The organism is Nocardiopsis sp. NRRL B-16309, from assembly GCF_001279585.1.
Taxonomy (GTDB): domain Bacteria; phylum Actinomycetota; class Actinomycetes; order Streptosporangiales; family Streptosporangiaceae; genus Nocardiopsis.
Map to the genome: position 1 here is coordinate 1 of NZ_LGEC01000084.1, position 89755 is coordinate 89755.

The following is an 89755-nucleotide window of genomic DNA, read 5'->3' on the forward strand; positions in this document are numbered from 1 at the left end:
ATCGACATGACCAAGGCGCACGTGTGGGACTCCTCGGCCGTGGCCGCCCTGGACCAGGTCACCGAGCACTTCCGCAAGCACGGGGTGGAGGTCGAGATCGTCGGCCTCAACGAGCCCAGCGCCTCGCTGCACCAGGAGTTGACGGGCACCCTCAACGGCGGCCACTGAGCCGCCGGTGCACGGCCCGCCGGGGTTCCCGGCGGGCCGTTCGCGTGTCCGGGGCCGGTCCCGAGCCCGGCGGTCGGTGCCCGGTGCCCCGGAACGCGCGGCCCGCGCCCGGGCCTTCCGAGCCGCCTCGGACCCGGGCCGGTACCGAGGATCCGGTCCCGAGCGGAGCGGTCGGAGCGACCGCGCGGCGGTGGTTGTTATCGGTGCTATCGAACCGGTGTTGCCACTGATTATTACCGGTGTTATCGTCATAGTGTTTCCATTGATTCGGCGTGCCGTCCGGCACCCGTCGACCAAGGGATCACCATGCACAAGCGCACCCTGGGCACCACCGGCCCCACCGTGTCCGCTCTCGGACTCGGCACGATGGGCATGTCCGCCCTCTACGGACCCGCCGACGAGGGCGAGAGCATCGCCACCATCCACGCCGCGCTCGACGCCGGAGTCACCCTGCTCGACACGGGCGACTTCTACGGCCAAGGACACAACGAGCTCCTCATCCGCGAGGCCCTGCGCACCCGCCGCCGCGAGGACGCCGTGATCAGTGTCAAGTTCGGTGCGCGGACCGAGCCCTCCGGCGCCTTCCAGAACGCGGCGTACGACACCACGCCGTCGGCGGTCAGGGACCGCATCGGGTACACCCTGCGCCGCCTGGGTACCGACCACGTCGACATCTACCGTCCCGCCCGCCTCAATCCCGACGTGCCCATCGAGGACACCGTCGGCGCCATCGCCGAACTGGTCGAGGCCGGGTACGTCCGCCACATCGGGCTGTCCGAGGTCGGCGCCCAGACCCTGCGCCGAGCCGCGGCCGTGCACCCCATCGCCGACCTTCAGATCGAGTACTCCCTGCTCTCGCGCGGCGTCGAGGACGGCATCCTGCCCGCCGCACGTGAGCTGGGCACCGCCGTCACCGCCTACGGGGTGCTCTCCCGCGGTCTGCTCTCGGGCCACTGGAGCCCGGAGCGCGAGCTGCCCGCCGGCGACTTCCGAGCCGTCAGCCCCCGCTTCCAGGGCGGGAACCTCGCCGCGAACCTGCGCCTGGTGGAGGCGCTGCGGGCGGTCGCCGAGCCACTGGAGGCCACCGTCGCGCAGGTCGCCGTCGCCTGGGTGCTCTCCCGGGGCGAGGACGTCGTGCCCCTGGTGGGCGCCCGCCGCCGCGACCGCCTGGCCGAGTCCCTGGCCGGAGCGGAGCTCACCCTGTCCCCGGCCGACCTGGCCGCGATCGAGGAGGCGGTCCCGCCCGGATCGGCGGCCGGGCAGCGCTACGCGGCGCCGCAGATGGCCGTTCTCGACAGTGAGCGCTGACCCCCACGCACCCGCTCGCCGGGACAAAACCCTTTGTGGCGCGGGGGAGCGCACCTCCATAGTGGGTGTGCCCCGGGCGCCGGCCGAAGGCGTCCACAGCACATGGAGGAGCACCATGTCCACCCTCCGGGTCACGGCCGAGCGCCTCACGGTCCACCCGCACCCCGACGCCGACGCGCTGGAGCTCGCGCAGGTGGGCCTGTACCGCGCGGTCGTGGCCAAGGGCGCCTACCGCACGGGCGACTGGGCCGTCTACATCCCCGAGAACGCCGTGCTGCCCGACGACCTCATCGAGGAACTGGGACTGACCGGACGCCTGGCCGGGTCCAAGCGCAACCGCGTACGGGCGATCCGGCTGCGCGGTGAGCTCTCCCAGGGCCTGGTGTGCCGACCCGGTCGGCTGGCCGGCGTGGACCTGGCGGCGGCCCACGGTGCCGGGACCGACTTCGCCGCGGACCTCGGCGTGACCAAGTGGGTGCCGGAGATCCCGCTCCACATGAGCGGTGACATCGTCCCCGCGCCGGACCTGCTGCCCTGGATCGACGTGGAGAACGTCAAGCGCTACCCGGACGTCTTCGAGCCCGGCGAGCCCGTCGTGGCGACGGAGAAGATCCACGGAACGGCGTGCCTGTTCACGTTCGTGTCCGAGACCGGGGAGGAGTTCGTCTCCTCCAAGGGCTTCGCGTCACGGGGCCACGGCCTGGCCCGGGCGGAGGACAACCTCTACTGGAGGGCGGTGACCGCCCACGGCGTGCCGAAGGCGGCGCGCGAGATCGCCGAGCGGTACGGGGCCGCCCGGGTGGGCGTCTTCGGCGAGGTGTTCGGCGCGGGAGTGCAGGACCTGGCCTACGGGGAGTCCGGCCGGAGCGAGCGGCCCGGCTACGCGGTGTTCGACGTGGCCATGGAACTCTCCGGGCAGCGGGTGTGGGTCGACGCCGCCGAACTGCACGAACTCCTGGAGTCGGTGGGCCTGCCCGCCGTGCCCCGGCTGTTCGAGGGCCCCTACGACGCCGACGCGCTGCTGGCCGCGGCGGGCGGGGCGGAGACGTGGAGCGGCCGGTCCGCGCACCTGCGCGAGGGGCTGGTGGTCCGCCCCGCCCGCGAGCGCCGCTCCGAGGTGCTCGACGGCCGGGCCATCGTCAAGGTGGTCTCCGACGACTACCTGACGCGCAGGGGCGGCACCGAGTACGAGTGAGGCCTCGGGGCGCCGGGGCGGGTCCGGTGTCGGCGAGTGGGGCCGCCTGCGGACCGCGGGCGCCGAAGGCCGGTGCCCCTTCGTCGTCGCTTCCGCCCGGCTCTCGGGCTAGCGGGCTCTCGGGGCTCGCGGGCGGCACCGTGCGTCCGGACCCGGACGCACGGTGCCGCGCCCTCAGACCCGGCCGTGGCCGTGTCCGCGCCAGGCGCGCAGATCCGTCGAGGCCACGCGCGCCCGGACCGGATCGGCCGGGTCCGCGATGTCCTCCCAGGCCAGATAGCGCTCATGGCGCCGCATCCACCGCAGTACACGGTGCCACGGGGTGGGCGGTTCGAGCGTTCCCCCGTACCCGAAGCGCCCGGCGACGGTGTGCCTGCCCACCACGAGGCCGACGACCTCGTACCGGCCCTCCCGGGTACGGCGGACCACGACGTCCTGCACCGTGCCCAGGCTCCGGCCGTCCCGGTCGAGCGCGGGTCGGCCGATCAGGTCACTCACCAGCGTCGTCGCCACGGCGTGCTCCTGGAATACGTCCGATGACATGGTCGCGCAGCCAGGCCTCCGCGAGGTTCGCCTGCTCGGGCGCGGCCGTGGTCAGGCGGGTGGAGGGGGAGAAGGCCGCGACGTCCTCCACCGCGATCCGGGCGGGTTCGGAGACGGACGGCCGCAGCCGCCGCATCGCCGACCGCCAGAGGCGGCCCGCGCGTCCGGAGATCCGTGGTCCCAGCGCGGCGGAGTCGGTGAGCAGCGCGCTCATCACGGGCGGCCCGCCGCCCTCCTCCCAGGTCAGTTCGACGTCGTCGACCTTGCCCGCCGGACGGCCGTCCCCGTCGATGATCTGCCGGTCCAGCACCACGAAGCCGATGCGGAACGGGGTCTGCTCCTCCACGGTCACTGTCCTCCCTTCGTGAAGACGAGCAGGGGGATCGCGGCGAGGGCGAGGGCGAGCATGAACACCAGGTAGAGCGAGGCCAGGATGTTGGTCGCGCGTCCGTTCACCAGGGAGCCCAGGTAGCCGCGGTCGTTGGCCACCACCAGCACGGGAAGGTAGGTCAGGGGCAGCGTGGTGGCGGACAGGATGACACTGACCTCGGTGACCTTGATGGGGTCGACCGTCGTGAGGATGAGGGCCGTGGCGGCCACGAAGCCCAGCAGGGTGACCGTGTGGAACCGTGCCGCCCGCACGGGCGCGGTCGTCTTGCCCCAGGTCCAGCCGAAGTACTGCGCGATGCTGTAGCCCGCCGCCAGGCCCACCTCCAGGCTGGCACCGAAGGTCGACGCGAAGAAGCCGATCACGGCCAGGATCAGGCCGACCTTGCCCAGGGCCACGGCCGCCGGCAGTGCGACCTGGTCGAGTTCGTGCACGTTCACACCCGCCGGGTGGAGCAGGATCGCCGCGCAGGCCATGATCGACAGGGCCAGGAACCCGCCGAACGGGAAGCCGATGAAGATGTTGGTGCGCGCCTCTCTCAGATCCTCGGCCGTCCACCCCTCCTCCACGGCGCTGGAGGAGAAGAAGAGCACCGTGTACGGGGTCATGGCCGCACCGAGCACGAGCACGGCGTAGAACCACCAGGTCGGCCACGGCTCGGTCGGTGGCGGGGCGAAGGAGGTCGCGCTGTCCAGCAGCGCCCCCCAGTCCGGGCCCAGCCGCCACACGGCGACGGAGAAGACGATGAGCGCCACGCCCAGCAGTCCGTAGGTGCGTTCCATCCCCTGGAAGGGCACACGCCAGATGACGAACCAGGACAGGAACGCGGCGACCGGGACCCAGAGCAGGTAGTGGATGCTGCTGGCCAGTTCCAGCGCGAGGGCGATGCCGCCGATGTTGGCCGCCAGCGTGAGCAGGGTCGCCAGATAGCACGCCAGGAGGTTCACCAGCCCGGCGCGGGCGCCCAGGCGCTCGCGGACGAGGTCGAAGGTCGACCGGCCGGTCACCACGGTGACGCGCGTCGACATCTCCGTGAACAGCATGACCCCGACGACGCCGACCGGCACGGCCCAGGCCAGGGACATGCCGAACCGCGCGCCGGAGACGGAGTTGGCGACCAGGTCGCCCACGTCGAGGAAGCCGCCGATCGCGGCGAGAAAGCCCAGGGTGAAGGACAGGAGCCGCTTCACACCGTGCTCCCGCGGACCGAGCCGAGTCCGTCCGCCGCGGCCCTCAGGCCCCGTTCGGCGTCCCGGACGGCGGCGGTGTCGCCGCGCCGGACGGCGATCCGCAGGGAGGCGAGCTCCTCCACGGCGTCGGAGGCGAGCGGGACCAGCTGCGCGCGCAGCTCGTCGGAGGCGGGGCCGGGCGGGTGGAGCGACGCGAACGACGCGGCGATCGACCGCGCGCGCTCCTCGGCGTGCGTGGCCGTGACGTCGAGGTAGACACCGGGAGCCCGGTCCGCCTCGGCCAGGTCGGCCACGAACAGGCCGGTGCCCACGGCGGAGAGCAGGCCGACGGCGGAGTGGTGCGCGTCGTGGCGGAAGGCCGCCGTCGTCAGCGCGGGCGCGGTGCAGCCGCCGGCGGCGAGGACGGCCAGCGCGGTGGCGGCAGCGGCGGCCCATGACCATCGGGGGCGTCGGGCGCGGACGGCGATGGCGATCCCTCCTCGGGCCGTCGGACCGGGACATCCCCATGGGTGCCCACGGTGATGGAACCCTAACCGAGGGTGGGGGTCGGTCGTCGGATTCGCGTCGGGGGTCGGTCGGGTCGGCGGCACTCTCTTCGTGGCCGAATGTGGCCTGTATCACACATCGGGCCCCCGTGGGCCTACGGTGAAGGAAGAGGCCACCGCCCGGCCCCGGGTGGCGCGCCGCCCTGTACGGGGGATGAACGATGAACGATGCAGCGCACACCGGTATCGCGCCGATCGACCTGCGGCCGCTGAGGCGCACCTTCCACGGCCGCCTCCTGGGCCCCGAGGACCCCGGCTACGACGAGGGGCGGCGGGTCTGGAACGGGGCCATCGACCGCAGACCCGCCCTGATCGCCTACTGCACCGACACCGCCGACGTCGTCGAGGCGCTGCGATTAGCCGCCGGTCAGGGGATGGAGGTCGCCGTCCGCAGCGGCGGCCACAGCTTCCCCGGCCAGTCCCTGAGCGAGGGCGGCGTCGTGATCGACCTGTCCGGGATGCGAGGGCTGCGCGTGGACCCCGACACCCGGACCGCCCGGGTCCAGGCCGGGGTGCTCATCGGTGAACTCGACGCCGCCACCCAGCTCTTCGGACTCGCCGTGCCCGCCGGCATCGTCACCCACACCGGACTGGCCGGGCTGACCCTGGGCGGCGGCATCGGCTGGCTCATGCGCAAGTACGGGCTCACCATCGACCAGCTCACCGCGGTGGAGATGGTGACGGCCGAGGGCGAGGCCGTCCGCGCCGACGCCACGGAGAACTCCGAGCTGTTCTGGGCCGTGCGCGGCGGCGGGGGCAACTTCGGCATCGTCACCGAGTTCGAGTTCCGGCTCAACCCGGTCGGCCCCACGGTGCTCGCCGGACCGGTCGTGTGGCGGATGGCCGACTCCGCCCGCCTGCTGCGCTTCTACCGCGACTGGATCAGGGAGGCACCCGACGACCTCACCACGGCGGTCGTCCACCGGCGCGCTCCGGCCATGGACTACGTGCCGGCCGAGCTGCGGGGCGCGCCCGTCGTCATGGTCGTCTGCTGCTGGGCGGGTCCGATCGACGCGGGCGAGCGCTTCCTCGCCGCGCTGCGCCGCTTCGGCCGACCCGTGCTGGACCTGTGCGCGCCGCAGCCCTTCACCCGGTTCCAGGCCATGTTCGACCCCTCCTTCCCGCACGGCCGCTGGTACTACTTCAAGTCCAGGGACGTCGACGTGCTCACCGACGAGGTGATCGACCTGACCGCGGACCGGGCGACCCGGTTCACCTCCGCGCTGACCGCCTTCCCGATCTTCCAGCGCGGCGGTGCGCTGGCCCGCGTCGGGGAGGACGACACCGCGTTCTCCGGGCGCTCGTCGGGCCACACCTTCAACATCAACGCGACCTGCGCGACCGAGGAGGGCTTCGCGCAGGAGCGCGCCTGGGCCCGCGGCTTCTGGTCCGACCTCGCGCCCCACGAGTCCGGAGCCTACGTCAACTTCCTCATGGAGGAGGGCACCGAACGCGTCCGCGCCGCCTACGGACAGGCCAAGTACGACCGGCTCGCCGCGATCAAGCGCGCGGTCGATCCCGGCAACGTCTTCCACCTCAACCAGAACATCCCGCCGGCCCCGGCCGGATGACGACCGGGGGCCGCCGCAGCGGCCCCCGGGCCACACGTTCCCCGATCACACGTCCCCGGTCACACGTTCCCCGGGCCCACCGCTCCACTGATCCGGGTCGTGGCCCCGTCCGCCCAGGTCACGACGGTGCCCTCAGTGCCGATCTCGACCCGTGGCCGCTCTTGGGGGTCGTCGTCGGGCTCCCCGGAGAGCCGAACCAGGCACGCCACCACGGCACCGGGCGCGGCCGACACCACCGCCCACATCACGGACGTGGCGGCGCCCAGCGGTCCGACCTCGCCCAACTCCTCGACGCCCATCCACGCCGGGCCGTCGACGCCGTCGGCCGCCAGGACCCTCAGCGTCGAGACCAGGGGCCCGTCGTCGACCGCGGGCCAGCCGCCGACGCGCAGGATCCACCCGCCGTCCGGCGCCGGCTCGGGGCCCACGCGCACGACGCGGACCTCGTCCGCGCCGCGCACGGCCGACCACACGTCGAGCAGGGGCCCCGGCCGGGTGGCGCCGCGCCGCCCCGAGCCGTGGTCGGGGGCCCCGTCCTCCTCGACCGCGACCCAGTGCGCCCTCCACCGGGAGTGCCCGACCGCGGCGATGCCGTCGTCGTGCACGCCCACCGCGCGAAACCCGGTGCGGTGCGTCGCCGTGCCCTCGGCGTCCAGGGCCACGACGCTGTTGTCCAGGGGCGAGCCGACCGTCGGCCCCGCCAGCGGCGGCGCGGTGGCGGTCGAGTACCCCAGCCGCGCGTACAGGGGCGAGTCCCCGGTCGGCCGCCCCTCCGTGCCGTGGTCGGTCCCGTGGTTGACCACGCGGACCACGCCGTCGGCCGCCGTCCCGCTGACGATCCAGCCGGGCGCCCGCACCACCGCGCGGACGTCGCCCTCCTCGACCGGCAGGGGCCGCTCCCGCTCGGTCCACACCGGATGCTCCTCGGGCAGCAGCAGCCCGAAGAACCCCTTGGCCGCCCAGTAGGGCGAACCGGCACCGGAGTAGGACTGGCGCATGCCCGGCCACGGCCCGTGCCAGCCCAGCGTCAGCAGGCCGTCGGCGTCCGGGGCGCCGCGGTCGGTGAAGTGCCGCAGTACGCCCGAGGCGGCCCGGCGGAGCAGACCGGGCGACAGGTCGGTGGCGCCGGTCCAGGCCCCCACCCACAGGGGCGCGGCGGCCGCCATCCGGTAGGTCAGACTGCGCCCCTGGAAGAGCGGGCCGCCGTCGGCGCCGATCAGCCGGACGTGGTCGTCCAGGTAGCGCCGCAGGTCGGCGCGCCACCGGTCGCGCAGGTCCGGCGCGGGGGGATCGGCGGCGAGCGAGGACCACACCAGCGGGTAGAAGTGCAGCGCCCACCCGCAGTAGTGGTCGTAGGCGCGCTCGGGGCCGTCCGAGAGCCAGCCGTCCTCACGGCGCAGACCCGCGTGCACGGCCAGTCCCCTCTCGATGTCGGCCGCGTCCCACGGGCCGCCCACCGACCTCAGGAACTCCTCGACGACGATCTGGAACCACACCCAGTTGATCGGCGGATAGGACTGGCCGATCACCGCGGACATCCAGGAGGTCACCCGACCCTGTTCGGCGGGGGAGAGGCGGTCCCAGAGCCAGGGGCGCGTGAGCATGAGGCCGAGGGCGACCGAGGCGGCCTCGACCTTGGCCTGGTCGAGTTCGTCGGGACGGGGCCAGCGCTCCGACCCGTCGGGGTCGGTCCCGGCCAGCAGTCCGGCGCGGTACCGGTCGAGGAAGCCGTGCGGGTCGTGCCCGTCCTGCCCGGCGACGAGGAAGGCGGCGAGCAGGAACGTGCGGGCGAAGCCCTCCAGGCCGTCGCTGTCGCGCCCGTAGGCGCTGGTGGGGCCGGGCAGGTCGACGCGGGCCAGGCCGGGGGACACGTGGGGGCGCACCGACAGCAGCAGGTGCTCGGCCACGGCCGCCCAGTGCCGCCGGGTCCAGCCGGTGTAGGGGGACAGGTCCCGGTCCTCGGGGGGAAGCCGCAGTGCGTGCCCGCTCACGCCATCACCCCGAACGCGCTCCGGGTGACCTCGTCCAGCGGCGGACGGCCGGACCGGTAGCGGTCGAGCTCCTCCAGCGCGGCCAGCGACATCCGCTCGGTCTCCGACCCCAGCGACCCCGCGACGTGCGGGGTGATGACGACGTTCTCGCAGTCGTAGAGGTCGCTGGAGTCGGGCAGCGGCTCGGGCTCGGTGACGTCCAGGATCGCGTACAGGCGCCCCGCCCGGCACTCGCGTGCCAGGGCGCCCGTGTCCACGAGTCCGCCCCGCGCCGTGTTGAGCAGGGTCGCGCCGTCCGGCAGCAGCGCCAGCGCGGCGGCGTCGACCATGTTCCGGGTGGAGGGCAGCATCGGCGCGTGCAGGCTCAGGACGTCGCACCGGGGGAGGGCCTCCTCCGCCGTGGTCAGCCGCGCGCCCTGGGCGGCGACGTCGTCGGCGTCGGCGTGCGGGTCGACCACCAGGACCTCGATGTCGAACGGCCGCAGCAGCGTTCCGAGCAGCCGCCCGGTCCGCGACCACCCGACCAGGCACACCGTGCGCCCCCGGTTGGACAGCTCCCCGTGGGCGGAGGCGTAGGACCAGTCGGACCGGAACGAGCGGGCCTGGCGCGCCAGGAACGGAACGCGCTTTCCGGCCGCCAGGATCATGGCGAGGGCGTACTCCGCGACCGGAACCGCGTTGGCCGCCGCCGCCGTGGTCACCAGGATTCCCCGGTCGAAGGTCTCCAGGCACACGTGTCCGCGTACGCTCCCCGCCGCGTGGATGATCGCCCGCAGGTGCGGAGCGGAGTCCAGGACCCGGCCGGTGACGGGCGGACAGCCCCAGGAGGTCAGGAGCACCTCGCAGTCGGCGAGCCCGGCGCGGGCCTCCCCGCTGTCGAGCGTTCGCACACGCACGGGGTCTCCCACCTGCGCCGACTCCGTGAGCCGGGCGAGGATCGGTGTGGGGAACTGCAGGTCGAAGGTCCGGTCGTCCATGCACAGCAGCGTCCTCGGCCGCCGTTTCGTCCTCGCTTCGGGCGCGTCGCCGCGCCCTTCGTCCGCGTCCTCGCCGATGCCCATCGCACCGCCTCCGCTCGCCTGGACCACGCCGTTCCGCACGGGGCCTCCCTGCCTCTTCCTGACGATTTCGCGCCCCGGTCTTGACCGTGGCTTGGGTCACATCTACGTTGGAAAGCGCATTCCGTGTGACCGAGGCTACACCAGGGCGAAGGAGGACCACAGCCCCATGCGAAAGAGGAGCGGATGAGCACAGCCCCACCGGCGGATCCGCCGCGCCGGCCCCGGCGTCGGCGCCGCGACTGGACCGGCCTGGTCTTCGTCACCCCCTTCCTGGTCGTCTTCACCGTGGGCATCGTCGCGCCGCTGGTGTACGCGAGCGGGCTGAGCCTGTTCCGGGACCAGCTCATCGGCGGGCGGTCCTTCGTCGGACTGGGCAACTACGCCGACGCCCTCACCGACGCCAGGTTCCTGGAAGGCCTTTCCCGCGTCGCCCTCTTCCTGGGCGTCCAGGTCCCGATCATGATCGGCCTCGCCCTCCTGGCCGCGCTGGTCCTGGACTCCGGGCGGGTGCGCGCCATGCGGTTCATGCGCATCGGCATCTTCATGCCCTACGCCGTCCCCTCCGTCGTCGCGGCCCTGATGTGGGGGTTCATGTACGGCGACCGGTTCGGCCTGGTCGCCCAGCTCAACGAGGCGACCGGGCTCGCCCTGCCGAGCCCGCTGTCCTCCACCTGGGTCCTCGCCGCCATCGGCAACGTCGTGACCTGGGAGTTCGTCGGCTACAACATGCTGATCCTCTACGCGGCGCTGCGGGCCGTGCCCGAAGAGCTCTACGAGGCCGCCGCCATCGACGGCGCGGGCGAGGCCCGCGTCGCCCTGAGCATCAAGATCCCCGCGCTGCGCCCCGCCCTGTGGGTGGCGACGCTGTTCTCGATCATCGGCAGCTTCCAGCTGTTCAACGAGCCCAACGTGCTCCAGTCCCTGGCGCCCGCGGCCATCAGCACCTACTACACACCCAACATGTACGCCTACCAGCTGGCCTTCAACGCCAACCAGGTGACCTACTCCGCCGCCGTGGCCGTCCTGCTCGGCGCGATCACCGTGGTCGTGGCCTACGTCGCCCAGCGGCTCACCGAACGGGGGAACAGGCGATGAGGTCGATGAGCGCGACCACCGAACCGCGACCGGCCCCCGCCGCCGGCACCGCGCCCCCGCACGGCGGCCGACGTACGCCGGCGCCCGCCCGCACGGGGCGGCGCCGGAGCCGCCGCCGGACCAGCGTCCTGCTCCAGGCGGCGATGGCGCTGATGGTCCTCTACACCCTGCTGCCGCTGTACTGGCTCGCGGTCAACGCGACCAAGACCAACGGCGAGCTGTTCACCTCCAACGGACTCTGGTTCGGCTCGGAGTTCGCGCTGTGGGACAACATCGTCACCACGGTCACCTACCAGGACGGCATCTACCTGACCTGGCTGTTCAACACGGTCCTGTACTCGGTCGCCGGAGCCGTGGGCGCCACCCTCATCTGCGCCCTGGGCGGCTACGCCCTGGCCAAGTTCGACTTCCCGGGCAAGCGCGCGGTCCGGGCCGTCGTCTTCGGCGCGATCACCATCCCCGCCACCGCCCTGGCCATCCCCACGTTCCTGCTCTTCGCCGAACTCGGGATCGCCGACACCCGGATGGCGATCATCATCCCGGCCCTGGTCAGCCCGTTCGGCCTCTACCTCATGACCGTCTACGCCGCCGACTCCGTCCCCGACTCGCTGCTGGAGGCGGCCCGGATCGACGGCGCGGGCGCCTGGACCACGTTCTGGCGGGTCGCGTTCCGGCTGCTCGCCCCCGGCGTGGCCACCGTCCTGCTCTTCAACCTCGTCCACACCTGGAACAACTACTTCCTCCCGCTGATCATGCTCAGCGATCCCGCGCTCTATCCCCTCACCGTCGGGCTCAACCAGCTCAACAGCCAGGTGACCACGGGGGCCAACCTCGAACCGGTCTACAACGTGGTCCTGACCGGCTCGCTCCTGGCGATCGTGCCGCTGATCGTCTCCTTCCTCTTCCTCCAGCGCTACTGGCAGTCGGGTCTGGCCGCCGGAAGCGTCAAGCAGTGACTCCGCACCGTTCCCACCACGACAAGGGATGCACCATGCGCACACCCCCCAAGGTCCTGACCGTCCCCGCAGCGGCCTGCTGTGCCGTCCTCCTCGCCACCGCCTGCGGCGGGGGCGGCACGCAGGACGGCGGATCGGGCTCCACCGACCGCTCCGCCGACATCGAGGCCGCCCTGGAGGAGGGCGGCGAACTGACCCTGTGGACCTGGAGCACCAAGTTCGACGACGCGGTCGCCGCCTTCGAGGAGGAGCACCCGCAGGTCAGCGTGGACCTGGTCAACGCCGGACAGTCCGCCGACCAGTACACCGCCCTGCAGAACGCGATCAGCGCAGGTGAGAACGTCCCCGACCTCGCCATGGTCGAGTACTTCGCCCTGCCCCAGCTCGCGCTCTCCGAACAGTTGGAGCCCGTCGGCGACTGGGGCCTGGACGCGCTGGAGCCGGAGTTCACCGCCTCCTCGTGGGAGCAGATGTCCTACGCCGAGGGCACCTACGGACTGCCGAACAACACCGGGCCGCTGGTGATGATCTACAACGAGCGGCTGTTCGAGGACGCGGGCGCGGAGGTCCCCACGACCTGGGAGGAGTTCGCGGAGGCCGCCGAGCTCATCCAGGAGGACAGCGGCGCCCACATCGCCTCGATCGACCCCGGCGACGCCGGCGGGCTGGACAGCTTCATCTGGCAGGGCGGCGGACGCCCGTTCCAGTTCGAGGGCGAGACCGGCACGGTCGACTTCACCGACGAGGGCACCCGGCGCGTCACCTCCTACTGGAGCGACCTGGTCGAGCGCGACCTCGCCGCCTCCCAGCCCGGATGGACCGACGAGTGGTGGAGGGCCCTGGGCGAGGGCTCCCTGGCCACCTGGATCACCGGGGCCTGGGCGCTGGGGAACATCTCCAACACCCTCACCGACAACGCGGGCGACTTCCGGGTCGCGCCCGCGCCCGTCTGGGACGGGGCCGCCCCGGAGAACGCGGAGAACGGCGGATCGGGTTTCTCCGTGGTCAGGGGCTCGGAGAACACCGCCCTGGCCATGGGCTTCCTGGAGTGGTTCTCCACGAACGAGGCCTCCCTGGACGCCCAGGTCGCGGCCGGATCCTTCCCCGCGCAGACCTCCGTCCTGGAGGACCCCGACTACCTCGCCGCCGAGTACGACTACTTCGGCGGCCAGCAGGCCAACGAGGTCCTAGTGGCCGCCTCCGACGGCGTCGCCGACGGCTGGCAGTACCTTCCGTACCAGGTGTACGCGAACTCCGTCTTCGGCGACAGCGTCGGACCGGAGATCGAGGAGGCGGGATCCATCCAGGACGGCGTGGAGGCCTGGGGCGACGAGCTGCGCTCGTACGGTGAGTCGCAGGGATTCCAGGTCGACTGAAGCGGGGCGGTCCACACGGGCGGCGGGGCACGGGCCCCGCCGCCCGCGGCGCGGGACACCCGCAGCGAAAGGGGAAGCAGTGGCGAAGGGCTCCAACGGCCGGGCCACCCTGGCCGACGTCGCGCGGCGGGCCGGGGTCTCCCACGCGACCGCCTCGCGGGCCCTCAACGGCAGCACCCGCAACGTACGGCCCGAACTGCGGCAGCGGGTCCTGGCGGCCGCCGCCGCACTCGGCTACGTCGTCAACTCCGCCGCCCAGGCGGTCGCCCGGGGCCGGGGCGAGCACATCGCGCTGGTCGTCAACGGGATCAACGACGACTACTTCTCACCCGTGGCCTCCGGCGTCCTGCACGCCGCCGAGGCCGACGACCGCATGGTCACCATGATCTCCAGCCGCAACAGCCCCGAGCAGGCCACCCGGGTCGTGGCCTCCCTGCGGGCCCAGCGCCCGCGCGCGATCATCCTGGCGGGCGGGCGCTCGGTGACGTCCGGCGCGTGGGACGCGCGCCTGGTCGACGAACTCACGCTGTACGAGGACGAGGGCGGCCGGGTCGTGGCCATCAGCGAGGAGGGGCTGCCCTTCGACACCGTCGCGGTCGGCAACCACGCGGCCGGCGCCGACCTGGCGACGCGGCTCGCCGACCTCGGCTACCGCGAGTTCACCGTGCTGGCCGGCCCCGCGCGGTCGCGCACCGCCCACGACCGGGTGGCCGGGTTCCGGGCCGCCCTGGCCGAACGCGGGATCGAGGTCGGGCAGGACCGCGTCATCCACTGCGGCTTCGACCGCGACGGCGGCTACGCCGCGGCCGGCGAGTGCCTGCGCCGGCGCGCCCCCACCCGGCTCCTCTTCGCCATCAGCGACGCGGTCGCCGTCGGCGCCATCGCGCGGCTGCGCGAGGCGGGCGTGGACCTGCCGGGCGAGATGGCGGTCGCCGGGATCGACGACGTCCCCGCCCTGCGGGACGTCTCACCGGCCCTGACCACGGTCCGCCTGCCCTGGCCCGAGGCCGGGCGCGCGGCCCTGGACCTGGTCGCCGAGCCCGTCGACACCGGGCCCCGGGTCGTGCGCCTGCGCGGCCACGTGGTGCTGAGGGAGAGCACGCCGGTTCGGGGCGCTTGACGCCGGGGCCTTCGTCGTCGACTTGCCTTGCTCGTTCCTCGCTGCGGCCCCGTCTCCTCCTGCAGGCACCGGCGCGCCCCTCACCCCAGTGCGTGCCTTGGGCCTCCGCTCGTTCCTCGCTTCGGCCCGATCAACCCCCCCGGGCCAAGGCAGGCTGAACGGCCAGCCACAGCCCCCTGTGGCCCGGATGGGCTGAACGGCCTACCACTCCTTCGGGGTTTGCGTAGGCCCGCGCAGTTCCAATCCCCTGGGGGGCGAAGGCGGGCTGAACGGGTTGCCTCTCACCCCCGAGGGCGGCAGGACCGCGCCCCCAAGCCACCCTCTGGGGCCGCGTGCTGAACGGCCACCTTCGACCCCCTGTGGCCCGGGCGGCCTGAACGGCCACCTCTCGCCCCCATGGGTGCGGGCGGGTCTGCGTGCGCGCCTTCAAGCCCTCGTGGCCCGGGCACGCTCATCGGCCGACCCCTCACCCTCGGGGGCGGACCCGGCCGGGTCCTCGCGGTGCCCTTCTCGGGCCGTCGCTGTGGGGGCATGACGAAGGGCAGGTGCTCCGACCGTGTCGGTGCCCTGCCCTCGTCGCGCTGTGCCCCCTGCAGGATTCGAACCTGCGCACCCGGCTCCGGAGGCCGATGCTCTATCCCCTGAGCTAAGGGGGCGCGCTGCGAGAACAACTGTAGCAGGGGCCTCGGGCGGTTCGTCCACTCGTTTGGGGCGTGCCGGGCGCGCCTGACCGGATACGTCGGTTCCGGTGGTGCGGTGTCGTCGCGCGACGGTAGTGTCGCGCCCGTGAACGCCCTACCCACACGGGTTCTCGTCGTCGAGGACGACGAGGTGATCCGGGAACTGATCCGCCTCAACCTCGAACTGGAGGGGTTCGAGGTCTTCACCGCCGTCGACGGACAGGACTGCCTCGACCGCGTCGGGTACATCGACCCCCACGTCATCACACTGGACGTGATGATGCCGCGCCTGGACGGCTGGACCACCGCGGAGCGCCTGCGCGCCGACCGGACCACGCCCCGGCGCGTGCTCATCCTGGTCACGGCGCGCGCACAGGAGGAGGACCACCGCCGGGGCGAACGTTTGGGGGTCGACGCCTACCTCACCAAGCCCTTCGACCCCGACGTCCTCATCGACACCATCCGCGAACTCCTCGCCGCCGACGGGGGACGGCGGTGACACCCTGGGGCCTGGAAGCGCTCGTCCGCGAGGCGGCCTCCCGCGCGCTCGGGCTCGACCCGGCGGAGGTCCCCTTCGTGTGGCCACGGCACGAGCACGCCGGCCGCGAAGCCGACGCGGCCACAGCTCTGCCCCCGCGCCTCGTCTCGACCGTGCGCGACCGACTGCCCGGCCGCGGCGACCCCCGGCTCCTGGTGTCCGGCCGGATCGCGGCCGAACTCACCGCCATGCGCGAGGAGGGCCGCTGCGACTTCGCCCACCTGCTGGGCGACGGCCGGGGCTTCCTCAACGTCACCCTGACGGAGGGGCAGCGCCACGCCCTGCTCTCCGCCGCCGCGGCCGACGGCCCCCGCTACCTCACCGGACGGACCTGGGACGGCGAGGGCACCTGGCCCTCCTCGTCCCTGCACGACGCGGGCCCCGTCGCCCAGGCCCGGCGGCTCGCCCGCGCCGACGCCCGCGGCCGCATCGCCCTGGCAACAGGCGGGACGGCGCCGCCCCCCGGCCCCGGCGACGACGCGTGCGGCTGGCGCGACCCGTACCTGGACGGCGACCGCGGCGACCTCGTCACCCCCGCCGCCCGCGCCCTGGGCACCGTCGGCGAGGCCAGCGCGCGGGTGGCGTTCTGCCGCTCCATCCCCGAGCACCCCCGCGAGTCCGAGACCACCGGCGGCGACCTGCCCGTCCTGCCCTCCGAGGGCCGCCCCGGCGCCTGGGTGCGGCTCACCGACGCCAATCCCGCCTTCCGGCTGCGCTACGCCCACGCCCACGCGGTCAGCCTGTCGCGCTGGGCCGAGGAGGGCGCCCCGCCGCACGCCGCCTGCGCCGAGCACACCGCCGCCCCGCGCGGACTCCTCTTCGACGGCCCCAGCGCCCTGGACACCGCCGCGCGCCGAGAGGAACCCCATATCCTGGTCAGATACCTGGAAGCGCTGGCCAGTGCCTACGATGAGTGGCGGACCTGTCCGGCCGCCTCCTCGTCACCGGAGCGGACCGTTCCGGAACCGGCGCTACCCGCCGCCGTCGCCGGAGTCCTTCGTACCGGGCTCTTCCTGCTCGGAGTGTCAGCGCCCACAAGGCTGTAGACACACCTGTGCCGGTTCCCGGCGCACCGCACCCAACCCCCGAGTTCCGATCGGGTTGGTGGACAATGGGTGCGGGTGCCCGCCGACACCCACACCGCCGCATCCCAGTCGAAAGCCCGCCATGAGCCGCTACGCCCACCCCGCCGGATCCCGCCACGCGGAGGTCCTGCCCGAGGACAACCCGCCGCTGCCGCCCGAGGACCTCAACGACCTCGACCCCCGGGTGTGGCCCGCCACGTCCCGCCGCGACGGCGGCGAGCTCACCGTCGGCGGCGTCGGCGTCGCCACCCTCGCCCGGACCTACGGCACGCCCCTCTTCGTCATGGACGAGGAGGACTTCCGCGGCCGTGCCCGCGACTACCGCACGGCCTTCACCGACGCCGACGTCTACTACGCCGGCAAGGCGCTGCTGACCAAGGCGGTGGCCCGCTGGGTCATGGAGGAGGGCCTCAAGCTGGACGTGTGCTCGGGCGGCGAACTGGCCGTCGCCCTGGCCGCCGGGGTCCCGGGCGAGCGCATCGGCATGCACGGCAACAACAAGTCCACCCAGGAGCTGCGCCGCGCCGTCGAGGTCGGGGTGGGCCGCATCATCATCGACTCCCTCGACGAGATCGAGCGCCTGGAGGGCGTCGCGGCCGAACTCGACCGCCGGCCCCAGGTCCTCATCCGCGTCACCACCGGTGTGGAGGCGCACACCCACGAGTTCGTCGCCACCGCGCACGACGACCAGAAGTTCGGCTTCGCGATGAGCACCGGCGCCGCCGCCGAGGCCGTCCGCCGCGTCCTGGCCGCCCCGCACCTGGACCTCGTGGGCCTGCACTCGCACATCGGGTCCCAGATCTTCGACACCTCCGGCTTCGAGGTGGCCGCCCGCCGGGTCACCCGCTTCCTCGCCGGCGTCCACGAGGAGCAGGGCGTCACCCTGGCCGAACTCGACCTCGGCGGCGGCCTCGGCATCGCCTACACCTCCGGCGACGACCCCCTGGACGCCAAGACGATCGCCCAGAGCCTCACCGCGATCGTGCGCCGCGAGTGCGAGGAGTCGGGCCTGCCGCAGCCCCGCGTGGCCGTCGAGCCCGGCCGCGCCATCGCCGGGCCCGCGGGCATCACCGTCTACGAGGTCGGCACCGTCAAGGACGTCGAGGGCATCCGCACCTACGTCAGCGTCGACGGCGGCATGAGCGACAACATCCGCACCGCCCTGTACGGGTCGGAGTACACCGGACGCCTCGTCTCGCGCGAGAGCGACGCCGAACCGATGCTCTCGCGCCTGGTCGGCAAGCACTGCGAGAGCGGCGACATCATCGTGCACGACCTCCACCTGCCCGCCGACCTCAGGCCCGGGGACCTCGTGGCCGTCGCCGCGACCGGCGCCTACTGCTACTCCATGGCGAGCAACTACAACCACCTGCCCCGGCCCGCCATGGTCGCGGTCCGCGGGGGTGAGGCACGCGTGATCGTGCGCAGGGAGACCGAGGAGGACCTGCTCCGCCTCGACGTAGGCTGAACCGTCCGCCGACCGCGGCACCGCCGCGCGAGCGTCGGACACGAGAGAACTGGGAGTCACGCCCAAATGGCGATGAAGGTGGCGCTGCTCGGATGCGGCGTTGTGGGTTCGGAAGTCGTGCGCCTGGTCAACGAGCAGGCCGAGGAACTGGCCGCGCGCGTGGGCACGCCGATCGAGATCGGCGGGATCGCGGTCCGGCGCATGGACCGCGACCGCGGCGTCGATCCGGCGCTGCTGACCACCGACGCCACGGGTCTGGTGACGCGCCCCGACATCGACGTGGTGGTCGAGGTGATCGGCGGGATCGAGCCCGCGCGCTCGCTGATGCTCGCCGCGATGAAGGCGGGCAAGTCCGTGGTCACGGCCAACAAGGCGCTGCTCGCCGAGGACGGGCAGACCCTGCACGCCGCGGCGCGCGACGCCGGGGTGGACCTGTACTACGAGGCCGCGGTGGCCGGCGCGATCCCGCTGCTGCGCCCGCTGCGCGACTCCCTGGCGGGTGACCGGGTCCACCGGGTGCTGGGCATCGTCAACGGCACCACGAACTACGTCCTGGACCGCATGGACTCCCTCGGCGCCGGATTCACCGAGTCGCTGGAGGAGGCCCAGGCGCTGGGCTACGCCGAGGCCGACCCCACCGCGGACGTCGAGGGCTTCGACGCCGCGGCCAAGGCCGCGATCCTGGCGCGGCTGGCCTTCCACACCCAGCGGGTGACCGCCGCCGACGTGCACCGCGAGGGCATCACCGGCGTGTCGGCCGCCGACATCGCCAGCGCGCGCGCCATGGGCTGCGTCGTCAAACTCCTGGCCATCTGCCAGCGCTCGGAGGACGGGTCGTCCGTGGGCGTGCGCGTCCACCCGGTGATGCTGCCGGTCGAGCACCCGCTGGCCGGGGTCAAGGAGGCCTACAACGCGGTGTTCGTGGAGGCCGAGTCGGCCGGACGGCTGATGTTCTACGGCGCGGGCGCCGGGGGCACGCCGACCGCGAGCGCGGTCCTGGGCGACCTGGTCGCCGTGGTGCGCAACCGGATCGCCGACACCTCGGTGGCCGAGGGCGCCCACGACACCGGCCTGCCGGTCCACGACATGGGCCACACCATCACCAGCTACCACGTCTCCCTGGACGTGGCCGACCGTCCCGGTGTGCTGTCCAAGGTCGCCGAGATCTTCGCCGACCACGGCGTGTCCATCAAGAACGTGCGCCAGGAGGGCAGCGGGGACGACGCCCAGCTGGTCCTGGTCAGCCACCCGGCACCGGACTCCGCGCTCAGCAGCACGGTGGAGCGGCTGCGCGGCCACGACATGGTCCGCGAGGTCGCCAGCGTGATGCGCGTGGAGACCTTCGCCGACTGAGCCCTCGGCCCCTTTTCTCGCATTCTGAGACGCCGGGGTCGAGATTCGAGATACCCGCCGCGGCGTCATAGACTCGTGGCAGGTCGGGGCGTCGCCGACGAGGCGGACGCTTCCGGCCCCAGCGCGTCAAGCGAAGCCGCATCCACCCGAAAAGGACATCGTCGTGAGCATGACACGGGCCTGGCGAGGGGTCGTCGAGGAGTACCGAGACCGCCTCCCCGTCAACGAGAACACCCCCGTCGTCACCCTTCAGGAGGGCGGCACGCCCCTGCTGCCGGCCACGCGCGTCTCCGCCCTGACGGGCTGCGAGGTGTTCCTGAAGGTGGAGGGCCTCAACCCCACCGGGTCCTTCAAGGACCGCGGGATGACGATGGCCATCACCAAGGCCGCCGAGGACGGCGCCAAGGCCGTCATCTGCGCCTCCACCGGCAACACCAGCGCGAGCGCCGCCGCCTACGCCATCCGCGCGGGCATGACGTGCGCGGTGCTGGTGCCCCGCGGCAAGATCGCCATGGGCAAGCTCGCCCAGGCCCTCGTCCACGGCGCGCGCCTGCTCCAGGTCGACGGGAACTTCGACGACTGCCTGGAACTGGCCCGCAAGCTCAGCGTCGACTACCCCGTCGCCCTGGTGAACTCGGTCAACCCCTACCGCCTGCAGGGGCAGAAGACCGCGGCCTTCGAGATCGTCGACGCCCTCGGCGACGCCCCCGACGTCCACTGCATCCCGGTGGGCAACGCGGGCAACATCACCGCCTACTGGATGGGCTACGGCGAGTACGCCGACGACGGCGTCTCCACCCGCCGCCCCCGGATGCTCGGCTTCCAGGCCAGCGGCTCCGCGCCGATCGTCGACGGGGCGCCCGTCACCAGCCCGAGCACCATCGCCACGGCGATCCGCATCGGCAACCCGGCCTCCTGGAAGCTCGCCGAGCAGGCCCGCGACGAGTCCGGCGGACTCATCGACAAGGTCACCGACCGCCAGATCATGGCCGCCTACAAGCTCCTCGCCGCCGAGGAGGGCGTCTTCGTCGAACTGGCCTCCGCGGCCAGCGTCGCCGGACTCCTCCAGGCCGTCGAGGCCGGCCAGGTCGAGCGCGGCAGCCGGGTCGTGTGCACCGTGACCGGCAACGGCCTCAAGGACCCCGACTGGGCACTGGCCGGAGCCTCCTCCGCCACCACCGTCCCCGTCGACGCCCTGGCCGCCGCCAAGGCCCTCGACCTCGTCTGAAGAGGGTGAACGTGACCCCACCACGCCCCACCAGGGTGGTCGTGCGCGCGCCGGCCACCAGCGCCAACCTCGGCCCGGGCTTCGACGCCCTGGGCCTGGCGCTGCGGCTGGACAACGTGTTCGACGTCCGGCTGCGCGAGGACGGCGAACTGCGTGTCGAGGTCACGGGGGAGGGCGCCGGGGAGGTCCCGCTCGACCGGCGCCACCTCGTGGTTCGCGCGATGCGCGAGACCTTCGAGCGGGCGGGGGAGAAGCTGCCCGGACTCGATCTCACCTGCGTCAACGCGGTGCCGCACGCACGGGGCCTCGGCTCGTCCTCCTCGGCGATCGTGGGCGGCGTCGCCGCCGCCAGCGCCCTGCTTGGCCGGACCGGACCCGACGGCGGGCCGGACCGCGACGGGATCTACCAGATCGCGGCGGACATCGAGGGCCATCCCGACAACGTGGCCCCGTGCGTGTTCGGCGGCTACACGGTGGCCTACCGCGACGGCGACCGGTGGGGCGCGGTCTCGCTCGCCCCCGACCCGCGCGTCCTGCCGGTGCTGTGCGTGCCGGAGTGGCGGCTGTCCACCGAGCGCGCCCGCGGACTGCTCCCGGAGACCGTCCCGCACGGGGACGCGGCCTTCACCGCGGGGCGCGCCGCACTGCTCACCGCGGCCGTTTGTGGCCATGTCGCGGACCTGTACGCGGCCACCGAGGATCGGCTACACGAGTCCTACCGGGCGCCCGCCATGCCCAGGACCCTGGAGCTGGTCCATGACCTGCGCGAACACGACCGGCTGCCCGCGGTGGTCTCCGGGGCGGGTCCCACGGTGCTGGTGCTGTGCACGGTGCGCGAGGGAATCGCGAGCGAGGAATCGCCGGAAATCGTCCAGCAGATTGATTCGATCAGTCGCAGGACGGGTAATGATTGGGACATACGCCCCCTGCTCGTCGAGCCGGCGGGGGTGCGGACCCCATCTCCCCATTCGTAGCACCTGTGTCGAGGAATAGCCGTGGCCTCTGGTGATGTTAGGCTAGGTGAAGCACCAGATGCCCCGTTGCGGGGCAAGTGCTCATCCGCCACAGCGGCTTCCGCATCCCATACTCCGGTGGTCCGTTCTCAGGACCTTCCGGAAGCGGCGGCCACTGTGTCGAGTCAGCGGTTTCCCCGCGACTGTGCCAACGTCTCCCCAGTGCGCTTCTCCCCGGATGAGCGTGCCACCAGGGTTGACCGGCAACACCACCGAGCCATCCGCCCCGACGTCTGGCTGTACCCAGAGCCCGCCGCGATTGGGTAGGGGACCGTCTATCGCCGGTTTCCGACATCCACGTGGGGCACGCCCTACCCGGCTGCCTGCCGGTTCGCACCATCGGGCCGGCCGCTCCAGCAGAAGCTGACGGCCGAAGCCCGCTCCTTGGGAAGGACCCTTAGTGAGCGACACCACCGAACTCCACACGGACGCGGCGGTCGACAGCAAAGCCACCACCGACGCTTCCGCGGCGGAGGCTGGCGATGCCGCGCCAACTGGTGCGTCGGCGCCGTCGCGGTCTCGCGCCGCGTCGCGCGGTACCGGGCTCGCGGCGCTGAAGCTCCCCGAGCTGCAAAAGCTCGCGTCGAGCCTGGGCATCACCGGTACGGGGCGCATGCGCAAGAGCGACGTGATCGCGGCGATCGAGGCCAAGGGGGGAGGCCCCGCCGGGGCTCCGGCCAAGGCCAAATCCCCAAAGAAAGCCGACGCGGAGCCCAAGACCGGTAAGGTCGAGGAAACCGACGGCCAGACCGAGGCTCGTACCCCCGACACGTCGGGCACGGACGAAGCGCCGCGCACTCGCGCGGACGAGCGTCCGTCGGACCAGGCCGTGACCGACTCCCAGGGTGCGCGGGGCGACAAGCCGCCCCGCAACCGTCGATCGTCCCGCAGGCGCGGCGACGAGTCCGGCGAGAAGGCCCGATCGGTGGACGGCACCGACTCCTCTACCACCGCGAGCAGCGTGACCAAGACATCCAGCACCCCCCAGAAGAACGGCCCCGACACCTCCGAGGACCGTGACACCAGGTCCGGGCAGGGTCGAGAGCGCCAGCGCAACCGTCGCAACCGCAACCGGGGTGGTGACGACCAGCAAAGCTCCCCCGGCGGCCAGCAGGGCGGCGGCCAGAACCAGGGCCGCGGCGGAGGCGGTCCCAGCGACGATGACGACTTCGGCGGCGGACGCCGTCGCGGACGCCGTCGCGACCGTCGTGACCGGCGCGGACGCGGGAGCAGCGGCCAGGAGCCGGAGCCGGTGATCGGTGAGGACGACGTCCTCCTGCCGGTCGCGGGGATCCTCGACATCCTGGACAACTACGCCTTCGTGCGCACCACGGGCTACCTGCCCGGTCAGAGCGACGTCTACGTCTCGCTCGCCCAGGTGCGCAAGCACGGCCTGCGCAAGGGCGACCACATCATCGGTGCGGTCCGCCAGCCCAAGGACGGCGAGCGCAAGGAGAAGTTCAACGCCCTGGTGCGGCTGGACTCGGTCAACGGCATGTCGCCGGACCAGGCCAAGGGTCGCCAGGAGTTCTCCAAGCTCGTCCCCCTGTACCCGCAGGAGCGCCTGCGCCTGGAGACCGAGCCGGGCATTCTCACGACCCGCATCATGGACCTCGTCTCGCCCATCGGTAAGGGGCAGCGCGGTCTCATCGTCTCGCCGCCCAAGGCCGGTAAGACGATGGTGCTGCAGTCGATCGCCAACGCGATCACCGAGAACAACCCCGAGTGCTACCTGATGGTGATCCTGGTCGACGAACGGCCCGAGGAAGTCACCGACATGCAGCGCACGGTCAAGGGCGAGGTCATCCACTCGACCTTCGACCGTCCGGCCGAGGACCACACGGTCGTCGCCGACCTGGCCATCGAGCGGGCCAAGCGCCTCGTGGAGATGGGCATGGACGTCGTCGTCCTGCTGGACTCGATCACCCGCCTGGGCCGCGCCTACAACCTGGCCGCCCCGGCCAGCGGGCGCATCATGTCCGGCGGTGTGGACTCCACGGCGCTGTACCCGCCCAAGCGCTTCTTCGGCGCGGCCCGCAACATCGAGGGCGGCGGCTCGCTGACCATCCTGGCGACGGCGCTGGTGGAGACCGGCTCGCGCGCCGACGAGGTGATCTTCGAGGAGTTCAAGGGCACCGGCAACATGGAGCTCAAACTCAACCGGAGCCTGGCCGACAAGCGGATCTTCCCGGCCGTGGACGTGGACGCCTCCAGCACCCGTAAGGAGGAGATCCTGATGTCGCGCGAGGAACTGGCCGTCGTCTGGAAGCTCCGCCGGGTGCTGCACGCCCTGGACACCCAACAGGCCATCGAGCTGCTCCTGGACAAGATGCGCGAGTCCAAGAGCAACGCCGAGTTCCTGATGCAGATCCAGCAGACGACCGTCGGGCCCGAGCGCGACCGCTAGTCCGCCGAGCCGTCGACGGCCCCCTCCCCGTGCCGGGGAGGGGGCCGTGGCGCGTTCCCGCCCTCCGTGCGTGCGCCCCCGGAGGGTGACGGGAACAGGGACTGGTCCCGGCATGGTTGTCGGTCTGGCAAACTGGTAACAGGGACCCCGGCCTGCCTCCCGCGAGGGACGGCCCGCCGGTCCCACCACCTGGAACAGCGCGGCACCGGTTCGCGCGTGTCCGCACACGAACGCACCACACCCACCGGTGATGGTGCGCGCGGCATGCGTCCGGCGGCCGCCCAAGCGAGGAGAAGCACATGAAGGCCGACATCCACCCCGAGTACGTGGCGACCGAGGTGACCTGCACCTGCGGGGCCCACTTCATCACCCGCAGCACGATCACCGAGGGCAAGCTGCGCGCCGACGTGTGCTCCGAGTGCCACCCCTTCTACACCGGCAAGCAGAAGATCATGGACACCGGTGGCCGCGTCGCCCGCTTCGAGAAGCGCTTCGGCAAGCGCAAGTAGCGCCGCCCGCTGCCCCCGTGGCGCCGACGGCGTCGGCGCCACGGGGACCGGATCGGCCCCGCACGGGGCGGGACACAGGGCAGGCAAGCGAACAAGGCGGCAGATGTGGCAGAACTGAAGCTGGACGACCTCCTGGGGGAGTACTACGAGCTGGAACAACAGCTCGCCGACCCCGAGGTGCACGCTGACCAGGGCAAGGCTCGGACACTGGGTAAGCGCTACTCCCAGCTCACGCCCATCATCGAGTCCTACCGCGCGCTCCGCGAGGTCGAGAGCGACATCGAGGCCGCGCGCGAGCTCGCCGCCGAGGACTCCTCGTTCGGCGAGGAGGCCGACCGCCTGACCACCGAGGCCGAGCAGCTCACCGAGCGCCTGCGCGTCCTGCTCGTCCCCCGCGACCCCTCCGACGACAAGAACCTCATCATGGAGGTCAAGGCCGGAGAGGGCGGCGAGGAGTCCGCACTGTTCGCGGGCGACCTCGTGCGCATGTACCTGCGCTACGCCGAGCGCCAGGGGTGGAAGACCGAGATCATCGACGCCACCCACTCCGACCTGGGCGGGTACAAGGACATCACCATCGCCTTCAAGAACCGCGGCACCCCCGAGCCCGGTTCCGGCGTGTGGCCCCAGCTCAAGTTCGAGGGCGGCGTGCACCGCGTACAGCGCGTCCCCGTCACCGAGTCCCAGGGCCGCATCCACACCTCCGCGGCGGGCGTCCTGGTGGTCCCCGAGGCCGAGGACGTCGAGGTCGACATCCAGGCCAAGGACCTGCGGATCGACGTCTACCGCTCCTCCGGGCCCGGTGGGCAGTCCGTCAACACCACCGACTCCGCGGTCCGCATCACCCACCTGCCGACCGGCATCGTCGCCTCGTGCCAGAACGAGAAGAGCCAGCTCCAGAACAAGGAGCAGGCCATGCGCATCCTGCGCGCCCGCATCTACGCCGAGGCCCAGGCCAGCGCGGACGCCGAGGCCGCCGCGGAGCGCAAGAGCCAGGTCCGCACCGTGGACCGGTCCGAGCGCGTGCGCACCTACAATTTCCCGGAGAACCGCATCTCCGACCACCGGGTCGGCTACAAGGCCTACAACCTCGACCAGGTCCTCGACGGGGACCTGAGCGGGGTCGTCAAGGCCCTGGTGGACGCGGACACCAAGGAGAGGCTCGAAGCAGCTCAATCATGAACTTCCTGCTCGACGAGGTCGCCCGCGCCACACTGAGGCTCGCGGAGGCCGGAGTGGCATCGCCCCGGACGGACGCCGAGGAGCTCGCGGCGTTCGTGCACGGTGTCCGTCGAGGGGAGCTGCACTCGGTCGGCGACGGCGACTTCGACGCCCGCTACTGGGAGTGCGTGGCCCGCAGGGAGGCCCGCGAACCCCTCCAGCACATCACCGGCCGCGCGTACTTCCGGTACCTGGAACTCCAGGTCGGACCCGGGGTGTTCGTGCCGCGGCCGGAGACCGAGATCATGGTCGACTGGGCGATCGAGACCCTGCGCGCCATGGACGTGGCCGATCCGCTGGTCGTCGACCTCGGCGCCGGGTCCGGGGCCATCGCCATCTCCATCGCCCAGGAGGTGCCGCGCTCGCGCGTGCACACCGTCGAGATCGATCCGGCGGCCCTGGCCTGGGCCCGCCGCAACATCGGCGCCAGCGGCCACGCCGACCGGGTCACCGCCCACCAGGGCGACCTGCGCACCGCGCTGCCCGAGCTCAACGGCCGCGTCGACCTGCTGATCAGCAACCCGCCCTACGTCCCCACCCGCGATGCCGAGGCGATCCCTCCGGAGGTCCGCGACTACGACCCGGCGCCCGCGCTGTGGTCGGGCGAGGACGGGCTCGACATGATCCGCGACCTGGAGGCGGTCGGCCGCAGGCTGCTGCGCCCCGGCGGCGCGATGGCGGTCGAACACCATGACGGGCAGGGCATCGACATCCCCCGGCTGTTCCCCGAGGGCCGGGGCTGGCGCGACGTCCTCAACCGCAAGGACATGGCCCGGCGCGACCGCTTCGTGGTCATGCGCCGCGCCGACGGGGACGGCTGACGTGCCACGGGCCGGGGACACGTTTCCACCCGGACCTGAACCGGGTTTCCACACAAGGAGTTCTAGGTGAGCCGCATCTACGACTGCGCGGACGAGACGGCCCGCAAGGACGGCATCCTCGACGCCGCGTCCGCGGTACGCAAGGGTGAGCTCGTGGTCCTGCCCACGGACACCGTGTACGGCATCGGGGCCGACGCCTTCAGCCCCAAGGCGGTGGCCGACCTGTTGGCCGCCAAGGGCCGGGGCAGGGAGATGCCGCCGCCGGTGCTGGTCGGGTCCATGCGCGCCGCCACCGCGCTCATCGACGACCTGGGGACCCACGGCCGCGACCTCATGGAGGAGTTCTGGCCCGGACCCCTGACCCTGGTGTGCACCGCGACCCCGAGCCTGTCCTGGGACCTGGGCGACACCAAGGGCACCGTGGCCGTGCGCATGCCGATGGACCCGGTCGCCCTGGAGTTGCTCAAGGAGGTCGGGCCGATGGCGGTGAGCAGCGCGAACAAGTCCGGGCAGCCGGCCGCCGCCACCATGGAGGAGGCCTTGGAGCAGCTCGGCGACGAGGACATCGCGGTCTACTTGGACGGCGGAGAGAGTGAGGCCCCCGTGGCCTCCACGATCGTCGACCTCACCTACGCCGTTCCGCGCGTGCTGCGCGCCGGCGCGATCTCCATCGAGCAGCTGCGCGGCGTGTGCGGTACGGTCATCGGCGAGCTGCGCAAGGGCCGGACCAAGCCCAAGCCCGTTGACTCCGCGGAAGCCACGGAGCCAGCGGAGTCCGGAGCCGGTGCGGCCGACGCGTCGGCCGACGGGGCCGAGGCCCAGGCGCGAGAGCCCGGGGCCGCGGAGTCCGGGGTCACGGAGAGCACGGCCGGAGTGCCCGCGTCGACGGAGACCGGAACCACGGAGGTCGCACCCGTGGAGGCCGGTCCGTCCACGCCCACGGAGCCCGAGCCCATGAAGGGCGGGGCCACGGAGGCCGGAACCACGGAGGTCGCGCCCGCCGAGGCCGGTCTCGCGGAATCCAGGACCGAGGAGCCCACGCCAGCGAAGGCGGCGCCCGCGAAGGCCGGTCCCGTGGAGCCCGCGGGCGACACCGGCGCCCGTCAGGGCGAGGACACGGCAGGTCAGGCCCCGAACGGCGAACGTTCCGACAACTAGAGGGGCCCAGCGGTGCGGGAGTACGCACTCACCTTCGTCATCGCGGCCGCGGTGACCTATCTGCTCGTGCCGATCGTCCGGCGCTTCGCGATCGCCTTCGGCGCCACGCCCCCGGTACGCGACCGCGACGTGCACTCCGAACCCATCCCGCGGCTGGGCGGACTGGCCATCTACGGCGGCTTTGCGGCGGCGCTGCTGATCTCCGCGCAACTGCCGCACCTGCAGAACGTCTTCGTCGCCGACACCTGGCTCGGCCTGCTGCTGGCGGGCGGGCTGATCACGGTGATCGGGGTCGTCGACGACCGCTGGGGCATGGACGCGCTGAGCAAGCTCGCCGGGCAGGTCGCCGCCGCGGGCATCCTGGTGGCCCAGGGCGTGCAGCTGCTGTGGCTGCCGCTGCCGGGCACGCAGCTGTCCCTGGGCCCCTGGCTGGGCGCGATGATCTCCGTGCTGCTCATCGTGGTGACCATCAACGCGGTCAACTTCGCCGACGGACTGGACGGCCTGGCCGCGGGCATCGTCGGCATCTCGTCCACGGCGTTCTTCGCCTACTACTACGTGGTCGCGGTGGAGCAGGGCTTCGTCCGCCAGTCCTACCCGGCGATGATCGCGATCATCCTGGCGGGCACCTGCGCCGGGTTCCTCTTCCACAACTTCCACCCCGCGCGGGTGTTCATGGGCGACACCGGCTCGATGCTGCTGGGGCTGCTGCTGACCTCCATCACCATCACCGTGACCGGGCAGTTCGACGCCAACACGGCGCGGGAGGGGTTCAGCTCCGGCCTCGTGGTGTTCCTGCCGGTGGCCCTGCCGCTGCTGGTCATCGCGCTGCCGCTTGCGGACCTGGTCCTCGCGGTCCTGCGCCGCCTGCTGGCCGGGAAGTCCCCGTTCGCACCCGACCGCGGACACCTGCACCACCGGCTCCTCGACATGGGGCACAGCCACGTGCGGGCCGTGCTGCTGATGTACCTGTGGGCGGGAATCGTGGCCTTCGCGGCGGTGTCGCTGTCGGTCTTCGACTCCCCGGTGATCGTCCTGACGGTGACCGCGCTGGTGGGGGTGTGCGCGGTGGGGCTCATCGCCCTGCCCCGGCTCCGCCGCCGGGGCCTGCTCCCCTGGGACCGGCGGGACACGGCCCGGGCGACGGCACATCACGATTCGTCATCTGATGACTGAACGGCCGGTGACGGGTTGTGCCGAAGCGGACACGTCTGACCTGCGACGTCGCGCGTGGGACGAATGTGGCCAAGGCGACAGTCGAGGCGGAAAGCGCCTAGAGCGGCGCCTTCGGAGAGCGTTAAGGTCTCGTTAAGGAACCCTGGGATATGGCACCAAAAACCTTGTGATAGCTTTCACGAGCAGGTACCCACTGAACCCCACGGAGCTCTCGCATGCAGGAACACGACGCCCGGATTCTCCGCGGCGCCGCGCTTCCGACGGCCGTCGTCGGCGTGGTCGCCATGATCGTCGGCTTCGCTCTCTCTGGTCTCCAGGGCGTCTACGGCGGGCTCTTCGGGGTCGGGTTGGTCATCGGTGCCTTCGCCGTCTCCGCCTTCGTCATCTCGTGGACCGGCGGTCGCCGTCCGGAGCTGCTGCTCCCGGTGGCCTTCCTCGTCTACACGACGAAGCTCGGCATCCTCTTCGTCATCCTCCTCCTGTTCAAGGGGACGACGGCACTGGACACCGACGTCTTCGTCTGGACGGCACTCGCGTGCATCATCGCCTGGCTCGCGGCGCAGGCCGTCGCGGTCAAGCGGAGCAAGCAGCCGACGATCGTCCCCGAGGGCGAAGAGGACGAGGCTGTCACCGAGGACCGTGAGGCGCACCGGTGAGCCCGCGTTGGCGGGGCGGTGTGCACGGCCTTCTGACCTACTGCTATCTTCCGGAGCGAGATGAACGAGCACCGAAGCGCGAACGACACTCAGGAGTCGAGCGCCAACGGAACCACTCTCGTCTCGTATCTGCTGGGGGGCCTCGCCTTCTGGGGCGGCGTGGGCTGGGTCGCGGATCAGCTCCTGGGCTTCTCCGCTCTCTTCCTGCCCATCGGTCTGGGCGTCGGCCTGGTCGCGTCGATCTACCTCATCTATGCCCAGCACGTCCGGTCCTGACCGTACATCCAGCTGCGTTCGCCCGCGTCGAGCGCGGAACCGCTCTGAACACAACATCGAGGATTGAGTTGCGTCACGACGAAAGGGATCGCCGTGGGTGCTGACGTGAGCGTCGTCGCGGCGTCCGAATCAAGCTGCAAGATTTTCGGCGACGGTTGTGGTTTCGAGGCTCCGTCTATCGGCCTCTTCTTCCCCACGCCGTGGCTCGACTTCGGCCTGCCGGGTACCTCCGGCCTCAACAAGTACTACCTGGTCGCGGTCGTCGCACTGCTGATCGCCGCCGCGTTCTGGTACTTCACCACGCGCAAGGCCAAGGTCGTTCCCGGCCGCGGCCAGAGCATGGCCGAGCTGCTGGTCACCTTCCTGCGCGACCAGGTCACCCGGACCACCATGGGGAAAGAGGGGGACAAGTTCCTCCCGCTGATGGTGACCCTGTTCATCTTCATCTTCTCGATGAACATCATGGGCCTCATCCCCGGCCTCCAGCTGCCGGTGACCTCCAACCTGGCCTTCCCCGCGGTCCTGGCCATCTTCATCTTCCTTCTCTGGAACATCGTGGGCATCCGCCGACACGGTGCCGGTGCGCACTTCAAGGCGCGCCTGGTGCCCAGCGGGGTCCCCGGGTGGATCCTGCCGATCGTCGTGCCGATCGAGGCGCTGTCGAACTTCATCATTCGGCCGGCCACGCACATGATCCGTCTGTTCGCGACCATGTTCGCCGGGCACCTGCTGCTCGCGCTGTTCGCGGCGGCCGGGTTCTACATGTTCAACCCGCTCTCCGAGATGGGTGCCGGCTTCGGCGCGATCTCGGTCGGCTACTCCGCCATGGCCCTGCTCGGCTTCCTGGTCTTCACCGGATTCGAGCTGTTCATCATGGCGGTGCAGGCCTACGTTTTCGTCCTCCTGTCCTCCATCTACCTCGGTGAGGCCATGGAGGGCGCGCACTAGGGTCAGGCCCCCCGGCCGCCCCAGTCGCGCAGCACGACCCCGTCCGATTCATCTCGTCAGTCCGGCATCGACCATGATCGTCGGCGTGTAGTAAAGGGAATATCACATGGAAATCGCTGGCAGCCTGAACTCCATCGGTTACGGTCTCGCCGCCATCGGCCCCGGCATCGGCGTCGGTCTGGTCTTCGGTATGGGCGTCCAGGCGATCGCCCGTCAGCCCGAGGCCCGCGGCATCCTCCAGGGCCAGATGATCTTCGGCTTCGCGGTCATCGAGGCGCTGGCCATTCTCGGCTTCGTTCTCGCGTTCGCCGTCTAGTCGCAAGGTCATACGAACGCGAAGGGGATGCCAACCATGTATTTGGCAGCTGAACATGAGAACGTCCTGCGTATTCACTGGGACGAGTTCACCTTCGGTCTCATCGCCTTCCTCATCATCCTCGGTGTCGTCTACAAGATGTGGCCGAGGCTGACGAAGGCGCTTGACGAGCGTGCCGACCAGATCGAGGGTGGCATCGCTCGCGCTCAGAAGGCCGAGGCCGAGGCGGACGAGATCCGTCAGCAGTACAGGGAGAAGCTCGAAGAGGCGCACCGCGAGTACGCCCAGGAGCTGGAGAAGGCCAAGGAGCAGCGCGCGGCGATCATCGCCGAGGCTCGCGAGGAGGCCCAGGTCGAGGCGCGTCGGATCATCGAGGCCGCCCAGGCCCAGATCGAGGCCGACCGCCAGCAGGCCGTCGTCCAGCTCCGCAGCGAGATCGGTGCCCTGTCCACCGAGCTCGCGACCCGCATCGTCGGTGAGACGCTGAACGACGACGCGGCCCGCTCGCGTGTGGTGGACCGGTTCCTGGAGGAACTGGAGCAGAGCGAGAGCGCGCAGCAAGCCGAGGTGCGCTGATGCGTGGTATCAGCCGTTCCTCCCTGGCCGAGGTGACCCGGCGCCTGGACGAGAACGTCCTGGCGTCGGCGGACGCCGGCCAGTACGCGGTCTCCCTCGGCGGCGAGCTCTTCGAGGTCGTCGCCCTGCTGAGCGGCGAGCACTCCCTCCGCCGCTGGCTGGCCGACCAGTCCAACCCCGCCGAGCAGAAGACCGCTCTGGCCGGGGAACTGCTGGAGCACAAGGTGTCGCCGTCCACGGTCATCGTGGTCAACGACGTCGTCCAGCAGGACTGGTCGACCCCGCGTGACATGGTCGACGCGGTCGAGCGGATGGCGGTCTACGCGACCGTCGCCTCGCTCGGCGGCACACGCCTCGACGAGCTCGAGGACGAGCTGTTCCGCTTCCAGCGGATCCTCGCCGCCGAGCCGGCGCTGCGTGCGGCCCTCACCCGGGACGGCGTGTCGGCGGGGCAGCTCAACACCCTGGTGGAGAACCTCCTCTCGGGCAAGGTGAACTCCGCGACGCTGACCCTGGTCAGCGAAGCGGTCACCCGCCCGCGGGGTCGTACCCTGGAGCAGGCGCTCGAGCACTTCGGCCGGCTGGTCTCCGAGAGGGCCCAGCGCTACGTCGCGGTGGTCCGTACCGCCCAGGTGCTGACCGAGGCGCAGCAGGCACGTCTGAAGGACGTCCTGACCCGCAAGTACGGTCGTGAGATCCACCTGAACATCGACGTCGTCCCCGAGCTCCTGGGCGGTCTCTCCATCCAGGTGGGTGACGAGGTCATCGACGACACCATCGCCGGGCGCATCGCTGAGGTCCAGCGCCGTCTGGCTGGCTGACACACGCGAACAACGCAAAGCAAGCACGCACGGCGCCGGCCCGGCGCCATTTGAGAGCAAGGACAACGTAGAGATGGCGGAGCTGACGATCCGGCCGGACGAGATCCGGGACGCGCTACAGCGCTTCGTCCAGTCGTACGAGCCTGATGCCACCCGCGCGGAAGAGGTCGGAACCGTCACCTACTCCGGTGACGGCATCGCCCGCGTCGGTGGCCTTCCCTCGGCGATGGCGAACGAGCTGCTGAAGTTCGAGGACGGCACACTGGGCCTGGCCCAGAACCTTGAGGTCGGCGAGATCGGTGTCGTGGTGCTGGGTGACTTCACCAGCATCGAGGAGGGCCAGAAGGTGCGCCGCACCGGACAGCTCCTCTCGGTGCCGGTGGGTGACAACTTCCTCGGCCGCGTGGTGGACCCCCTGGGTGCCCCCATCGACGGCAAGGGTGAGATCGAGACGACCGAGCGCCGCGACCTGGAGCTCCAGGCCGCGACGGTGATGGAGCGGCAGCCGGTCCACGAGCCGCTGCAGACCGGCATCAAGGCGATCGACACCATGACCCCGATCGGCCGCGGCCAGCGCCAGCTGCTGATCGGCGACCGGCAGACCGGTAAGACCGCGGTCGGTATCGACGCGATCATCAACCAGAAGGCCAACTGGGAGTCGGGCGACCCCGACAAGCAGGTGCGCTGCATCTACGTGGCGATCGGCCAGAAGGGCTCCACCATCGCCGGTGTGCGCGGCGCCCTCGAAGAGGCCGGCGCGATGGAGTACACCACCATCGTCGCCTCGCCCGCGTCGGACCCGGCGGGCTTCAAGTACCTGTCGCCGTACACCGGTTCGGCCCTGGGCCAGCACTGGATGTACGAGGGCAAGCACGTCCTCATCGTCTTCGACGACCTGACCAAGCAGGCCGAGGCCTACCGTGCGGTCTCCCTGCTGCTGCGCCGCCCGCCGGGCCGTGAGGCCTACCCGGGTGACGTCTTCTACCTGCACTCCCGGCTTCTAGAGCGCTGCGCCAAGCTCTCCGACGAGCTGGGCAAGGGCTCGATGACGGCGCTGCCGATCATCGAGACCAAGGCGGGCGACGTCTCGGCGTACATCCCCACCAACGTCATCTCCATCACCGACGGCCAGGTCTTCCTGGACTCGGACCTGTTCAACCAGGGCCAGCGTCCGGCGATCGACGTCGGTGTGTCGGTCTCCCGTGTCGGTGGCGCGGCCCAGACCAAGGCCACCAAGGGTGTCTCCGGCACGCTGCGCCTGGGTCTGGCCCAGTACCGCGAGCTGGAGGCGTTCTCCGCCTTCGGTTCCGACCTGGACGCGGTCTCCAAGCAGCAGCTGGAGCGCGGCGCCCGGATGATGGAGCTGCTCAAGCAGGGCCAGTACTCGCCCTTCTCCATGGAGAAGACGGTGGTGTCGATCTGGGCCGGCAACACGGGCAAGATCGACGAGGTCCCGGTGGAGGACGTGCGCCGCTTCGAGGAGGACTTCCTGTCCTACCTGGAGCGCGAGCACAAGGGCATTCTCGACAACATCCGCGAGAGCGGGAAGTTCGAGAAGGAGACCCAGCAGGCCCTCGAAAGCGCCATCGAGAAGTTCAAGCAGGGCTTCCAGACCTCGGCCGGCAGCCTTCTGGGCACCGAGGCCGAGGCCGAGGCGCTCGCTGAGGAGAAGGTCGGCCAGGAGACCATCAAGGTCGCCAAGGGCGGGAAGTAACCCATGGGTGCACAGCTTCGCGTCTATCGCCGGAGGATCCGCTCGACGAAGTCGATGGCGAAGATCACCCGCGCGATGGAGCTCATCGCCACGACGCGCATCACCAAGGCGCAGCGTGCGGCGGAGGCTGCCGGACCCTACGCGCGGGAGATCACGCGGGCGGTCTCCGCTCTGGCCGGCCGGGTGACCGATCACCCGCTGCTGACCGAGTCGGAGAACCCGACCCGCGCGGCCGTCCTGGTCATCACCAGCGACAAGGGTCTGGCCGGGGCCTTCTCGACCAACGCCCTCAAGGAGGCCGACTCCCTGTCCCAGCTCCTCAGGGAGCAGGGCAAGGAGGTCGTCACCTACATGGTGGGCCGCAAGGGAGTGGGCTTCTACAAGTTCCGCGAGCGCCCGGTCGAGGCCTCGTGGGAGGGCTTCACCGAGCGTCCGACCTACGCGCACGCCCAGGAGATCGGCTCCGCCCTCATGGAGAAGTTCGCCATGGACAGCGCCGACGGCGGTGTCGACGAGATCCACGTGGTCTCGACGGAGTTCGTCTCGATGCTGACCCAGCGCGCCGGGTCCGTCCGGGCCCTGCCGCTGGAGGTCGAGGAGGTCGAGGAGGAGGAGCTGCAGGCCGCCACCGGAGGTGGGGCGCTGCCGCTCTACGAGTTCGAGCCCTCCGCGGAGGAGGCCCTGGAACAGCTGCTTCCGCAGTACGTCACCAACAGGATCTACTTCGCACTCCTCGAGTCCTCCGCCTCCCAGCAGGCGTCCCGTCGCGCGGCCATGAAGGCCGCGACCGACAACGCCGAGGAACTCGCCAAGAACCTGACCCGACTGGCCAACCAGGCGCGTCAGGCCGAGATCACCAACGAGATCAGTGAGATTGTCGGCGGTGCCGACGCGCTCTCTGCTGCCAGCGCGGGAAGTGAGTAACAAAAGTGACTGCGACTGTTGAAGGGACGGCCGGGGCTGGCACCGCCACCGGCCGGATCGCCCGAGTCACGGGCCCGGTCGTCGACGTGGAGTTCCCCGTCGGCTCCCTGCCTGCCATGTACAACGCCCTGCACACCGACGTGAGCATCGGCGGCAAGACCAAGACCGTCACCCTGGAGGTCGCCCAGCACCTCGGTGACAACCTGGTCCGCGCCATCTCCCTGGCGCCCCAGGACGGCATGGTCCGCGGCGCCGAGGTGCGCGACACCGGCGCGCCGATCAGCGTGCCCGTCGGCGACGTCGTCAAGGGCCACGTGTTCAACACCCTGGGCGAGTCGATGGACGTGCCCTCCTCGGAGCTGGGTGCGACCGAGTACTGGCCGATCCACCGCAAGGCCCCGTCCTTCGACGAGCTTGAGTCCAAGACCGAGATGCTGGTCACGGGCATCAAGGTGATCGACCTCCTCACGCCGTACGTGCGTGGCGGCAAGATCGGTCTGTTCGGCGGTGCCGGTGTCGGCAAGACGGTGCTCATCCAGGAGATGATCACCCGTATCGCCCGCAACTTCGGTGGTGTGTCCGTGTTCGCCGGTGTCGGTGAGCGCACCCGTGAGGGTACGGACCTCTTCCTGGAGATGGACGAGATGGGCGTCCTCCCGGACACCGCGCTCGTCTTCGGCCAGATGGACGAGCCCCCGGGCACCCGTCTGCGGGTGGCGCTGTCCGCTCTGACGATGGCGGAGTACTTCCGCGACGTCCAGAAGCAGGACGTGCTCCTGTTCATCGACAACATCTTCCGTTTCACCCAGGCCGGTATGGAGGTCTCCACGCTGCTGGGCCGTATGCCCTCGGCCGTGGGCTACCAGCCGAACCTGGCGGACGAGATGGGTCAGCTGCAGGAGCGGATCACCTCGACGCGTGGTCACTCGATCACCTCGATGCAGGCGATCTACGTCCCCGCGGACGACTACACCGACCCCGCTCCGGCGACCACCTTCGCCCACCTGGACGCGACGACCGAGCTCTCCCGCCCGATCTCGCAGAAGGGCATCTACCCGGCGGTGGACCCGCTGGCCTCCACCTCGCGCATCCTGGACCCGCAGTACGTGGGCGAGGAGCACTACCAGGTGGCCCAGCGGGTGAAGGAGATCCTGCAGCGCAACAAGGACCTGCAGGACCAGATCGCCATCCTCGGTATGGACGAGCTGTCCGAAGAGGACAAGATCGTCGTCAACCGGGCGCGGCGCCTGGAGCGCTTCCTGTCGCAGAACATGTTCGTGGCGGAGAAGTTCACCGGCACCCCGGGCGTGTTCGTGCCGCTGGAGGAGACCATCTCCTCCTTCAAGGCGGTCTGCGACGGTGAGTACGACCACCTGCCCGAGCAGGCCTTCCTCGACGTCGGCAACATCGACATGGTCGTCGAGAAGGCGAAGAAGCTGCAGGGCGAGTAGGTTCCGGTCGGTCCGGCCCCCGTCCGCGGGGGCCGGACCGCCTGAACCCGCCCACGAGCCGAGGAGTTTGTGGCAGTGTCGAAGAAGCTTTTCGTCGAGATCGTCTCGCCCGAACGTGAGATTTGGGCGGGCGAGGGCGACATGGTCATCGCGAAGACCGTCGATGGCGAGATCGGTGTCCAGCCCGGGCACGTCCCCGTGCTCGCGGTGCTGGCGCACGACGCGGTCGTTCGCGTCCTCGGGGCTCGGGAGACCGGTGAGGTCGTGGCGGCCGCGCACAGCGGGTTCGTCTCCGTCTCCGGTGAGGGTCGTGTCTCGATTCTCGCCGAGACCGCCGAGCTGGCCGAGGACATCGACGTGGAACGGGCGCGCACGGCGCTGACGTCCGCGTCCGAGGGCGGCGACGACGTCGCCCTGGGGCGCGCCCGCAGCCGTCTGCGCGCCGCCGGCGAGGAAGTCGCCTAACGAGAGGGACGGCACACGATGGATCGACTGCTGCCTGGCACGACGTGGTTCGACGCCACGCAGTGGGCGTTCATCGCCCTGCTCCTCGTCCTTCTCGCGGTGGTGCTCGCCGCCTTCGTACGCCGCGCCGTGCTCAAACGGCGCGGCGGTGCGGTGGAGTGTTACCTGCGTGCTCCCGAGGAGAGGGGCCGCCGGGGCGAGTGGCGGATCGGCTTCGGCCGGTACGGCTCGGAGAACCTCGGCTGGTTCCCCCTCTTCTCGCTCAGACCGCGGCCGACAGCGATGCTGTCGCGCCGCGGTCTCGTCGTTGTGGGGCGCCGTTCCCCCGACGCCGACGACCTGTCCTACCTGCCGGCCGACGTCACCGTGCTCCAGGTGGGCTGGGCGTCCGTCGGCGACGGCGACCCCGAGGAGGTGTCGTTCGAGATCGCGATGAACGACAGCACGCTCACCGGGTTCCTGTCCTGGATGGAGTCGATGCCTCCGGGCACCCGCTGGGAGGCCTGAGCGGCGTCCCGCACGGCGGCTTGACGGGCCCGTCCCCGGTGGGGAGCATGGGCCCCATGATCGTCGCCTTCTCTGTGTCCCCACTCGGTTCCGGTGAGTCCGTCGCCCCCGCCGTCGCGCGCGCGGTGAAGGTCGTGCGGGACAGCGGGCTGCCCAACGAGACCTCCGCCATGTTCACCAGCATCGAGGGTGAGTGGGACGAGGTCATGGACGTCGTCAAGCGCGCGGTGGCGGCCGCGGGGGAGGGGGCGTCCCGGGTGTCGCTCACCCTCAAGGCCGACATCCGCGAGGGCGTCACCGACGGCCTGCGGAGCAAGGTCGAGGACCTCGAACGCGAACTGGACGCCCTGGACTGACCCCGGGCCGCACCCGCCCCGGCCGGGGCGCCCAGGGAGTGTTCTTCTGCGGCCTGGCGGCCGTGAGCCCGGAATGCCGCGAAGAACACGACCTAGCGTTCGCCGCCGGGCTTCCAGAGGACCTCGTCGCCGTCGCCGGCGACGTACCGGCCCAGGATGAACAGCAGGTCCGACAGCCGGTTGAGGTACTGGGCGGTGAGCGGGTTGACCGTGTCGCCGTGCTCCTCGATCGCCGCCCACACGGCCCGCTCGGCCCGCCGCACCACGATCCGCGCGGTGTGCAGCAGCGCCACGGTGGGGGAGCCGCCGGGCAGCAGGAAGCTGCGCAGGGTCGGCAGGTCGGCGTTGTAGGTGTCGCAGGCCTCCTCCAGACGCGCGACGTACTCCGGCTCCACCCGCAGCGGCGGGTAGGCGGGATCGGGCGTGATCGGGGTCGACAGGTCCGCACCCAGGTCGAAGAGCTCGTTCTGGACGCGGCCGAGCAGTGTCCGGACGTCGTCGGGGACGTCACCGAGCGTCAGCACCAGGCCGATGGCGGCGTTGGCCTCCTCCGTGTCGGCGTAGCCCACCAGGCGCGTGTCGTTCTTGCTCGTCCGGCTCATGTCCGCGAGCGACGTGGTCCCCGCGTCGCCCGTCCGTGTGTAGATCTTCGACAGTACGACCGGCTTGTCCGTGTCCCGTTTGGTCATGGTCCCCACCCTAGGGTTCGGTCGGCCCGGAGTGACGCACGGGCGCCGTCGGGGGCGCCGCGGACGCCGGGCCGGATCACCGGGAGTGACGGAGGATAACTGTTCAGTCTCAGCAGGTGAAGGTGACGCAGCTCACTGATACATTGGGGCACATGGAAGCTACTCAACGTAGTTTCCGCGGTGTACGCGTTCGCGCTCCCGTGTGGAAGAGGGGGGCCACCCGGGCCCGGTCGCGGAGGGGGAACACCGCTCGGGGCGGAAGGCGTGGAACCGGGGGGTTCACGCCTTCCGCTCCCGCTCGGGGGCGCTTCACGCCGGGTCCTTCGTCGTCGCTTCTGCCTGGCTCGCAGGCTCGCTGGCGGCAGAGACTCCTCCTGCAGGCACCGGCGCGCCCCTCACACCTGTGCTTTCTTTGGGCCTCCGCTCGTTCCTCGCTTTGGCCCGTGCTCGGGGCGCCTTTGAGACGGGGCCTTCGCGCCTTGCGGTGCACGCCCTCGTTCCTCGGGAGCGCACCTCCAGCCACTCCAGGACCCGTCGGCGCCCTCGCTGGCGCCGGGTAGCCAGTGTTCTTCGTCGTCGACTTGCCTTGCTCGTTCCTCGCGGCGGCCCCGTCTCCTCCTGCAGAACACTGGCGCGCCCCTCGCGAACCCCCCTGTGGCCCCGTCACCTGAACGGCCACCAACCCCCTGTGGCCAAGGCGCCTTGAACGGCCACCTCCAACCCCCAGTGGTCCGGGCAGCCTGAACGGGCTTACCTCTCACCCCCTGGGGCTGGGGTAGGCCCGCGTGTGCGCGTCCCCCCTGGGGTTGATGCGGGGTTGACCGGCCACCTCCCACCCCCTGGGGTTCAGGCAGTTACCTCTCTCCCCTGGGGTTGGGGTAGGCCCGCGTGTGCGGGTCCAAGCCCCGTGGAGTTGACGCAGGCTGAATGGCCGCCCTCAGCCCGTTGGGTCGCGCAGTCTGAACCCTTGGGGGGCGCTGGGCCCGGAGGCGTGCCTCCGGGCCCAGCTGGTTGGTCGTCGTGGCTGGTGGCTAGCGGACGAGCTCGTCGCCGATCCGGTCGAAGGAGATCACCGGGCTGGACAGCGGTGCCACGCCGTTCACCGGCAGGGTGCTGTCGGCGAAGAACTCCACGCCGTGGGCCCCGGCCGCGGACAGCTCGCTGAGCGCGTCGGTGTTGATCTTGTCGAGCGTGTCCTCGTCCGTGTGGTAGTACGGGTCGAACATCTCACCGGCCGTACCGCCGTACCACTCGACCTGCGCCTCGGTCTTGACTCCGTCGGCGCCGCTGAACAGGCCGCCGGCCGGGATCCCGGCGAGCATGAACGGCCGGTAGTCGCTGCGGCCGCTCAGCACGCCCGGCTCGCTGACCTGTCCCTGCTCGTCGAAGTACTCCTCGAAGACCTGGGCGATGGCGCCCGAGCCCGAGGGCGCCCCGCTGGAGTCGGGCAGCTCGCCCCGGCCGTCCAGCACGAAGCGCGCGTAGTTGTGCGAGCCGATCATGTCGAAGTTCAGGTACAGCGCGATGTCGTCGACCTGCTCCTCGGTGAGGCTCTCGACGTAGCGGGTCGAGCCCACCAGGCCGCTCTCCTCGGTGCCCCAGAAGGCGAACCGCACCTGGTTGTTCGGGTCCGCCTGGCCCGCGAGCTGGATCGCGGTCTCCAGCAGGAACGCGGTGCCGCTGCCGTTGTCGTTCATCCCGGGGCCCTCCTCGACGCTGTCGAGGTGGCCGCCGACGACCACGACGTTGTCGTCGCGTCCGGCCGGAGTCTCGGCCAGCACGCTGTAGGAGGTGCTGGTCTCGGCGGTGGAGTCGACCGCGACCCGCAGCTCCAGGCCCTCGCCCGCCTCCAGCAGCTGGTTGCCCGCGTGCCGCGACATGCCCACGACCGGGATGTCCGAGGGCTCGGAGACCGTGCCCTGGAGGAGCTCGTCCTCGTTGTTGATCACCACGGCCGCGGCGGCGCCCGCGTCCGCGGCGTTCTGCGTCTTCTGCGCGAACGCGCACGAGCCGCGCATGGTGACGGCGATCGCGCCCTCGGGGAAGCCCTCGAAGTGCTCGGGGGAGCATCCGCTGTCCGCGGCCTCCGTCCGCACCAGCACGCCCGCGGCGCTCACGTCGCCCGCCGCCGAGTAGCTCATGGTGGCGAAGTCGACCCCGACCTCGAAGTCGGCCCCGCGCGGAGCCGTCATGGCCAGGACGGCGTCGGAGTGCTCCTGCCAGGAGAGGTACTCGTACTCGTGGCGGTACGGCTCGTACCCGGCGCGTTCGAGCTGGTCCTCGACGTACAGGGCGGCCACGTCGTAGCCCGGGGTGCTCGACGCGCGGTTGCCGCCGTTGTAGCGCGCGATGGTGTTGAGGTTCTCCAGGTGGCCCTCGATGGCCTCGGTGGTCACCAGGTCGGGGAGGGCGGCCTCGTCCGAGCGCGGCGGCCCGGCGTGCTCAGGGGCGTTGGAGTGCTCCGGGGGCCCGGCGTGTGGGGGCGGGCCCGGCTCGGCCAGGGCCGGGGACGCGGCGAGCGTCCCGGCGGCGACGATGGCGGCGGCGACTCCGGCGGTGGCCGCCCTCCCGTGCCGACGGGTGGAGTCACTCGGTCTGGGAGAAGCGGCACGTCGACTGATGGGGCGCAACGATGTTCCTCCGGTGTCTGGGGGTCCACCACTCCGTGCTGTCGGGGGATGGACACGGTGAGCGAACTACCGGAGCAGCCTTCCACCGTCGTGGGGCGACGGCAAGGAGGGGTGGGGGAGATTGCCACAATCAGCCACGGCACTGACCGGTTCCATACGAACTGTGGCCACGGGGGCGGCGATTCACGCCAAACGTCTCGAACGTGAGGATGCGCGGCCCCGGCTCAGTCGTCGATCTCCTTCTGGTGCTTGCGCCGGCGGTACTTGACATCGACGCCGCCCATGACGGCCAGGCCGCGCACGTGCACGATCGGAGCCTGGGGGTCCATGACGCTGGGCAGCGCCCCCGTGGAGCCGAACCCGCCCATCACGGGCAGCCCGTGCACCCGCACCTGGACGTCGTCGGGCACGGTGATGTCGATCCCGCCCATGACCGTGCCCGCCCAGATGGTGCACTCGCGCTGGGTGAAGCGCGCCTCGCGCAGGTCCAGCTCCACCCCGCCCATGACCGCGCCGGCGAAGAAGTTCGCCGGGACCACCCAGCCGCCGGAGCGGTCGGCGCCGCCCATCACGGCCACCGCCACGGTGCTGGTGGGCTCCGCGTCGACGACCCGGCCGCTGCCGTAGACCGGGCGGGGCGAGTGGAAGTCGCCGGGCAGAGGGGACGGCGAGCGTCCGGAGTCGGGCGCGGGCAGGTCCTCGGTGAGGGGGACGAGTTCGCCGAGCGTCTTGGCGCCGTACACCGCGTCCAGGCGCTCACTGTGCTCGTCGGGGGTCAGACGGCCCTCGGCCAGCGCCTCGCGCAGGCGGTGCGCGACGGAGTCGCGGTCGGCGTCGGAGGCGCGCATCCGGCTGGGTTCGGGGAGATTGGGTTCGTTCACGGGGTCCACCATGGTTCGATTATCCGCCCTCGCGCGGTCACGGTGTATCGGGAACGTCCCTGAGACGGCCCTGAGAGGTGACCGGCCTCGCCCAGCGTGGACGGCTCCGCCGAGCGCCCTGCGGCGGCGCGCAGGCGCCGGGGATCGCCCGTGTCCTCCAGGACACCGGCCAGGCCCGTCAGAACAGGCGCAGGGTGTCCGGCTCGATGCCGCGCAGCTCGTCGTAGTCCAGCACCACGCACGAGATCCCGCGGTCCTCCGCCAGCACGCGCGCCTGCGGCTTGATCTCCTGGGCGGCGAAGACGCCGCGCACGGGGGCCAGCTGCGGGTCGCGGTTGAGCAGCTCCAGGTAGCGCGTGAGCTGCTCGACGCCGTCGATGTCACCGCGCCGCTTGAGCTCGACCGCCACCGTGGCGTTGGCGGCGTCACGGCACAGGATGTCGACCGGCCCGATCGCGGTGGGGAACTCGCGGCGGATGAGCGTGTAGCCGTCGCCCAGCGTGGTGATGTGCTCGGCGAGCAGCTCCTGCAGGTGCGACTCCACCCCGTCCTTCTGCAGGCCCGGGTCCTTGCCGAGCTCGTGCGAGGAGTCGTGCAGGACCTCCTCGACGGTCAGCACCAGCTTCTCGCCGGACTTGGTGTGCGTGACCGTCCACACGTCGGGGCCGTCCGCCACGGTCTCCTCGCGGAGCTTGCACGGCGGGTTCATCCAGTTCAACGGCTTGAACGCCCGGTCGTCGGCATGGATGGAGACGCTCCCGTCGGCCTTGATGAGGACGAGCCGGGGAGCCATGGGCAGGTGGGCGGTGAGCCGGCCGACGTAGTCGACGCTGCACCGCGCGATGACGAGACGCACGGCGTCACGTTACCGCCTCCCGGGCCCGCCCGGGGCCGGACCGGGGCGGCCACGTACGGGGTGGAAAGGACGGCCGTCTAAGGTGGGGCACATGGTGCAGGAATTTGACAAGGTCGGAGTCGTCGGACTCGGCACGATGGGCGCGGGCATCGCCGAGGTGTTCGCCCGCGCGGGATTCAACGTCATCGGCGTCGAGATCGACCAGGCCGCCCTCGACCGCGGTCGCGGTCACGTGGACAAGTCCCTCTCCCGTGCGGTCAGCCGGGGCAAACTCACCGAGGAGGAACGCGCCGGGATCGACGCCCGGCTCAGCTTCACCACCTCACGCGAGGACCTCGCGGACGCGGACTTCGTCGTCGAGGCCGTGCCCGAGCGCATGGCGATCAAGCGGGACGTCTTCGGCGACCTGGACCGGATCTGCCCGCCCGGCACGATCCTCGCCACGAACACCTCCTCGCTCTCGGTCACCGAGATCGCCGCGCTCACCGGACGCCCGGACAAGGTCGTCGGTCTGCACTTCTTCAACCCGGCGCCGGTGATGAAGCTGGCCGAGGTCATCACCACGGTCTCCACCAGCGCCGAGACCGTCGACATCGTCACCGAGGTCGCCAAGCGCATCGGCAAGACCCCGATCGCGGTGGGCGACCGCGCCGGGTTCGTGGCCAACGCCCTGCTGGTGCCCTACATCAACGACGCCGTCCGGCTCTACGAGCGCAAGGTGGCCAGCCGCGAGGACATCGACGCCGCCGTGCAGAAGGCGGCCGGCCTGCCCATGGGGCCGCTCACCCTCGCCGACCTGGTCGGCCTGGACGTGTGCCTGGCCGTCATGGACGTGCTGTGGGACGAGTACCGGGACCCGCGCTACGTCGCCGCGCCCCTGCTGCGCCGCATGGTCGCGGCCGGACGCCTGGGCCGCAAGAGCGGCCAGGGCTTCTACGCGGGCACGGAGGACCAGCCCGAGCCCCGGCCCACGGGGCGCTTCGCGGAGATGATCCGCGAGGAGGAGACGCTGGACCTGGGCGAGATCCTCATCGCGCCCCAGATCGACGACGCGATGCGCATGATCGGCGACGGCTACGCCTCCGCCCGTGACGTCGACACCGCCATGCGGTTCGGGTGCGGCTACCCCGAGGGACCGACCGAACTCCTGGAGAAGCGCGGCGCCGAGTCCGTGGTCACCACGCTGGTGGCCATGGGCGAGTACGGTCTGACCAGCGTCACCGTTCCCGCGCCGCTCCTGATGGACCGGCTGCCCGACGCCGAGGAGGGCTCCGGGCAGGGCGGTGGCGGCTGCGCCTGCCACGGCTGAGAGCCCCGAGCGGCAGTGGCCGCCGCCGCGCGTGTGGCGGCGGCCACTGCCGGTTCTCTCCTACCCTGGACGGCGTGAGCCCGCGTCGAAACTCCTCCCGTCGCCAGTCCTCCCGGAACCGCGGACGGCCGAACGGTCCTCCCGACGAGGACGCCCTGATGCTGCGCATCACCGGCGGCCAGCGCCGCGAGACCGGCGCCGACGGCGAGTGGGTGACGCGGCGCATCCCCGGTGCCTCCGCCACCAAGGTCTACCGGTGCCCGGGCTGTGCGCAGGAGATCCCCACCGGGATGCCGCACGTCGTGGCCTGGCGCCCCTACGGCGACGGCGGCGACCGACGCCACTGGCACTCCTCCTGCTGGGACCGGCGCTCCCACCGCGCCCCCCGCTACTGACATCCGCGACATCCCCGAGGAGCCATGGAGATCCGAGCCACCACGGTGCTGCCCGCCGTGCGACGCCCCGTCACCCTGCACACCGCCGACGGCCTGGAGCTGGTCGGTGAGCTCGCCCTGCCCGAGGGCGGCGCGCCGGTGGCCACCCTGGTGTGCCTGCACCCGCTGCCCACGGCCGAGGGCATGATGGACAGCCACGTCCTGCGCAAGGCCTCCTTCCGGCTGCCCGCCCTGGCGAACATCGCGGTGCTGCGCTTCAACACGCGCGGTACCACCTCGCGGCACGGCACCAGCCAGGGCGAGTTCGGCGAGGGCGAGACCGAACGGCACGACGTGGTCGCGGCGATCGAGTTCACCGAGTTCGAGGGCCTGCCCGAGCCGTGGCTGCTCGGCTGGTCGTTCGGCACCGAGCTGGCGCTCAAGTGGGGGTGCGACCCGCAGATCAGGGGCGCGCTGCTGCTGTCGCCCCCGCTGCACCGCGCCGACGAGGCGGACATGCGGGTGTGGGCGGAGTCCGGCAAGCCCGTCATGGCCCTGGTCCCCGAACACGACGACTTCCTGCGCCCCGACGAGGCCGCCGAACGCTTCGCGCCGCTCACCCAGGCGGAGGTGATCGGCGTCGAGGGCGCCAAGCACCTGTGGGTGGGCGAGACCTATGTGCGCCGGGTGCTCGACGAGATCGTCCAGCGCGTCAACCCCGCCGCCCACCCCCTGCCGACCGAGTGGGACGGCCCCTACGAGAAGGACGTCCAGCCGCTCGGCTGAGGTCCGCCCACCGCACGCGCGCGGCGCCGACCGGCTCCACCCCGCACACGACACGAGGGGCCCGTTCCCGGGTGGGAACGGGCCCCTCGTCGTGGACGCGGAGCGCTCAGCCGTCAGGCCGGGACGCTACTCCTGCCACCAGTCCTCGTCGTCGCTGCCCTTGCCGGTGTGCGCGGGCTGCTTGGGCTCCTCCGCGGCGGGCTTGGCGGCCGGCTCCGGCTGGGAGATGGCCGCGGGGGAGGGGGCCGGGGGAGCGGCCGGGGCGGGGGCGCCGCCGCCACCGAGCAGCTGGCGCAGCTGCTGCAGGTGCGACTGGATGCTGTCCCGCTGCGCGTTGAGCTCCTCGACCTCCTTCTTGGCGGCCGTCATGATCCGGTTGGCCTCGGACTTGGCGTCGCTGAGCTGGTGCTCGGCCTTCGACTTGGCCTCGGCCTCGATCTGGTTGGCGTTCTTCTTGGCGTTGTTGACCAGCTGCTTGGCGTGGTTCTCGGCGTCGCGGCGGGTCTGCTCGGCCTGCTGGCTGGCCTTGGTCGCGCGCTGCTCGGCGCTGGAGGCGCGCTCCTCGGCCTCGTTGACCATCTTCTGCGTGGCGGCCTGGGCGGCGGCCAGACGCTCGGCGTCCTGGCGTTCGGCCTCGGCGCGGCGGTCGGCGAGCTGGAGCTCGAACTGGTCCTCGGCCTCGGTGCGGCGGGCCTCGGACTCGGCGTAGGCGCGCTCGGCGTTCTTGCGCAGCTCCTCGGCCTGGCTCTTGGCGGCCTGGATCGTCTCGTCGCGCTCGCGCTTGGCGGCGGCGCGCGCCTGGGCGCACTCGCGCTCGGTGGTCGTGCGGAGCTTGGCGATCTCGCCCTCGAAGGTCGCCCGCTTCTCGGCGATCTCGTGGTCGACGGCCGAGCGCTTCTTCTGGACCTCGCGCTCGGTGGTCGAGGTCAGCTCGTCGGCCTCGCGGCGGGCCGTGGTGGAGATCTCCTCCGCCTCGGACTCGGCGGCCTGACGCTGCTCGTCGGCCTCGCGCTGGGCGAGCGTGCGGACCTCGGTGGCCTCGGACTCGGCGGCGGCGCGCATCTCGGCGGCCTCGATCTTGGCCGCCGACTTGATGTCGTTGGCGTCGATCTGGGCGCTCTGGACGAGCTCGTTGGCCTGCTCCTCGGCCAGGCGCAGCAGCTCCTCGATCCGCGAGCCCAGACCCGCGTAGGAGGGGCGCTCGCGCTCCTGGAGCTGGCGGTTCTTCGCCTGGAGCTCGGACTTGAACTTCTCGACCTGCTTGCTGGACTGCTTGGCCTCGTTGCGCAGACCCTCGAGGTAGTCCAGCACCTGGGTGCGGTCAAAGCCACGCAGCACCACGTCGAACTCTGGCGGGGTGTTGTCCTCGTCGAAGATGTTGTTGAGTTGGGTGTCAATGTTGTTTGACGACATGTGGCGGAATCCTGAACGGGTGCGAGACGGCTACTTGCATTCGGCCGAGAGCGGCGGGAGGGCGGCTGCTTCCACCCCCGTGGACGGTGCGGTGTCCGGTGGTGTGCGGACCTGGCGGTGGGCCGGGACGACGGGACCGGTCACTCCCCGGCCTCCTCCGTCCGCCGTGGGCGGGCACCGGTCGATTTCACGACGCGGCAGCACGGCGGCACATTGACCCAGGCTCGACCACCGGGCGGCAAGACATGGACCAACGCCGGAATTCGGATCCGGCAGCTAGCCGACTTTATCAAGCGCCGCACCCCTGGGAAGAGGGTTTCGGGTAACTTCCGGTGGGCGTGATGGTCAAGGGTTCTCTGGGTGCCCAAGATGTGATGTGTCCGGAACGTCCTCGTGACGTTGTGCGTTCGTGCGTGCCCCCGAGCTGACCTGGGCGCGCGCCCCCGATCGGACCGGCTACGGGCGCTCCGCCGCCTGGACGAGTTCGGTGAGGACACCGCCGCAGTCCTTCGGGTGCAGGAAGACGATGCTCGACCCCAGCGTGCCGTGCCGCGGCTCCTTGTCCAGCACGCGCACCCCCCGCTCGCCGACGCCCGCCGCGCTGGCCGCCACGTCACCCGTGCCGAACGCGATGTGGTGGACGCCCTCCCCGTTGCGGTCGAGGAACTTGGCCACGGGGGAGTCGGGCCGGGTCGGTTCCAGGAGTTGCAGATACGTGGCTCCGCCGTCGTCTGTGCCGTTGATTCGGAGCATCGCCTCGCGGACGCCCTGCTCCTCGTTCACCTCCTCGTGCTCCACCACGAAGCCGTACGTGGTGCGGTAGAACGCGATCGAGGCGTCGAGGTCGCGGCAGGCGATTCCGACGTGGTCGAGACGGGTCAGGCCGGAGAACGGGCCGCTGGGATCGGGCGCGGAGCTCATGGATGGAACCTCCCGGAGATGGACGAGGGCCGTGTGGGTATCGTGGCAGACCAGGTGCGTCACCGATCACATGGAGGCCAGTTACGATGCCCGGTTCCGTCATCGTCGGTGGGGCTCGGACCCCGACCGGCCGACTCCTCGGCTCCCTCGCCGGGTTCTCCGCCGCAGACCTCGGCGGCTTCGCGATCAAGGCCGCGCTGGAGCGGGCCGGCATCAGCGGCGAACAGGTCGGATACGTGGTCATGGGACAGGTGCTCCAGGCCGGTGCCGGGCAGATCCCCTCGCGCCAGGCCGCCGTCAAGGCGGGCATCCCGATGAACGTGCCCTCCGTGACCATCAACAAGGTGTGCCTGTCGGGCCTGGACGCGATCGCCCTCGCCGACCAGCTCATCGCCGCCGGCGAGTTCGACATCGTCGTCGCGGGCGGCATGGAGTCCATGACCAACGCCCCGCACCTGCTGCCCAAGTCGCGCAAGGGCTACAAGTACGGGTCCGTGGAGGTCCTGGACGCCACCGCGCACGACGGCCTGACCGACCCCTTCGAGGGCGACTCCATGGGCGCCAGCACCGAGCGCCACAACGCCAAGCTCGGCATCGGCCGCGCGGAGCAGGACGCCTTCGCGGCCCGCTCCCACCAGCGCGCCGCCGCCGCCGCGGCCGAGGGGCGCTTCGCCGAGGAGATCGTCCCGGTGCTGATCCCCCAGCGCAAGGGCGACCCGGTCGTCTTCGACGCCGACGAGGGCATCCGCCCCGACACCACCGAGGAGAGCCTGGCCAAGCTGCGCCCGGCCTTCGACGGGGACGGCACCATCACCGCCGGCTCGTCCTCGCAGATCTCCGACGGCGCCGCCGCCGTGGTCGTGATGAGCCGCGCCAAGGCGGAGGAGCTCGGCGCCCCGGTCCTGGCCGAGATCGGCGCGCACGGCAACGTCGCCGGACCCGACAACTCGCTGCACTCGCAGCCCTCCAACGCCATCCAGCACGCGCTGGGCAAGGCGGGCCGGTCCGTGGCGGACCTGGACCTGATCGAGATCAACGAGGCCTTCGCGGCCGTGGGCCTACAGTCCGTGCGGGACCTGGGCGTGTCCGAGGACATCGTCAACGTCGACGGCGGCGCCATCGCCATCGGCCACCCGATCGGCGCCTCCGGCGCCCGGCTGGCCCTGCACCTGGTCACCGAGCTGCGCCGGCGCGGCGGCGGCCTGGGCGCCGCGGCCCTGTGCGGTGGCGGCGGCCAGGGCGACGCCCTGCTGTTCTCCGTCCCCGCCGAGTAGCCGGCGGCGGAGTCGACGCACGCGCTTCGCGGGGCGGGGGGACACGAACCCTCCGCCCCGCCGCGGGCCCGGGCACACCGGCCCCGACCCGGCGGGGCGCCGGAGACCCCGGAGCCCGCCGTGAGCACGGAGACGAACAAGGGAGTTCGATGCACACCGCCCAACTGGTCGAACGGGTCCGCGACGGCGACCGCCGAGCGCTGGCCCGCGCCATCACGCTGGTGGAGAACGGGTCGGCCGAACTGCGCGAGATCATGTCGGGCCTGGCGCCCCACACCGGGCGGGCCCGCGTGGTGGGGTTCACCGGTTCGCCGGGCGTGGGCAAGTCCACGACCACCAACGCCGTCGTGCGCGCCATCCGCGAGCGGGGGCTGAGCGTGGCGGTCCTGGCCATCGACCCGTCCTCTCCCTTCACCGGCGGCGCCCTGCTGGGCGACCGGGTGCGCATGCAGGAGCACGCCACCGACCCGGGCGTCTACATCCGCTCGATGGCCAACCGCGGGCACCTGGGCGGGCTGTCCTGGGCCACCCCGCACGCCCTGCGGGTGCTGGACGCGGCCGGGTTCGACGTGATCCTGGTGGAGACCGTGGGCGTGGGCCAGGCCGAGGTCGAGATCGCCGGGGAGGCCGACACGACCGTGGTGCTCTGCGCCCCGGGCATGGGCGACTCCGTCCAGGCGGCCAAGGCGGGCGTGCTGGAGGTCGCCGACGTGTTCGCCGTGAACAAGGCCGACCGCGACGGCGCCCGGGTGACACTGCGCGAGCTGCGCCAGATGGTCGCCATGGTCGACCGCACGGACGAGGAGTGGAAGCCGCCGATCGTCATGACGGTGGCGGCCAGGGACGAGGGCGTCGCGGAGCTGTGGGCGCGGGTGGAGGAGCACTACGCGCACCTGGAGGCCAACGGAGAGCTCGCCGAGCGCCGCCGGGCCCGTGCCCGGGGCGAGATCCAGGCGATCGCCCTGGAGCGGTTGCGCTCGCGCCTGGGCGGCGTGGGCGCCGACGGCGGGATCGACGTCCTGGCCCTGGACGTGGCGGAGGGGCGCCACGACCCCTACACCGCCGCCGACCTGCTTCTGAAGGAACTGGGCACCGAGCCCGGGGACTGAGGCGGGGCTGACCGGCTCCCGCGCACGAAGGAGGGCCGACACGGAGCGGGGTCCCGTGTCGGCCCTGGCGCCCGGAACCGGGGAAACCCCCGTCGGCGCCCGTGCGGTGTTCTCTCCGGCCTTCGGCCGTGGCGCTTCGGGCAGGGGGCCTTCGGCCGTGCGGGTGCGCTCCTCATTCCTCTGACGCGCACCCGCACGGCCTCCGGAACCCGGCCTGTGCCGCGCCCTGGAGGCCGTCGGCCCCGGTGCGTCAGTCGGCCAGCGCGCCGTCGATGGCGGTCATCAGGCTGCCGTCGGCGTCGTCACCGTCGATGGACCAGACCATCACGCCGCCGAGGCCGTTGGCCTGGGCCCAGTCGGTCTTCTGGGTCATCGACGTCTCGTCGTCGTAGGTCCAGAACGTGGTGCCGTCGTAGAGCCAGGCCGTCCCGGAGGCGTCGTCCCGGTACAGGTCGAAGCCGCTCAGGTCCTTGATCACCTTCCAGTCGTCGATGCCCTCCTCGTAGGTGCCGCCCGCGGGTCCGGTGCCGGTCTGGAAGAGCCCGTTCCCGTCGGGTCCGGCGGGGACGCCCGTCCAGCCGCGGCTGTAGAACGGCACGCCCAGCAGCATGTCGTCGGGGCTCACCCCGTAGTCGAGGTAGGTCTGGATGGTCGTCTCCGTGGAGAAGATGTCCGGACCCGGGTCGCCCGGCGTCTCCAGGAGGTTGGACTGGTGGTTCGTCGTGTCCTCCCAGCCGCCGTGGTAGTCGTACCCCTGCACCGTGATGAAGTCGAAGTTGGGCATGAGCTGGTCCAGCTCGTAGCCGAGGTCGATCTTCTCCGGGTCGGCGGGCATGAACGAGGTCAGCTCGTACTGGCGGCCGGTCTCGGCCTCCAGGACGTCCATCTGGTCGCGGAACTCCTGCACGAGGGCGGTGAAGTTCTCCCGGTCCTCGGGGCGCACGGTGTTGTGCTCGTGCCCGGAGGAGGCGGGCCACTCCCAGTCGAGGTCGATGCCGTCGAAGACGCCCTCGGCCGCGCCCGGGCCGCCCGCGCCGTCGAAGAGCGGCAGGTTGCCGCGCAGGTACTGGTCGATGCACGAGGAGACCATCCGCTCGCGCGACTCCGCGGTCAGGGCCGCGTCGGAGAAGTGCTCCGACCAGGTCCAGCCGCCCAGGGACAGGTTGACCCTCAGGTCCGGGTACAGCTCCTTGAGCTCGCGCAGCTGGTTGAAGTTGCCGCGCAGGTCCTGGTCCCAGGTGTCGCCGACGCCGTCGACGCTCTGGTCGGCGGTGAAGGAGCGCCCGTAGTCGGCCCAGGCGTCGCCCTCGCCCAGCTGGTTGGCCATGAAGCACTCGCCGTTGGCGTTGATGTTGCCGAAGGCGTAGTTGATGTGCGTGAGCTTCTCCGCGGTGCCGGAGGACACCAGGTCCTGGACGAGGTAGCCGCGGTCGTAGATGCCCCACTGGGTGAAGTACGCCACCCGGCGTTCGTCCACGGGTGTACCGGTGTCCGCCTCGTCGGTGGTGGCGGTGACCGGTCCGCTCTCCGGACCCCGGTTGTTGGAGGTGTCGTAGGCGCGGACGGTGAAGGTGTACTCGGTGGCGGGGTCCAGTCCGGTGACGGTGGCGCTGGTGCCGGTCACCGCGCGCACGACCTCGCCGCCCGAGAGCACCTCGTACCCGGCGACGGCCACGTTGTCGGTGGCCGCGCCCCACTCCAGGGACACCGTGCCGGAGGTGGTGCCCGCGACGGTCGGGTCGGAGGGCGCGCCGGGCGCCTCGGTGTCGGGGGTCCCGGGCTCGCCGGAGCACGAGCCGCCGTTGAGGGAGCAGTCGACCGGGGCGGTCTCCCCACCGGAGTGCGTGCCGTTCCAGCCGATGGAGTAGGTCCCGCCGGCGGGCACGCTCGCGCCCCAGCTGGGGTTGGAGATCGTGTGGGTGTCGCCGGAACTGCTGTGGGTGGCGTTCCACAGGCTGGTGATGGTGGTGCCCTCGGGGAGGGTGATGTCGATGGACCACTGGTCGAGCGCGGCGTCGGAGCCGTTGTCGATGGTGAGCTGGCCGCCGTAGCCGCTGTCCCAGCGGCTCGTCTCGACGTAGGTCACGGTGATGTCGGTGGTGTCGGCCGCGGCGGGGGAGGCCGCCAGGCCCGCGGGGACGATGAGGAGGGCCGCGGCGAGGGCGGCCAGCCGGGTCCTGAGTCGTGTGGATCTCACGTGGGGTCTCTCCTGGTACGTGAGCGGATGCGGGGCCCGGTGCGCCAGATTCCGGTGGCGCCGGGGGAGGGGTGTGCGTCCGGGACTGCGGCGGGTGCTCCGTCGGGCGGGACTCCCCCTCGTGTCACGCCCTCGCGGGGCGGACGGGGATGCCCCGGCTCGCTCGGAGCCGGTGGGGTGCGGGGCCGGGCGGCGCTCGGGAACGCGTACGCGGCAGGGGCGGCATCGTTCCTCCGGCGGTCAGGGGAGGGCGGGTGTTCCGTGGTGGTCCGGTGGCGGCCCCGGGCGGTCCGGGGCCGGGAGCGGGGGAGGGGCCGGGAGGCGGGAGCGGGGGGTCGGCGCGGTCCGTCGCACATCGGTCCGCGCCGACCCCGGCGGCGGTGCTCCCCGGATCAGAGCACCGACACCTCCCGGTCCGGGGTGGCCGGACCGGGGGTCTGCGGGGCCAGGGATCGGACGTCGCGTCGTTGGTCCGGAGGGCGGTGCCGTCGGGTACGCACGTCGGGGTCTCCTGGGGTGGGGGAACAGCGGGCGGGAGGGGGACTCGGGCCGACTGACTCGGTGCCCGAAGCCTCTGACGTGGGGCTATAAATTTTTAGGAAACTTAACTAATAATTACGGGTCCCGTCAACGCCCCCGGTTCGGTTTTCCGCGCCGCGTCCGCCCGCGGAGGGGAACCAGTCGAGCTGGCGGGGTAGGCCAGTCCTTGACCGACGGGTTGTCCCCTTGTGGCCACGCATAGTCATTGACTCCCATGCGCTTGAGTGCTAGCCCCACGCGCATGACTAGAGTGACGACGTGGGTAACCCGTTGAATCTTCCGTTCGACCCGATCGAGCGAGCACACGACAACTGGACGCACCGCTGGGGGGCCTCGCCCGCCATGGCGGCCGTCACCTCCGTGATGCGTGCGCAGCAGATCCTGATCGGGGAGCTGGACGGCGCCCTCAAGCCGTTCGGTCTGACCTTCGCCCGCTACGAGGCGCTGGTCCTGCTCACCTTCAGCTCCACCGGCGCGCTGCCGCTGGGCAAGATCGGTGAACGCCTCATGGTGCATCCGACCAGCGTCACCAACACCATCGACCGGCTGGAGGGGCAGGGCTTCGTGCGCCGCCTCCCCAACCCGAGCGACGGGCGCGGCGTGCTGGCCGAGATCACCGACACCGGTCGCGAGGTCACCGAGCGGGCGACGCAGGCCCTGCTCGGCATGGAGTTCGGTCTGAGCTGCTACTCCGACGACGAGCTCTGGCGCATGCACGAGATGTTCACCAGGCTCAGGGTGGACTTCGGCGACTTCCCCGCGCCCGTCGCGGGGTCCGCCGAGCGGCGCTGAGGCCCCTCTCCGGTCCGAGTGGCGCCAGGGCTTCCGCCCCTGTACATATTTAGTTGGACGTCCTACTATCTGGGGTATGGCGAACACCACGAGCGACCCCTCCAACGGCGGCGGGGCCGACGACATCGAGGCCGGGCGCGACCGCTGGCAGCGCCGCTACGACGCCGCGCGCAAGCGGGACGCCGACTTCACCTCCCTGTCCGGGCGCCCGCTGGAGCCGGCCTACGGGCCGCGCCCGGGGGCGGAGGTCCCCGGCTTCGAGCGCATCGGCTGGCCGGGCGAGTACCCCTACACGCGCGGCCTGTACCCCACGGGCTACCGGGGCCGGGCCTGGACGATCCGGCAGTTCGCCGGCTTCGGCAACGCGCGCCAGACCAACGAGCGCTACAAGATGATCCTCGCCAACGGGGGCGGCGGACTCTCCGTGGCCTTCGACATGCCCACCCTCATGGGCTACGACTCCGACTCGCCGCAGGCCCTGGGCGAGGTCGGGCACTGCGGCGTGGCCATCGACTCGGTCGCCGACATGGACCTGCTCTTCGACGGCATCCCGCTGGGCGAGACCACCACGTCGATGACGATCAGCGGCCCGGCCATCCCGGCGTTCTGCATGTACCTGGTCGCCGCCGAGCGCCAGGGCGTGGACATCGGCACGCTCAACGGCACGCTCCAGACCGACATCTTCAAGGAGTACATCGCCCAGAAGGAGTGGCTGTACCCGCCCGAACCGCACCTGCGGCTCATCGGCGACCTGATGGAGTACTGCGCCGAGCACATTCCGGCGTTCAAGCCGCTGTCGGTGTCGGGCTACCACATCCGCGAGGCGGGGGCCACGGCCGCGCAGGAGCTGGCCTACACGCTGGCCGACGGGTTCGGGTACGTGGAGCTGGGGCTCTCGCGCGGACTGGAGGTCGACCGGTTCGCGCCGGGGCTGTCGTTCTTCTTCGACGCCCACATCGACTTCTTCGAGGAGATCGCCAAGTTCCGCGCCGCCCGCCGCATCTGGGCGCGCTGGATCCGCGACACCTACGGGGCCACGAGCGAGAAGGCCCAGTGGCTGCGGTTCCACACCCAGACCGCGGGGGTCTCGCTCACCGCGCAGCAGCCCTACAACAACGTGGTGCGCACGGCCGTGGAGGCGCTCGCCGCGGTGCTCGGCGGGACCAACTCCCTGCACACCAACGCGCTCGACGAGACCCTCGCCCTGCCCACCGAGCAGTCGGCGGAGATCGCGCTGCGCACCCAGCAGGTGCTCATGGAGGAGACCGGCGTCGTCAACGTCGCCGACCCGCTGGGCGGATCGTGGTACCTGGAGGCGCTCACCGACGAGATCGAGGCGGAGGCGGAGAAGATCTTCGCCCACATCCTGCGGATGGGCGGGGGCCGGGACGCCGAGCACACGATCGGCCCGATGACCTCGGGCATCCTGGCGGGGATCGAGAACGGCTACTTCAGCTCCGAGATCGCCGAGTCGGCCTTCCAGTACCAGCAGGCGCTGGAGAAGGGCGACAAGCGCATCGTCGGCGTCAACTGCCACACCAGCACCGTCTCCGGCGAGCTGGACATCCTCAAGATCAGCCATGAGGTGGAGCACGAGCAGAAGCGGGTGCTCACCGAGCGCCGACGCGAGCGCGACGGCGCGGCCGTGGACCGGGCCCTGGCCCGGCTCCTGGAGGGCGTGCGCGCCGACGACGGCAACCTGATCCCGCTCATCATGGACGCCGCCCGCGCGGAGGCCTCGCTCGGCGAGATCTGCGCCACCATGGGCGAGGAGTTCGGGACCTACACGGAGGACCCGCAGTTCTGAGAGGTCCGTGCCGGCGAACGGGTGCAGGGGGCTCCCCGCGGGGAGCCCTCCGCTGTGCGCGGTCCGGTTTGTCGTCGTACGCCGGGCCCCGGCACGCGTGCCCGAGCTCGCTCCCGGCACACGGCGACCCGCCGCCCCCGGGTGGCGGGTCGCCGCCGGTGCGGCGGTGGACGGGGCTCGTCTCACGCAGCGCCCAGGGCCTCCGTGGGGTGCAGGGCCGCGGCCCGCATGGCGGGCACCAGCCCGGCGACCGCGCCGATCAGGACGGTGGCGACCACCGCACCCGCCCCCGCCCACCAGGGCAGGACCACCGGCCAGCCGCGCAGCACCGCGTACCCCGCGGTGGCCAGACCGCCCAGCACCACTCCGAACACACCGCCCAGCGCGGACAGCGTCATCGCCTCCACCAGGAACTGAACGCGGACGTCGCGCCGGGTGGCGCCCAGGGCCCGGCGCAGGCCGATCTCGCCCCGCCGCTCCAACACCGAGATCACCATGGTGTTGGCCACCCCCACGCCTCCCACCAGCAGGGCCACGGCGCCCAGCCCCAGCAGCAGCCCCTGGAAGGTCTGGTCCGCGGCCTGCCGCGCCTCCAGCGCGTCCGAGGGCCGGGACACCTCGACCTCGTTCGGGTGCTCCGGGTTGGCGTTGCGCCCCACCTCCTCCCGGACCCGCTCCACGTGGTCGGGGTCGATCCGCACATAGACCGCGGACGCCTCGCCCGGCGCTCCGAGCAGGTCCTCGGCGACCGCCTGCCCCACCAGCGCCGCGTTCTCCAGTTCGGGAGCCAGCTCCACCCGGTCCAGTACGCCGACCACGGAGAAGTACGTGTCACCGATGAGTACCAAGGTGTTCGGTGTGATCCGAGTGATGCCCAGCCGCTCGGCCGCCGCGGGCCCGAGCACGACCGCCGGGTGCTCGCTCGTGGCCGCGTTCAGCCACGAGCCCTCCGCCACCCGCGTGCGGACCGTGTCCAACAGGTCCAGGTCCACCCCGTAGACGCCGATCCCGCCCGACTCACCGCTCGGCACGAGGTCGCTGCGGTAGACGCGCGCTCCGTCCACCGACTCCACCTGGGAGGTGTGTTCGACCTCCGGCATCCGGTCGATGCGGCCCCGCGCCTCCTCGGGGAGGGTGGCGGTGCCCCCGAACAGGTCGCTGCCGGGGGCGACGGTCACGAGGTTGGTGCCCAGCCGCGCGATCCGCTGGTCCAGTTCGGCCTGGCCGGAGGAGGAGACCCCCACGACCGCGACCATCGCCGCGATCCCGATGGCGATCCCCAGTGCCGACAGCACCACGCGGGCCGGCCGTGCCCGCAGGCCGCTCGCTCCCGTCCGCAGGCGGTCCGCCGGGGAGAGCCGGGCGGGACGCGGTTGCGCGCGGCGCCGCCGCGACCGCTCGACCGCCGCCCTCATCGGAGTCCCTCCGTCCGAACGCGCCCGCCGCGGTCGGCCGCCTTGGCGGTCCCGGCCGTGCCGACGGTCGCCTGACCGCCGGAGTCGGAGACCACGCGCCCGTCGCGCACCTCCACCCGCCGGGGCAGACCGGCGGCCAGCTCCCGGTCGTGCGTGATCACCACCACCGTCACTCCCTGCTCGTGCAGCTCCTCCAGCACCCGCATCACCGCGTCACCGGACACGGTGTCCAACGCCCCGGTCGGTTCGTCGGCGAGCAACAGCGGCGGAGAACCGACGACGGCCCTGGCGATGGCCACGCGCTGCTTCTGGCCCCCGGAGAGCTCGTGCGGCCGGTGGTAGGCCCGGTCGGCCAGACCCACCACCTCCAGCGCCCGCAGTGCCCGCCGCACCCGCACCCGGGCCGGGACGCCCGTGTACAGCAGGCCGTCGGCCACGTTGTCCACGGCGTACACGTTGGGCGCCAGGTGGAACTGCTGGAAGACGAAACCGATCGAGCGTGCCCGCAGCGCGGACAGCTGGTCGTCGGTCAGCGCCCCCACGTCGTGGCCGAACACGCGTACCGTGCCCGAGGTCGGCGCGTCCAGCGTGCCGAGCAGGTTGAGCAGGGTCGACTTGCCCGATCCCGAGGGGCCCGCGATCGCGAGCATCTCCCCGCGGTCGATCCGCAGGTCCACCCCGTCCAGGGCCCGTACACCGCCCGGGTAGTGGCGGCTCACCCCGGTGAACTCCACGGCGCTCATTCCGGGACCACCACCTCGGTGCCCGCGTCGATCCCCTCGCCGGTGACCTCCACCAGGCCGTCGGAGAACCATCCGGTCTCCACCGGGACGTCCTCGACGGCGCTGTCGCCGGACACGACCGACAGCCCGTACCCGCCTCCGGGCAGGGCGATGAGCGCGCCGACCGGGGCGGTGAGCACGTCCTCCCGCGACTCCCCGCGCGCCAGGACGGTGACCGGAGCCCGGTCGAGGAAGCCCTCCCCGTCCTCCAGCAGGGTGATGACCACCTCCACGGTCGGTTCCCCGCCTCCGCCGCCCGCCCCGGGCTGTTCCTCCTCCTCGCTGGACTGCGCGACGGTGCCCACGGACTCCACCTCGCCGTCGACGGTCGTGCCGTCCGGCATCTCGACGGTCACCCCGTCGCCCTCGGCGACCAGATCGCGGTCGCCGACCTCCAGGTCGACCCGGACGATGCGGCGGGTGGCGGAGGCGGTGAGCAGCGGTGTCGCGGGAGCGACGCTCTCGCCGGCCGCCACCTCGTGCCCGGTCACGCGGACCGGCCCGGGGGAGTACCAGATCTGGTCGGTGCCGACCGTACCGGTGGCCTCCACGCCCTCGAGGTCCCCCTGCCAGCGCTTGACCGCCTCGGCGGTCAGCCACGTGTACTCGTCGTCGACGGTGAAGCCCGCGTATCCCAGCTCCGCCAGGGCCTGTTCGAACTGGCGCACGTCGGGCCCCTCGACACCCGGCTCCAGCGTCCGGTAGGCGGGTGTGTCGCCTCTGAGCAGGATGACCGGGGCACCGTCGATCTCCCACGCCCGCTGCCCGGCCGAGAGCTCGGCCCCCACCTCCGGCAGCCAGGTGACCACACCGTCGGAGCGCGCGAAGAACGAGCCGCCCTCCGCGTACCCGAGGGTGCCGTCCAGGCTCTCCCGCCGGTGCAGGGTCGTGTGCTCCAATGCCGCCGTGGCCGCGGGGGCGGCGGTCTCCTCCTCCTGGGAGTCCCGCGGCCACCCCCACACCGTCATGGCCGCCCCCGCGCAGAGCACCACCAGGGCGAGCAGTGCCGCGACCAGCCAGCGGAGCCCGCGGCCGCGACGGGTACCGCGTCGGCGCGGGGGCTCATGCTCCGCCCCGTCGGTCAGGAGTTCGGTGTCCGCGCTCACGAGTCGCCCTCACTGGTACTGCCGGACACGCCGCCCGCCTCGGTCTCCTCGGAGCACTCCGAGACGGCCGCCATCTGCTCGTCGTCGTCGGGATCGATCGGCAGGGCCAGGCCCTGCCCCTGTTCCGGGTCCTCGACGTCGACGCCGTTCTCCCGCAGGCACTCGGCCATCCGCAGGTTGTCCTCGAACACCTCCTCGTCCGAGGGGGCGTTCTCGTCCACGGGGAGCAGTTCCTCGCACTCCGTCATCGCGTCCATGTACTCCTCGTCCTCCGGGTCCACCGCGGGGAGGGCGATCACGCCGTCCTCCCCCTGGGGGTCGGGCATGTCGAAGCCCTTGTCGCGCATACAGCCCGCGAAGTCGACCATCGCCTCCTCCATGGACACCTCCTCCTCCGCCCCGGCGGCCCCGGTCTCCTCCCCGAGGGCTCCGCAGCCGGTGAGCAGCAGGCCGGCCGCCGCGGCGGTCACGGCCGTGAGTGTCAGTGCGCGCATGTCGCCTCCTGTTCGCGGGTGCCGGGTCCGCCGGCACCGCTCGTGTGGTCGCGACACATGTCAGCGCCCCCGCGGTTAGCCGCCGGTTAGGCCCGGCACCGGGCCGGACGGGGCGCCCCAGGGTTAACCTCGGCCTAACCGGGAGGGCGATAGAGCTGGTCGGTCGGGCCTTGCGGGAGAACGGGGAGGGGCACATGCGGATCCTGGTGGTGGAGGACGAACCGGACCTGGCGCAGACGGTCGCGGAGGGGCTGCGCGGCGAGGGCATGGCCGTGGACGTGTGCCACGACGGCGACACGGGGTGGGCGGCGGCCACCGTCCACGACTACGACGTGGTCGTCCTGGACCGCGACCTGCCGGTGCTGCACGGGGACCAGGTGTGCCGGCGCCTGGCCGAGGACCCGGACGTGGAGGCCCGTGTGCTGATGCTCACGGCCGCGGGCAGCCTGGAGGACCGGGTGGACGGGCTCGACCTGGGCGCCGACGACTACCTCGCCAAACCCTTCGCCTACCTGGAACTGGTGGCGCGGGTCCGCGCGCTGGGCCGCAGGGCCCGCCCGGCGGCGCCGCCCCGCCTCAGCCGCGCGGGGGTGACCGTAGACACCGCCCGGCGGACCGCCGTCCGCGACGGCCGGACCCTGTCGCTCTCGCCGAAGGAACTGGGCGTGCTGGAGGAGTTGCTGCGTGCCGACGGCGCCCCCGTGAGCGCCACCCGGCTGATCGAGAAGGTGTGGGACGCGCACCTGGACCCGTTCAGCGGGGTGCTCAAGGTCGTGGTCCACGGACTGCGCCGCAAACTCGGCGACCCACCGGTCATCGAGACCGTCCCCGGACACGGGTACCGGATCTGATGGGCGTCGCACGGAAGGGGCCGCGCCCTGAACGGGGACGGGGGCTGACGCTCCGCACCAGGCTGGCGCTGGTCTACACCGGCGTGTTCGCCCTCGGCGGGGTGCTGCTCCTGGGAGCCAACTACCTGGTGGCCTCCCAGAGCCTGCGCGTCCGCGGGGTGGGCCTGGCCACGACCATCGACGCGGTCGCGACGCGGGAGGGTGAGACGGCGTACTGGGCCGAGCCGGTCGAACCGCTGGGCTCCTGGGCGGAGGCGGAGGGGGTGGCGGGAGTGGCCGAACCGGCTCAGATCCTGGTGGGCGGCTACCAGGACGGGGTGCTCTCGGACATGCTCGTCAACTCGGTCCTCGCGCTGGTGGCGATCACTCTGCTGGCGGCGGCCGCCGGATGGCTGATCGCGGGACGGCCCCTGCGCCGCCTGCACCGGGTGACCGAGACCGCGCGCACGCTCTCCGAACACGACCTGCACAGCAGGCTCGGCCTGACCGGTCCCGACGACGAGTTCCGGGAGCTGGGCGACACCTTCGACGCCATGCTGTCCCGCCTGGAACGGGCCTTCGAGAGCCAGCGCCGCTTCGTCGCCAACGCCTCGCACGAACTGCGCACGCCGCTGGCGGTGCAGCGCGCCGCCCTGGAGGTGCCCCTCGCCCAGCACCGGGTGCCGGACGACCTGCGCCCGGCCTTCCGGCGGGCACTGGACTCCGTCGGGCGCAGCGAGTCCCTGATCAGCGGCCTGCTGCTGCTCGCCCGTTCGGACCGCGGCCTGGCCCGGACCGAGGAGGTCGACCTCGCCGGGATCGTGCGGGACACGGTGGCCCGCCACGAGGCCGACGCCCGGGAGGCGGGGGTGGACTTGCGGGTCGACACCGAGGCCGCCGTGGTGGCGGGCGACGCGGTCCTGCTGGAGAACCTGGTGCGCAACCTGGTGGAGAACGCCGTCCGCCACAACACCTCTGGCGGGTGGGTGGAGGCGCGGCTGCGCACCGCACACGGGCGCACGGTGGTGAAGGTGACCAACACCGGTGCCGCGATCGCGGATCCGGACGCCCTCTTCGAGCCGTTCCACCGGGGCGACGAGGCGCGGCTGCGCGGCGCGCGCCCCGGGAGCGGTCTCGGACTCTCGATCGTGCGCTCGATCGCGGTCGCCCACGGGGCCACGGCCGTCGCCCGTGCCCGTCCGGACGGCGGCCTGGTCGTGACCGTGGGCTTCCCCGCGCCCTGACGGAACGCCCCAGGGGTGGTGAGGACGCGGAACGGTTCCTGGAGGGTGTGCGCGCCGACGACGGGAACCTGATCCGGCTCGAACGGGTGAAGGGGGCTCCCCGCGGGGAGCCCCCCGCAGTGCGCGGTCCGGTTTGTCATCGTGCGCCGCTAGTTTGTGGAATCCTCCCGTACCAGCGCCCTCCGGGGCGCCGGCCCGCGGACTCACCGCACACTCGGCACTACCTCGGAAGGGAAGGTCTCGATGGCCGTCCGGACAGGCGACTCCCGCACCTATCTCGAACTCTCGGAGCAGGGAGGCGGAGCGCACAAGTTCTACGAGGTCGCTGTCGAGGGCACCGACGTCACGATCCGCTACGGGCGCATCGGCGAGAGCGGACAGTCGCGCACCGTGAGCTACGCCACCGCAGCCAAGGCCCAGGCGGCCGGGGCCAAGAAGGCCGCGGAGAAGATCCGCAAGGGCTACGAGCCCGCGGTGTCGGGGGTGCGCCAGCGGCGGCCCGTCACCAGGCGGACGATCGTGAGCCAGAGGTCGACGGCACGGCAGGCGCCCGTGCTGTGGCGCTTCCGCTCCGGCAGCCCCGCGTTCGGGATCTTCGTCGACGACGAGCGCTGCTGGGTCGGCAACCAGGCCGGGGACGTGTACACGCTCTCCCGCGAGGGCGCCGTGACCGCCCGATACGGCCTGCCCGACGGTGTGAAGTGCATCGTGGCCGACGACTTCTGGATCTACGCCGGCTGCGACGACGGCAAGGTCTACGACCTGGGCGCCAAGATCCCCCACGTGGCCTACGAGATCTCCGAGGACGTCGACATCTTCTGGCTCGACATCCACGACGGCGTGCTCGGTGTCTCCGACGCCTCCGGAGGGATCACCGTGATCGACCACGAGGACGAGTTCCAGTGGTCGCGCCGCAGCGCGGGGAGTTCGGCCTGGATGGTGCGCTACGACGAGCAGGGCGTCTACCACGGCCACTCCCGGGGCGTGACGATGTACGACGCGCTCACCGGCGACCAGCAGTGGTCGGTGTCCACCAGCGGCTCGGTGCTGTTCGGCTGGCAGGAGGACGAGGAGCTCTTCGCGGCCACGGCCCGCAACTCGGTCGACCGCATCGGCAAGGACGGGACGCTGCGCTCGACCTACCGCTGTGACGGCCCGGTCTTCTCCTGCGCGGCCTCACCGGACGGACGCTACGTCTTCGCGGGCGACAACCACTCCTCCGTCTACTGCTTCGCCCGGGACGGGCGCCGCCTGTGGAAGCTGGGTACGGGCTGCGGATCGGCGTACTCGATGCAGTTCCACGAGGACCGGCTCTACATCGTCACCACTGACGGATCCCTGGCCTGCGTCGACGCCACGGAGGGCGCGATCGCCGCGGCCGAGCAGGGCACCGTCCCGGAGCCGGTGAGCGTCAAGGCGCCCTCCTGGGACGCGGTGACGCCCGCGGCCGAGCTGGAGACGGTCCAGGCGGGCCAGGACGTGGACGGGATCGTCGTGGAGTGCGTCGACGAGGGCGGACGCCTGCGCGTGCGCGTGGTCTCGGACGGTTTCGACCCGTCCTGGCGCGTGCAGTTCCCCAAGGACATCCGCCGCCCGGGCACCCGCTACGTCGTGGAGGAGGTGCGCGAGTCCGCGCGCGGCGGCTTCTACCGCGTCCGCGGCGACATCCGCCGACTGGGCTGAGACCCGCGGAGCAGCCGTGAACTCGGCCACCCGACCGGCTCCGCCCCGCGACGGCGGGCGCCGCCGGCCGTGGTCAACGCGTGGATCCCGCCCGGCGCGCCGGCCGCCGCGGCGGTCCGTCGGCGAAGCGTCGCCGTATACGGCAGGATGGAACCATGCAGCCTTCGGACTTTTCACCGAACAGTGCCGTTGACCTCGGCGCGCGCAAGGCGGCCATGGAACGCGAGGCCAAACAGCGCGCGGCGGAGTCGGCGGGTCGAACCAACCCCTACGCCGTCAACGTCGACGAGTCCAACTTCCAGGCCGAGGTGCTGGAACGGTCCATGTCCGTTCCGGTCGTGCTGGCCGTCCTGGCGGGCTGGTCCGAGCAGTCCCAGCAGGTCGAGAAAGCGCTGGACAACATCTCGGTGCGCTCGGGCGGGAACTGGTTCCTGGCCAAGCTCGACAGCGAGGCCAGCCCCCAGCTCATGCAGGCCCTGCGGGTGCCCTCGACGCCGATGATCATCGTCGCCGTCCAGGGCCAGATCATGCCGGGCCCGGCCGGTCCCGCCACCGAGGACCAGCTGCGCGACTGGCTGGGGCAGGTCTTCGGGGCGCTGGCCGAGCAGGGCATGCTGCCCCCCGGCCACCCCGGCACCGTCGAGGGCGAGCCGGGCGCCGAGGCGGAGCAGCCGGGCGAGCAGGGCGCGCAGCCCGGCGACCCGTCGGTCCGCCCGGTGGACGCCGAGGCCCAGGAGGCCCTGGAGCGCGGTGACTTCGAGGCGGCGGCGACCGTGTACGAGAACGCGGTCAAGGCCGACTCCGGGGACACCGAGTCCAAGATGAAGCTCGCCCAGGTGCGCCTCATCGGCCGGCTCCAGGACGTGGACCCCGAGAGTTCGCGCCAGGCCGCGGCCGAGCGCCCCGACGACGTCGCCGCCCAGTGCCGGGTCGCCGACATCGACATGTACGGCGGCAAGTTCGAGGACGCCTTCGACCGGCTCGTCGACACGGTCAGGCGGACCAGCGACGACGACCGCGACGAGGCGCGCACGCACCTGCTCGGGCTCTTCGAGCTGCTGCCCCCGGGCGACCCCCGGGTCGGGGCGGCCCGCCGCAAGCTGACCTCGGCGCTGTTCTGATCCACGCTCCCGCACGGGAACGCGGACCCGTGTCGGCACCGGGGCCGTCCCCCGGTGCCGACACGGACGCGGGTCCGCTCTCGCGGCGCCCGACCGGCGGACCACACGAATTCTTCGCGGAACTTCGACCCCCGATTTTCTCCGTTTCATCCCTTAATAGGACAAAACGGCAAATCGTCCGGTTCTTTCGCCCGCCCGGACACGCGTGAGATCCGGCCACGGCCGGGTAGAAGTCGGTCAACAGCGGGTCCACTCCGACTCGCGTGGTGACACGGCAGGTACAGCATGGCCAACGACGCCCCTCCCGAAGGCGCGGACGCGCCGGTCGTCACGATCTCGGCGACCTTCGGCGCCGGCGGCAGTGTGATCGGGCCCGCCGTCGCCGCCCGTCTGCGCGTGCCCTTCCTCAACCGCGCGATCCCCAGCGCCGTGGCCGGGCGCATCGGCTGCTCGCTGGACGAGGTCCTCCAACGCGACGACCGCGCCGCCGGCGGCATCGAGCGCCTGCTCTCAAGCGCCGCCCGGCTGCCCACCGTGACGCTGGGCAGTGTCGACACCGCGTTCATCGGCACCACCAACGAGGAAGGCCGCCTCCTCTACGACCACGAGTTCGTCGAGCGGACCGAAGAGGTCATCGGCGAGTTCGCGCGCCGGGGCGGCGTCGTCCTGGGCCGGGCCGGCGCGATCGTGCTGGCCGACCACCCCACCGCCCTGCACGTCCGGATCGACGGGGACCGCCACGCACGGCTGCGGCGGGCCCGGCGCCTGTGGTCCTCGGGCGACCGCGAGGAGGTCGGCGGACCCGGCTGGGGTGAGGGCGAGCCCACCCTCCGTACCCTGGAGGACAACGACCGCGCCCGCCACGCCTACGTGCGCCGCTTCTACCGGACCGATCCCGCCTCGCCGCAGCACTACCACCTCGTGCTCGACGGGACCGCGCTGTCCGCCCAGGCGTGTGTGGACGTCATCGTCCGGGCGGCGGAGGACCGGGCGAGCGAGGGGGCCGAGCCCTGAACGGCACCTCCCGGCGGCCGTCCGGACACTCTCCCGGCGTCGTAATTTATGCGATTTTTTACTAAGGCGGCAATTGTCACCTTGTGCTGACGGTGAGGCCTTGACTCAGGTAGGGTGAGGCGACCCGGTTACGGGTCCAGACCAGCCCTCCACGGCCCGAACGCCGGAGTCGGTGCGCCGCCACCGGTCGTCACGGGTCCGCAGGACGTTCCACCCCCGAGCTCGCGCCGACGCGGGCGCCGCCCAGCGCCTCCCGCCGAAGCCACCGCTGCGGGAAGGCCGCCAGGGGAGCGCGAGCGCGCTCCGGCCCGGGTGGGAGTGTTCCCCGGCGCCACCGCGCACGCGGGAAGGGTTGTCGGCGTGCCCGCGCAGGCACCACCCCGAGTCAGACCAAGGAGCATCACGTGGCCACCCTTCCCAGCGTTTCGTACTCCATCACCGTCCGTCTCGAACTGGACGCCGGAGGCAGCGCTGTCGGCAGCCTCACCAACGCGGTCGAGCAGGTGGGCGGCATGATCACCGCGCTGGACGTCGCGGCCGCCGGACACGAGCGCATCCGCATCGACGTCACGTGCGCGGCCCGCGACACCGAGCACGCGCAGGCCATCGTCGACGCCCTCGGCGCGATCGACGGCGTCGTCGTCCACAAGGTCAGCGACCGCACCTTCCTGATGCACCTCGGCGGCAAGATCGAGATGAAGTCCAAGGTGCCGCTGCGCAACCGCGACGAGCTGTCCATGGCCTACACCCCCGGTGTGGCGCGCGTCTCGCAGGCCATCGCCGCCAACAAGGACGACGCCCGCCGCCTGACCATCAAACGCAACAGCGTCGCCGTGGTCACCGACGGCTCCGCCGTGCTGGGCCTGGGCAACATCGGCCCCGAGGCCGCCATGCCCGTCATGGAGGGCAAGGCCGCGCTGTTCAAGCGCTTCGCCGACATCGACGCCTGGCCCATCGCCCTCGACACGCAGGACGTCGACGAGATCGTCCGCACCGTCCAGGTGCTCGCCCCCGGCTTCGGCGGCATCAACCTGGAGGACATCTCCGCGCCCCGCTGCTTCGAGGTCGAGGCCCGTCTGCGCGAACTGCTCGACATCCCGGTCTTCCACGACGACCAGCACGGCACCGCCATCGTCGTGCTCGCCGCCCTGCGCAACGCCCTGCGCGTGGTCGGCAAGAAGCTCGGCGAGGTCCGCATCGCCATGTCCGGCGCCGGAGCCGCCGGGACCGCCATCCTCAAGCTGCTCATGCACGCCGGTGCCCGCGACGTCATCGTCAGCGACGTGCACGGCGCCGTGCACCAGGGCCGCGAGGACCTCGACCCCACACTGCGCTGGATCGCCGAGCACACCAACCCCGAGGGTTACAGCGGTGACCTGCGGGGCTCCGTGGCCGGGGCCGACGTGTTCATCGGCGTCTCCGCGCCCAACGTGCTCGGCGGGGACGACATCGCCGAGATGAACGAGGACTCGATCATCTTCGCGCTGGCCAACCCCGACCCCGAGGTCGACCCCGAGGTCGCGCACCTGCACGCCGCCGTGGTCGCCACCGGCCGCAGCGACTACCCGAACCAGATCAACAACGTCCTGGTCTTCCCCGGCTTCTTCCGCGGCCTGCTGGACGCCCAGAGCCACAACGTCACGTCGGACATGATGGTGGCCGCCGCCGAGGCACTCGCCGACGTGGTGACCGAGGACGAACTGGGGCCGAACTACATCATCCCCAGCGTCTTCCACTCCGACCTGTCGCACCACGTGGCCACGGCGGTGCGCGACGTCGCCTCGCGCGACTCGCTCGGCTAGGGAGCGTGTCCGCCCCGCACGCCCGGGGCGCGTGCGGCGGAGGCCGGGCGTCGCGAGCGGCGCGCGGCCCGTCGGCCCCCGCCCCGTCGCACGGCTGCGGCGGGGCGCCGGAACTGGGTAAAGGTGTGGCATGGACCAGCCAACACTCACGGGGCAGCTCCTGGTGGCCGCCCCCATCCTCCAAGAGGACTCCTTCCGCCGGTCGGTGGTGTTCGTCGTGGACGACACCGACGACGGCGCCCTCGGGGTGATCCTGAACCGGCCACTGGGTATGCCCGTGAACGAGGTCGTCTCGGACTGGGGGCCCTACGCCAGCGAACCCGCGGTGATGTTCTCCGGTGGCCCCGTCGGCTCGGGTTCCGGCCTGGCGCTGGGCATCGCGGAGCCCGGCACCGCTCCGCCCGGCTGGTCGCCGCTGCAGGGACTGGAACCGGGCGCGGGAACCGGCCGGGTCGGTATGGTCGATCTCGACGGTTCGGCGCTGGAGATGGGCGGCGCCCTCGGCGCGTTCCGGGTGTTCGCGGGCTACGCGGGCTGGAGCGCCGGGCAGCTGTCCGGCGAGATCGACGAGGGCGCCTGGTACGTGGTGCCGGCGCTGGCCCAGGACGTGTTCACGACCGAGCCGGATCGCCTGTGGTCGCGGGTGCTGCGCCGTCAGGGCGGGGACCTCGCGCTGCTGTCGACCTATCCGGACGATCCCACCCTGAACTGAGCGCTCGTCGGAGTAGGACGGATTCCCCGATACCGTGGAACACAGACGTGGAAAGGTGTGAGTCACGATGGCGATGGATGTCGTGAACAAGGTTCTGCCGGACAGTGAGACCAAACCGGAGATCTCGCACGGTGACGGGGACCGCGAGCGGTTCGCCCACTACGTGCAGAAGGACAAGATCACCGAGAGCGCCGTGACCGGGGACCCGGTGATCGCCCTGTGCGGCAAGGTGTGGGTCCCCAACCGCGACCCGAAGAAGTTCCCCGTGTGCCCGGAGTGCAAGCAGGCCTACGAGGACATGATGAAGTAGCACCCGTCCTCGGACGGGTGAAGGGCCTTGGTGGACCATGCGCGCCAAGGCCCTTCACCGTGTCCGGGGGGTCCGGCCGCGCACCGGGACGCCGTCGGCCCGGTGCGCGGCGCGGGGTCAGGCGGTCGTGCCGGCGCGCGTCCGCTTGCGGGCGGAGACCACCGCGACCGTGCCGGTGATCACGGCGACCGCCGCGGCGGCCACGAGCCCGGCGAGGGCGGTACCGGTGTTGGGCAGGCCGCCGTCGCCGTCGTCCCCGTCACCGCCGCCGCCGGACCCGTCGCCATCTCCGTCACCGCCGGTGCCGCCGCCCGGGACCTGTGCGTCCTCGCTGACGCCCACGGTCAGGGTGAGCGGATCGAGTTCGGTGCCCTCGGCGTAGAAGTCCGCGAACGCGGGCACGCCCTCGGCGGTCAGCGTGGCCGGGATCGGGTCCCAGCTCAGGACGTCGTCCTCCAGGGCGTAGTCCACCCCGTCCAGGTCCAGGTCGGCGACCGCGACGTCGTCGTATGTCACCAGCTCCTCGTCGTCCAGCGACTTGCTGACCACGTCGGCGTAGAGCACGCCCGTGTCGCCCTCCAGCTCCACGCGCGGGTCGGTGACGGTCATGTAGAGCAGGGGGTCGCCGCCGTCGTAGGCGTGCCCCTCGAACAGGACGGCGCCCGTGAAGTCGAGGTCGGCGGTGGCCGCCTCCAGGTCCACCTCGCCGCTGCCGTCGGTGAAGGCGAACGTGCCGTCGTCGTTGCGGCTCGCGCCGTCCCGGGTGCTGATGGAGCCCTGGGCGATGTTGCCCTCGATGTAGTCGCGGAAGGACTGACGGACGCCCCAGTCGGCCCGGCCGGAGTGCACGGTCAGCGCGCCCTCGGGCGTCTCTCCGTCACCATCGCCGTCTCCGTTCCCGTCTCCATCGCCGTCGCCATTGCCATTCCCGTCACCGTCGCCCTCGGCCGCGAAGGAGAGGGGCACCCACACGTCCTGGTCGCGGTTGTCCAGGTCCTGGTGGTCGTTGAAGACCGCGACGTAGCACTGCTCCTCGACGCAGTCGTAGGCGTTGCCGTCCTTCTCGAAGGCGCCGACCACGTCCAGCGGCGTGCTGAACGCGCCGTCGGCGTCGGGCGCGGCGCCGTCGCGCAGCCACACGCCGGTGCCGTACCAGTCGGCGGGGTGGGAGTCGGCCGACCGCGGTTGGGCGGTCAGCGCGACGTAGACCCCCGCGCCGGGCCGGAAACCGGTGCCGTCGACGGTGACGGTGTCACCCTCGGGGTCCAGGCCGGTGTCCGGTGTGACGGTCACCGCGGGATCGTGCGGCTCGGGTCCGCCCGTCCCGTCGCCGTCCACCGTGACGCCGAAGCTCACGGGGTCCATGGGCGCGCCGGTGGAGTAGAAGCCCGCGAACGGCTCGACGGCGTCCGCGTGCAGGGTGCCCCCGGTGGAGGCGAAACCGATCGTGTCGCCGTCGACGGTGAGTTCCGCGCCGGTGAGTTCGGCGACCGGCACCTGCCCGTAGTCCACGATCGGGGCCGGGGCGGTCTGGGTGACGCCCTCGAACGGGCGGCTGCTGACCTCGGCGAGCACGAGCGCGGTGTCGCCGTCGAACTCCACCCGCGGGTCGGAGATCCGGATCTCCAGGACGGCGCCGCTGCCGTAGTCGTGGCCGGTGAACACCACGGTTCCGCTGAAGTCGACGTGGCCGGAGGCGTCCTCCTTGGAGACCTCGCCCTGGGCGGTGGGGAAGTCGACGGTGCCGTCCTCCAGCACGCTGGCTCCGTCAGAGGCCGCGTAGCCGCCGTTGGCGATGATGCCGGAGACGTAGTTGCGGAAGGACTCCTTGACGCCCCAGGCGGCGGAGCCTCCGGTGACGGGGACGGTCTCAGCCGCAGAGGCGGCCGGCGCGGTCGCCACGAGGGCGCCGCCGAGGGCGACCGCGCCCAGCGAGGAGGTGAGGGCGCGCAGGATCCGCCGGGTGGGGCCCGGGGTCGCGCTCCCACGGACGGGGATGGTTCTCATGGCTCGGTGGTTCCTGTCTGGTCGGGGGATGGGGCGTGGGGGTGGAGTGGCCGCTCGGGGGACGGGCGGAGCGGGGCCGTCCCCCGCGCCGCCCGTCCCTGTATGCCGGGCGGGTCAGTTCGCGCTGACGGTGAAGTCGATCGGGTCCATCGCGGTGCCGGCCGAGTAGAAGCCGGCGAACGCCTCGACCGCGTCCTCGTGCAGGACGCCGCCGGTGGAGGTGAACGAGGCCTCCCCGCCGTCGACGGTCAGGCTCTCGCCGGTCAGTTCGGTGACCGGGATCTCCCCGTAGTCGACGAGCGGGTTCGGGGTGGTCTGGAAGACGCCGTCGAAGGGGCGGCTGACGACCTCGGCGTGGATGACGGCCTCGGTGCCGTCGAACTCGACCCGCGGGTTGTGGACCTGGATCTCCAGGACCGGTCCGTTGCCGTAGTCGTGTCCGGTGAAGACCACGCCGCCGGAGAAGGCGGCGTCCACGGAACCGTCGTCGGCCAGCACGCCGCCGTCACCGGGGAAGGACACGGTGCCGTCGTTGTTGAGGCTCGCGCCGCCGGTGGCCTCGTAGTCGCCGTTGGCGATGAAGCCGGAGACGTAGTTGCGGAACGACTCCTTCACACCCCAGTCCGCGGAGCCGCCGCTCAGCGCCGTGTCGGCCAGGGCGGGGGAGGGGGCGAGGACGAGCACGGCGCCGACGGCGGCGGCCGAGGCGGTCGCGGTGAGCGCGCGCAGGGCGCCGCGCGCGCGGCCGTGGGTCGGGTGGCTGGGCGTGGTGGCGATGGCCATGGAGACGTACCTCCGGGTGTGGGAGTGGGGATCCCGCCCCGGTCGGGGCGGGCGCCGAGCGGCGTTCGGTGGCGCCGGTCGGACGGTGGGGAGTCAGGGGGTGGCCGTACCGCCGCGGCGGCGTGCGGCCACGAGCGCTGTGGCACCGGTGACGGTGGCGACGAGTGCGGTCAGGACCAGGCCCCACAGGGGCGAACCGGTGGTCGGCAGGGGGCCGATGCCCTCGTTGCCGCCGTTGGCTCCGGAGCCGCCGCCGGTGTCGCCGGTCGAACCGGAGCCTGAACCCGAACCGGAGCCCGAGTCGGAGTCCGAGTCCGAGTCGGAACCGGAGCCCGAATCGGGGCTGCCGCCGTCCTGCCCGGCGAAGGTCACCGGGACGAACACGTCCTGGCCGCGGTCGCTCGAACGCGTGTGGTCGTTGCGGCTCACGACGGCGCACTCCGTTCCGGCCGCGGTGCAGTCGGTGTTGGCGTCGTCGGCCCGCACACGCAGCTGGACGGAGAAGCCGCCGGACGTGCCGCTGCCGGTGTAGGGCTGGGCCAGCCCCTCGCCGTAGGGCGGCGGATTGCTGGACACCCAGACCGAGGAGCCGCTGGTGCCCTCCATGTCCGCCCCGCCGATGCACGGGCTGGGCGCCTGTGTCGCACTGGCCCGGCTGGTGTCGCACAGGGCGACGTAGATGCCCTTGGAGGTGTCGTAGCCGCTACCGGTGACGGTGACGGTCTCGCCCTCGGGATCGAGGCCGGTGGTCTTGGAGACGCTGAGCTCCGGTTCGGCGCGGGTGGCCGGGACCGCGGCCGGGGCCTGGGACTGGGGCTGGGCGCGAGGCGCGGCGGCGGGCGCGGCGAAGGTCACCGGGACCTGGCCGACGACCGCGGCGGTGGCGGGTGCCGCGGGCGCCTGGACCGGGGCGCTCCTGCCGGGCCCCGGCGCGGCGGCGAGGCCGTCGGCGCCCGAGTCCGGGTTCGCGTCCGTGTCGGAACCGGTGGCGTGGTCGGAACCCGCGTCCCCGCCGTCGCCGTTGCCCCCGATGCCGCCGTCGCCGCCGCTGTCCTGAACGTCCTCGCCGACCTCGGTGCCCCGGGTGTCCTCGTCGTTCCCGTGATCCCCGTCAGCCTCGGCGCCCTCGCCGTTCCGGCCGTCGTCGTCGCGGTTCGGTGCGGTCGTGCCGTCCTCGGGCGCGGTGCCGCCGGTCGAGGGCGCCCCGGTGGGTGCGGCGTCCGCGGACTCCGGACCGGCCGCCACGAGGCGGATCTCGAACAGGTCCGTGTCCGGGTCCAGCCCGGCCTCGGCCGCGAAGGCGGTGCCGGTGTCCAGGACGACGGTGAAGGCGCCGCGTTCGTCGACGTTCGCGGTGACCGCGTGGTCGGTGTCGGCGACGCCGTCCTCGTCGGTGCTCGTCCCGCCCGTTCCCGCCTCGTCGGCGTCCTCGCGGGCGGGGGCCTCGGCCGGGACGGCCCAGGTGGTGACCTCGATCGCGGAGCCCGGAGCGTGGCCGACCCCGGACACCGTGACCGTGTCGCCCTCCGGATCGAGCCCTTCGGCCCGGTCCACCGTGGTGATCCGGGCGTCCTCGCCGCTCTCCCCGCTCTCGTCGGCGTGCGCCGCAGCGGGGAGACCGGTGGCGAGTCCCGCCGCCATGGCGGCGACGGTGAGTGCGGGGAGGAGGCGGCGTGGTCGTCCGCGGCCGTGGCTGGTCAAGAGCGCTGGTGTCGTGCGCATCGGGGGCCTTCGCGTTCGTGCGGTCCTGGGTGGGGTGAGACCGGTCGCGACAAGGAGGCTTGTTTAGGTTAAGCTTACCTTGGTCAAGTGAGGCTTACCTAAGTCGGCGTCCGGCGGGACACAGTCAACAGCGCGGTGTCGGGGTTGTCAAGATAATGACGATGTGTCATATAAATGGCCACGTCACCGCACCCGCTCCAGGACCCCCACACCCCGGCACACCGGCCAACGAAAGCGACAGCCATGCCTCACGACGACCCACGGCCCCGCCTCCGCCGACCCGGTGGTCCGGGCCGCCCGACCCGTGCCTCCACCACGCGGCCCCGCACGCGCTCCGCCGCCGCGGCCCTCGCCCTGGCGTTCGCGCTCACCGCGTGCGGGACCAGCGGCCTCGAACCCCCGGACACCGCGTCCGGCGGCGCGGGCGACATCCCCGACCTGGCGGAGAACCGGCTCCAGATCCTGGAGGACCCCGGGGAGCCCTCGCTCCCGGTCACCGTCTCCTCGGTCGTGCACGACCCCTACCGCACCAGCGACGACCCGCTGGAGTACGAGGACGTCGAGGTCACCGACACCAGCCGGATCCTCCCGCTCACCGGCAGCCTCTCCGAGATCGTCTTCACCCTCGGGCTCGGCGACCACGTGGTCGGCCGCGACACCGCCGCCACCTTCGCCGAGGCGGCCGACCTGCCCGTGGTCAGCGAGGCCCACGAGGTGTCCGCCGAGAGCGTCCTGTCCCTCGAACCGACGGTCATCCTGGCCGACACCCAGACCGGCCCGCCCGAGGCCATCGAGCAGCTCCGGGCCTCCGGCGTCCCCGTCGTCATCATCGAGGAGGCGTGGTCCATCGAGGAGATGTACCCGCGTTTCACGCGTGTGGCCGAGGCCCTGGGCGTGCCGGAGGCGGGGGAGCGCCTCGTCGAGCGGACACGGGAGCAGATGGCCGAGGTGCGCGCGGCCTCCGCCGAAGCGGCGGGTGACCCCCTCGTCGCCTTCCTCTACCTGCGCGGCAGCGCCGGTGTGTACCTCCTGGGCGGACCCGGTTCGGGCGCCGACGCCCTGCTCGCCGAGGTCGGCGCCCGCGACGCCGGTGTCGAGGCGGGTCTGACCGCGCCCTTCACACCGATCACGAGCGAGGCGCTCATCGCCGCCCAGCCGGAGGTGATCCTGGTCATGACCAAGGGACTGGAGTCGGTCGGCGGCGTCGAGGGACTCGTCGAGATCCCGGGCATCGCCCAGACCCCGGCCGGTGCGACCGGCACGGTCATCGACTTCGAGGACGGGGTGCTGCTCAACTTCGGGCCGCGCACCCCGCAGGTCGTGGCCGCCCTCGCCGGGGAACTCGCCGGACTGGAGACGGCCGGAGCCGCCGAGTGACCTCCCCCGACCGCGCCGACCCCACGAGTTCCACTGCCCCCGAGCACCCCACAGACCCCAAGAGTTCCACCGGGCCTGCGGATCCAACCGGCCTCACAGCTTCCGAGAGTCCCTCTGGCTCCATTGACCCCACTCGGTTCGCGAGTTCCGCCGCCGCCGTGAGCCCAACTGCCTCCATGGACCCCACAGACTCCTCTGACCCCGCAGGTTCCGCTGGCTCCGAGCACGCCACCGCCCCCGCAGCCTCCGCGAGTCCCTCTGGCTCCATGGACCCGACCCGGTTCGCGAGCTCCATCGGTCCCATGGATCCAACCAGCCCCTCAGCTTCCGTGAGTCCCCCTGACCCCACAGACCCCACCGGCCCCGTCCCGCCCGGGCGTGCCCGGGCCCTGCGGCGGCTCCGTGCGACCGTCCTCCTGTCCGGCCTCACCGCCGGGCTCGTCGTGGTATCGGTCGTGGCCGCCGGCAGCGGCGCCTACCCGGTGCCCGCCGACCAGGTGGTCTCCTCCGTGCTGCACGCCCTCGGGATAGGGACCGGCACCCTCCCCGACCAGATCGGCCGGACCGTCCTGTGGGACGTCCGGCTGCCGCGCGTGGTCCTCGCCGTCATGGTCGGCGCCGCGCTCGGCGCCGCCGGCGCCATGATGCAGGGCGTCTTCGGCAACCCGTTGGCCGAGCCCGGTGTCATCGGCGTCTCCTCTGGTGCCGCCGTCGGCGCCATCCTCGTCATCGCCACCGGCCTCACCGTCTTCGGCCACTGGACGATCATCGCCGCGGCCTTCGTCTCCGGCCTGGCCACGACCCTGTTCGTCTACGTCTTCGCGCGCTCGCGCGGCCGCACCGAAGTGGTCACCCTGCTGCTCACGGGCATCGCCGTGAACGCCGTCGCCGGAGCCGCGATCGGCCTGATGACCAACTTCTCCCAGGACGCCGAGATCCAGACCATCACCTTCTGGCAGCTCGGCAGTGTCTCCACCGCCACCTGGTCCAAGGTCGCCGCCATCGCCCCGTGCCTGGTCCTCGGGCTCGTCGTGATCCCCTTCTCCGCGCGCCGCCTCGACCTGCTCGCGCTGGGAGAGGGCCCCGCGCGCCACCTGGGGGTGGACGTCGAGCGCCTGCGCCTGGCGCTGATCGCCGCCATGGCCCTGCTGACCTCGGCCGCGGTGGCCTTCGCCGGGATCGTCTCCTTCGTCGGCCTGGTCGTCCCCCACATCGTCCGCATGGTCACCGGTCCCGGCCACCGCGTGCTGCTGCCCGCCAGCGCCCTGGGCGGCGGCCTGCTCCTGCTCGCCGCCGACCTGCTCGCCCGCACCGTCGCCGCCCCCGCCGAGATCCCGCTCGGTGTCGTGACCGCGGGGATCGGCGGGCCGTTCTTCTTCTACCTGCTGCACCGCACCCGCACCAGGCAGGGAGGCTGGTCGTGACCGCCGAACCCCGTCCGTGGCGCCGTCCGGCCGCCGCCCTCGCCCCACTCGCCCGGCCTCCGCGCCGTCCCGAACCCGCCCCGCCGGGCACCACCGTGCTCGGCGCCGAGGGGATCACCGTGCGCCGGGGCGGCGCCACCCTGCTCGACGGCGTCGACCTCGGCGTCCGGGCTGGTGAACTCCTGGCCCTGGTCGGCCCGAACGGCGCGGGCAAGTCCACCCTGCTCGCGGCACTGTCCGGCGACGTCTCCGGCGCCCCGGTCCGGGGCGAGTCCGACACCGGCACCGTCCAGCTCCTGGACCGCCCGCTCCGCGACTGGACCCCGCCCGAACTCGCCCTGCGCCGAGCCGTCCTGCCCCAGGAGGCGACCGTCAGCTTCCCGTTCACGGTGGCCGAACTCGTCGCGATGGGCCGCGCGCCGTGGGCCGGACTCGGCGGCCCCGCCGAGGACGACGCCGCCACGGCCGACGCGATGGCGCGTGCCGGTGTCGCCCACCTGGCCGACCGGCGCTTCCCCACACTGTCCGGCGGCGAGCGCGCGCGGGTGATGTTCGCGCGGGTCCTGGCCCAGCGGACGCAGGTCCTGTTGCTGGACGAACCGACCGCCGCGCTCGACATCCGCCACCAGGAAGCCGTCCTTTCCGTCGCGCGTACACTCGCGGACAGCGGTGGGGCGGTTATCGTGGTCCTGCATGATTTGGGGCTTGCGGCTGCCTACGCCCATCGTGTGGCGATACTGTCCCAGGGGCGGGTGGTCGCGCGCGGCGCGCCGTCCGACGTGTTCACCGCGTCGCTGCTCAGCACCGTGTACCGGCACGATGTCGAGGTCGTCCCCCACCCCCGAACCGGGGTCCCGCTGATCGTGCCCCTCCGGTAACCGCTGTGAGCACGCTAGGTCGACAGGAGTAGGTCGTATTGGTGTCCGCAACTGATCGGCAGCCGCTGGACGAGGACCGGCCCCGGGGCCGGAGCCGGAACCAGGGCGGACGGCGGCGCCGCCCCCGTCAGCGCCGTCCACGCGTCACCCCCGGCGACGTCGTTCGGGGCATCGTCAGGACCATCGGTGAGATCCTGCTGACCGCGGGCCTCCTCATGCTGTTCTACGCGGCCTACGAGGTGTACGGGTCCCAGTGGGAGACGAACCAGGAGCAGGAGGGGCTGGCCGACGGGCTGGAGGAGAGCTGGTCGGCCGCGGACGAGGCCGGACCGGACTCGGCCCCGCTGCCGGGCAGCGCCGACAGCCGTCTGTACGTGCCCGGACTCGACCTCGACTGGGTGGTGGTCAACGGCACCAGCCAGGAGGACATCCAGTTCAGCCCCGGCCACTACACCTGGTTCGACAGCGAACCCGGCCAGCCGGGCAACTACGGCGTGGCCGCGCACCGCACGCCGGGCCTCTTCTGGGACCTGGACCAGCTGTCGTCGGGCGACGCCATGGTGCTGGAGGACGCGGAGAACTTCTACACCTACGAGGTGTTCCGCGAGGAGACCGTGCTGCCCAACGACGTGTGGGTGGTCGACCCCGACCCCTTCGACGAGGCCACCGACGAGGAGCCGGAGCGGTCCCTGCTCACCCTCACCACGTGCGCGCCGAAGCTGAACAACACCCACCGGCTCGTCGTGTGGGCCGAACTCACCGAGACCACGCCCAAGTCCGAGGGGATGCCCGAGTCCATCGCGCACATGGCCCCCGACGCCGACCAGGAGTAGGGAAGGAACGCGAATGTACGGTCTGATCTGGCGTATCCTGCCCGGCCCGTGGGTGTCCAAGCTGATCATGGCGCTGGGCCTGCTGGTGGGCGCCGCCACACTGCTGTGGATGTTCGCCTTCCCGGCGATCTCCCCCCACATGCCCTTCAACGACGGCGCGGTGGAGGGCGGCGGGCCCGTCCCCGCCGAGGGGGACGCGCCAGTGGAGGAACCCGCCGAGGGGGAGGCCCCGGCGGAGGACGGCCTGGTCGACGACACGGCCGACGGCCAGGGCTGAGAACGGGGACCACCAGGGGGTGGAACCGCCGCGCCTTCCGCGGACGCGGCCCCGGGGTGTGCGCGGCACCACCCCGGGGTCACTCTGATCGGTCGGTTCCTCCCGCTACCCTCAAGCAGGTGAGTAACGGGGGACGGGACGCATGACGGTAACGCAGACCACGATGGAGGACCGCCTGCGCGGACTCCGGGCCTGGCAGCGGGAGGCGTTCGAGGAGTACTTCCGCAGGGACCCGCGGGACTTCCTGGCGGTGGCCACGCCCGGAGCGGGCAAGACCACCTTCGCCCTCACGCTCGCCAGCGAACTCCTCCAGCAGCACCGGATCCGCGCGATCACCATCGTCTGCCCCACCGAGCACCTCAAGAAGCAGTGGGCCGAGGCCGCCGCGCGGTTCGGCATCGCCATCGACCCGGACTTCAAGAACGGCCAGGGCGCGCTCGGCCGCCAGTACGTCGGTGTCGCCGTCACCTACGCGCAGGTCGCCGCGCACCCGATGCTGCACCGCAACCGCACCGAGGCGCGCAGGACCCTGGTCATCTTCGACGAGGTGCACCACGCCGGCGACGCGCTCTCCTGGGGGGACGCGGCCCGCGAGGCCTTCGACCCGGCCGCCCGGCGGCTGTCGCTGACCGGCACGCCCTTCCGGTCCGACGTCAACCCCATCCCGTTCGTGGACTACGTCCAGGACAGCGCCGGGGTCCGCCGCTGCTCGTGGGACTACAGCTACGGGTACGCGCCCGCCCTGGAGGACGGGGTGGTGCGCCCGGTCATCTTCATGGCCTACTCCGGTGAGATGCGCTGGCGGACACGAGCGGGCGACGAGCTCGCCGCCCGCCTGGGGGAGCCGCTGACCCAGGACGCCCTGTCCCAGGCCTGGCGCGCGGCCCTGGACCCCAAGGGCGATTGGATCAAGAAGGTCCTGCAGGCCGCCGACCGGCGGCTGACCGAGGTGCGCAAGACCCACCCGGACGCGGGCGGCCTGGTCATCGCGAGCGACCACGAGAACGCCCGCGCCTACTCGCGGATCCTGCGGCAGATCACCGGCAAGGGCGCCACGGTCGTGCTCTCCGACGACCCCACCGCCTCCCGCAAGATCAGCCGTTTCGCCGCGAGCGACGACCGCTGGATGGTCGCGGTGCGCATGGTGTCCGAGGGCGTGGACGTGCCCCGGCTCATGGTGGGCGTGTACGCCACCTCCACCAGCACCGCCCTGTTCTTCGCCCAGGCCATCGGCCGCTTCGTGCGGGTGCGCCAGCGCGGCGAGGTCGCGTCGGTGTTCCTGCCCTCGGTGCCCACGCTGCTGGAGTACGCGGGCGAGATGGAGCGCGAGCGCGACCACGTCCTGGACCGGACCCCCACCGACGACGAGTACCCGGAGGAGGACCTCCTCAAGGAGGCCAACAAGAAGCGCGACACCCCCGACGCGGGGGAGGAGCTGCCGTTCGAGACGATGGAGTCGGCGGCGGAGTTCGACCGGGCGCTCTACGACGGCCTGGAGTACGGCGGGTCGCCGGGCTCCTCCGAGGAGGAGGACTTCCTGGGGCTGCCGGGGCTGCTCGACCCCCAGCAGGTCTCGCAGCTGCTGCGCAAGCGCAAGGCCGACATCCAGGCCAACCAGCGCAAGTCCAAGGCCAAGGCCGAGCCCGAGCAGGACGAGGGGCCCACGCACGAGGTCGTCGCCGAACTGCGCCGCGAGCTGAGCGGGCTCGTGGGCGCCTGGCACCACCGCACGGGCAAGCCGCACGGGGTCATCCACAACGAACTGCGCCGCGCGTGCGGGGGACCGCCGGTGGCCCAGGCGTCCCCACCGCAGATCCGTGAGCGCATCGCCAAGATCCGCACCTGGGCGGTCGGCCGCAAATAGCGTTATTCCGGCAAATACTTCGCAAGCTCGCGCACGGCCCGTCAGAACTTCGTCACCGCGTCGTTACTGTCCGTCAGATGATGGGACGACGTCTTCGCGCGAACACCGCGCTCTGGTCAGGACTCGTGATGTGCGGCGCCGCGCTGACGGGGCTCGTGGCGACCAGCCTGCCGGACACCACCCCGACGGCGACGGGTGCCGCGGCCTCCGCGCGCCAGGACGGGGATGAGCCGTGCCCGCCGGGCCTGGAGGCCCGCCTGAGCGACCCGGGCCTGCCGGGACTCGTCCCCGAGGGAGGGGAACTGACCCCCGTCCAGGCGGCGGAGTACGAGAAGAAGCTCCGCGAGGCCCTCGAACCCCTGCGCGCGCAGGACATCGCCCCGCCGAGGGAGGTGCCCGTGGTGGTGCACGTGATCCACGGCGAGGACGGGGAGGGCCGGGTCTCGGGCGAGCGCGTGCGCGAACAGATCGAGACCCTCAACTCCGCCTACGGCGGCCGCTTCTCCACCGGCCCCCAGTCCACCGACACCGGCTTCCGCTTCACACTCAGCGACATCACCCGCACCGCCGACGACGTCTGGTTCTCCCGGTTCAACGACCACAGGCGCACCATCCGCTCACAGCTGCACCAGGGTGGGCCCGAGACGCTGAACATCTACACCGCCGACCTGGGGCCGGGGCTCCTCGGGTTCTCCAGCTTCCCGCAGGACTACGCGGACGACCCCGAGCAGGACGGGGTGGTGGTCGCCCACGACACCCTGCCGGGCGGCGACCGCGCGCGCTTCGACCTGGGCCACACTGCCACCCACGAGGTCGGCCACTGGCTGGGCCTGTTCCACACCTTCCAGAACGGCTGCGACACCCCGGGCGACTACGTGTCCGACACCCCCTACGAGCGGGAGCCGGCCACCGGCTGCCCGGAGGGACGCGACACCTGCCGGATTCGGAGGGGGCTCGACCCCGTCGACAACTTCATGAACTACAGCGACGACGCCTGCATGACGACCTTCACCTCGGGCCAGGCGGAGCGGATGGCCCAGCACTGGGCGGCCTTCCGCGACGGCGGCCCGCGCGCGCTCACAAGGACAGGAGCCGCCGCAGAATGACGTCGATCCGCCCCATGGCTGGCCGTGCCGGTCCCCGACCGGCACCCGGACCTGATCGCCGGCCGGCTCGCCGTCCCCACCGGCCGCGCACGCGGACGGGGGCGGCGGCGCCGCTAGGCTAGGGGCATGGCAGCGAACATCTACCTGACCGGGATCAAGCCCACCGGTGACTTCCACCTGGGCAACTACATCGGCGCGATCAAGCCCGCCCTGGCGGCCGCGCGCGAGTACGACACGTACTACTTCATCGCGGACTACCACGCGCTCAACACCATCAAGGACGCCGACGAGCTCCGCCACAGCATCCGGTCAGGCGCTGCCACCTGGCTCGCGTGCGGGCTCGATCCGGAGCAGACCGTCATCTACCGGCAGTCCAGCGTCCCGGAGACCTTCGAGCTCACCACCATCCTGAGCGCCCTGACCCCCAAGGGCCTCATGAACCGCGCGCACGCCTACAAGGCCGCCCGCGACCGCAACAACGAGGCCGGGATCACCGACCTCGACGCCGGGATCAACATGGGGCTGTACAACTACCCCATCCTCATGGCCGCCGACATCCTCATCATGGAGGCCACCCGCGTCCCGGTCGGCCGCGACCAGTCGCAGCACATCGAGTACACCGCCGACATCGCCGGGTACTTCAACCACCGCTTCGGCGCGTCCTACAGCTTCCCGCCGCCCAAGGGCGTCATCGACGACAGCGACGCCAGCATCCTGCCGGGTGTGGACGGCCGCAAGATGAGCAAGTCCTACGACAACCACATCCCGCTGTTCCTGCCGGAGAACAAGCTCAAGAAGGCCATCCGGCGCATCCCCACCGACTCCACGCCGGTGGAGGACCCCAAGGACCCCGACACGTCGGTGCCCTTCCAGCTCCTCGCCCACTTCGCCGACGAGGACAAGGTCGCCGACGTGCGCAAGCGCCTGGAGGCCGGCGGCATGGGCTGGGGCGACCTCAAGAACGAGCTCTTCGAGGCCGTCAACGCCGAACTCGCGCCCAAGCGCGCCCGCTACGAGGAACTGATGGCCGACCCCGCGCGGATCGACGCGATCCTGGACGCCGGATCGGCCCGCGCCCGTGAGCGCGCCCGCACCGTCATCGACCGCGTGCGCGCGGCCATCGGCGTCGGCTGACCCGGCCGCACGGCCGCTCGGACGAGCGGTCACACCCGTCCGCCGCCGGCCACGGCCGGTGGCCGGTGCGGCAGCGGGTGGACCCCCGTCCGCGGATCGGTCTCCGGCGGTGAGCGGGCCCCGGTCGGCGGATGGGACCCGGCCGTCGCTCCTCAGGCGACCACCGGCTCGCCCCGCAGTTCCACTCCCGCGTCGCGGAGCTGCCCCAGCGCCGACTCCACGGTCGCGGCGCCCACACCCGCGGTCAGCCCCAGCAGCACACGCGTCCGGAACCCCTCGGCGGCCGCGTCCAGCGCCGTGGCGCGCACGCAGTGGTCGGTGGCGATGCCCACCACGTCCACCTCGTCCACGTCGCGTTCGCGCAGCCAGTCCGCCAGGGCCGTGCCGTCGTCGGCGGTGCCCTCGAAGCCGCTGTAGCCGTCGGAGTACTGGCCCTTGCTGAACACCGCGTCGGCGAGCGAGGCGTCGAAGCCCGGATGGAACTCCGCGCCCACGGTCCCCGCCTGGCAGTGCACGGGCCAGCTCGTGACGTAGTCGGGCTCCGTGGAGAAGTGCGCCCCCGGGTCGATGTGGTAGTCCCGGGTGGCCACCACCGCCCCGTAGTCCTGGGCGTTGTTCCGCGCGTGGTCGGTCACGGCGGCGGCGGTGGCTGCACCGCCGGACACGGCCAGGCTCCCGCCCTCACAGAAGTCGTTCTGTACGTCCACCACGATGAGTGCTCGCATCTGCGCATCACTTCCCTTCACTGTCCAGTCTGCCCCCTGTGCGGGCGTGGCGGCTCCGGCCCGGTGTGATGATCGGAGAGCACGGGACACACCGGGCCCGGGTCCGCCGCCGGGCGCCCGAGCGGTCCCGGCAGGGGAGGGGAGAGATGAGCTCCATGCCGACGCCGCCCCCTGAGGGGGAGTACACGCTGCGACGCCAGCGGAACGGGTCGGGATACTTCGGCCACGTGCGCGTCGAGCTGCGGCCGGGCGGGACGGCCGGCCCTCCCTCGGTCGCCTGGGCGGTGCCAGCCGAGGACCGGGCGTCGATCGGACCGCGGGAGGACGCCGAGTTCGTCGCGGCCGCGATCACCGGCGCCCGGGACGGCGTCCGGCTGGCGCGGGCCCTGGGCGCGACCGTGGACGGCTGGGCGGTGGACATCGTGCGGGCCCGGCTCAGCCTGACCGACATCGAGGAGAGCGCCGTGCGCACCGCCGCGGCGATGGCGGTGGGCGCGGCCTTCGGCGTGCGACACCGGCTGCACGTGCGCTTCGAGTCCGGATGGTACGTGGCGCGCGACCCCGTGAACCGCGCCCCGTGACGTTCCTGACACGGGTGCCCGGCCGGAGCAGCGGCGAAGCGGCGGGGCCTCAGCGGAAGACGGTCGGCAGGGCGGCCTCGCCGCGCGACATCCGCAGCGCCTCCTCCGGCAGCTCCGCCAGGGCCGCCCGGTGCCGCTCCCGGGCGTCGGCGGCGGTCTCGCGGCCCACGACCTCCCCGTCGGCCACCAACGGGCGCAGCATCGGACGCAGGCCCGTCTCCGCGGGCGGCACGTGGGGGAAGACCTCCTCGGACACGGCCGTGCCCCGATCGTCGAGCCGGCGCGCCCCCCACTTGCGGCCGCCCCGGCTGGGCTTGCCGACCGAGCGCTTGGCCACCGGCGCCAGCGCCGTGTTTGGCTCCAGGGAACGGGCCCGCGCCACCAGCTTGTACACCAGCGACACCGTCGGCGCCCCGGAGCCGGTCACCAGCGAGGTCCCCACGCCGTACCCGTTCACCGGAGCCACGGCCAGCGCCTGTACCGAGTGCTCGTCCAGGTCGCCGGTCACCAGGATCCGGGTGTTCACCGCGCCCAGGCCGTCCAGCTCCTTGCGCACCCGCGCGGCGGTCGCGGCCAGGTCGCCGGAGTCGAGCCGGACCGCGCCCAGGTCCGGACCGGCCGTCTCCACGGCGGTGCGCACGGCGCGCTCGACGTCGAAGGTGTCGACCAACAGGGTCGTCCCCGCGCCCATGGACTCCACCTGCGTCCGGAAGGCGTGCCGCTCGCTGTCGTGCAGCAGGGTGAAGGAGTGCGCGGCCGTACCGCCCGTGGGCACGCCGTAGGTGCGCCCGGCCTCCAGGTTGGAGGAGGTCGCGAACCCGGCGATGTAGGCGGCCCGGGCGGACGCCACGGCCGACTCCTCGTGCGTGCGGCGCGATCCCATCTCGATCAGCGGCCGGTCGCCGGCGGCCACCACCATGCGCGAGGCGGCCGAGGCGATCGCGCTGTCGTGGTTGTACACCGACAGCGCGAGCGTCTCCAGGAGCACGGCCTCGGCGAAGGAGCCCTCCACCACCAGGATCGGGGAGCCCGGGAAGTAGGTCTCCCCCTCGCCGTAGCCCCACACGTTGCCGCTGAACCGGTACTGTGACAGCCACTCCAGCGTCGGGTCGTCCACGACTCCGTGGTCGGAGAGGAAGTCCAGCTCGGCGGTACCGAACCGGAAGCGCTCCAGCAGCTCCAGGAACCGCCCGGTCCCGGCCACGACGCCGTACCGGCGCCCCTCGGGGAGTCGCCGGGCGAACATCTCGAAGACGGACCTGCGGCTCGCGGCGCCGCTGTGCAGGGCGCCCTGGAGCATGGTGAGTTCGTAGTGGTCGGTGAGCAGCGCGCTGCTGCTGTCCTCGCTCATGCCGACGAGCCTAGTGCGGCGCCGCCCGGGCGCGGGCGTGGCGAACGCCACGCAGCCGCGGACCGGCGCCGGAGACCCCGCGGAGTGGGAGCGAATCAACAATACCCATTTGGTTGGTAGGGATCTCTTCTTGGGTACCCTGGGGGCATGCTCAGCATTGATCGCTCGATCTACGACAAGATCGTCGCCCACGCCCGCCGCGACCACCCGGACGAGGCGTGCGGGATCGTGGCCGGACCGGAGGGCTCCGACCGACCCGAGCGGTTTGTCGAGATGATGAACGCGGCGCGCTCGCCCACGTTCTACGAGTTCGACTCCACCGAGTACAAGCAGGTCTACGACCAGCTGTGGGACCGCGACGAGGACTTCGTGGTGATCTACCACTCCCACACGATGACCGAGGCCTACCCCTCGCGCACCGACATCACCTACGCCCAGTGGCCCCAGGCCCACTACGTACTCGTGTCCACCCGCGAGCCCGACACGGTCGAGTTCCGCTCCTACCGGATCATCGAGGGCGAGGTCACCGAGGAACCGGTGGAGATCACCGGGCCCGCGGGCGACCCCGAGCAGTAGCCTCCGCGCCCCCAGGAACGCCGCCTCGGAATGGGCCCGGCGCACCCCCTGTTGGGACTGTACGCACGACAACGAACACTTACGGAGACACCTTCATGGCCATCGAGGTCCGCATCCCCACCATCCTGCGCAACCTGACCGGCGACGCCAAGGTCGTCGAGGGCGCGGGCGACACGCTCGGCGAGCTGTTCACCGACCTGGACAACAAGTACCCGGGCATCGGCGAGCGCATCGTGGACGACGGCAAGCTGCGCCGCTTCATCAACGTCTACCTCAACGACGAGGACGTGCGCTTCGTCGGCGGTCTGGAAGCCAAGCTCAACGACGGCGACAACGTCACCGTCCTGCCGGCCGTGGCCGGCGGAAGCCGATAGCTCCCCACGGCAGCATCCACAGCTAGGACTGGCATGCGCTACGACTCCCTGCTGGACTCCCTCGGCGGTACGCCCCTCGTCGGGCTGCCGCGGCTCTCGCCCTCGCCGGACGTGCGGATCTGGGCGAAGCTGGAGGACCGCAACCCCACCGGCTCGATCAAGGATCGCGCCGCGTTCTTCATGATCGAGCAGGCCGAGAAGGACGGGCTGCTCTCCCCGGGCTGCACCATCCTGGAACCGACGTCGGGCAACACCGGCATCTCCCTGGCCATGGTCGCCAAGCTGCGCGGCTACCGGATGGTCTGTGTGATGCCGGAGAACACCTCGGCGGAGCGCAAGCAGCTCCTGGCGATGTGGGGCGCGCGGGTCCACTTCTCCGACGCCGCGGGCGGGTCCAACGAGGCGGTCCGCGTCGCCAAGGAGATGGCCCGGGAGAACCCCGACTGGGTGATGCTCTACCAGTACGGCAACCCGGCCAACGCCCGCGCCCACTACGAGACCACCGGTCCCGAACTGCTCGCCGACCTGCCGGAGATGACGCACTTCGTCGCGGGGCTGGGCACCACCGGCACGCTGATGGGTGTCGGCCGGTACCTGCGCGAGCACAAGCCGGATGTGCAGGTCGTGGCCGCCGAACCCCGCTACGGGGAACTGGTCTACGGTCTGCGCAACCTCGACGAGGGCTTCGTCCCGGAGCTCTACGACGAGTCGGTCCTGACCACGCGCTTCTCCGTGCCCTCCGACGCCGCCCTCAAGCGGACCCGGGAACTCCTGGACCAGGAGGGCATCTTCGCGGGCGTGTCCACCGGCGGCGCGCTGCACGCCGCCCTCGGCATGGCCCGCAAGGCGGAGCGGGCGGGAGAGCGCGCCGACATCGCGTTCATCATCGCCGACGCCGGGTGGAAGTACCTGTCCACCGGCGCCTACGAGGGCACTCTCGAAGAGGCCGAGGAACGCCTCGACGGACAGCTCTGGGCCTGAGGCACGAGTGAGCGGCGGCCGGTCCGGGCGCCACCGTTCCGGCCGACCGGAAGGAGGCCGGCACCCCGCGGGGTGCCGGCCTCCCGCATGAGGCGTGTGCGCGGTGGGAAGGATGGGACGGGAGTGCCCGCTCGGCCCGAGTCGACGTGGGCCGGGTGTGCAGGGGGAGTCCGCAGGGACGGACGCGACGAAGGTGAACCGCCGTGGTCGGACGGACCCGCCCGAGAAAGGTGCGTACCGAAACGTGCGCCCAACGAACCGGACACATATGGTCAATGTGTGTGAAAAATTCACACGTGATCCTCGTCGCCTGAGATGCGGGCCACATTTTGTACCACCCGGCCGGTCATTGGGGTACACCCGTAACAACGGGACATCCGCAGAACCAGCCGCCATCCGCACTCCCCGGACACGTCCGACGACGAGTGCCACGGACGCCGCGCGGCCCATCGAGAAGGCGACGACGACGTGCGACTCACCATTATCGGGTCCTCCGGGAGCTTCCCGGGGCCGGACAGCCCGGCCTCCTGCTATCTGGTGGAGGCCGGAGGGTTCCGGCTCCTGCTCGACATGGGCAACGGATCCCTCGGCACACTGCAGCGGCACCTCGACATCTACTCGGTCGACGCCGTCTACCTGAGCCACCTGCACGCCGACCACTGCTTCGACCTGTGCTCGTACTGGGTGGCCCGCATGTTCCCGCCGGGCGGACCCAAACCGCGCATCCCCGTGTACGGCCCCAAGGGCGTCGCGCAGCGGGTGGCCGAGGCCTACGGGCTCGACCCGGACCCCGGCATGACCGAGGTCTTCGACTTCCACGAACTCACCCCGGGCACCTTCGAGCTGGGCCCCTTCTCCGCGCGCGTCGACACCGTCAACCACCCGGTGGACGCCTTCGGCATCCGCCTGGAGCACGAGGGGTCGAGCCTGACCTACTCCGGGGACACCGGCGCCTGCGACTCCCTCGTGGACCTGGCCGCCGACACGGACCTGTTCCTGTGCGAGGCCGCCTTCCACGACCACGTGGAGCACCCGAAGGACATGCACCTGACCGGCAGCGAGGCGGGCGACCACGCGCGCCGCGCACGCGCCCGCAAGCTGCTGCTCACCCACCTGGTGCCCTGGAACGACGACGAGGTCACGCTCACCGAGGCGCGTTCCACCTACGGCGGCCCCATCGACCTCGCGCGCAGCGGACAGGTGCACGCCGTCGGAGTCTGACCGGGTCCGGACCGGGGACGGACCTCCGGCGGGCCGGAGTGCGCGCCGACGACTTCCCGGCTCCCGCACCGGGCGGACGCCCGCGGATATACGCTCGATGGCATGGCCCGACCTGACGGACGTGTTCCGACCCAACTCCGCCCTGTGACCATCACCCGCAACTGGCTCCGCCAGGCGGAAGGCTCCGTGCTCATCGAGTTCGGGGACACCCGCGTGCTGTGCGCCGCCACCGTCGAGGACGGTGTGCCCCGCTGGCGCCGGGGCACCGGCGAGGGGTGGGTCACCGCCGAGTACGCGATGCTGCCCCGCGCCACCGACACCCGCGGTGCCCGCGAGTCCGTGCGCGGCAAGATCGGCGGCCGCACCCACGAGATCTCCCGCCTCGTCGGCCGCTCCCTGCGCGCGGTCGTCGATTTCAAGGCGATGGGCGAGCACACCATCACCCTGGACTGCGACGTGCTCCAGGCCGACGGCGGCACCCGGACCGCCGCCATCACCGGCGCCTACGTCGCCATGGCGGACGCGATGAAGTGGCTGCGCAAGCGCCGCAAACTCAAGAACAACCCGCTCACCGGATCGCTGGCGGCGGTCAGCGTCGGCGTGGTCCAGGGCCAGCCGCGCCTGGACCTGAACTACCTGGAGGACTCGGTCGCCCAGACCGACATGAACGTCGTGCTGACCGGTGACGGCCGCTTCGTGGAGGTGCAGGGCACCGCCGAGGGCGAGCCGTTCGACCGCGACCTGCTCAACCAGCTCCTCGACCTGGCGGCCGGCGGCTGCGAGGAACTGACCGCCATCCAGAAGAAGGCTCTGTCGGAGTGACCGCGACGAACAGCGTCGGCCACCGGATCGGCGTTGTTCCGCGTGAAGGGGGAACGGTGAAGATCGTTCTGGCGACGCGCAACGCCAAGAAGGTCCCGGAGATGCGGGCCATCCTCGCGGAGGCGGGGGTGACCGCGGAGGTGCTCGGGCTCGACGCCTTCCCGGACGCGCCGGACGTACCGGAGACCGAACCGACGTTCATCGGCAACGCGCTGCTCAAGGCCCGGGCGATCGCCGCCCACACCAACCTGCCGGCCGTGGCCGACGACTCCGGTCTGAGCGTGGACGAACTCCGGGGCATGCCCGGTGTCCTGTCCGCGCGCTGGGCGGGGCGGTTCGGCGGGCGGGACCGCGACCGCGCCAACCTCGACCTGGTCCTGGACCAGCTGGCGGACACCCCGGCCGAGCGCAGGGGCGCGCAGTTCGTGTGCGCCGCGGTCCTCGTGATGCCGGACGGGACGGAGGTGGTCGCCGAGGGCGTGCTCCGCGGTCGGGTCATCACCGAGCGGCGGGGCGAGCACGGGTTCGGCTACGACCCCGTCTTCGTGCCCGAGGGGGAGACCAGGACCACCGCCGAGCTGTCCCCGGAGGAGAAGAACGCGATCAGCCACCGGGGCATCGCCTTCCGCAAGCTCGCCGGCGACCTCGCGGAGATGATCTGACCGGCGGAGCCGGTGCGGCGTGACACCCTCCCGGGACCCGTGCGCGGGCGGGGTCCCGGGAGGCCCGTGGCAGGGCGGGAGGTCCGTGTGACAGGGGTGGCGGGTGCGGCCGGGACGGACGCGGAGAGCCCGCCAGAAAAATCCTCCCGGATGTGTTTGGGCCCCGGACGCGTGGGGGAGGACCACCCATGTCTGACAAGCACATCTCGCTAGACACTAGACACCCGGTCCCCGGCAGGGGATCGAGTAGCCCGGAGGCGTCACTCCGCGGACCTGTCCCTCACAGGACTGACAACGCGGAACGTCCCCGCGACGAGGTCTCCTCGCCGTACGGACGGTTTGACGCCGCCGGGTCTGTTGTCTAGACTCCACCGAGTCGCCACGGAACGGCGAGCGGCCCTCAGGGTCGAGCTCAGCACCGGACCGGCCTCTTCGGTACAAGCGACATCATCTCCACTTCCGGCCTTACCGGTCCGAGCACTCATGCGGTTCGGGTAGGCTCGGGGAGTTGCTTCGAGAGCCGGGCGAATTCGCCCGGGCGAGGAAGCGGAACGGGCTTTACCCCGATCAATTGCTCCGAAACCGCCGATTTGGCGGGGCACGGAACACCTGATAAAGTAAAGACATAACGAAGCGTCCACACCGCACTGGCGGTGGAAACGCAGGCAGCCTTCCACGGAAGAGCACACCGGTCGGTGAAACGGTCGGGGGCTTGTACGGGATGAGCGGTTGTTTCTTGAGAACTCAACAGCGCGTGTTTGATTTTCTTTAAGCCATGTTTGTTTTGGCCCC

Annotated in this window: 84 protein-coding genes, 1 tRNA gene and 1 pseudogene; 62 read left to right on the forward strand and 24 right to left on the reverse strand. The window is 71.8% G+C overall.

All coding sequences use genetic code 11. The annotated features are described in order from the left end of the window. The 3 genes from ADL05_RS29830 to ADL05_RS18620 form a co-directional block, all read left to right on the forward strand. Nucleotides 1-168: STAS domain-containing protein (locus tag ADL05_RS29830; RefSeq protein ID WP_156365919.1), on the forward strand; the 168-nt coding region annotated here is incomplete at its 5' end. A gap of 306 nt (nucleotides 169-474) precedes the next feature. Further along, nucleotides 475-1476 carry an aldo/keto reductase gene (locus ADL05_RS18615; RefSeq protein WP_053618268.1) on the forward strand — a complete coding sequence of 334 codons (1002 nt, stop codon included), beginning with the start codon at nucleotides 475-477 and terminating at the stop codon, nucleotides 1474-1476. Between the two features lie 115 nt (nucleotides 1477-1591). After that, nucleotides 1592-2671, forward strand: a complete 1080-nt coding sequence (locus ADL05_RS18620) for an RNA ligase (ATP) (RefSeq protein ID WP_053618269.1) — start codon at nucleotides 1592-1594, stop codon at nucleotides 2669-2671. A gap of 174 nt (nucleotides 2672-2845) precedes the next feature. Here ADL05_RS18620 and ADL05_RS18625 read toward each other — a convergent pair whose 3' ends face one another. The 4 genes from ADL05_RS18625 to ADL05_RS18640 are packed head-to-tail and all read right to left on the reverse strand — an operon-like array spanning nucleotide 2846 to nucleotide 5103. Continuing rightward, nucleotides 2846-3184: a PRC-barrel domain-containing protein gene (locus ADL05_RS18625; protein ID WP_053618270.1), complete on the reverse strand. Its 339-nt coding sequence runs from the start codon at nucleotides 3182-3184 to the stop codon at nucleotides 2846-2848. Further along, nucleotides 3162-3560, reverse strand: a complete 399-nt coding sequence (locus ADL05_RS18630) for a hypothetical protein (RefSeq protein WP_231640809.1) — start codon at nucleotides 3558-3560, stop codon at nucleotides 3162-3164. The genes ADL05_RS18625 and ADL05_RS18630 overlap by 23 nt, the downstream gene beginning before the upstream one ends. A gap of 2 nt (nucleotides 3561-3562) precedes the next feature. Then, nucleotides 3563-4792: an NRAMP family divalent metal transporter gene (locus tag ADL05_RS18635; RefSeq protein WP_053618272.1), complete on the reverse strand. Its 1230-nt coding sequence runs from the start codon at nucleotides 4790-4792 to the stop codon at nucleotides 3563-3565. Then, nucleotides 4789-5103 (reverse strand): hypothetical protein, encoded by a 315-nt coding sequence (locus ADL05_RS18640; protein ID WP_231640810.1) that lies wholly within the window; start codon nucleotides 5101-5103, stop codon nucleotides 4789-4791. The genes ADL05_RS18635 and ADL05_RS18640 overlap by 4 nt, the downstream gene beginning before the upstream one ends. 395 nt (nucleotides 5104-5498) lie before the next feature. On the opposite strand from ADL05_RS18640, the gene ADL05_RS18645 reads away from it, so the two are divergent. After that, nucleotides 5499-6908 carry an FAD-binding oxidoreductase gene (locus ADL05_RS18645; protein ID WP_053618273.1) on the forward strand — a complete coding sequence of 470 codons (1410 nt, stop codon included), beginning with the start codon at nucleotides 5499-5501 and terminating at the stop codon, nucleotides 6906-6908. A gap of 59 nt (nucleotides 6909-6967) precedes the next feature. On the opposite strand, the gene ADL05_RS18650 is transcribed toward ADL05_RS18645, so the two are convergent. Continuing rightward, nucleotides 6968-8899: a DUF2264 domain-containing protein gene (locus tag ADL05_RS18650; protein ID WP_197285849.1), complete on the reverse strand. Its 1932-nt coding sequence runs from the start codon at nucleotides 8897-8899 to the stop codon at nucleotides 6968-6970. Continuing rightward, on the reverse strand, nucleotides 8896-9999 hold the full coding sequence (locus ADL05_RS18655; protein WP_231640811.1) for a hydroxyacid dehydrogenase: 1104 nt from the start codon (nucleotides 9997-9999) through the stop codon (nucleotides 8896-8898). Before ADL05_RS18655 ends, ADL05_RS18650 begins: the two co-directional genes overlap by 4 nt. A 144-nt stretch (nucleotides 10000-10143) precedes the next feature. Between ADL05_RS18655 and ADL05_RS18660 the strand changes: the two genes are divergently transcribed. The 4 genes from ADL05_RS18660 (at nucleotide 10144) to ADL05_RS18675 (ending at nucleotide 14507) form a co-directional block, all read left to right on the forward strand. After that, on the forward strand, nucleotides 10144-11055 hold the full coding sequence (locus ADL05_RS18660) for a carbohydrate ABC transporter permease (RefSeq protein WP_053618274.1): 912 nt from the start codon (nucleotides 10144-10146) through the stop codon (nucleotides 11053-11055). Nucleotides 11056-11060: 5 nt separating this feature from the next. Then, nucleotides 11061-12011: a carbohydrate ABC transporter permease gene (locus ADL05_RS18665; RefSeq protein WP_053618275.1), complete on the forward strand. Its 951-nt coding sequence runs from the start codon at nucleotides 11061-11063 to the stop codon at nucleotides 12009-12011. Between the two features lie 35 nt (nucleotides 12012-12046). After that, a complete protein-coding gene (locus ADL05_RS18670) occupies nucleotides 12047-13387 on the forward strand; it encodes an extracellular solute-binding protein (RefSeq protein ID WP_231640812.1) in 1341 nt (446 codons plus the stop codon). A gap of 79 nt (nucleotides 13388-13466) precedes the next feature. Beyond that, entirely contained in the window at nucleotides 13467-14507 is a 1041-nt protein-coding gene (locus ADL05_RS18675; RefSeq protein ID WP_053618277.1) for a LacI family DNA-binding transcriptional regulator, read from the forward strand. 584 nt (nucleotides 14508-15091) lie between these two features. Here ADL05_RS18675 and ADL05_RS18680 read toward each other — a convergent pair. Continuing rightward, a tRNA-Arg gene (locus tag ADL05_RS18680) sits at nucleotides 15092-15163 on the reverse strand. A 130-nt stretch (nucleotides 15164-15293) separates the two neighbouring features. On the opposite strand from ADL05_RS18680, the gene ADL05_RS18685 reads away from it, so the two are divergent. From ADL05_RS18685 to ADL05_RS18800, 24 genes and pseudogenes are all read left to right on the forward strand, one after another. Beyond that, nucleotides 15294-15686, forward strand: a complete 393-nt coding sequence (locus tag ADL05_RS18685) for a response regulator (RefSeq protein WP_053618278.1) — start codon at nucleotides 15294-15296, stop codon at nucleotides 15684-15686. Further along, a complete protein-coding gene (locus ADL05_RS18690; RefSeq protein ID WP_053618279.1) occupies nucleotides 15683-16771 on the forward strand; it encodes a DALR anticodon-binding domain-containing protein in 1089 nt (362 codons plus the stop codon). The genes ADL05_RS18685 and ADL05_RS18690 overlap by 4 nt, the downstream gene beginning before the upstream one ends. Before the next feature lie 121 nt (nucleotides 16772-16892). Continuing rightward, nucleotides 16893-18278, forward strand: coding sequence for a diaminopimelate decarboxylase (lysA, locus tag ADL05_RS18695; RefSeq protein ID WP_053618280.1), 1386 nt, complete (start codon nucleotides 16893-16895; stop codon nucleotides 18276-18278). Nucleotides 18279-18344: 66 nt separating this feature from the next. Continuing rightward, nucleotides 18345-19631: a homoserine dehydrogenase gene (locus ADL05_RS18700; RefSeq protein ID WP_053618281.1), complete on the forward strand. Its 1287-nt coding sequence runs from the start codon at nucleotides 18345-18347 to the stop codon at nucleotides 19629-19631. Between the two features lie 169 nt (nucleotides 19632-19800). After that, the gene (gene thrC / locus ADL05_RS18705; RefSeq protein WP_197285852.1) at nucleotides 19801-20859 is read left to right on the forward strand and encodes a threonine synthase; all 1059 of its coding nucleotides are present in this window, start codon (nucleotides 19801-19803) and stop codon (nucleotides 20857-20859) included. Nucleotides 20860-20894: 35 nt separating this feature from the next. Further along, the gene (gene thrB / locus ADL05_RS18710) at nucleotides 20895-21833 is read left to right on the forward strand and encodes a homoserine kinase (RefSeq protein WP_053618283.1); all 939 of its coding nucleotides are present in this window, start codon (nucleotides 20895-20897) and stop codon (nucleotides 21831-21833) included. 439 nt (nucleotides 21834-22272) lie between these two features. Then, nucleotides 22273-24279 carry a transcription termination factor Rho gene (rho, locus tag ADL05_RS18715; RefSeq protein ID WP_053618284.1) on the forward strand — a complete coding sequence of 669 codons (2007 nt, stop codon included), beginning with the start codon at nucleotides 22273-22275 and terminating at the stop codon, nucleotides 24277-24279. A 299-nt stretch (nucleotides 24280-24578) separates the two neighbouring features. After that, complete coding sequence (gene rpmE / locus ADL05_RS18720) at nucleotides 24579-24788, forward strand: 50S ribosomal protein L31 (RefSeq protein ID WP_053618285.1); 210 nt, start codon at nucleotides 24579-24581, stop codon at nucleotides 24786-24788. A 114-nt stretch (nucleotides 24789-24902) separates the two neighbouring features. Next, nucleotides 24903-25970, forward strand: a complete 1068-nt coding sequence (prfA, locus tag ADL05_RS18725) for a peptide chain release factor 1 (RefSeq protein WP_053618343.1) — start codon at nucleotides 24903-24905, stop codon at nucleotides 25968-25970. Continuing rightward, nucleotides 25967-26830, forward strand: coding sequence for a peptide chain release factor N(5)-glutamine methyltransferase (gene prmC / locus ADL05_RS18730; protein WP_053618286.1), 864 nt, complete (start codon nucleotides 25967-25969; stop codon nucleotides 26828-26830). Before prfA ends, prmC begins: the two co-directional genes overlap by 4 nt. 66 nt (nucleotides 26831-26896) lie before the next feature. Continuing rightward, a pseudogene (locus ADL05_RS18735) lies at nucleotides 26897-27610 on the forward strand (L-threonylcarbamoyladenylate synthase); the annotation flags it as partial. 390 nt (nucleotides 27611-28000) lie between these two features. Next, the gene (locus tag ADL05_RS18740; RefSeq protein WP_053618287.1) at nucleotides 28001-29164 is read left to right on the forward strand and encodes a glycosyltransferase family 4 protein; all 1164 of its coding nucleotides are present in this window, start codon (nucleotides 28001-28003) and stop codon (nucleotides 29162-29164) included. 215 nt (nucleotides 29165-29379) lie between these two features. Further along, nucleotides 29380-29820, forward strand: coding sequence for a hypothetical protein (locus ADL05_RS18745; RefSeq protein ID WP_053618288.1), 441 nt, complete (start codon nucleotides 29380-29382; stop codon nucleotides 29818-29820). A gap of 60 nt (nucleotides 29821-29880) precedes the next feature. Continuing rightward, nucleotides 29881-30096, forward strand: a complete 216-nt coding sequence (locus ADL05_RS18750) for a hypothetical protein (RefSeq protein WP_053618289.1) — start codon at nucleotides 29881-29883, stop codon at nucleotides 30094-30096. Nucleotides 30097-30189: 93 nt separating this feature from the next. Beyond that, the gene (gene atpB, locus ADL05_RS18755; RefSeq protein ID WP_082376564.1) at nucleotides 30190-31044 is read left to right on the forward strand and encodes a F0F1 ATP synthase subunit A; all 855 of its coding nucleotides are present in this window, start codon (nucleotides 30190-30192) and stop codon (nucleotides 31042-31044) included. 106 nt (nucleotides 31045-31150) lie between these two features. Next, complete coding sequence (gene atpE / locus ADL05_RS18760; protein WP_053618290.1) at nucleotides 31151-31360, forward strand: ATP synthase F0 subunit C; 210 nt, start codon at nucleotides 31151-31153, stop codon at nucleotides 31358-31360. A gap of 36 nt (nucleotides 31361-31396) precedes the next feature. Then, nucleotides 31397-31936 (forward strand): F0F1 ATP synthase subunit B, encoded by a 540-nt coding sequence (locus tag ADL05_RS18765; RefSeq protein ID WP_053618345.1) that lies wholly within the window; start codon nucleotides 31397-31399, stop codon nucleotides 31934-31936. Beyond that, nucleotides 31936-32757 carry a F0F1 ATP synthase subunit delta gene (locus tag ADL05_RS18770; protein WP_053618291.1) on the forward strand — a complete coding sequence of 274 codons (822 nt, stop codon included), beginning with the start codon at nucleotides 31936-31938 and terminating at the stop codon, nucleotides 32755-32757. The genes ADL05_RS18765 and ADL05_RS18770 overlap by 1 nt, the downstream gene beginning before the upstream one ends. Nucleotides 32758-32830: 73 nt before the next feature. Beyond that, nucleotides 32831-34471: a F0F1 ATP synthase subunit alpha gene (atpA, locus tag ADL05_RS18775; RefSeq protein WP_053618292.1), complete on the forward strand. Its 1641-nt coding sequence runs from the start codon at nucleotides 32831-32833 to the stop codon at nucleotides 34469-34471. 3 nt (nucleotides 34472-34474) lie between these two features. Next, the gene (locus tag ADL05_RS18780; RefSeq protein ID WP_053618293.1) at nucleotides 34475-35395 is read left to right on the forward strand and encodes a F0F1 ATP synthase subunit gamma; all 921 of its coding nucleotides are present in this window, start codon (nucleotides 34475-34477) and stop codon (nucleotides 35393-35395) included. 5 nt (nucleotides 35396-35400) lie between these two features. Continuing rightward, nucleotides 35401-36846, forward strand: a complete 1446-nt coding sequence (atpD, locus tag ADL05_RS18785; protein WP_053618294.1) for a F0F1 ATP synthase subunit beta — start codon at nucleotides 35401-35403, stop codon at nucleotides 36844-36846. A gap of 75 nt (nucleotides 36847-36921) precedes the next feature. Further along, nucleotides 36922-37311 (forward strand): F0F1 ATP synthase subunit epsilon, encoded by a 390-nt coding sequence (locus ADL05_RS18790; protein WP_053618295.1) that lies wholly within the window; start codon nucleotides 36922-36924, stop codon nucleotides 37309-37311. Nucleotides 37312-37329: 18 nt separating this feature from the next. After that, nucleotides 37330-37818: a DUF2550 domain-containing protein gene (locus tag ADL05_RS18795; protein ID WP_053618296.1), complete on the forward strand. Its 489-nt coding sequence runs from the start codon at nucleotides 37330-37332 to the stop codon at nucleotides 37816-37818. 56 nt (nucleotides 37819-37874) lie between these two features. Continuing rightward, nucleotides 37875-38174, forward strand: coding sequence for an MTH1187 family thiamine-binding protein (locus tag ADL05_RS18800; protein WP_156365920.1), 300 nt, complete (start codon nucleotides 37875-37877; stop codon nucleotides 38172-38174). A 92-nt stretch (nucleotides 38175-38266) separates the two neighbouring features. On the opposite strand, the gene ADL05_RS18805 is transcribed toward ADL05_RS18800, so the two are convergent. From ADL05_RS18805 to nucS, 4 genes are all read right to left on the reverse strand, one after another. Further along, nucleotides 38267-38863, reverse strand: coding sequence for a cob(I)yrinic acid a,c-diamide adenosyltransferase (locus tag ADL05_RS18805; RefSeq protein WP_053618346.1), 597 nt, complete (start codon nucleotides 38861-38863; stop codon nucleotides 38267-38269). A gap of 1031 nt (nucleotides 38864-39894) precedes the next feature. Next, the gene (locus ADL05_RS18810; RefSeq protein WP_053618347.1) at nucleotides 39895-41484 is read right to left on the reverse strand and encodes a M28 family peptidase; all 1590 of its coding nucleotides are present in this window, start codon (nucleotides 41482-41484) and stop codon (nucleotides 39895-39897) included. A gap of 233 nt (nucleotides 41485-41717) precedes the next feature. Further along, nucleotides 41718-42386, reverse strand: a complete 669-nt coding sequence (locus ADL05_RS18815) for a DUF1707 domain-containing protein (protein WP_053618298.1) — start codon at nucleotides 42384-42386, stop codon at nucleotides 41718-41720. Nucleotides 42387-42552: 166 nt separating this feature from the next. After that, entirely contained in the window at nucleotides 42553-43230 is a 678-nt protein-coding gene (gene nucS / locus ADL05_RS18820) for an endonuclease NucS (protein WP_053618299.1), read from the reverse strand. A gap of 91 nt (nucleotides 43231-43321) precedes the next feature. On the opposite strand from nucS, the gene ADL05_RS18825 reads away from it, so the two are divergent. From ADL05_RS18825 to ADL05_RS18835, 3 genes are all read left to right on the forward strand, one after another. Further along, nucleotides 43322-44539 carry a 3-hydroxybutyryl-CoA dehydrogenase gene (locus ADL05_RS18825; protein WP_082376566.1) on the forward strand — a complete coding sequence of 406 codons (1218 nt, stop codon included), beginning with the start codon at nucleotides 43322-43324 and terminating at the stop codon, nucleotides 44537-44539. A 74-nt stretch (nucleotides 44540-44613) separates the two neighbouring features. Continuing rightward, entirely contained in the window at nucleotides 44614-44934 is a 321-nt protein-coding gene (locus ADL05_RS18830; RefSeq protein ID WP_197285851.1) for an ATP/GTP-binding protein, read from the forward strand. Between the two features lie 24 nt (nucleotides 44935-44958). Further along, on the forward strand, nucleotides 44959-45699 hold the full coding sequence (locus ADL05_RS18835; RefSeq protein WP_053618301.1) for an alpha/beta hydrolase: 741 nt from the start codon (nucleotides 44959-44961) through the stop codon (nucleotides 45697-45699). A gap of 126 nt (nucleotides 45700-45825) precedes the next feature. Here ADL05_RS18835 and ADL05_RS18840 read toward each other — a convergent pair whose 3' ends face one another. Together ADL05_RS18840 and mce are read right to left on the reverse strand one after the other, a co-directional pair. Next, complete coding sequence (locus tag ADL05_RS18840; protein WP_053618302.1) at nucleotides 45826-47112, reverse strand: DivIVA domain-containing protein; 1287 nt, start codon at nucleotides 47110-47112, stop codon at nucleotides 45826-45828. A 456-nt stretch (nucleotides 47113-47568) separates the two neighbouring features. After that, nucleotides 47569-48033: a methylmalonyl-CoA epimerase gene (gene mce, locus ADL05_RS18845; RefSeq protein ID WP_053618303.1), complete on the reverse strand. Its 465-nt coding sequence runs from the start codon at nucleotides 48031-48033 to the stop codon at nucleotides 47569-47571. An 86-nt stretch (nucleotides 48034-48119) separates the two neighbouring features. Here mce and ADL05_RS18850 point away from each other — a divergent pair, with 86 nt between their 5' ends. Together ADL05_RS18850 and meaB are read left to right on the forward strand one after the other, a co-directional pair. Beyond that, complete coding sequence (locus ADL05_RS18850) at nucleotides 48120-49307, forward strand: acetyl-CoA C-acetyltransferase (protein ID WP_053618304.1); 1188 nt, start codon at nucleotides 48120-48122, stop codon at nucleotides 49305-49307. A gap of 149 nt (nucleotides 49308-49456) precedes the next feature. Next, nucleotides 49457-50416, forward strand: a complete 960-nt coding sequence (gene meaB / locus ADL05_RS18855) for a methylmalonyl Co-A mutase-associated GTPase MeaB (RefSeq protein ID WP_053618305.1) — start codon at nucleotides 49457-49459, stop codon at nucleotides 50414-50416. 250 nt (nucleotides 50417-50666) lie between these two features. Here the strand turns inward: meaB and ADL05_RS18860 are convergent, their stop codons facing one another. Further along, entirely contained in the window at nucleotides 50667-52613 is a 1947-nt protein-coding gene (locus ADL05_RS18860; RefSeq protein WP_053618306.1) for a glycoside hydrolase family 18 chitinase, read from the reverse strand. An 810-nt stretch (nucleotides 52614-53423) separates the two neighbouring features. On the opposite strand from ADL05_RS18860, the gene ADL05_RS18865 reads away from it, so the two are divergent. Together ADL05_RS18865 and ADL05_RS18870 are read left to right on the forward strand one after the other, a co-directional pair. Then, entirely contained in the window at nucleotides 53424-53945 is a 522-nt protein-coding gene (locus tag ADL05_RS18865) for a MarR family transcriptional regulator (protein ID WP_053618307.1), read from the forward strand. A gap of 76 nt (nucleotides 53946-54021) precedes the next feature. Then, complete coding sequence (locus ADL05_RS18870) at nucleotides 54022-55752, forward strand: methylmalonyl-CoA mutase (RefSeq protein ID WP_053618308.1); 1731 nt, start codon at nucleotides 54022-54024, stop codon at nucleotides 55750-55752. Nucleotides 55753-55934: 182 nt separating this feature from the next. Here the strand turns inward: ADL05_RS18870 and ADL05_RS18875 are convergent, their stop codons facing one another. From ADL05_RS18875 to ADL05_RS18890, 4 genes are read right to left on the reverse strand one after another with little or no spacing between them, the layout of a single operon-like run. Continuing rightward, the gene (locus tag ADL05_RS18875) at nucleotides 55935-57167 is read right to left on the reverse strand and encodes an ABC transporter permease (RefSeq protein ID WP_053618309.1); all 1233 of its coding nucleotides are present in this window, start codon (nucleotides 57165-57167) and stop codon (nucleotides 55935-55937) included. Continuing rightward, nucleotides 57164-57910, reverse strand: a complete 747-nt coding sequence (locus ADL05_RS18880; protein ID WP_053618310.1) for an ABC transporter ATP-binding protein — start codon at nucleotides 57908-57910, stop codon at nucleotides 57164-57166. Before ADL05_RS18880 ends, ADL05_RS18875 begins: the two co-directional genes overlap by 4 nt. Continuing rightward, a complete protein-coding gene (locus tag ADL05_RS18885; protein ID WP_053618311.1) occupies nucleotides 57907-59055 on the reverse strand; it encodes a peptidoglycan-binding protein in 1149 nt (382 codons plus the stop codon). Before ADL05_RS18885 ends, ADL05_RS18880 begins: the two co-directional genes overlap by 4 nt. Beyond that, a complete protein-coding gene (locus ADL05_RS18890; RefSeq protein WP_053618312.1) occupies nucleotides 59052-59549 on the reverse strand; it encodes a hypothetical protein in 498 nt (165 codons plus the stop codon). Before ADL05_RS18890 ends, ADL05_RS18885 begins: the two co-directional genes overlap by 4 nt. A gap of 194 nt (nucleotides 59550-59743) precedes the next feature. Between ADL05_RS18890 and ADL05_RS18895 the strand changes: the two genes are divergently transcribed. The 8 genes from ADL05_RS18895 to ADL05_RS18930 all read left to right on the forward strand — a co-directional run bounded on the left by ADL05_RS18895 (nucleotide 59744) and on the right by ADL05_RS18930 (nucleotide 68265). Next, nucleotides 59744-60400 (forward strand): response regulator transcription factor, encoded by a 657-nt coding sequence (locus ADL05_RS18895; protein ID WP_053618313.1) that lies wholly within the window; start codon nucleotides 59744-59746, stop codon nucleotides 60398-60400. Then, on the forward strand, nucleotides 60400-61623 hold the full coding sequence (locus tag ADL05_RS18900) for a HAMP domain-containing sensor histidine kinase (RefSeq protein ID WP_053618314.1): 1224 nt from the start codon (nucleotides 60400-60402) through the stop codon (nucleotides 61621-61623). The genes ADL05_RS18895 and ADL05_RS18900 overlap by 1 nt, the downstream gene beginning before the upstream one ends. A gap of 243 nt (nucleotides 61624-61866) precedes the next feature. Further along, nucleotides 61867-63306 (forward strand): WGR domain-containing protein, encoded by a 1440-nt coding sequence (locus tag ADL05_RS18905; protein ID WP_053618315.1) that lies wholly within the window; start codon nucleotides 61867-61869, stop codon nucleotides 63304-63306. A 155-nt stretch (nucleotides 63307-63461) separates the two neighbouring features. After that, nucleotides 63462-64427: a tetratricopeptide repeat protein gene (locus ADL05_RS18910; RefSeq protein WP_053618316.1), complete on the forward strand. Its 966-nt coding sequence runs from the start codon at nucleotides 63462-63464 to the stop codon at nucleotides 64425-64427. A 285-nt stretch (nucleotides 64428-64712) separates the two neighbouring features. Next, nucleotides 64713-65441, forward strand: a complete 729-nt coding sequence (locus ADL05_RS18915) for an AAA family ATPase (protein WP_053618317.1) — start codon at nucleotides 64713-64715, stop codon at nucleotides 65439-65441. A gap of 404 nt (nucleotides 65442-65845) precedes the next feature. After that, nucleotides 65846-67243, forward strand: coding sequence for an NAD-dependent malic enzyme (locus ADL05_RS18920; protein WP_053618318.1), 1398 nt, complete (start codon nucleotides 65846-65848; stop codon nucleotides 67241-67243). A gap of 130 nt (nucleotides 67244-67373) precedes the next feature. Then, nucleotides 67374-67955, forward strand: coding sequence for a YqgE/AlgH family protein (locus tag ADL05_RS18925; protein ID WP_053618319.1), 582 nt, complete (start codon nucleotides 67374-67376; stop codon nucleotides 67953-67955). Between the two features lie 67 nt (nucleotides 67956-68022). After that, nucleotides 68023-68265 (forward strand): DUF3039 domain-containing protein, encoded by a 243-nt coding sequence (locus ADL05_RS18930; protein WP_053618320.1) that lies wholly within the window; start codon nucleotides 68023-68025, stop codon nucleotides 68263-68265. A gap of 117 nt (nucleotides 68266-68382) precedes the next feature. Here ADL05_RS18930 and ADL05_RS18935 read toward each other — a convergent pair whose 3' ends face one another. The 3 genes from ADL05_RS18935 to ADL05_RS18945 form a co-directional block, all read right to left on the reverse strand. After that, entirely contained in the window at nucleotides 68383-70272 is a 1890-nt protein-coding gene (locus ADL05_RS18935; RefSeq protein ID WP_053618321.1) for an HtaA domain-containing protein, read from the reverse strand. A 114-nt stretch (nucleotides 70273-70386) separates the two neighbouring features. Then, nucleotides 70387-71055, reverse strand: a complete 669-nt coding sequence (locus tag ADL05_RS18940; protein WP_053618322.1) for an HtaA domain-containing protein — start codon at nucleotides 71053-71055, stop codon at nucleotides 70387-70389. Nucleotides 71056-71148: 93 nt separating this feature from the next. After that, nucleotides 71149-72696, reverse strand: a complete 1548-nt coding sequence (locus ADL05_RS18945) for a cell wall protein (RefSeq protein WP_231640813.1) — start codon at nucleotides 72694-72696, stop codon at nucleotides 71149-71151. Between the two features lie 324 nt (nucleotides 72697-73020). Here ADL05_RS18945 and ADL05_RS18950 point away from each other — a divergent pair, with 324 nt between their 5' ends. The 8 genes from ADL05_RS18950 to ADL05_RS18985 all read left to right on the forward strand — a co-directional run bounded on the left by ADL05_RS18950 (nucleotide 73021) and on the right by ADL05_RS18985 (nucleotide 81670). After that, a complete protein-coding gene (locus ADL05_RS18950; RefSeq protein ID WP_053618324.1) occupies nucleotides 73021-74154 on the forward strand; it encodes a hemin ABC transporter substrate-binding protein in 1134 nt (377 codons plus the stop codon). 302 nt (nucleotides 74155-74456) lie between these two features. Then, nucleotides 74457-75578, forward strand: coding sequence for an iron ABC transporter permease (locus ADL05_RS18955; RefSeq protein ID WP_082376570.1), 1122 nt, complete (start codon nucleotides 74457-74459; stop codon nucleotides 75576-75578). Next, nucleotides 75575-76456: a heme ABC transporter ATP-binding protein gene (locus ADL05_RS18960; protein WP_053618326.1), complete on the forward strand. Its 882-nt coding sequence runs from the start codon at nucleotides 75575-75577 to the stop codon at nucleotides 76454-76456. Before ADL05_RS18955 ends, ADL05_RS18960 begins: the two co-directional genes overlap by 4 nt. Before the next feature lie 38 nt (nucleotides 76457-76494). Then, nucleotides 76495-77289 (forward strand): class E sortase, encoded by a 795-nt coding sequence (locus ADL05_RS18965; RefSeq protein ID WP_053618327.1) that lies wholly within the window; start codon nucleotides 76495-76497, stop codon nucleotides 77287-77289. A 13-nt stretch (nucleotides 77290-77302) separates the two neighbouring features. Beyond that, on the forward strand, nucleotides 77303-77566 hold the full coding sequence (locus ADL05_RS18970; protein WP_053618328.1) for a hypothetical protein: 264 nt from the start codon (nucleotides 77303-77305) through the stop codon (nucleotides 77564-77566). A gap of 142 nt (nucleotides 77567-77708) precedes the next feature. Then, on the forward strand, nucleotides 77709-79430 hold the full coding sequence (locus tag ADL05_RS18975) for a DEAD/DEAH box helicase (protein WP_053618329.1): 1722 nt from the start codon (nucleotides 77709-77711) through the stop codon (nucleotides 79428-79430). Nucleotides 79431-79507: 77 nt separating this feature from the next. Beyond that, nucleotides 79508-80536 (forward strand): zinc metalloprotease, encoded by a 1029-nt coding sequence (locus ADL05_RS18980; protein WP_231640814.1) that lies wholly within the window; start codon nucleotides 79508-79510, stop codon nucleotides 80534-80536. 126 nt (nucleotides 80537-80662) lie between these two features. After that, the gene (locus ADL05_RS18985; protein WP_053618331.1) at nucleotides 80663-81670 is read left to right on the forward strand and encodes a tryptophan--tRNA ligase; all 1008 of its coding nucleotides are present in this window, start codon (nucleotides 80663-80665) and stop codon (nucleotides 81668-81670) included. 152 nt (nucleotides 81671-81822) lie between these two features. Here the strand turns inward: ADL05_RS18985 and ADL05_RS18990 are convergent, their stop codons facing one another. Continuing rightward, nucleotides 81823-82395: an isochorismatase family protein gene (locus ADL05_RS18990; RefSeq protein ID WP_053618332.1), complete on the reverse strand. Its 573-nt coding sequence runs from the start codon at nucleotides 82393-82395 to the stop codon at nucleotides 81823-81825. A gap of 146 nt (nucleotides 82396-82541) precedes the next feature. Here ADL05_RS18990 and ADL05_RS18995 point away from each other — a divergent pair, with 146 nt between their 5' ends. Continuing rightward, the gene (locus ADL05_RS18995) at nucleotides 82542-82976 is read left to right on the forward strand and encodes a hypothetical protein (protein WP_053618333.1); all 435 of its coding nucleotides are present in this window, start codon (nucleotides 82542-82544) and stop codon (nucleotides 82974-82976) included. A 49-nt stretch (nucleotides 82977-83025) separates the two neighbouring features. Here ADL05_RS18995 and ADL05_RS19000 read toward each other — a convergent pair whose 3' ends face one another. Next, entirely contained in the window at nucleotides 83026-84327 is a 1302-nt protein-coding gene (locus ADL05_RS19000; protein WP_053618334.1) for a nicotinate phosphoribosyltransferase, read from the reverse strand. A gap of 147 nt (nucleotides 84328-84474) precedes the next feature. Between ADL05_RS19000 and ADL05_RS19005 the strand changes: the two genes are divergently transcribed. The 6 genes from ADL05_RS19005 to rdgB all read left to right on the forward strand — a co-directional run bounded on the left by ADL05_RS19005 (nucleotide 84475) and on the right by rdgB (nucleotide 88963). Then, the gene (locus ADL05_RS19005) at nucleotides 84475-84903 is read left to right on the forward strand and encodes a Mov34/MPN/PAD-1 family protein (protein WP_053618335.1); all 429 of its coding nucleotides are present in this window, start codon (nucleotides 84475-84477) and stop codon (nucleotides 84901-84903) included. 95 nt (nucleotides 84904-84998) lie between these two features. Continuing rightward, the gene (locus ADL05_RS19010; protein WP_053618336.1) at nucleotides 84999-85277 is read left to right on the forward strand and encodes a MoaD family protein; all 279 of its coding nucleotides are present in this window, start codon (nucleotides 84999-85001) and stop codon (nucleotides 85275-85277) included. Between the two features lie 33 nt (nucleotides 85278-85310). Beyond that, a complete protein-coding gene (locus ADL05_RS19015) occupies nucleotides 85311-86258 on the forward strand; it encodes a PLP-dependent cysteine synthase family protein (protein ID WP_053618337.1) in 948 nt (315 codons plus the stop codon). Nucleotides 86259-86726: 468 nt separating this feature from the next. Continuing rightward, nucleotides 86727-87479, forward strand: a complete 753-nt coding sequence (locus ADL05_RS19020) for an MBL fold metallo-hydrolase (RefSeq protein WP_053618338.1) — start codon at nucleotides 86727-86729, stop codon at nucleotides 87477-87479. Between the two features lie 102 nt (nucleotides 87480-87581). Continuing rightward, nucleotides 87582-88301 carry a ribonuclease PH gene (rph, locus tag ADL05_RS19025; RefSeq protein WP_082376568.1) on the forward strand — a complete coding sequence of 240 codons (720 nt, stop codon included), beginning with the start codon at nucleotides 87582-87584 and terminating at the stop codon, nucleotides 88299-88301. A 56-nt stretch (nucleotides 88302-88357) separates the two neighbouring features. Continuing rightward, a complete protein-coding gene (rdgB, locus tag ADL05_RS19030; RefSeq protein WP_053618349.1) occupies nucleotides 88358-88963 on the forward strand; it encodes an RdgB/HAM1 family non-canonical purine NTP pyrophosphatase in 606 nt (201 codons plus the stop codon). Between the two features lie 481 nt (nucleotides 88964-89444). Here rdgB and ADL05_RS31855 read toward each other — a convergent pair. Then, the coding region (locus ADL05_RS31855) for a hypothetical protein (RefSeq protein WP_231640815.1) at nucleotides 89445-89755 on the reverse strand (311 nt) is incomplete at its 5' end.

Coding starts and splice junctions, on each gene's coding strand:
- ADL05_RS18615 (WP_053618268.1), top strand. CDS start 475: ATGCACAAGCGCACCCTGGGCACCACCGGCCCCACCGTGTCCGCTCTC.
- ADL05_RS18620 (WP_053618269.1), top strand. CDS start 1,592: ATGTCCACCCTCCGGGTCACGGCCGAGCGCCTCACGGTCCACCCGCAC.
- ADL05_RS18645 (WP_053618273.1), top strand. CDS start 5,499: ATGAACGATGCAGCGCACACCGGTATCGCGCCGATCGACCTGCGGCCG.
- ADL05_RS18660 (WP_053618274.1), top strand. CDS start 10,144: ATGAGCACAGCCCCACCGGCGGATCCGCCGCGCCGGCCCCGGCGTCGG.
- ADL05_RS18665 (WP_053618275.1), top strand. CDS start 11,061: ATGAGCGCGACCACCGAACCGCGACCGGCCCCCGCCGCCGGCACCGCG.
- ADL05_RS18670 (WP_231640812.1), top strand. CDS start 12,047: ATGCGCACACCCCCCAAGGTCCTGACCGTCCCCGCAGCGGCCTGCTGT.
- lysA (WP_053618280.1), top strand. CDS start 16,893: ATGAGCCGCTACGCCCACCCCGCCGGATCCCGCCACGCGGAGGTCCTG.
- ADL05_RS18700 (WP_053618281.1), top strand. CDS start 18,345: ATGGCGATGAAGGTGGCGCTGCTCGGATGCGGCGTTGTGGGTTCGGAA.
- thrC (WP_197285852.1), top strand. CDS start 19,801: ATGACACGGGCCTGGCGAGGGGTCGTCGAGGAGTACCGAGACCGCCTC.
- rpmE (WP_053618285.1), top strand. CDS start 24,579: ATGAAGGCCGACATCCACCCCGAGTACGTGGCGACCGAGGTGACCTGC.
- prmC (WP_053618286.1), top strand. CDS start 25,967: ATGAACTTCCTGCTCGACGAGGTCGCCCGCGCCACACTGAGGCTCGCG.
- ADL05_RS18745 (WP_053618288.1), top strand. CDS start 29,380: ATGCAGGAACACGACGCCCGGATTCTCCGCGGCGCCGCGCTTCCGACG.
- ADL05_RS18750 (WP_053618289.1), top strand. CDS start 29,881: ATGAACGAGCACCGAAGCGCGAACGACACTCAGGAGTCGAGCGCCAAC.
- atpE (WP_053618290.1), top strand. CDS start 31,151: ATGGAAATCGCTGGCAGCCTGAACTCCATCGGTTACGGTCTCGCCGCC.
- ADL05_RS18765 (WP_053618345.1), top strand. CDS start 31,397: ATGTATTTGGCAGCTGAACATGAGAACGTCCTGCGTATTCACTGGGAC.
- ADL05_RS18770 (WP_053618291.1), top strand. CDS start 31,936: ATGCGTGGTATCAGCCGTTCCTCCCTGGCCGAGGTGACCCGGCGCCTG.
- atpA (WP_053618292.1), top strand. CDS start 32,831: ATGGCGGAGCTGACGATCCGGCCGGACGAGATCCGGGACGCGCTACAG.
- ADL05_RS18780 (WP_053618293.1), top strand. CDS start 34,475: ATGGGTGCACAGCTTCGCGTCTATCGCCGGAGGATCCGCTCGACGAAG.
- ADL05_RS18795 (WP_053618296.1), top strand. CDS start 37,330: ATGGATCGACTGCTGCCTGGCACGACGTGGTTCGACGCCACGCAGTGG.
- ADL05_RS18800 (WP_156365920.1), top strand. CDS start 37,875: ATGATCGTCGCCTTCTCTGTGTCCCCACTCGGTTCCGGTGAGTCCGTC.
- ADL05_RS18805 (WP_053618346.1), bottom strand. CDS start 38,863: ATGACCAAACGGGACACGGACAAGCCGGTCGTACTGTCGAAGATCTAC.
- ADL05_RS18815 (WP_053618298.1), bottom strand. CDS start 42,386: ATGGTGGACCCCGTGAACGAACCCAATCTCCCCGAACCCAGCCGGATG.
- ADL05_RS18825 (WP_082376566.1), top strand. CDS start 43,322: ATGGTGCAGGAATTTGACAAGGTCGGAGTCGTCGGACTCGGCACGATG.
- ADL05_RS18835 (WP_053618301.1), top strand. CDS start 44,959: ATGGAGATCCGAGCCACCACGGTGCTGCCCGCCGTGCGACGCCCCGTC.
- ADL05_RS18840 (WP_053618302.1), bottom strand. CDS start 47,112: ATGTCGTCAAACAACATTGACACCCAACTCAACAACATCTTCGACGAG.
- mce (WP_053618303.1), bottom strand. CDS start 48,033: ATGAGCTCCGCGCCCGATCCCAGCGGCCCGTTCTCCGGCCTGACCCGT.
- ADL05_RS18850 (WP_053618304.1), top strand. CDS start 48,120: ATGCCCGGTTCCGTCATCGTCGGTGGGGCTCGGACCCCGACCGGCCGA.
- meaB (WP_053618305.1), top strand. CDS start 49,457: ATGCACACCGCCCAACTGGTCGAACGGGTCCGCGACGGCGACCGCCGA.
- ADL05_RS18870 (WP_053618308.1), top strand. CDS start 54,022: ATGGCGAACACCACGAGCGACCCCTCCAACGGCGGCGGGGCCGACGAC.
- ADL05_RS18875 (WP_053618309.1), bottom strand. CDS start 57,167: ATGAGGGCGGCGGTCGAGCGGTCGCGGCGGCGCCGCGCGCAACCGCGT.
- ADL05_RS18880 (WP_053618310.1), bottom strand. CDS start 57,910: ATGAGCGCCGTGGAGTTCACCGGGGTGAGCCGCCACTACCCGGGCGGT.
- ADL05_RS18890 (WP_053618312.1), bottom strand. CDS start 59,549: ATGCGCGCACTGACACTCACGGCCGTGACCGCCGCGGCGGCCGGCCTG.
- ADL05_RS18895 (WP_053618313.1), top strand. CDS start 59,744: ATGCGGATCCTGGTGGTGGAGGACGAACCGGACCTGGCGCAGACGGTC.
- ADL05_RS18900 (WP_053618314.1), top strand. CDS start 60,400: ATGGGCGTCGCACGGAAGGGGCCGCGCCCTGAACGGGGACGGGGGCTG.
- ADL05_RS18905 (WP_053618315.1), top strand. CDS start 61,867: ATGGCCGTCCGGACAGGCGACTCCCGCACCTATCTCGAACTCTCGGAG.
- ADL05_RS18910 (WP_053618316.1), top strand. CDS start 63,462: ATGCAGCCTTCGGACTTTTCACCGAACAGTGCCGTTGACCTCGGCGCG.
- ADL05_RS18915 (WP_053618317.1), top strand. CDS start 64,713: ATGGCCAACGACGCCCCTCCCGAAGGCGCGGACGCGCCGGTCGTCACG.
- ADL05_RS18925 (WP_053618319.1), top strand. CDS start 67,374: ATGGACCAGCCAACACTCACGGGGCAGCTCCTGGTGGCCGCCCCCATC.
- ADL05_RS18930 (WP_053618320.1), top strand. CDS start 68,023: ATGGCGATGGATGTCGTGAACAAGGTTCTGCCGGACAGTGAGACCAAA.
- ADL05_RS18935 (WP_053618321.1), bottom strand. CDS start 70,272: ATGAGAACCATCCCCGTCCGTGGGAGCGCGACCCCGGGCCCCACCCGG.
- ADL05_RS18940 (WP_053618322.1), bottom strand. CDS start 71,055: ATGGCCATCGCCACCACGCCCAGCCACCCGACCCACGGCCGCGCGCGC.
- ADL05_RS18945 (WP_231640813.1), bottom strand. CDS start 72,696: ATGGCGGCGGGACTCGCCACCGGTCTCCCCGCTGCGGCGCACGCCGAC.
- ADL05_RS18950 (WP_053618324.1), top strand. CDS start 73,021: ATGCCTCACGACGACCCACGGCCCCGCCTCCGCCGACCCGGTGGTCCG.
- ADL05_RS18955 (WP_082376570.1), top strand. CDS start 74,457: ATGGATCCAACCAGCCCCTCAGCTTCCGTGAGTCCCCCTGACCCCACA.
- ADL05_RS18970 (WP_053618328.1), top strand. CDS start 77,303: ATGTACGGTCTGATCTGGCGTATCCTGCCCGGCCCGTGGGTGTCCAAG.
- ADL05_RS18975 (WP_053618329.1), top strand. CDS start 77,709: ATGACGGTAACGCAGACCACGATGGAGGACCGCCTGCGCGGACTCCGG.
- ADL05_RS18980 (WP_231640814.1), top strand. CDS start 79,508: ATGATGGGACGACGTCTTCGCGCGAACACCGCGCTCTGGTCAGGACTC.
- ADL05_RS18985 (WP_053618331.1), top strand. CDS start 80,663: ATGGCAGCGAACATCTACCTGACCGGGATCAAGCCCACCGGTGACTTC.
- ADL05_RS18990 (WP_053618332.1), bottom strand. CDS start 82,395: ATGCGAGCACTCATCGTGGTGGACGTACAGAACGACTTCTGTGAGGGC.
- ADL05_RS18995 (WP_053618333.1), top strand. CDS start 82,542: ATGAGCTCCATGCCGACGCCGCCCCCTGAGGGGGAGTACACGCTGCGA.
- ADL05_RS19000 (WP_053618334.1), bottom strand. CDS start 84,327: ATGAGCGAGGACAGCAGCAGCGCGCTGCTCACCGACCACTACGAACTC.
- ADL05_RS19005 (WP_053618335.1), top strand. CDS start 84,475: ATGCTCAGCATTGATCGCTCGATCTACGACAAGATCGTCGCCCACGCC.
- ADL05_RS19010 (WP_053618336.1), top strand. CDS start 84,999: ATGGCCATCGAGGTCCGCATCCCCACCATCCTGCGCAACCTGACCGGC.
- ADL05_RS19015 (WP_053618337.1), top strand. CDS start 85,311: ATGCGCTACGACTCCCTGCTGGACTCCCTCGGCGGTACGCCCCTCGTC.
- rph (WP_082376568.1), top strand. CDS start 87,582: ATGGCCCGACCTGACGGACGTGTTCCGACCCAACTCCGCCCTGTGACC.